The organism is Flavobacterium sp. N2038 (assembly GCF_025947185.1).
GTDB lineage: Bacteria > Bacteroidota > Bacteroidia > Flavobacteriales > Flavobacteriaceae > Flavobacterium.
Map to the genome: position 1 here is coordinate 1,730,142 of NZ_CP110001.1, position 115,343 is coordinate 1,845,484.

A 115,343-nucleotide genomic window follows, 5' to 3' on the forward strand; every position below is an offset into this window, starting at 1 on the left:
GTTCATCCAAACCATTAATAATGCTCATAATGGTTGTTTTACCAGAACCATTTTTAGCAATAAAAGCGATTTTTTGGTCTTTATTGATTCCAAAAGAAATGTTGTCAAAAAGGACTCTTTCGCCAAATGACTTCGATATATTTTCTACAGATAAGTAATTCATGTTCTAACAGTGCCTGTTATGCAGGCTTATTTTTGTGATAGTCCTCTAAATTTAAACAGAGGATCAAATTTTAATCCGGCAAAGATACCTTTTTGGAACAAACAAAAAAAGGATAGCTTATTAGTATATTTTATAAAATCAAATTCATTAGAATTGTAACAATTTAAGTCTTGTTTCGTCATACTAAAAACCAGTAAACCACTAAAGATGGATACAGAAAAGGTAAAACCGGCCAGTTTAGAAGATTTTAAAATAAATACCAAAATCAAACTTTCTGCATTATGGACCTCCGTAATGTTTTGCTACATATATGGAGATTATTTCTCTCTTTATGTTCCAAAGAAAGTTGAGGATTTTATAAGCGGAGATACATTGCTTGATTCTCCCGTAAAATTATTTCTTGCCACAATTTTAATGACAATTCCGGCATTAATGATTTTTGTATCGGTTGTTTTAAAACCAAAATTAAACCGCGTACTTAATCTTGTTTTCGGAATTATTTATACCGCCATAATGCTGTTAATTGCATTTACTACCATTGCGCCTTGGTGGAGTTTCTATGTTTTTCTGGCATTAATAGAAAGTGTACTTACAGCAATAATATTCTGGACCGCACTAAAATGGCCGAGACAATTTTAATTTTAAAAGAAAAAGTATGAATCAAGAATCAAAACTATCGTTTAGAAATACAGGAAGAATAGCAGGTTTGTTATATTTAGTAGTTGTGCTAACCGGAATTTTTAGTTTAGGATACGTTCCGTCAAAATTAATTATTTGGGATAATCCTTCAGCAACTTTCAATGCGATAAAAGAATCTGAGTTCCTTTTTAGATCTGGTATTGTGAGTGGATTGGTTTGTTATACTTTCTTTTTATTTCTTCCCTTAGTTTTATACAAATTATTGAAACCTGTTCATAAAACTTATGCAGGATATATGGTGGCTTTAGCAATTGTTAGTGTACCGATTTCTTTTGTTAATATGCTTAATAAATTTGCAGTGCTTTCAATAATTAACGAAAATTCCGGACAAACCGAAACAAAAGAAGCTGTTAAACAAGTACTATTTTATCTCAATCAATATGATTACGGAAATCTGATTGTGCAGGTTTTCTGGGGACTTTGGCTTTTTCCTTTTGGTTATTTGGTTTATAAATCCGGAATTATTCCTAAGTTTTTTGGGATATTACTTATGTTGGGCTGTATAAGTTATTTGATCAATTTCTTTGGTAATTCATTATATCCTAATTATTCTCAGTTGGGCATATCTTCCATAATAAGACTTCCTGCAACTCTTGGCGAAATAGGGTCGTGTTTGTGGCTCCTGATAATGGGAGCAAAAAAAATATACTAATTTTTAAGATCTTAATGCGAGCCTAAAATCGGACTCAAATCTAAATAGTGAATTTGCTGTGGAGTATTTAAAATAGGTTTTCGAACTAATGATTCATTGGTTATGAAATAATGAATCCCGTCTTTTGTCGTAATTCCTTCAATTTGATGAAATGGGAGTTTAAGATCAATTCTTCTCTTGTTTCCCGATAAAAAATTGTTGTTTTTAAAATTGTTTAGCAAATATAAAAAAGGCTTTCCAATTTTTGAATAGCCACAAAGTACAACAGTTTTTTTGTCTTCCAGATAAACTGAGCCCGTCACCAAGCCCTTGGTGTCGAATGTCTCCTTTAACTGTGCAATTTGATTTCCTGTTTGATTTGGCAGGGCATAAATTGCACTTTTAGACGATTTCCATTGTTTTGTAAATAGAAAAATACTGTCTTTAGAAACAACAAACGCTTCGCAGTCGAAGTTGGTATTGTTTGGTTTTTGTGCTGCAAAATCGGTTTGATCACTATAGCGAAAGGCAATCTTTTCGATAATTGGATTTTGGCCCAAAAATGATTTTTTATCAATTTTTAAAATGTGTAAATCAGTTCGGTTCCCACTGTAATTATTCCCAAAATCGCCAATATATAAATACAGGCTGTCTTGTGTTATTTCTTCCCAATCCTGATTTATAGCCTGAGTGAGGATGATTTTCTTTCTAATTTTTCCCAAAGAGTCTAATCCGTAGATTGTCTTGTCATGGTCATCGTTATGTGTCCACAATAGATCGTCAAAAGCAATTAATCCTGAAGTTTCTTTAATTGAATCGCTTAGTTTAATGGAATATTCAGGCTTTATTCTATTATTTTTCTTCTCTTTTTGAGCAATATTTTCAGCGTAAAAATCGGTGTTTTTCTTCTCCTGAGCATAAGAATAAGAAAATATTAATAAGAAAAAAATGATATTTTTCATTTTAGATATTCCATAGTTTTTAAATGTAAAAATACATAAAAAAACCTTTGTTTATAAGGGATGAGAATCGAATTTGTTAGCTGTTTGGCTCTGGAACAATACGGTTAATAACTGATAGTATAGGACAATTCTGTCTTTTGGGCTTTTTAGAAGTTATATGATGGGGTACTTTTGCAAAAAAAATGGAGAGTTAATCAATGTGTTTTTGGTTTAACTATTTGTTTTCTAGTGGTTTAAATGTTGTTTTCTGGCTACTGTGAGTTGGAGCAGCGAAGCTGTGTCATGGTTTTAAGACTTGATTTTTAGAACAAGATAATACGTTTTATAAATAACAACATAAGTCATTTCTTATTTTTTGGGTTTTTTTAAATATTCTGTTAGAATACTTTTGCACAAAAGTAAGAATCTGTAATCTTTTTCTTGAATTATTTGATATGTATTGATATTCAAATAATGTGAGTTGGAGTTGCGAAGCTGTATCTACAAATAACGAATTTACTTGTAAAGTGATATGAAAATAGGAATAACATTTAGCGCTTTTGATTTGCTTCATGCCGGACATATAAAAATGCTGGAAGAGGCAAAGGAGCAATGCGATTATTTAATTGTTGGATTGCAAATTGATCCGGCATTAGACAGACCTGAAAAAAATAGTCCGACGCAAACTGTTGTCGAAAGATACATTCAGCTTAAAGGCTGCAAGTTTGTTGATGAAATTATCCCTTATGCAACAGAAGTCGATCTTGAAGATATCTTAAAATCACACAAAATTGATGTGCGTATTCTTGGTGATGAATATCAGCATAAAAATTTTACCGGAAGATCGTATTGCGAAGAAAAGGGAATAAAGCTTTATTTTAATAAACGCGATCATCGTTTTTCCAGCAGTGGTTTGAGGAAAGAGGTAGCAGTTAGGGAATTAATCAAGGTACGCTAAAGTTTTCGAAATTATGAAGAAAGAAACAAAAATCTATATCGCTGGGCACAATGGGATGGTTGGAAGTGCAATTTGGAGAGCATTAACATCCAAAGGATATTGTAATTTAATAGGTCTTTCAAGTAAAGAATTAGATCTGAGAGATCAGCAAGCAGTTTACGATTTTATTAAGAATCAAAAACCAGAAGTTGTTATAGATGCTGCTGCCCGTGTTGGTGGAATTTTAGCGAATAATGATTATCCTTATCAATTTATAATGGAGAATATGCAGATTCAAAATAATTTGATAGATGCATCGCATCAATTTGGAGTAGAAAAATTTATTTTTTTAGGAAGTTCTTGTATCTATCCAAAGTTAGCTTCACAGCCTTTAAAAGAGAAATATTTACTTACTGACGAACTTGAACCAACAAACGAATGGTATGCTATAGCAAAAATTGCGGGAGTAAAATCTTGTCAAGCAATTAGAAAACAATTTGGGAAAGATTACGTAAGTCTTATGCCGACTAATTTGTATGGCAGTCACGATAATTTTGATTTAAGCTCATCTCATGTTTTGCCAGCAATGATTCGAAAATTTCACGATGCAAAACTAAAAAATAATGCTCCTGTTACCCTTTGGGGAAACGGAGAGCCTAAGCGCGAATTTTTGCATGTTGATGATATGGCTAATGCAACCATTTTTGCTATAGAGAATGTATTGCCAGATTATTTGTACAATGTGGGAACAGAAAAAGATTTAACTATAAAAGAATTATCAATACTTGTTCAAAACATAATAGGTCATAAAGGAGAAATAATATGGGACACAGATAAGCCTAATGGAACGCCAAGAAAATTACTAGATGTTTCAAAAATGCACAATCTGGGATGGAGACATACTATTGAGGTGGATAAAGGAATTGAACTAACATACAATTGGTTCTTGGAAAATACAGTGAATTTTAAAGAAGTGAAACTATAGTAAGCGGAGTTTGAAATTTGCAAATAATAATTTAATATGAAAATAGCATTTATTACAGGTATAACAGGACAAGACGGAGCTTATTTGAGCGAGTTTTTATTGAAAAAAGGCTATCAAGTACATGGTCTTAAAAGACGTTCATCATTACTTAATACCGATAGAATTGATCATTTGTATCAAGACCCACATATACATAACAGGAATTTTTTTCTGCACTATGGTGATATGACTGATAGTACCAATTTAATTAGGCTGATTAAAGAAATTCAACCTGATGAAATTTATAATTTGGCAGCAATGAGCCATGTCGCGGTATCTTTTGAAATGCCTGAATATACAGGAAATGCAGATGGTCTGGGGACACTTCGTATTCTTGATGCAGTACGCTTGTTAGGTTTAGAAAAAAAAGTTCGTATTTATCAGGCTTCTACTTCTGAATTATATGGAAAAGTGCAGGAAGTTCCACAATCTGAAACGACACCTTTTTATCCACGCTCTCCTTATGCTGTTGCGAAAATGTATGCATACTGGATAACGGTAAATTATAGAGAAGCATATGGAATGTTTGCTTGTAACGGAATATTGTTTAATCATGAATCTCCAATTCGTGGAGAAACTTTTGTAACTCGAAAAATTACCAGAGCGACGGCAAGAATAGGTTTGGGATTACAGGATAAATTGTATTTAGGGAATTTGGATGCCAGACGTGATTGGGGACATGCAAAAGATTATGTTCGAATGATGTGGATGATTTTACAGACAGAAAAACCTGAAGATTGGGTAATTGCTACAGGTAAAACTACAGCAGTCAGAGACTTTGTTCGAATGAGTTTTTCTGAAATAGGAGTTGAACTAGAATTCAGAGGAGAAGGCATTGATGAAAAAGGATATGTTAGATCTTGTAGTAATCCGGAGTTTCAAATAGAGATAGGTAAAGAAATATTAGCTGTTGATCCAAAGTATTTTAGGCCGACTGAAGTTGATCTACTAATTGGGGATCCAACAAGAGCAAAGACTAAATTGGGATGGGAATGTAAATATGATCTAAAAGATTTAGTGCAAGATATGATGAGAAATGATTTGGAATTGATGCAAAAAGATCAATACTTAAAAGAAGTTGGATATAAAACGTTGAACTATTTCGAATAGTATTGAAAGCACAGGTGAAAAGAAGTAAAAGTTAAGGCACTTAATATAATTTTAAGCTTCAGAGCGGACTAAAACGCTTTCCTGTTAAGTAAATTAATGTACCTAGTTTTTATACTGAAAATTAAAATCTTAAAATTTATTAATATCTAAGAAAAAACTAACAGTTCAGAACTAGTTTTATAGCTCGTTTTGCATAAAGTTGAAAATATTTAAATTGTAGTGATAAAGAAAATAAAACAAAAAATTTATTCTTTTTTTTCAAAGGGTCATAGTAGGACGGTTTTGGCAAAAAAGAATATCGCGATTTCTTTTTTTATTAAAGGAGGCAGTGTAATTATTGGATTATTATTGGTTCCCATGACTATAAATTACGTTAGTCCTATTCAATATGGCATTTGGTTAACAATTAGTTCTTTAATTGGTTGGATGAATTTTTTTGATATAGGAATGGGTAATGGTCTGCGAAATAAATTAACGGAGGCTTTAGCTTTAAATGAATATAGGCTTGCTAAAATATATATAAGCACAACCTATGCTTCTCTTCTAATAATTTCTTTTTGCTTATTTGTATTTTTTTGTTTTTTAAACCCTTATATTAATTGGCAAACTTTTCTAAATATACCTGAATCTGTAAAAGATGATATTTCATCAGTAGTTTTAATAATTTTTAGCTCTTTTTGCTTGCAATTTGTATTTCAATTGATCAACACAGTACTTACAGCAGTTCATAAACCTGCTATTGCTGGATTAATATTGTTGATTGGACAATTATGTGTTTTAATTACTATATATATAATGACAAAAACGATTCAAGGGAATCTTACGGTTTTAGTAATGGCCTTAACAATGAATCCTGTAATTGTACTATTATTGGCTAGTGTTTTTTTCTATAAAACTAAACTTAGAAATATTGCTCCGGCATTTTCCCATATTGATTTCAGCTATTCAAAAAAAATATTTAAAGTTGGAGGACATTTTTTTATTATTCAGATAGGGGCAATAGTATTACTCCAGACAGATAATATTATTTTATCAAAATTTGTGGGACCAGAATCTGTAACAAAATTTAATGTAGCCCTTAAATTGTTTTCGACCGTAATTATGCTTTTTTCAATTATCATGATTCCATATTGGAGTGCTTTTACCGACGCTAATGCAAAAAAAGATTACGAATGGATAAAAGCTAGTATGAGAAAAATAAGGCGAATATGGTTTTTGATTTCAATTGTTCTTATCCCTCTTATCTTGATGTCCTCAAATTTTATTTATAAGGTTTGGATAGGTAATTTAATCGAAATACCTTTTAGTTTGTCATTTTGGTTAGGATTGTATGTAATTGCATATATCTGTCTTAATCTAAATAGTTATTTTTTAAATGGTGTGGGAAAGATAAGATTACAATTATATCTCTACATAATTGTCTGCATCGTGAATATTCCTTTGTGTTGTTTCTTGGTAAAAAAAATAGGCGTGAATGGAATAGTAATTTCTAATTTATTAATGTTTATTGGAATGAATATAATTCTTTGGATTCAAACTAATAAAATTTTGGCGCATACAGATAAAAATGTATGGAGCAAATAAAAGAATATTGTGAAACTAATACATACAAAAGAAGGTTCTAGTTTAAAGCAGGAAAGGACCAAGCGATCAAATTTCCGTATCTTATTATTTGTTTATTTACAGCTTATAAACATTATTACTGGACCGGATGTTGTATTGAAGTTTTTAGGTTTTAAATATGACGATGTCAGTGAAATTGGGCTTGGGTGGTTTACAACTACAGTAAATTTTATGTTTGTTTTGCTATCGACATTAGTTCTTTTAAACAATAAAACTGCAAGCTATCAACTTATTTTGAAGGCAAAAAAAATCATTTTTATTTTGGTCTTAACTTTTGGTTCGAGTTTTTTAGTTCTAGACAATATGTTTAATCAATCTATTAATTTAATTTTTTTAACGATTGGTTATTTTATTAAAATCTGTAGTCTAATCATTTTGTTTGATAAATATGATATTGAATTTTCTATAATATTACTTAAAGTGCTTAAAGTGCTAATGGTGTTAATGTTATTATATTTAACGTTTTTTTTTACAAATGGATTCTCAACGACGTTAATAGGTCGATATCAAAGCATTTTTAACCAACCTAATACTTTAGGGCAATTCTCTTCTTTAACAATAGCGGTTTTATTTTCGAATAGATTGTACTTTTCTAAAAAAGATAAACATAGTAATGATAATTTCTCATTTTTCTTTTTTTTGTCAATTGGGATAGTATTTGTTTTCATTAGCCAAAGTTTTACAAACTTGTTATTGATTACATTAATCTTATTGATGTATTTTTTTTATTCTTTGAATAATAGAATAGTGCGTGTGTTATTGCTTGTTTCAATAGTTCTTTTTTCTTTTTTCTTTTTTCTTTTTTACAAATTCTAAAGATTTATCATTTTTATCATTTTCAAATTTAAATCTATCTTCTTCAAATTTTAATAGGGATTTAACCTTAACAGGAAGAACACAAATTTGGAGAGATGTTTTAGATAGGGTTCAATTTGAGGATAAAACAATATGGGGTTATGGTATTGGAGGTTTTTGGGGTAAAACTGGTGCGCCATCCTCTAAAATTGATAATACACTGTTTGCAGAAATAGGACAATCACATAATGGATTAGTAGATTTATATGTTCAATATGGATTAATAGGTGTTTCTTTCTTTGTGATTTTTTTGTTTAATATTTTGAACAAATTATCTAAAATGAAGTCTAATTTTTTACATATCATTTTTTTTAATTTCTTTTTTGTTTTGTTTCTTTTTAACAATTTAGTAGAGTCAAGCTACCTTCAGCCGAAAAATTTTTTAAATATCATTTTTGTTTTAATTAGTGTATCCATTCTTAATTCAGCATACTCACAAAGGTTGATGCAACGTGGATTAAAGAAGAATATTAATTTTTCTTAAAGATCAAATCTTATGATAAGTAAAAACATTACGATTGCTATATGCACTTATAATAGACCTTTATTATTAAAAAAATGTATTGAATCTGTTCTGATACAAAATACCGATTGTGAGTATGAAGTTATTGTTATTGATAATGATGCAAGAAAGACTGCTCAGGAAGTTGTCGAAAAATATAAACCAAAAGTGCAATATTATTTTCAACCGTTAAAAGGACTGTCTTATGCAAGAAATATGGCGGTATCAAATGCAAATGGTGAATTTCTTCTTTTTATCGATGATGATGAATATGCAGATCGGGATTGGTTAAACAATATGATCAATTGTCAGAAAAAATATTCAGCTGATGTTGTTTTAGGTAAAGTGATTTATGAAATTCCAGATCATTTTCCTTCATATATTAAAAACAGTTTGTTTTTTTTTAGAAAAAACAGAATTACTGGGGAAAATGCAGGTGTAAATGAAGGATATACGGGTAATACTTTAGTCCATAAAAAATTATTTAATTTAAGAACTCCAGCTTTTCTTGAGGAATTTAATAACACAGGAGGAGAAGATTCTGATTTTTTTAATTTTTTATTATCAAAGAAAGCAAAAATTATATTTTCAAGTGAAGCAGTTATTTACGAAACACAAGATGTTAAGAGATTAAAAATATCTTGGTTTTATAAAAGAGGCTATCGTTCAGGCTATAATTATTCAAGTCATCTTTTAAGAACTAATCATTTTTTTATTGGTTATATAAAACTGTTGTTTAGTGCTTTTGGAGGATTAGTTTTAAGCTTTCTGTTACTTTTTAGAACGGTTTTTAGTCCAGATAAATATTTTATTAAAATGTTGGCAAAATTAGGTAACCAATTAGGAAAAATTGGATACATGTGTCATTTTCAAATTAAAGACTATTAATAATTGTTTCGTATCCTGAATGTTAAAGCAGATTAGAAGACTTAATTTTTAAGAAGATATTTTGAATTTTTAACAATTAAAAATATTTTTTTATCTCTTTAGTAATATAAACTTTTTTAATAGTGGAATTTAAAATATCCTTCGTGAGAAAAGATAAATAATATTTGAATCAAACATTATCCTGATTCCTTATTATAAAGGTTGCATCCTTCCTAATTGACTAATATTTTAAAATTTTATAAGTGGCTTAATAGCGATTTATTTTTTAGAAAAAATTGAACAAAAAATAAACAACAAATGAATACTTTTTCACCAATAGTCCTTTTTACTTATAGACGTTTAGGGACTTTACAAAAAACAGTACAGTCTCTTCAAAAAAATTATCTGGCAGAGCAATCTGATCTTTACATTTTTTCGGATCAAGCTAAAACATATTCAGAAATTGAGGATGTAAATGCTGTTCGGAAATATGTACATTCTATAAATGGCTTTAAAACTGTTACAATATATGAAGCATCAATAAATAAAGGATTAGCAAATTCAATTATAGATGGTGTAAGTCAAATTTTAAAAAATCATGAGACAGTTATTGTATTGGAAGATGATCTCGTGAGTAGCCCAAATTTTTTGAATTTTATGAATGAAGCTCTTGATTTTTATAAGAAAGAACCCAAAGTATTTTCAATCGCAGGGTTTAGCATGCCAATTAAGGGTAAAACAGGATTTGATAATTATTTTACTCAAAGGTCAGGTTCAACAGGCTGGGCAACATGGCAAGATCGCTGGTCAAAAATAGATTGGGATGTTAGCGACTACAACGAATTTAAGAAAAATAGAAAATCAATACGTAATTTTAATAAGATGGGGTCAGACATGTCAAACATGCTGGATCGTCAGATGCAAGGAAAAATAAATTCATGGGCCATTCGTTGGTGTTATCATCAATTTAAATACGGATTGTTTTCTGTGTACTCATTTGTTTCAAAAATTGAGAATGTCGGTTTTACAAAAGATGCAAGCAATACAAAAGAAACATACAATAGATTTCAAACAATTCTAGATGATGGTAAAAAAACAAATTTCCTTTTTTCACCTGATATTCATTTAGATCCCAAAATAATAAAGCAATTCACTAAACCATTTTCTATTCTTTCAAGAATCAAGTATAAAGTAATTAATTTGTTTCAGTAAATTGAAAATTCTCATAATTCATACGCGCTACCAAATATTTGGAGGCGAAGATAGTGTTGTAGAACAAGAATTGAAACTATTAAAAAAACACCATAATGTTGAGGTTTTATATTTTCAAAATCATCAGGGATGGAGAGGAGCAGTACAATTTGTAGGTTCAATATGGAACATTTTTTCTGCTAAAATAGTTAGAGAAAAAATTATGAAATTTAAACCAGATTTAGTTCATATACATAATTGGCACTTTGCTTTAGGTCCGTTAGTGTTTAGAGAAATAAGCCATCTAAAAGTTCCAATTGTTCATACAATTCATAATTATCGTTTATTATGTCCTTCAGGCATTTTACTTAACAAAGGACAATTGTTTAATCATAGTTTAAATCAAAAATTTCCGTATACCGCAGTCTTTAAAAAGGTCTACCGTTCATCTTTTTTACAAACTTTTTGGCTTGCCTTTATTGTTTGGTTTCATAAAAAAATAGGTACGTGGTCAAAGACTGAAAAGTATTTGTGCCTGACTTCTTTTGCGGTTGAACTTTTTCAGAGATCTAAGTTTGACGTTACTATTGAAAAATTTATAGTTAAGCCAAATTTTGTAATAGCCGATCAAAACGTGTCGGAAGTTAAAAGAGGGCATCATTTTTTATTTGTTGGAAGATTGTCTGAGGAGAAAGGAGTAAAAATATTACTTGATGCTTTTAAAAATACATCTTTTGAATTGAAGATAGCAGGAGATGGTCCATTAAGACAGCTTGTATTAGATGCAGTTAAATATAATAATATTGAGTATTTAGGAAGTTTAGAAAATGAAGAAGTAAGAGTAGAACTAAAAAAAGCTCTCGCTCTTATTCTTCCATCAATATGTTATGAAGGAATGCCAATGACAATTATAGAGGCTTTTTCTTGTAATACACCTGTTATTACGTCAAATTTAGGAGCAATGAGTTCTATGGTTGATAATAATCTAAACGGTTTTCATTTTGAATATGGAAGGCCTGATAAATTAAGAGAAGCTATAGAAATATTTAAAAAATTACCATCGGAGGATAAAAAGAGAATGGAGAGTAATGCTTATCAAAATTATAAAGAGAAATATTCAGAAAACTCACAACTATCGTATTTCAACGATATCTATGTATCGATAATTAATAAAAAAAAGAAGAGAAAAGAAATGATTAATGAAATGTTAGTTGAGCCTTGTCTTGATTATATGATATTTAATGACGATTTGTCTAGTTGTTTTACAAATAAAAAAATATTAATAAGTACTATTAATCAATATTCCTATTGTATTGCAGAACTTGACTTAGCATTTAAAAAAGCGCTACAGGAATCTGATATTCTTTTACCAGATGGAGTTGGAATTGTAGCGGCGGTAAAATTATTGAACAACAAAAAGATTTCTAAAATTGCAGGAGCAGATCTTCATAAGTATCTATTGAATGACCTAAATAAGAAAAAAGGGAAATGCTTTTATTTGGGATCTTCTCAAGATACTCTTAATAGAATTACCAAGCAAGTATTTACCGAATTCCCTAGTATCAAAGTAGAGACTTTTTCGCCTCCGTTTAAAGATGAATTTTCAGACGATGATAATCAACAAATGATAAGTTTAATAAACAATTTTAAGCCTGATGTATTGTTTGTTGGGATGACAGCTCCAAAACAAGAAAAATGGGCTAATAGATTTAAGGAAACTGTAGATGCCAAAGTTATTTGTTCAATTGGAGCGGTATTCGATTTTTACGCAGGAACAGTTGCAAGACCCAATGAAATTTGGATAAATTTAGGATTAGAATGGTTTATTAGGTTAATTAAAGAACCAAAAAGGATGTGGAGAAGATATTTGTATTACGGACCACTATTTGTTTGGATGATTTTGATGAAAAAGATTAAAAGTGCTTTTAATTAGAAGTTTTTAAAGATTATGAAAATTTTACAAAAACTGTCGGATTATAGTTTTTCGCGATACTTCCAGATTTTATTTATTCTTCTGGATATGATTTTGTTAAATGCCGCAATTGTTATTTCGGTATTATTTAAGTTTGAAAGTTTTAATAGACTTTTTTTAAAGGAAACCCAAACAATATCTTTATTGGCTAATTTAATCTGGCTTGGGCTTCTATTGTATAAGGATTCTTACAGGATTATAAGAGTAGAAACTATCGAATCGATTCTAAAAAGAACGATGGAGAAGTTTGTTGTTCACGCAGCTATTGTAGCGCTTTTTGTTGTTTTTCTAAAGTATTCAGATATTTCCAGACTTCAGTTGCTTTATTTTTATGTGTTCTTCTTTTTATTGCTGATGATTTCACGTTCTTTTTCAATGATTGCTTTAAAATATATCAGAAGAAAGGGATACAATTTTAGAAACATTATTATTGTCGGAGCCAATGATAAAGGGAAAAGTATGCGCAAAACGCTTGCTAAAAACTTAACATACGGTTATCGTTTTTTAGGTTTCTTTGATGAAAAACAAAATGTTTCTGATTCTGTTTCCGGAAATATATTAGGAGGATTTGATGACATTCAAAGTTTTATTAGCAAACAACATGTAGATGAGATGTATGTTGCTCTGCATATCGATGATGTTGATATTATCAATAAGCTTATTCGTATATGCGAACATCATATGGTTCGAATCAAGTTTATTCCGGATTTTCAATTATACACGAAGTCCAGCAAGGTTGAAATCTCTTTTTATGACAATACACCTGTATTAATGTCCAGAAGAGAACCTCTGGAGAATACAGCAAATCGACTGTTGAAAAAGTTTTTTGATGTTTGTTTTTCAACAATGGTAATCTTTTTAGTATTTCCATGGCTATTTCCGATCATTATTGCAATTATAAAAATAGAATCGCGTGGGCCAGTATTTTTTAAACAAGAAAGATCCGGAAGAGATAACAAAGCATTTGCATGTTACAAGTTTAGAAGCATGTATGTAAATAATTCTTCAGATCGAATTCAGGCTCAAAAAGGAGATAGCCGTATTACCAGATTTGGAGCCTTTATGCGAAAAAACAGTATTGACGAATTGCCACAGTTTTTTAATGTGTTTCTGGGTAATATGTCAGTAGTAGGACCACGCCCGCATATGTTGTATCATACCAAAGAATATACAGAATTAATAAACAATTATTTAGTTCGTCACTATGCAAAACCTGGTATCACGGGTTGGGCTCAGGTTAATGGTTATCGCGGCGAAACCAAAAAACTTATGGATATGGAGAACAGGGTAGAGTTTGATATTTGGTATATAGAAAACTGGAGTTTACTATTAGATATCAAAATAATTCTTAAAACAGTCTTCAATATTTTTCAGGGAGAAAAAAATGCCTACTAGTTTTTCTCATTTCCTCATTTCCGAAATTAAAAACCTTTTAAAATGATTTAATAGTCTGTAAAACAATGTTTTGGTTTTACGGATACAATCCAGCTTTAAAATTTAAATCCAATGTACCACTTTATTTTTTTTATAAAAACATCATGTTTTTTAGCTTTCATGTTTTTGTTTTTTTCTTGTGCTTCAAAACAAAACGTAGTTTATTATCAGAATATTGATACTTTAAAAAATAGTCAAAATACAAATTCTTACGAAGTTAAAATTCAGCCTGATGATTTGTTAATGATCATTGTTTCTGCAGAAGATCAAGAAGCTGCATCTCCTTTTAATCTTAAGACTTATAGTCTCTCAAGCAATAATAGATTAGACATCGCTCGTGGTCAGGAAACAGTTCAGTCTTATCTTGTAGATCAAAATGGGGAAATCGATTTTCCTGTATTGGGAAAAATAAAAATTGGAGGATTAACCCGTACTAATGTCTTGCAATTATTGCAAACTAAAATTGGGGTCTATGTTAAAAATCCGATTATTAATCTTCGTATAACAAATTTTAAAATTTCATTACAAGGCGAGGTTAATTTACCTGGAACCTACCCGATTACATCAGAAAGAGTTACGTTGGTTGAGGCTTTAAGTATGGCAAAAGACTTAACGATTTATGGTAAACGAAATAATATTTTGATTATTAGAGAAGTCAATGGGGAGAAATCATTTAACAGGGTAGATATCACCAAATCAGATTTTATTAATTCACCATTTTATTATTTGGCTCAAAATGATGTGGTTTATGTTGAACCTAATAAAACAAGAGTAAATTCTTCGGCTGTAGGCCCAAATACTTCGGTAATTATATCGGCGGTTTCTATTTTAGTATCGCTTTCTGTTCTAATCTTTAAATAAAATGAAAATGAAAAAGCAAGATTTTTATAATGATGCTATTGATGATGAAATCGAAGAGATTAATATTAGAGAGCAATTAGATAAATATATAGTTCATTGGCGTTGGTTTTTGATAGCTATAATAATAGGCATAGGTTTAGCATTTTTGTATTTGCGTTATACCACACCTAGTTATGAAGCTTCAACATCTATTTTAGTTAAGGATGAGAAAAAAGGCGGGATGCTTTCTGAATTATCTGCTTTTGCTGATTTAGGTTTAGGAGGAGGAATGAAAAGCAATGTTGATAATGAAATTGAAATATTAAAATCCAGAACGTTAGCAGAAAGCACTATTAATAAACTAGATCTAAATATTTCTTTATTTGTTAAAGGAAATGTTATAGATCGGGATGTTTACGAAGTGAGTCCAATAAAAGTGATCTTTATAAACAAATCAGTTTTATTTAACGAATCTAAAATTACTTTAAATTGTAAACTTTTGACTCCACTTACATTTTCATTAGAGAGTGAAGAAGACGAGAAGGGAAAATTTGTTTTATCATCGCAGAAAGATTTTAAATACGGAGAGCGAATTAAAACAGAGATTGGAACCTTGGTTATTGAAAAAACAGCATTTTACGAAAAAAATCATACAGATCGATTTGAATCCATTCGTATTGTAATATCTCCATTAGATGATGTTACCGAAGCTTTTCGAAAAAAAATGAAAGTAGAACCTATAAATAAAACGAGTAGTGTTGTAAATATTTCTATATCTGATCCTGTTTCTAAAAAAGCAGAAGCTTTTTTGGACAATATGATTGAGATATACAATGAAAATGCTGCGGATGATAAAAATTCTATTTCTGAAACTACTTCAAAATTTATTGCAAATCGATTGTCATTAATTACTCAGGAACTTGATGGTGTGGAGCAAAATGTTGAAAGTTTTAAAAAAACAAATCAGCTAACAGATATTGATTCTGATGCTAAGCTTTTTACAGAGGGTTCAACAGAATATGACAAAAAAGGAGTAGAAACAGAAATTCAGTTGAATGTAGTCAATTCACTGTTGGATTTTATTAAAAAAAGCACTAATTCTGATTTATTGCCTACAAATATGATAGTAGATAAGGGAGATGCAAGTGGACTAATTTCTTCTTATAATCAATTGGTTTTGGATCGTAATAGAATTTTAAAATCAGCAACAGAAGAAAATCCGGCTGTTTTAAAATTAGATCAGCAGATAGGGGCATTAAAATCAAATGTTGCAGCTAGTTTGAGTCGTATGCAGGCAAATTTGCAGATTCAAAATCGGGATATTAAAAGTCAGGAACGTATTTTAAGCAACAAAATTGGAAAAATTCCTGTTCAGGAGCGCCAGTTTAGAGTAATTGCAAGACAGCAAAAGGTTAAAGAAGAATTGTATCTTTATTTATTGCAAAAAAGAGAAGAAACTGCTATTTCATTATCGGCAACAGAACCAAATGCCCGTGTTATTGATACTGCTAAAGCAGAAAAAAATCAGATTGCTCCAAAGGGAAAAATCATTTATTTGGCTGGAGTATTATTAGGTTTATTGGTTCCTTTTGGATTTATATATGTAGATGATTTATTCGATACAAAGATTAAGAGTAAATTAGATCTGGAAGGTAAAACGCAAATTCCTTTTATAGGAGATGTACCAACTTCTGATAATATTAAGGAATTAGTTAAGTCCGAAAGCCGAACCAGTTCTGCCGAAGCAATTCGTATTGTTAGAACCAATCTGGAGTTTATGCTAAACAAAGTTCCTGATGGTATTGCTAAAACCATTTTTGTAACCTCTACTTTTCCATCAGAAGGAAAGACTTTTGTATCAACAAATCTCGCAGCAACTTTCGCTTTGTCAGGAAAAAGAGTTTTGTTAATAGGAGCCGATATCAGAAACCCAAAGTTTGATGAGTATATCGATGTGCCTGGTTTAGGTTTAACTAATTATTTGTCATCGACAGATAAAAATATACAAGATTATATATTCAAGCATGAAGAGTACAAGAATTTTTATATTTTGCCATCAGGAGTAATTCCGCCAAATCCAGCAGAGTTATTGATGAGTAATAAAGTAGAAGAACTTTTTGCAGAACTTAAAAAAGAATATGATTATATTATAGTAGATACATCACCAATTAGTCTGGTTACAGATACTCTAATAATCGCTAAAAATGCAGACACCTTTGTATATGTAATGCGTGCGAATGTATTGGAAAAACGCATGTTATCTATAGCAAATAAGTATTATAAAGAAAAGAGACTGCCTAATATGTGTATCGTTCTCAATGACACTGATTGTACAAAAGGACATGGCTATGGCTATGGTGTGAAAGAGCCTGAGAAGTCTTGGTATAAAAAGATTATCTCAAAATAAAGAAAATCACTATAAATGAAAAAACGGTTCAATTTGAACCGTTTTTTTTATGCGTATTATTTATAATAAATTAAAATTTAAAGAATTGATTATTTGCTATAACTTCTTTTAAGATTGTAGTAGTTGGATTGTCTATTTTTACTTTTTGATGAAATGAATTAATATGGTTACTGTGGTGTACATCTGTTCCAACAAAATTATACATTCCATTTTTGAGAAGTTGTTCTGCAATTTTGGTTATTTCAGTGCCATAATAACCAACAATTGCAAGTAAGTTTAGTTGGAACAAACAGCCGGCTTTTTTTAATTTTTGATATTCACTAAAGTTTTTATGATAAAACAAATATCGTTCAGGATGTGCCAGAACCGGAATGTATCCTGCAACCTGCAACTCAAAAAGAATTTTATATAGTTGAACCGGAGCGTTCATATAAGACATTTCAACTAGTACATAATTATCTTTTAGAGTTAATAATTTTTCATCTTTAAAGTGATTTTCAAACCAGTCATCCATAAAATATTCAGCCGCCGCTCTAAAAGGAATTTTGTAATTATGGTCTTCTAACAAAAGTTTTGTTTCTGTTTGTTTTTCAATAATAATTCCAGGAGAATTATTCCAGATATAGTGGCTAATATGTGGGGTAGTAGTTATTTGTGAAACTCCAATTTCTTCTAAAGATTTTACAAGCTTCAAAGTGTCAGAAATTTTTCGCGCCCCATCATCTATTCCGGGAATGAGATGTGAATGAATATCGACATAATTTCCTCCCAGAAGATCTTTTAAGTATGGTTTTGATTTTAAAAATGATAACATGTTGCAAAAATAACGAATAGATAATAAAAGTTCTGTTTTCAAACGAGTCAATGTTAAATTTATTTTAGAAATAAAATTGGAGTTTCAACTATTATTTTATATTTGTTGGTGTCACTTATCCAATTATTTATGAAAATAAAAGAGAATTTATATAGTAAAAGAATTATTTCTATTGATGCTTTGCGCGGGATTACCATTTTTGTAATGATATTTGTAAATGAACTGGCGAGTGTTAAAAATGTCCCACAATGGATGAAACATATGCCAGCTGATGCCGATGCGATGACTTTTGTAGATTTAGTTTTTCCATCTTTTTTATTTATTGTCGGAATGTCTATCCCATTTGCTTTTAATGCTAGATTGTTAAAAGGAGATAGCCCAAAAACAATTTGGACACATACTTTAAAAAGAGCATTAGCTTTAGTTGTTATTGGAGTTTTTATGGTTAATGCAGAGTATGGATATGATGCTTCAAAAATGCTGATTGCACCAGCATTCTGGGGGCTTTTGGCCTATGCAATGCCAATTCCGATCTGGAATAAATATCCGAAAGATTTTCCCGTTTGGATAAAGTGGACACTGCAATACGGTGCTATTTTGGTTTTAATACTGCTTTATTTTGTGTACATTCAGGATACTGGCGAAAGAGGAATGACGCCAAAATGGTGGGGAATTCTGGGTTTAATTGGCTGGGCATATTTTTTTACAGTGGTTTACTATTGGTTAGTTTCAGGAAAATTATGGGCAATGATTGCTTTTCTGGTTTTCTGTGTAGTTATGAATTCTTTAAATCTTACTGAAAATTCATTTGTTCGAAATATTTCCTGGCTTAGTTTTATAGCGGGGCATCTTACACATGCTGCTTTAGCCTCCGCAGGAATAATAATTTCGTTATTATTTTTTGACCGAAAAATAGAAAGCAAAATCAATTGGCCAGTTATTGGTTTCATTATTTTGTTTTTTGCTGTTGGATTTTTTCTTCGACCATATTTCGGAATCTCAAAAATACACGGAACTCCATCCTGGACAATGTTGTCGGCAGGAATTTGCACAATTTTGTTTTACTTTTTGTATTGGTTAATGGAGATTAAAAAACAAACAAAATGGAGTGAGTTTTTCATGCCCGCCGCTGCAAACCCTTTATTGATTTATATTTTACCTGGTGTTATTTACTATTTCAATTTGGCTTTTAATATTCATATCATTCCCGATTATTTCCGCGAAGGAGTTCCGGGAATTATTTGGTCGCTGGTATTTTCAACCATTATGCTTTTGGTAATGAAAATTTGTAACAGATTTAAAATTCAGCTGCATTTATAGAAAAAAGTTTCAGGTTTCAGATTCATGCACTGCAAAGAATTTGAAACCTGAAACAAATATTTTACCGAACTCTTCTAAAGGATATGGGACCATTCCGATCCTTATTATCTTTAAAAGTTCCTTCAAGCGTGTTTCCATCTTCAGATAAAACTAAAGTATGCGTTCCGGCGGTTGCCCAGCCTTCAATTGGCAAAGTTACATTTACGGTATAAGTAAGCGTATTTCCGGTTCTTTTTCCCGTGCCGCTTTCTACAAATTTTTGGCCTTTCCATTCTAGATAATGAGAGAAAATTATTTTTCCGTTATGTTCTGAAATGATTGCAACAGCATTTTGAACGCCGGAATTAATGTCTTCCCAAACGCCATTAATATCAATTTTTTGAGGTGTTGATTTTTTTTGGCTATAACCAAAATTGAAAAATGATAGGGTAACAAAAAGTAAAAGAAAAAGTTTTGTTTTCATGTTGGTTAATTTTGAATTAGAACAGATTTTATTTCTAGTGACGATCCTGATACTGGTTTATAGTTTACAAAATTGAATTTGCAGAGATTATGTGTGTTTAAAAGTCTTCCGTTGGCTAATCCGTCTTGTCTAAATTTTTCCCATGGAATTTTTAAAGTAGTAAATCTGTTCGGAGATGCTGGCAGATCTGTCATAGGATGAGAGCCTCCATGTACGCAGCCGGTTCCATCTGCATTTCCTTCGCGTGCTTGTAATTTTATAAGCTGAGTAGATTTGTAAATAATTGTAACAGAACCAGAATTATCAGATAAGTTTTTCGGAATCCCTTCATTAGTTTCTGATGGAATAATAGTAACATTTAATTCAATTTCTCCAGTTGGAAAATCTTTGGAAGTGACGCGAACAATGCCTTCTTTTTGCCGTACAGTGTTTATCGTTTCCTGATTCTCTTTGGCTGGACCAGCAATAAACCAAGTGTTTGATTTTACAAGATCTATTGATTCTAAAGAAGAATTACTATTGTAGTTTGAAACAAAAAATATAATTGCAACAGATGAAAATAGCAGTCGAATCATAATTAATCATTAGGTGTGAAAAATCAATATTATTTCTCTCAAAGATACTTTTTCTCAGCATTAAATTTTCTTTCTGTAATTCTTTTTAAAAAGATGTTATTGTCTTAATAAAATTTTAAATTTGTGAGAATCCATTCTTAAAGTGTTTTTAATGAATAGTTTAAAAATAAAATTTATCTTGTTTTTACTTTTCGTTTCTCCATTTTGTTACGCGCAAAATGATAGTACTTCTGTGGAAAGCAAAGATATTTTAGATGTCATTCAAAAAATCTTTAAAAAAAACGATACAATTAATGAGCGTAAGGATAGAAAACTGGCTTTTTCTTTATTACCAGTTCCGATTGGTGCAAATAATTCAAATGGACTCGTTATTTCATTTTTAACTACTTTTTATCTGGGCGAAGATCACGAAACAACAAATATGTCGCAGGTTTCTTTTTCTCCCTATTTTAGTTTTAGTAATCAATACGTATTTCCGGTTCAGTCCTATATTTATACAAAGGACAATAAATGGAATTTTATTGGCGATTATCGCTATTTGATTTATCCGCAGCTTACTTATGGTTTGGGCGATCATAATTCTAAAGAAGAAATGTCAACTTTAGATTATAAACAATGGCGGTTTTATCAATTTATTACCCGAAAAGTAGTTGGTAATTACAGACTAGGAGTTGGATTTCTTTTTGATAATTACACAAATATTTCTGAGGAATCATATATTGATGAAGAAACGGACTATGTAAAATACATGAATGGAGATTTTTCAGATGAAACCTCGTTTGGATTTGCTTTTCAGGGTTTGTATGATTCCAGAAAGAATATCGTAAATCCGGAGCAAGGATTGTATGTCGAAACCGATTTAAGAATAAATACAAGCGGTGTAAATGGAGATAAATGGCAGTCTTTGTATTTTGATGCCCGAAAATATCATTCCTTTAATAAATACAAACACCGGGTTTGGGCATCAAGAGCTTTTTATTGGTCTACTTTTGGCGGTAAGCCACATTATCTTGATTTACCAAGTATTGGCTGGGATCGTGACGGAAAAACAGGAAGAGGTTTTACTAAAAACAGATATAGAAGTAATGCGTTGCTTTATTTTGAAACGGAATATCGAACAGATATCACGCGCAATGGCTTTTTTGGGGCCGTTTTTTTTGCCAATGTTTCATCGGTTTCAAAATTGGATACTTATAAATTTGATAAATGGCATCCTGCCGTTGGAACTGGAATCCGAATTAAATGGAACAAAAAAAACAACAGTAATTTAGCGTTGGATTATGGGATAAGTAAAAACGATTGGTCTTTACGATTAGGATTAACAGAAAATTTCTAACTTTCCCAAAAATCATCAGCCCAAAATTTTCATGCAATTATCGGTAATAATTCTTAATTATAATGTGAGATACTTTCTGGAACAGTGTGTTTTAAGTGTTCAGGAAGCAATTGCTGTACTTGATGCAGAAATTATTGTTGTTGATAATAACTCATCAGATGATTCCTGTTTGATGATGAAAGAGAAATTCCCTTTTATCAAACTCATTCAGAATAAAGAGAATTTTGGTTTTCCAAAAGGCAATAATATAGGAGTAACAGAAGCAAAAGGAGAATATATCTGTATTTTAAACCCTGACACAGTTGTAGCGGAAGATACTTTCTTGAAAATTGTAGCTTTCGCAGAAGAAAAAAAAGAATTAGGAATTATTGGTTGTAAATTAATGGATGGAAACGGAAGTTTTCTTCCTGAAAGTAAACGCGGAATTCCGACACCGTGGGTTGCCTTTACAAAAATTTTTGGGTTGTATAAAATATTTCCTAAATCAAAATTATTCAATCGTTATTATGCACAACATTTAAGCGAAAATCAAACAGGAAAAGTGGAGATTTTGGTTGGTGCATTTATGTTTATGAAAAAGAACCTGTATCTGGAGTTAAATGGTTTTGATGAAGATTGTTTTATGTATGCAGATGATATTGATTTATCGTATCGTGTGCTGCAATTAAAAAAAGATAATTATTACTTTCATGAAACTACAGTTTTACATTATAAAGGAGAAAGTACAATTAAAGACGAGTTGTATATGAAACGCTTTCAGGATGCTATGAATTTTTTCTATCAGAAGCATTTCAGGAAATCATTGTTTTTTAGTTTTTTTATCCAAACTGGAACGATAGTTTTTTCATTTATAAAAATGTTTCAGGGCAAATCGAAGCAAAAAACGCAACCAGAAAGTTATATTTTTTATTCGGAAAATAAGTTTTTGTCTGAAAAATTACCTGTAATTTTAAAAAATAAAGTAGTCTTTTTAAATTTCAAAAAAGAAAAAATGGTAAATTCGTGCCTGATTTTAAAGGGTAAAAAGACAGAGATTATTTTGGATAATCAGTATGTTTCGTTCAAAAAATGTATCAAAATCATAGAAACTCTTAAAGATAAGAACATTACTTTTAAGATTTTCCCCAAAAACACCAATTATATAATTGGGAGTAATTCACGAAATGACAGGGGGCAAATTATAAAAATCAAGTAAAAATTATATTAAGTGTAATTTATATTTAAATTTTTCAGTAATTTCGCAATATGAAAATCAAAATCACCTTTTAGATTAACAATATGGCAAGATTTGAATTAAAGCTTCCTAAAATGGGAGAAAGTGTCGCTGAAGCAACTATTACAAACTGGTTGAAAGAGGTTGGAGACAAAATTGAAGCTGATGAAGCTGTGCTTGAAATTGCAACTGATAAAGTTGATAGTGAAGTGCCAAGTGAAGTGTCAGGAGTTTTGGTTGAACAATTATTTGGCAAAGATGATTTAGTTCAGGTAGGGCAGACTATTGCAATTATTGAGACAGAAGGTGATGCTCCACAGGCAGTACCAGTGTCAGAGAATGTAGTTCCGGCTGAAGCTGTTGAAATTGAAAAAACAATTGAAACGGTAAAAGAGGTTGTAATTGCTCCACAAGATTTCTCAGGATCTGAAAAATTCTTTTCTCCGTTGGTTAAAAATATTGCGAAAGAAGAAGGTGTCTCTGTTGCGGAACTTGAAAATATTCAGGGTTCAGGAAAAGACGGACGTGTAACAAAAGAAGATATTTTAAAATATATAGAGGATCGTAAATCTGGAATAGTACAGACGCCTAAAGTGGTTGAAGAAACTCCAAAAGCTGTTGTACAGCCACAAAAAGTGGTAGAACCTGTTGTTCAAAAAAGTCAGCAAGCGGTTCCTGTTTCTGTAAATGGAGGTGATGAAATCATAGAAATGGACAGAATGCGTAAATTGATTTCTGGGTACATGGTGGCATCTGTTCAGACTTCAGCACACGTTCAGTCGTTTATTGAAGTTGATGTTACAAACATTGTAAAATGGAGAGATAAAGTTAAAACAGCTTTCGAAAAAAGAGAAGGTGAGAAATTGACTTTTACACCAATTATGATGGAAGCAGTTGCAAAAGCTTTGAAAGATTTCCCGGAATGAATATTTCTGTTGATGGTGATTATATTATTAAAAAGAAAAACATCAATTTAGGAATGGCAGCAGCTTTGCCAAATGGAAATTTAATTGTTCCTGTAATTAAAAATGCAGATCAGTTAAATCTTGTTGGAATGGCAAAAGCGGTTAACGATTTAGGGAATCGTGCAAAAGCGGGAAAATTAAAACCAGACGATACGCAAGGCGGAACTTATACAGTTACAAATGTGGGGACTTTTGGAAGTGTTTTTGGAACGCCAATTATTAATCAGCCTCAGGTTGGAATTTTAGCACTTGGTGCAATTCGTAAAGTTCCGGCAGTTATTGAAACACCCGAAGGAGATTTTATCGGAATTCGTCAAAAAATGTTCTTGTCACATTCTTACGATCACAGAGTTGTAGATGGGGCATTAGGAGGAAGTTTTGTAAAAAGAGTAGCGGAATATTTAGAAGCTTTTGACGTAGACAGAGATTTCTAGCTGAATCATAGAATAAATTAAAAAACCGGGAAACAATATAGTTTTCCGGTTTTTTTTATTTGTAAGAAAAGTTAAAAATGAGGTTTTAATAGTCTTGCTTAAAGGTTAAAAACTGAAATTTAGACTCATTTTGAACAAAAAAAGTAAAATTAGGGGTGGGAAATTCGGCTTTAAAATTTACATTTGTAATCTTATAAAAATTAAAAATGGAATTAAAACTGAACAAACCAATTTGCTTTTTTGATCTTGAAACTACCGGAATTGATATTGGTAAAGATCGAATTGTAGAAATTTCGATATTCAAAGTTTTTCCAAACGGAAATAAAGAAAGTAAAACCTGGCTGGTTAATCCCACGATTCCAATTCCTCCACAAACTACAGCTGTTCACGGAATCACTGACGAGAAAGTGGCTAATGAACCAACCTTTGCAGAACTTGCACCACAAGTGTATAATATGATTAAGGATAGTGATTTAGGAGGTTTTAATTCAGATCGTTTTGATATTCCGCTTTTGGCAGAGGAATTACTTCGTGCCGGAGTTGATTTTGATATGAAAAATAAGGTTTCTGTAGATGTGCAGACTATTTTTCATAAGATGGAAGAACGTACATTAAGTGCTGCTTTGAAATTTTATTGTGGAAAAAGTCTTGAGAATGCCCATTCGGCAGAAGCAGATACAATGGCGACTTACGAAATTCTAAAAGCACAGTTGGATCGTTATCCGGAATTGGAAAATGATATGAAATCATTATCAGAATTCACTACCAGAAAAAAATTGCTGATTTTGCCGGAATGATTGCATTTGATCAGGATAATGAAGAAATATTTACTTTTGGAAAACACAAAGGAGCAAAGGTCGATAAAGTTTTAGAGACAGAACCAGGATATTTCAGCTGGATTCAAAATGCTGATTTTCCATTGTACACGAAAAAAGTCCTTACAGCAATTAAATTAAGAAAATTAAATACTAAATAAGGTTCTAAGGTCCTAAGATCCTAAGGTTCTAAGTTTGTAAACTTGATTTCTTAGTAGCTTAGGATCTTAGGATCTCAGTACCTTTAAAAGAATGAAAATTATCTGTGTCGGCAGGAATTATGCCAATCATATAGAAGAGTTGAAAAACGAGCGCCCAAGTGAGCCTGTTGTTTTTATGAAGCCAGATTCGGCGGTTTTGTTAAAACAGCATCCGTTTGTAATTCCTGAGTTCTCTGAAGATGTTCATCACGAAATTGAAATAATCGTAAAGATTAATAAAGTAGGGAAATATATTGAGCCAAAATTCGCTCATAAGTATTATGATGAAATAAGCGTAGGAATTGATTTTACTGCGCGAGATCTTCAAAGCAAATTAAAAGAAAAAGGGCTTCCGTGGGAAAAAGCTAAAGCGTTTGACGGTTCGGCAGTTATTGGTGATTTTTTGCCTAAAACTGATTTTGTTTCTATGGAAAATCTTAATTTTGAATTAAAGAATAATTCAGAAACAGTTCAAAAAGGAAATTCAGGGATGATGCTTTGGAAAATTGATGAACTGATTTCTCATGTATCACAATATTTTACATTAAAAATAGGTGATATTATTTTTACAGGAACACCCGAAGGAGTTGCAGCTGTAAAACCAAATGACATTTTAGAAGGCTTTTTAGAAGATAAAAAATTATTCAGAATACAAGTAAAATAATGGCTTTAAAGTACAACCTTTCGAAAGTATATGCACTTTCAGATAATGATCCTGAATTTGTAAACGAAATTTTAAATTTATTCGTTACTGAGGTTCCTGAGGATTTGAAACAAATCAAAGAAGGAATAAAGAAAAAGGATCATAAATATGCCTATTCGTACGCACACAAAATAAAACCAACATTAGATTTAATGGGGTTGAATGTGGCTTTTGAAGAAATTCTGCAGGTTGAAGCATGGACAAAAGCAGAAGGCAAGAAAAAAGATATTATCGAAACTTTTAAAAGTATTAAGGTACAGGTAAAAGAGGCGATAAAAGAAATCAAAAAAGATTTTGATTTGTAAAAACTCAGAACCGGCTGAATTCTTGTTGTGTTTTGCAGAATATGAATTCAGTCCGTTTTTTTTAAATTTCAGTAAATCTGATCTTTGTTCCGAAAGATTGAAAAATAGAATAATTATTTACTGCAAAATTATTCAGCATCAGTATCTTGCTAAATCGGAAAAATAAATAATACTTTCGAATAATGACTTACGTTACTGTAAGTAAAAAAATACATTTGCATGAAAGCAACTATCATAACTATTGGTGATGAAATCTTAATTGGTCAGATTGTTGATACAAATTCTGGTTTTATTGCAAAATCATTAGATCGAATTGGAGTTGAGGTTACTGAAATGATCTCGATAAGTGATGATAAAAAACACATTTTAGATACATTTGCCCAATTGCAAAACAAAGTTGATGTTGTAATTGTAACGGGAGGTTTGGGGCCTACAAAAGACGATGTTACCAAAAAAACATTCTGTGAATATTTTGATGACGAATTGGTGGTTAACCCTGAAGTTTTGGCTCATGTTACGCAATTGATAGAGGGATTTTATAAAAGACCTATTTCGCAATTAAATAAAGATCAGGCTTTAGTGCCTTCTACATGTACGGTGTTGCATAATCAAATGGGGACTGCACCGGGAATGTGGATGAAAAAAGAAAATACCGTATTTGTTTCACTTCCGGGAGTTCCGTATGAAATGAAATATTTGGTCGAAGAAGAAATAATCCCCAAAATAGTTCGGGAATATAAACGTCCGTATATTATTCATAAAACCATACTTACGTATGGGCAGGGAGAGAGTTTAGTTGCAGAACGTATAGAAGATTGGGAGAATAATTTACCTGATTTTATAAAGTTGGCTTATTTGCCAAATCCGGGGCGGGTACGATTACGCTTAACAGCTCGTGGAACGAATAAAGAAGAGTTGGAAAAAGCTATAGAGGATAATGTTACGTCTTTAGATGCTATAATTCAAGATATAATAGTTGGTTACGACGAAAATGAAACGATTGAAACGGTAATAGGAAAATTACTTGCAAAGCAAAACAAAACGATTTCAACAGCCGAAAGTTGTACCGGAGGAAAAATCGCTTCATTGATATCTTCTGTAGAAGGCTCTTCAAAGTATTTTAACGGTAGTATTGTTTCTTACGCGACCGAAGCTAAAGTCAATGTTTTGGGTGTTTCGCAAGATTTAATCGATCAGTATTCGGTTGTGAGTGCGCAAGTTGCATCGGCGATGGCTTTGAGTGTCAAAAAGCTGCTTAAAACAGACTATGCAATTGCCACCACTGGTAACGCAGGTCCTTCAAAAGGAGATTCAGATGCTGAAATTGGAACAGTTTTTATAGCTTTGGCTACTCCGGACGATATAATTGTTGAAGAATTTAACTTTGGCCAACCACGTGAAAAAGTGATAGATAGAGCAACTATTAAGAGTTTAGAAATATTACAGAAAGAAATTTTAAAAATTGTGCGATAATTTTTTGCTACAATGGTTTATTTTTCTTTTCTTTGCACCCTGATTTTGAATAACGATAAAAGATAAGTATAATGTCAAGAGTTTGTGACCTTACAGGTAAAAGAGCGATGGTAGGAAATAACGTTTCTCACGCTATGAACAAAACTAAGAGAAAGTTTTCTGTAAACTTAGTTAAAAAGCGTTTTTATCTTCCAGAAGAAGATAGATGGATTACTCTTAGAGTAGCAGCATCTACGATAAAAACAATTAATAAAAATGGAATCACTGCTGTTTTGAAAAAAGCACAGTCAGAAGGATTTATCAAATAATCTTTTCCTAAATAAATATATAGCAAGATGGCAAAGAAAGGTAATAGAATCCAAGTAATTTTAGAATGTACTGAGCACAAGACTTCTGGTGTAGCAGGAACTTCTAGATATATTACAACAAAGAACAAAAAAAATACTCCGGATAGATTAGAGATTAAAAAATTTAATCCAATCTTGAAACGTGTAACTGTTCACAAAGAAATTAAGTAATAATTAGAGATTTTTGTAAATCTCAAATGGTTTTTCATTTGAAGATTTATTGAATTTCAATAACATTTGAATCATGGCAAAGAAAACCGTAGCATCGTTACAAACATCTTCTAAGAGATTATCAAAAGCCATCAAAATGGTAAAATCTCCTAAAACTGGTGCATATACATTCGTAGAATCTATTATGGCTCCTGAAGAAGTTGATGAATTCTTGAAAAAGAAATAATTACATTTACATTATATAGAAAAGCTACTTTCATTCGGAAGTAGCTTTTTTATTACCTATATTTGTCTAGAATTTTATAGAAGCATCACAATTGGCTCTTTTAATCAAGGATTTCCGCTTTTAGCTGCAATCTTTTATTTTTATCCCGAGGTTTCCGGGCAAAATAGAAAGATTCTTACTTCAATCGGGGGTCGGATTTAAAGCAATTGATCTTCTTTGAAGATTTGGGTTTCTGATGATTCAGAAGTCTGGCAATCAAATAATCTAAAAAAAATGAGTTTTTTTAAAAAATTATTCTCTACTGATAAAAAAGAGACTTTAGACAAAGGTCTTGAAAAATCAAAAACTACTTTTTTCTCAAAGTTAAGCAAAGCCGTTGCCGGAAAATCTAAAGTCGATGACGATGTTTTAGATAATCTGGAAGAAATTCTTGTAGCTTCTGATGTTGGAGTAAATACAACATTAAAAGTAATTTCAAGAATAGAAAAACGCGTTGCCGAAGATAAATATTTAGGAACTGAAGAATTGAACTTAATTCTTCGTGAAGAAATTGGAGCTTTATTATCTGAAACAAATACAGGCGAGGCTACCGAATTTGATATTCCGAAAGATAAAAAACCTTATGTTTTAATGGTCGTTGGAGTAAACGGAGTTGGGAAAACAACTACGATTGGAAAATTGGCTTATCAGTTTAAAAAAGCGGGTCATAAAGTTGTTCTTGGAGCTGCTGATACTTTTCGTGCTGCAGCGATTGATCAATTACAAGTTTGGGCTGATAGAGTAGATGTGCCTATTGTGAGACAAAACATGGGAAGTGATCCTGCTTCTGTAGCTTTTGATACTTTGCAATCTGCAGTAGCTCAAAATGCCGATGTCGTTATTATTGATACGGCCGGACGTTTGCATAATAAAATCAATTTAATGAACGAGCTTACTAAGGTGAAACGTGTAATGCAAAAAGTGGTTGCTGATGCTCCTCACGATGTACTTTTGGTTTTAGATGGTTCAACTGGTCAAAACGCTTTTGAGCAAGCAAAACAATTTACTGCAGCAACAGAGGTGACTTCACTTGCAGTAACTAAATTGGACGGAACAGCAAAAGGTGGAGTTGTTATTGGTATTTCAGATCAATTTCAGATTCCGGTAAAATATATCGGAGTTGGTGAAGGGATTGAGGATTTGCAAGTCTTTAATAAATATGAATTCGTTGATAGTTTCTTTAAATAATTTATAATGAGTTTTTCTTCTTTAAAAAATATTTCTCCATTAGCGTTTTATTTTGCAAGTGTTGTTTGTTTTGTTTTAGCCAATGTTTTGAGAGATAATAGTCTTTCTTTTTACTATGTTTTATTAGTGCTTGGAATTGGATTCTTTTTTATGGGAATTTTAAAAAGAATGAAAACGAAACGATAATTTATTACGGTATTTTGATTATGAAATACGGTTTGATTATTTTTCTTTTTCTCGCGTTTTCTTGTAAAAATGAGAAAAGCGAAAGTAGTAATAAAAGTCAGAAAGTAATTGTTATACAGCCTTTAGGTGATTTTAAAATAGAAAAAGCCAAAAAGGTATTTGCAGAAATTAAAACTATAAATCCAAATGTAGTTTTACGAACAAATATTCCATTTCCTGTAAAATCATTTTATAGTCCCAGAAATAGATATCGGGCTGATAGTATTATTAAAAGCCTTAAAAATAATATTGGCATAGATTCTGTAATTGTCGGACTTTCACATTTTGATATTAGTACAACTAAGAATGATGTAGAAGATTGGGGTGTTATGGGATTGGGTTACCGTCCCGGAAAAGCTTGCGTTGTTTCTGATTTTAGATTATCTCCCAAAAACAAAAATAAGCAGTTTTATAAACTCGTGCTACATGAATTAGGTCATACAGCAGGATTGTCTCATTGTGCTGTAAAGACCTGTTTAATGCGGGATGCCAAAGGTGGGAATCCACTGGATGAAGAAAAAGAGTTTTGTCGTACTTGTAAAAGTTATCTAATTAAAGAAGGTTGGCAATTGATTTAAAATGTTTTACTTCAGCGTTAAATTAAATTCTAAGTAATAAAATAAATGGTACTTTTACTTTATAAGTTTACCTTTGTAACTCGTTAAATTCCTTTTAAAAACGGAAGCTTTAACCCTGACTAGCAGCATGCTTTTATGATCGGTTTTATTATAAAGGATGCGGTGAACAACAGGAAATAGCTTCTTAATACTATTATGTTTATTATGAAAAATACTTTTTTGATTTTGGTTTTATCACTTCTGTTGGTAAGTTGTAAACAAGAAATAAAACCTGCAGATATTGCAAAACTAAATGGTTATTGGGAAATTGAAAAAGTAGTTTTTGATAAGGGTGAAGATAAGGCATATGGAATGAATGAAAACTTTGATTTTTTTAAAATGAAAGGGACTAAGGGAACCAGGACTAAAGTAATGGCACAGCTTGATGGAACCTTTTTGACGACAAATACTTTTGAGAATGTTTCGGTTCGATTTGTTGGAGAACAAGCTTTTCTGGATTATAAAACAGATTATGCGAAGTGGAGTGAGGAGTTGATTTCGATTTCGGATAAAGAGTTTGTAGTAAAAAATGATCAGAATAAAGAATATCATTATAAAAAAACAGGACCAATTAATATTTTAAACGATGGCAAAAAGACTAAATAACCAAAGTACAATTGGAGCTGTTTTGCAGCAAATTATTCAGGTGAATAAATTACAACCCGGAATGGATCAGATCGATGTAAAGGAAGCATGGGGGAACTTAATGGGGAATGGTGTTAAAACTTATACCAAAAATGTAGTTTTGAAAGGAAGTACTCTTTACGTAGAACTTGGCTCTGCAGTTCTTAGAGAAGAATTATCTCATGGAAGATCGAAAATCGTCATAATGATTAATGAAGAGTTAGGGCGAGAAGTTGTTAAAGATGTTGTATTGCGCTGATTTTAGATTTTTAGATATAAAAAAAAATCCATTTCAATTGAAATGGATTTTTTTATTTGTGATAGTAAGTTCAGCAATCTGAAATCTTAACTCTGCAATCTAAAATTATTAGAATTGCTCTCTTCCAGCAAAGTGGAATGCACCTTCGATTGCAGCGTTTTCGTCGCTGTCAGATCCGTGAACTGCATTTTCTCCGATAGAAGTTGCGTATGCTTTACGAATAGTTCCTTCAGCAGCTTCAGCTGGGTTTGTAGCTCCAATTAAAGTTCTGAAATCTTCTACTGCGTTGTCTTTTTCTAAAATTGCAGCAACAATTGGTCCGCGAGACATAAATTCAACCAATTCTCCGTAGAAAGGTCTTTCAGCGTGTACTGCGTAGAATGCCTGAGCATCAGCTACAGTTAGTTGAGTTAATTTTAATGAAACGATTTTGAAACCTCCATTAGTAATCATTGCTAGGATATTCCCGATGTGTCCGTTTGCTACAGCATCCGGTTTAATCATTGTAAAAGTTCTATTTGTTGCCATTTTATTGCTTATTTTTAATTTTGTGCAAAAGTATACTTTTTTTATGAATTGATTTTAATAAATTCATAATAAAAAGATTGTGAATTGATGTTTTAGCAATAATTATTTTTGGAGTAGCATATAAGTAATATAAGTTCATTTAAATTACTTTACGGAGAAAACAGTTTGGTAAATCATTCTATTTTCTAAAATGAACTTATATTACTTATATGGTGAAATTTTTATACTTTGAATATTAATTTGTTTCTATAGAATATCCATAGAATAAACGTCCATATACCAACATAAACTAATGCGCCAGCTAAGGAAGCTGTCATTGGGTTAGTAAAGGACGGTGCAATCCAAAAGCGATATAAGTAATCTAAAAGATTGGTCTGTTCTTCCGGATTTTGTGGGTTTTGAAATTGTATCATTACCAAAACCTGAGGAATAATTTGCGAACTAAAAAAAACAATCATTGGGTTAACTCCCCAGATTAAAAATGGTTTGAAACCTTTTTTGTAATCTGCAATATCTATTATGTAATACAATGTTGTTAGAAATACCGTTGCTAGTCCCGTTGTATACAATACATAGCTACTTGTCCAAAGTGATTTGTTAATAGGGAAAACAACATCCCATATTAAGCCAAAAAAGATAAGTGCAGTTCCTGCTATACCCATTTTTTGCGCTTTTTGAATTTTAGTTGTATTAAGTAGTAATAATTGTCCAATCAAAAGGCCAATAATACCATTTACAATTGATGGAATTGTACTTAAAAGACCTTCTGGATCCCATGTTAGAGTTTCGCGGTACATATGACCTTTAAGTAAAACGCTGTCGAGCCAGGAAGCTAAATTGGTTCCTTTATCCAGATTTGCATCTCCAAATCCCGGAACAGGAATTAAAGTCATGATTGCCCAATATCCTAGTAGCAAAAATACTCCTGTAAGAATTTGTGTTCTTTGGCTGGTTTTTAAATAAAGAAGAGAAACTACAAAATAAACCACTGCGATTCGTTGTAAAACGCCAGGTAAACGTACATCATGATAGGCTTCGATGCCACTATAAGCCAAAATGAGATAAATAAGTAAAATAGAGAAAGCCAAAATATTTTTAACTTTTGAACTGAAACTTCCCATTAAAGCATAACCAATCATTATAGTAATGGCTAATCGGCCAATTAAAAGCGGAATCCCTTCAAGTCCAAATAACTGAATTTTTCCAAAAAAGTTAAAGAAAATACCCAGACAAAGCATTCGTAGAGAACGCACCAGAATTTTGTTAAAAGTGGTGTCGTCATAAAATTTTTCCGGCATTGCCAGAGGCACTGCAACCCCCATAATAAAGATGAAAAACGGAAAAACTAAATCGGTTGGCGTACAGCCATGCCATTCAGAATGCAGTAATGGAGCGTAAACATGTCCCCAGTCTCCCGGGTTATTTACTATGGTCATTAATAAAATAGTTAGTCCACGAAAGACATCTAGCGAAATTAAGCGTTCTTTTACCATTGATTTTGGGTAAATTGGTTAGTTAATAATTTTAAAAATCGCTATTTGGTTTAATTTGTAATAATGGAGAGAAGAAGGTGGTTATTTGTTTCTCAGAATTGTTACGTTTTATTTTTTTTTTTTTTGCCACGAATTACGCAAATTTTATTTGAATAATTAGTGAGTTCATGGCTGGTTTTTTAATTTTTTAAATGGTTATAATATTAAAATTCATTTCTAAGGGTTTCAATTTTTGCAATAAAAGCGGAACCAGTTGTTCGCCTTTCTCCAGATAAAATTCAGAAAAATTACTTTGACGTTCTTGCAGACTATTGTTCGGAAACAATTCACATTGTAAATCTGTTACGCGTTGTAATTGATTACTAAGCTTTCTTTTTTGAGCTTTTAGTAGTCGTTTTTCAAGATTTTCTAAACCTTTTTTCTGTTTTACTTCCTGCGCTTTTACAGCTCCTGAAAATGATTTGTCAGTTTGATTTGCCAGTTCATAAAGATATTCAAATTGTTTTTCCAGAATCTCTTTTTGTGGAGTTAAATCAATTGGAAAAGGAGATAGTTTATGTGTTATCTTATTGACTAAATTTGCAGGTTTTGTAAATAAATCGTGCCAGCTTAATCCTAATTTGTCGGCTTTTTGAGCTTGTTTTTCCGTACTTAAGAGCACAGAATTACGGACTAAAAGTATAGGAAAAGTAATGTTTACAGCTTCAAAGAATGATTTCAATTCTAACCAGTATGCAATTTCTCCGCCTCCGCCGATATAACATAAATTAGGAAGTATAATTTCCTGATATAACGGACGCATAATTACATTTGGACTAAATTTTTCAGGATTATTTTCCAATAATTTTAAAATTTCTTCTTTAGAAAATGAAGTTTTAGTATTATTAATGATGTATTTATTATGCTCAAAAATGATTCTTTCACGAAGATTATCTTCAATATAAAATAAATTAATCTCACGAGGATTTACCTGAATGGTATAATCTTTTAGTTCTTCAATTGTTTTTTGAACTGTTTTATAAGAAGTCTGATTCTCTAATTCTTCTTTTATATACGGAATAAATGCACGTTTTAAATAAGCATCATCAGCATCTAAAATCACCAAACCGTAAGCAGAAAATAAGCTATTGGCTAAATAACGCGTTGCATCAGCCAGATTATCGTGTTTTAGATATGCCTCTTCAAAAAGATTTTTTAAAGTGTTTGCATTCGAACTTGAACCTAATTCTGAAGAATAAATTTCGAAAAATTCAGTCAAGCCTTCAGTCGAAAGCCGGCCCACAGGACCTGTACTTTCTTTGTTCCATCTAAACTTTTTTCCTTTAAAATTAAAATAATTAATTTCTTCAAAGTCATGATCTTCTGTTGCCATCCAGTAAATCGGAACAAAATTGTATGTTGGGTATTTCGATTTTAACTCTTTGGTTAAATTAATAGTCGAAATGATTTTATATAAGAAATAAAGCGGACCGCTAAATAAATTTAACTGATGCCCGGTTGTAATAGTGAATGTGTTTTCTAAAGCTAAAAGCTCAATATTTTGTTTCGTTAAATCTGAAATTTCAATATTTTGATATTGTTTTTTTAAAGTCTGAACCAATGGAATTCTGTTGGTGGCATCAAAATTTAATTGCTTTTCAGTGATTTGTTTTTCAAAATTTTCCAGAGTAGGAAAATGATTGTATAAGGGGCGTAAAGCAGTTTTTTGATCTAAATAATCTTGTATCAAGGTCGAGAAATATCCTGAAGTTTGATAGCTGATACAGTCGGTAGGCATAATTTTAGATTTATTTTTGATAGCTGTAAATTTAATGAAAATATGCAGTTAAAAATGCTTTTAACGATTGCTTATGATTTGATTTCTGTTTTTTCTTTTAATGATCATAAAATGAGGTTTTTATTTTTGGTTGTAGAGTAAGTGTGTTTAATATAAAATATATGAAATTTGTTAAAAAAGTAAAAGTGTTTTAAAACTAGTGGGTATAGATGTGAATTATTAACAATGAAACTCTATTTTTGTAACCGAAAAAAAAGTTATATCTGTTTTACATGAAAAATGACCCAAATAAGAAGAACTCTTTAAAACATGTTCTTTTTGGAAGCTTAATCGGCACCACCATCGAATTTTTTGATTTTTATATTTATGCCAATGCAGCAGTATTGGTTTTTCCTCAATTATTTTTTCCAAGCGCAGACTCAACGATGGCTACGTTAGAATCGTTAGCTACTTTCTCAATCGCTTTTTTATCACGTCCTTTAGGGTCTGCTTTTTTTGGGCATTACGGAGATAAAATTGGACGTAAATTTACTTTAGTTGCAGCTTTGTTAACTATGGGAATTTCTACAGTAGCAATTGGTTTTTTGCCAAGTTACGCCAGTATTGGTGTTGCAGCTCCTTTATTGTTGATGTTATGCAGATTTGGACAAGGTGTTGGTTTAGGAGGAGAGTGGGGAGGAGCTGTTTTATTGGCTATTGAAAATGCGCCGCCAAATAAACGTGCTTGGTATGGTATGTTTCCACAATTGGGTGCTCCGATTGGATTATTGCTTTCCGGAGGTACTTTTTTATTGTTAACTGATTCTATGAGTAATGAAGATTTTATGAATTATGGCTGGAGAATTCCTTTTATTGCAAGTTCACTTTTGGTTGTAGTTGGTTTTTATATCCGAACAAAAATTACAGAAACACCTTCGTTTGAAAATTCAAAAAAAGAACAGGAAGAAGTAAAAGTACCTTTCCTGGAGTTGGTTAAGTCGTATAAAAACCAATTGATTTTCGGAACACTTGCAGCAATAACAACTTTTTTGGTTTTTTATTTAATGACTGTTTTTACATTAAGTTGGGCAACTTCAGATTTAGGAATTGTTAAAAGAGACGGATTATTAATACAACTATTTTCGGTATTGTTTTTTGCTATTTTTATTCCTGTTTCTGCTGTAGTGGCAGATAAAATCGGACGTCGTAAAATGCTTATTATAGCTACTGCAGCTATTGCAGTTTTTGGATTCTTCTTTTCTTATTTTTTAAGTTCCGGAAACATTACTTTAGTTACCACTTTTGCCTGTATCGGAATGTCTTTAATGGGATTCACTTATGGGCCTTTAGGAACATTTTTATCAGAGTTGTTTCCAACAAATGTTCGATATTCCGGTGCATCTTTGACTTTTAATATGGCTGGAATTCTTGGAGCTGCTTTTGCACCTATGATAGCGATTTGGTTGGCCTCTACTTATAGTGTAAGCTATGTGGGGTTGTATTTAACAGTTGCAGCATTTATATCCTTAATTTCGTTTCTAGTTATAAGTAGAGAGGAACATAAATTTTAAGAGTTTTTCAAACTGCAAAACTGCAAAGTCCGCAATTCAAATAGCGATTTGAATTGCAGACTTTGCATTATAAAAATCTATCTTTTCAAACTAAAATGACCTCTGTATTCTTTTCCATTTAATCGGGTTACAATAAACCAATAATCAGATGCAGGCAGTTCCTGATCAAGATAAGTTCCATCCCAGGAAGTATTTTTGCTTAATTCTTTGATAAGCTTCCCATATCGGTCATAGATTTTAATTCCCGTATTAGGAGCTAAATAAGCAAAGTCTATTGTCCAGTAATCATTGAAAGTATCATTATTTGGAGTAAAGAATTTTGGATATGGAAGTTCCTCAACAAAATTGATACAATCTCCGGTTGTAGCTTCCAAAATACTTATTGTTACGGGAATCCTGTCACTTTCACAATTGTTAATGGTTTGAGAAGCATAATAAGTAATTCCGTTTTCCAGTAAAGTTGATTCAGACAGATTAATTGAGGAAGAACTGCTTTCATACCACTTTATAATTTGTCCGTTGATTTTGATATCACTGATTTTTGCGTTTTTCTGAATACAGAATTGTTGTGGAGAATCTGCAATTGGGTTTTGAGTATCTTGTACTTTTACTGTAATAGAAAATCGTTCACTTTCACAATTATTAAGTGTTTGTGTGGCATAATAAACACCGTTTTGTAATAAAGTAGTTTGTGGTAGAATATTTCCGTTTGTTGCAGTATCGTACCATTTGATATGGGTTCCATTTATAGTTAGATTTTCGATTGTTGCCATTTGATCAATACAAAATTGTTGATTATTTTTTCCAGAAGGTAATTCGGTATTGTAAACCCGAACCAAAACCGGAGTTCTGTCGCCTTCGCAACCAATAGTTTGCGATGCATAGTATGTTCTGTTATCTTCTAATAAAGTAGTATTAGGTAAAGTGGCTGCAGAAAAAACAGTATCATACCATTTTATATTTTGTCCTAACATTTGAAGGTTGCCTAAAGTTGCATTTTCTTTTTTGCAGAATGCCGGAGTCGTATCTATTCTTGGTGCATCTGGAATATTGGTAACTTTTACAGTAACAGCTAATCTTTCAGTTTCGCAACTATTTAATGTCTGAGAAGCATAATAGACTTTTCCATCTTGCAGAATTGTTGTGTTAGATAAGACATTTCCATTTATAGCATTATCATACCATTTTATACCGCTAAGATTAGGGACTAAATCGGCAATTGTTGCATTTTGGCTTGCACAAAAAAGCTGGTTTTCATCGCCATCGGGTTTTGATGAATCACATGGACTAAGTTTAACAATGAAACCGTCGGATGAAACTACAGCTCCTCCATGCAAAGTATTCAATTTTTGAGTGCCGTTTCCGGGATCAAAATCACATTCCCAGTTAAAGTCTCCTAAGAGGTACATACTTTTATTTCTAATCTTTAGATCTTTTACAAGTGAGCGATAGTTAGAAATTAAGGTATAGGCTTTATCGAAATTCCTACTTGAATCAAATTTTATCACATAACCAGATCCATATTGAATCGTTCCATAGGGATTCTCTAAGAAAAAAGTATTTGGAGAAGGATCTACATCAATTTTTCCTGCAAAATCACCAGCTAAATAAATATTGTTTTGAGCATCACTTTCTATTTTCCACATTCTAAAGTCTGCCGAAAACTGTGCAACAAAATATTCTTTTAAATCTAGAAAATTCCCATTGCGGTCAAGCCATAGCAAAAACTTCTGTGAAGCGGTATTTACTATGTTGGGCGAAGGATCAACATCAATAGAACCTTGATAAACTCCATTACTGCCTGCTATAATAATATTTCCATTACGATCCAGATGAAAAGTATTTATACTTTGCTGTGATAATTTTTTTTCCCAAATGATATTTGCATTGGTAGTATTAATGTTTAATACAGAACACGTTGGAGAGCTTTGATCAGAACTGTTTAAAGCAGCAATAATATTTCCATCAGGTTTTGTCTGAATTGTGACATTAGATAATTGAGGAGTATCAAATATTTTTTTCCAGATGAAATTCCCTGAATTATCTAGTTTAAAAATGTATGAAGCAATACTATTCTGTGATTCAAACTTTACATCAGTACCATTGAAGTTTAAAGTTTTTGAGTTTACAAACCAGCCGCTAACAAGAAGATTGTTTTGATTATCAATGTCAAAGCTATTGGTAAAAAAGGATCCCGGATTTTTTATTTTAATTTGTGATAGTTCATTTCCGTCTGGAGAAATTTTTACAATAGTAATATAAGAGTCAATTTGATTAGGAATATGATCTGCAGTTTGTGAAAAAAGATAAATATTGCCATCTGGGCCTAGCTTTACTTTGTAGGCATATTGTCCGGATTTTAAGTTGCCAAATGTTTTCCCCCAGGCAAAGTCACCGTTGCTTTTTAACTTAATTAAGTAAATATCTCTGTACGGAGAAAATGGAGTAGAACGATTATCAATAATCTGAGTCCCATTTGGAGTAGGATCAAGATCATAGGTATAAGATTGTGCGACACCAATAGAATAAGAATTACCATTATTATCCACTTCTATTGATTCTGCTTCATCTGTTTCTTTATCTCCTATTTGTCTTACCCATTGAAAATCTTGAGCTTTACTAGTATTACAGAAGAATAAAGAAAAAAACAAAAAAACTAAAAGTAATTTGCGTTTCATAGGTTTGTTTTGGATAGCAACAAATGTAATTAAATATCTACAAAGCAAAATCAAAAAATCAAAACGTGCAGTTATAAAATCTTTCCCATAAAAGTCTACAAATATCTCGTATTTTTGCAAAAAAAATAATTCCCTTTGAAAACGAAGCTTTTTGTAATTACGCCTCCATTTACACAACTGAATACTCCGTATCCGGCAACGGCGTATATAAAAGGTTTTTTGAATACAAAGAATATAGAATCTGTTCAGGCAGATTTGGGTATTGATGTGATTCTGGAATTGTTTTCTAAAAAAGGGCTTTTAGAGTTGTTTCAGGTTTCAAGTTTCAGGTTTGATGTTGTTGGAAATACGATTTCAGATAATTCAAAACGTATTTTTGCTCTTCAAGACGAATACACCAAAACGATTGATCCCGTAATTCAGTTTTTGCAAGGGAAAAATCCAACTTTGGCCTTGCAGATTTGTCAGGAGGATTTTCTGCCCGAAGCTTCCCGTTTTGCGCAGCTTGAAGAACTTGACTGGGCATTTGGTACAATGGGAACGCAGGACAAAGCAAAACATTTGGCTACTTTATATCTCGAAGATATTTCGGATTTTATTGTAGAATGCGTCGATGAAAATTTTGGTTTCAGCCGATATGCTGAACGTTTGGGACGAAGTGCCAATTCTTTTGATGAATTGTACGAAGCTTTACAACAAGAGCCAACTTACATTGATTCAATTTTAATTTCGCTTTTAAAGGCTAAAATAGAAGTTGTAAAGCCTACTTTGTTTTTGATTTCTGTCCCTTTTCCCGGGAATTTATATAGTGCCTTTCGATGTGCACAATGGGTAAAAGAAAATCATCCCGAAATTAAAATTTCAATGGGTGGTGGTTTCCCAAATACAGAATTGCGCTCACTTTCGGATAAACGTGTTTTTGAATTCTTCGATTTTATAACTTTAGATGATGGCGAAGTTCCAATTGAGGAATTAATTTTCAATTTAGAAAATCCAAGTTCTGATTCCTATAAAAGAACATTTTTATTAGAAAATGGAGAAGTTATTTACAAGAATAATTCCCTAAAGCACGATTACAAACAAGCTTATGTTGGAACACCGGATTATTCAGATTTGCCTTTGGATAAATATATTTCGGTTATCGAAATTGTAAATCCAATGCATAGAATGTGGAGTGACGGACGTTGGAATAAACTTACCATGGCACACGGTTGTTATTGGGGGAAATGTACTTTCTGTGATATTTCATTAGATTATATCAAAGTTTACGAACCCGTTGCAGCAAGTTTGCTTTGTGACCGAATCGAAGAATTAATAGAGAAGACAGGTCAAAACGGATTTCACTTTGTAGATGAAGCTGCGCCACCGGCTTTAATGCGTGCTTTGGCACTTGAAATTTTAAAGCGAAAACTGGCAGTAACCTGGTGGACTAACATTCGATTTGAAAAAAGCTTTTCTAAAGATTTATGTTTATTGCTAAAAGCTTCCGGCTGTATTGCAGTTTCCGGTGGTTTAGAGGTAGCTTCAGACCGATTATTGAAATTAATAGACAAAGGTGTTACAGTCGAACAAGTTGCAAAAGTGACCCGAAATTTTACCGAAGCAGGAGTGATGGTACATGCGTATTTAATGTACGGATATCCAACACAAACGATTCAGGAAACAATAGACAGTCTCGAAATGGTTCGTCAATTGTTTGAGGCCGGAGTTTTACAATCTGGTTTTTGGCATCAATTTGCGTTAACTGCTCATAGTCCGGTTGGACTGTATCCGGAACAATTTGGGGTAACAAAAAAAACAGAAGCTATTGGAACTTTTGCCAATAACGATATTGAATATACCGATTCAACAGGGATCAATCACGATAAATTCAGTTTTGGATTAAAAAAATCACTTTTCAATTTCATGCACGGCATCTGTTTTGATTACGAATTGCAAGATTGGTTTGATTTTAAAATTCCAAAAACAAAAATCCATCCTGATTTTATTTTTAATGCTTTAGAAGAGCAAAATGATTTCAACACAAAGCCAAATGCAAAAGTAGTCTGGCTTGGCGGAAAACCGTCAATAGATATTTTTACAAAATCCAAAAAAGGCAGAAGTTGGGAAATGATGTCGTTGACTTTTCATGATAAAAAAGAAAGTTTTACCATTCAAACCAGCAAGGACGAGGGGGAATGGCTACAATCTATTTTGACAAATATTTCGGTTTCGGGTGTGAAAAATTACACTTTTCAGGAAGTCAAAAATGATTTCGAAAGTCGGGCTTCACTGGAAGATTTTGAATTGTTTTGGTATTCAAAACCTGTAAATACGTTGCGCGAATTTGGACTATTGGTTTTGTAAACTAATATTCAACTGCAGATCCATCATTTGGAATAGCAGTTTTAGATAAAAGATCATTTTCTAAAAGAGCCTTTTTTAATTCTTCCCGAGTGGTCGGACAATGGTTTAAAGCTTCAAGATGATTGGCAAAAACCTTTCCCGGAGCAAGTGCAGTAAATTTCAAAATATCATTCATTCGCATTAACAAGGGTTGTCCAAAATCTAATCTTGCTGTGCCACAGGCAACGGTCGCAATATCTGGTTTGAGTTCAATTAATGCTTTTTGTACATCATCAGTAAATATAGTATCAGAACTTATGTAAATAGATTTTTCATTGGCAAGTTCAATATAAAACCCCATTACATTTCCCATAAGTTTAGCAATGAATCCATAACCATGAAGAGCAGGAATTCCAATAATTTTCCCGTCAAGAAAAGGCTGTGGCTCCCAATAATTAAGAGTCTGAACAATATTTAAACCTCTTTTCGAAAGTTCTTTTTCATCTTTTATACTGCAAATAACAGCGATGCTTTTTCGTCTTAAAAAAACTTCTCCCGCTTTATCAATATGATCCGGATGTAAATGTGTAATTAAGCAGTGCGTTACTTTACTCAAAATTTCTCTACTGTTTTTGGGTAAAGCTACAAGCGGATTTCTTTTAGGTTTGTAACGAAAGATTGTAAAAGGCGAAATTGTTTTTCTCTTTCCTAACATCGGATCAACTAAAATTACATGCTGATCTGTTTCAATTACTAAGGTAGCATTTCGCAAATGATGTATTTTCATATCTGACAAAATTAGAACTTAAAAATACAAAGATTTTCTAAAATGCATTTACACATTTTTCTTTATTTTTAACAGAATTGTTAATATTTAAGATTTCAGTTGCGTCAGAAAATATGGTGTTGTTATTCAATAGAAAATCGAAACCCAATCCCATGTAAGTTTTCAATAGAAATACCCTTTTCATGTGTTAGAATCTTGCGAAGACGCGAAATAAATACATCTAAACTCCTCCCCATAAAATAGTCATCAGTTCCCCAAAGTGCAGTTAAGATTTGTTCTCTTTTTAAAACTAAATTTTTATTGTCAAGGAAAAGTTTCAGTAATTCAGCTTCACGCTGGGTTAATCCAATTTTTTCGTCAGTATTAAAAAGAATAAAATTTTTAGTATCAAATTGATATTTGCCAATTTCATACACTGATTTTTCGACTTTATTATTTTTATGAGAACGTTTCAGGAAAACCTCAATCTTCAGCATCAACTCTTCAATGCTAAAAGGTTTCACCAAATAATCATCGGCACCTAAGCGTAAACCTTTAATACGGTCTTCTTTTAATGTCTTTGCCGAAAGGAAAATGATTGGAATGTCGGTATCAAGTTTTCTAATTTCTGAGGCCAATTCAAAACCGTCCATTTTTGGCATCATAATATCCAGGATGCAAATGTCAAAACTTTCTTTTTTAAAGACTTCTAAACCCAATTTTCCGTCACAACAATGTATTACCTCATAATTGTTTTGTTCCAGATTATCTTTAGTCAAAAAAGCTAAAGTTTCATCATCTTCGGTATAAAGTATTTTGAATTGTTTCATTTTTTGTAAGGAATTGACAATGTTACGGTAATGCCGCTTTCAGTATTGTTTTCAGCTTTTATTTTCCAGTTTTGAAGGGTGCAAATTTCTTTTACATAATACAAACCAAGTCCAAAACCATTTACTTCATTACTTTTCTCGTTCTGGGCTCTGTAAAACTTATCAAAGATAAACGAAATATTTTTAGAAGAAATTCCAATACCATTATCTTTAAAGGCCAGTTTTAAAACCTGATTTGTGGTTGTAATGTGAATAATGATTTCTGGCTTTTCTACACTATACTTTACAGCGTTATCGAGTAGATTATAAACTAGATTGGCAAAATGAAAAGAGTCGGTCTCAATTTGATATTGATCGGAATCGGTTTCAATATTTATAAAAGCATCCGGATATTTTAATTGAATGTTTTGAATCGTTTCTTCAATAATCGGAACAATTAAAACAGTTTCTTTTTTTAATTCCAAAGGAGCATAATCTGATTTGGCAATATTCAAAATCTTCTCAATATGATTATTCAGTTTATTGCTCTGATTGATTATAATATCAGTATAAGTATGCAGTTTTTTATCTTCCTTAATTGGATTTTGTTCTATTAAGTATTTTGATGCAATTAAAATTGAAGATAAAGGTGTTTTAAACTCATGCGTCATATTATTGATAAAATCCCGTTGCAATTCAGAGTATTTTTTTTGCTGTAAAAGTTTAAAAATCGAATACACATAAATTAATAAAATCAAAATTAAAGCAGTCGAAAGCACAAACCAAAAACGCATTGAACTGAATAAGTAAGTCGTTTCATTTGGAAAACGAACGGCAAAGTAGTAAACAAGATTTTTATGTTTAGGAAAAGTAACTGTCTTTTTTGCTTTTGCTTTTTGAGACAAAGAAATATAATTTCCATACACCATTTCATCGCTTTGGCAATTGTACATCGCATATTCAAAATCAGTTGTAATATTCATTTTTTTGAATTCTGATCTTAAATAAAATTCTAAAATATCGGGTTCAAACTCATTGTCGATGTTTACAATATAATAATCGTTAGAAACTTTTCGAACAGGATTTTGACACGATGGCTCGTGATCTTTTCCTTCATATAATTTTCTGGCAACTTCAAGCAGTGCGATGTGGGCTTTCTGGCTCAGTTTTTTTTGTTCTAATGTAAAAGCTTCTTTTGTCCAAAGCAATTGCGCTACCAAAATGCTTATAATGGCAATTAATCCGAGGAGGATGATACTGTTAAGTCTGTTAATTTTCAAGAAAAAGGCATTTTAAAAGTGTAATATTAATCATTTTTAAGGCTAAAATAAGCGATTAACAAGTCATTAACAAAGATTTGAAACTGGTTAACAGCGATTTGATTCTGTCTGAATTACTTTTGAAATATCAAATTGAACTATAAACCATTTTAAATATATCCATTATGAAAATGATCAAAATTTCGATGTTAGCTTTGGCTTTAGGCCTAATGTCTTTTTCTGCAATTGCTCCGGTTCAGTCTTTAGCTTCAGAAAATAAAACTGTAGAAACTACTGCTTCTGCAATTGTCTGGAAAGCAGAAACAATTGATGTAGGACAAATTCCTCAGGGAACTCCAAAAGCAATTGTTTATGAATTTAAAAACACAGGAAAAACAGCTGTGGTTATTACAAACGTTCAGGGGTCTTGTGGTTGTACAGCTACAGATTATACAAAAGAACCAATTTTACCAGGGAAATCAGCAAAAGTTACTGCAACTTATAATGCAGCAAACAAAGGTGCTTTTACAAAAACTGTAACTGTTACAACAAGTGCCGAAACTGCTCCAAAAGTACTTACTTTAAAAGGAACGGTTATCTAAAAGAATTTTAATAGGTTGGTTATATCGTGGAAGCTCCAAATAGGTAATATATTTGGAGCTTTTTTTTGCTCCGTTTTTTCAGCTTTTATTTTTAGAATTAATTTTTTTTAAGCAAAACTTTCCTATTTTTATTAAAAATATTATTATGAAAATCTGGTGTCCATTTGCTGCCATAATACTTCTTTTAGCAGTAGTTTCATGTAACTCTAAAACCGATAAAAAAGAAGAGAATAAGACTAAAGTAAAAGCCGAAATACCGGAACTTAAACTTACAATAGACAGCACGAAAATTACTGCATTTTATACGGCGTACCCAAAATTGGCAAAATTTCAGGATGAAGTTTTGGCATTATACAAAAAAAATAAATCGACTCAGTTATGGCAGGACAATAAAGGTGTGGATGAATTTGCACATACTTTGTTTAATAAATATAAAGGTTTGGATGAAGAAGGATTAAAAGCCAATTTCCCTTATAAAGAACTAAATATTGTATTTGAAAGTAATACAGATAATAAGTTATCAAAAGAAGATACAGACTTAATAATTTCTAATCTGTTTTTTTATTATGCAGATAAAGTTTATGCAGGTTTTGACGAGAAAACTACCAAATCTCTGGAGTGGCTTTTGCCTCGCAAAAAACTTAATTATCAGGTTCTGACCGATTCTATTTTTAAGAAATCGACAATAAGTGACGATCATAAAAGCAAAATGTTTAGTCAGTACTACAAACTGAGAGATGTTTTGAAAAAATACAGAGAAATTGAAAAAAGAGGAGGGTGGAAAACAATTGAAATTGGAGATACTTATAAAAGTTTAAAATTAGGTGATTCATCACAGGTTGTTGCTCAGATTAGAGAGAGACTTTTTATAACCGGAAATCTTAAAGAAGATAGCAAGAGTGCCATTTGCGATTCTGTTTTAATGAAATCGATGAAGAATTATGAGGTACGTCATGGATATACACCAAAAAACACTATTTTATTAGAACATATTGATGATTTGAATATTCCGGTTTCAGAGAGAATCAAAACCATTATCGTTAATATGGAACGTTGTAGATGGATTGATCCCGAACTTGAAAAAGGTCAAAAATATATTGAAGTTAATATTCCGGAATTTAAATTGTATTTAATCGAAGATGGAAAAATTGCTTTTACATCGGCTGTTGTGGTTGGAAAAGCAATGACCAAAACCGTTATTTTTAGTGGAATGATGAATAATATTGTTTTTAGCCCGTATTGGAATGTTCCCACAAGTATTATAAACAAAGAGATTAAGCCCGGAATGGCTAAGAATAAAAACTATTTAGCACAGAGGAATCTGGAATGGAATAATGGAGCTGTACGTCAGCTTCCGGGGAAAAATAATTCTTTGGGATTAGTTAAGTTTTTGTTTCCAAACTCAAGTAATATCTATTTGCATGATACGCCTTCAAAAAGTTTGTTCGAAAGAGAAAACAGAGCTTTTAGTCACGGCTGTGTGCGTGTAGCAAAACCACGTGAACTGGCAATCGAATTATTAAAACCAGATCCAAGCTGGACTCCTGCCAGAATTGATAAAGCAATGCACGCCGGAAAAGAAAGCTGGTATACTTTAAAGAAAAAAGTTCCCGTTTATATTGGTTATTTTACTGCCTGGGTTGACCGCGAAGGACAGTTAAATTTCTACAAAGATATCTATGGAAGAGATGAAAGTCTGATTAAACTCTTAACAGAAGAATGATTTAAGTTTGCCATAAATTACACTAATTTTTACTAATTTTTTATTTGAAATACTCATAAAATTTAATTCGTGGAAATTAGTGTAATTTGTGGCAAAAGAACTAATTTGACAAGACATCAATACACTTATAAAAACGTTTAGTATAATGTTCTGTATCAAGTGCTGTTATGGTTACTTGTTGAGCTTTTCCGGATGAAGCATGAATAAATTTAGACTGCATTCCGTTGGCTTCGCAGATAATGCCAACATGTCCTACAACGTTTCTGTTTTTATATCCATAGAAAACTAAAACATCTCCAATTTTAAACTCCTCTGGTTTTAAAGCTTTGCTTATATTTTTATAGCCACTTGAGCTTCTTGGTAATGTTAACCCGGAATTACTGAAAACATAACCCACAAAGCCTGAACAGTCAAAACCTTTTTTGGGGTTGCTGCTGCCATATAAGTAAGGTGTTCCCAAATATTTTTTAGCGTAATTAATAATCGAATCGCGGTTGATTTCTGTTTGTGTTTTTTGAGAGGAACAAATGATCGGTTTCTTTTCTGTTTTCAGATTAAAAGAAGAAAATAAAATAACAGACAGAAAAGCTATGGAAAAACTCGATTTCATTTTTTGCAGGTAAAAAAGATTGAATCGCTAAAGATAGGTCGTTGTTTTTGAATATCAAAAGAATGTCTTTCAAAGTAGGGTAAGAATAGATTTAGTTTAAGAAAAAGTTATAATGCTTGCAGTTCAGGATTTTCGTGAGCAATTGTTTTTGAAGATTGTCTGAACAAAATTAAAGCTGCTTTTGATGCTGATAATCGGTCGTCATAGATCATGAAGTTCTGGCAGATGAATATGAACCAATTTTAAAAAGGGTGTTAGATGAGAAATAATATTTTTAAGTTTGTTCTCTTTTTATTGATTTCTAATACCATGATGGCAAACGTTTCCCTTCCGAATATTTTTAGTGACAATATAGTTTTGCAACGCAATTCAGAAGTGAAAATCTGGGGTTGGGCAAATCCGGAAGAAGAAATTAAATTGGTCTCAGGCTGGAATAATCAGGAGTATATAACTGTTGCCAATAATCAGGCAAAGTGGGAAATTATAATAAAAACTCCGGAAGCGGGCGGACCTTTTACAATTTCTATAAAAGGGTATAACGAGGTGGTTTTAAAAAACATTTTGATTGGTGAAGTCTGGCTTTGTTCCGGACAATCCAATATGGAAATGTCTGCAAGTTGGGGAATTGACAATGGCGAGGAAGAAATGAAGAATGCGACAAACCCGAATATTCGTTTTTTTACCGTTCCAAAATTAACTGCAACAAGTCCGCAGAATAATGTACTTGGAAATTGGACAGAATCGACACCAGAGACCATGAAATACTTTAGTGCGATTGGTTATTTCTTTGCCAAACGCCTGCGCGAAGATTTAAAAAATGTTCCGATTGGATTGATTTCTTCGAATTGGGGCGGAACTCCTGCAGAAATCTGGATGCCGGAAGAAGTCGTAAACAATGATCCTCTTTTATTAGACAATGCTAAAAAACTAAATGAGCAAGAATATGACCCAAGACGGCCAGGACGGGCTTATAATGCTATGATTTATCCAATTGTTGGATATAAAATTGCCGGAACACTTTGGTATCAGGGTGAATCGAATGTAAGTTCTTTGGCTTATGATAAGACTTTTGGGGCATTAATAGCTTCCTGGAGAAAAGAATGGAAAGATAATTTTCCGTTTTATTATGTTCAGATTGCACCTTATAAAACAGGAAGTAATAATTTTTGGAATGTAATCATTCGAAATTCGCAACGAAAACTTTTAAATGAAATCTCAAAAATCGGAATGGTTTTGACTTCAGATATTTCAGATACTATTGATATTCATCCAAAAAATAAAAAATCGGTCGGAATTCGTTTGGCTAATCTGGCCTTAGCCGATACTTATAAAACTAATTCTAATCTGGTAAACGGACCACTTTACAAAGACTTTAAAACAGAAGAAAATAAAGTTGTTGTTTCATTTGATTATGCTGACGGATTGCATTTTGCAAATAAATCTTCAAATCAATTTGAATTGGCTGGAGCCGATGGAAATTTCTTTCCTGCCGAAGCTTCAATAAAAAATAATCAAGTCATTTTGATTTCTAAAAAAGTGGCAAATCCTGTAAAGGTGAGATTTGCTTGGGGAAATACAATACAGTCTGGTTTGTTTAATAAGGCGGGTTTGCCTGCTTCTTGTTTTATCACGGAGTAGATTTTGCTTGCAGATTTTGCTGATTTTTAGGATTAATACAGATTTTTGTTTGATTTTGTTTGACTGTTCGAAGTTGAAGCCTTGTGTCGTAAATGAATCCTGCAAAATCGCAAAGTCGCAAAGATGCAAAGGGACAAAGTTGCAAAGTTTTTTCGCCACGAATTCACGAATTAATTGTTTTAAAATTCGTGAATTCGTGGCGATTTGTATTTTACCTGTTTGAAAAAAAAACTTTGCTACTCCGCAACTTTGGGAGATTATAAAAACACAACTTTATAATTGATTAGTTTTTTCTACCTTTAAAATCTATTAAAACTCCAACTTTTAAATTAAAATAATGAAATACAACAGATGCGGAAAAAGCGGTTTATTGCTTCCGGAGATTTCCTTAGGATTGTGGCATAATTTCGGTTCAGTAGATAATTTTGAAAATGCCGAAAGTATTGCCATAGAAGCTTTTGATAAAGGAATCACACATTTTGATTTAGCTAATAATTATGGACCGGTTCCAGGTTCTGCCGAAGAGAATTTTGGTAAAATATTATGGCATAATTTTCAGGGAAATCTGCGTGATGAAATTGTAATTTCTACAAAAGCGGGTTATACCATGTGGAATGGGCCTTATGGTGATTGGGGTTCCAGAAAATATTTGCTTTCAAGTTTAGATCAAAGTCTGAAGCGAATGAGTGTTGATTATGTTGATATTTTTTATTCGCATCGTCCGGATCCTGAAACGCCGATCGAAGAAACCATGATGGCTTTAGACCACGCTGTTAGAAGCGGAAAAGCATTATATGTCGGAATCAGTAATTACTCGGCAGAGCAGACTCGAGTTGCGGTTGATGTTCTAAAACAATTAGGAACGCCTTGTTTGATTCATCAGGCAAAATATTCGATGTTGGAACGTTGGGTAGAAAACGGACTTTTGGATGTTTTAGAGGAAAAAGGAGTGGGTTGTATTGCATTTTCTCCTTTGGCACAAGGGCTTTTAACGGACAAATATTTAAACGGAATTCCGGAAAATTCCAGAGCGCATAATCCAAACGGGCATTTGAAAGAAGATGAGGTGACGCACGAGAGAATTCAAAAATTAATTCAATTAAATGAAATTGCTCAGAATAGAAATCAGTCTTTAGCACAAATGGCTTTGGCCTGGCTGCAAAAAGACAAACGAATTACATCGGTTTTAATTGGTGCAAGTTCTGTAAAACAATTATGTAATAATATTGATTGTCTGCAAAATACTGAATTTTCGCATGATGAATTGAATGCAATTGAAAAAATACTGTCGTAAAATGTAATTTTTGACATATGAAATGATAAAAAATGGAGAACAACTTGTTCTCCATTTTTTTATAATCATTGTTAATTCACCGCAACTAGCTAAACAGTATTTTAATTTTGTTACAGAATCAAGACCTGAATTCTTTTTTATAATCTACAAACACTTTATGAGTATTTATACCATCCGAAAAGATCTCGGCTTGGATTTTTTTACTTTTCTCCAGGAAAGAAAATGGAAGGATAATGATTGGAAAGAATCAGGAATTAAAGTCGGCGAGTTTTTAAGAAACGTTAATGTAAAAGAATCGTGAATAAATAGTTTTTTGCGATAAAGCCTGTTCAGAATATGTACAGGCTTTTTTTATGAATGATGCTAAAACTGAATGACTACAATTGAAATTTAAAAGTTATAGAGTGTTCGCTTATGATGGGTTTTTTTTGTAGGAATTTTTACAATTCTAAAATTGTTTTATATCTGCCTGTTTAGCAAATGTTGTTTTTTGGTTGTTTTTATTATTTTTAAACAAACCCCTAAATTTTTTAGGGGTATTATCATTATAAAGTTGTTTTTTGTGGCTTGATTATGTTTTTTTAAAGTGTGAAATTGTTTTTTAATGTGTTTTTTGGTTTTAAATGATTTTTTTATGTTGTTAAATTTTTAAAAATGATTCGCTATTAATGTCAAATAAGGATTATTGATGCTTTAATTTTTGTAATCCATAATTCTGCATTGAAAATGCCAAAAAAGTACTTTTCAATGATTCTACTCATACAAAAGTTAATAAATTCGCTAATGAAAATGAAGAGGTTTTAGGGAGAGATTACAGGTTTTAGAAGTAACATTTTGCTATTTATTGAAGATATATAAAGATTAACTAACCAAAATCAAATAATAACCAAAAACCAATTTTACACATGAAAAAAGTATTACACATTTTAGCCGTAATGTTAACGAGTTCTTTTGCTTTTGCCCAAGAAGATAGTGAAACGTCAACTTCTCCGGCAACAACCTGGGGCGGATCAGCAGATGCTTATTATAAATATGATTTTTCTAAACAAATGAATGGATTAACGAGCTTTACCAACTCTCAGGATTCATTTGAATTAGGAATGGCTTCTGTAGAGGCGGGGCATACTTTTGGAAAAGCTTCTGTTTTTGTAGATTTAGGATTCGGAAAGAGAGCAGGTGAGTTTTCATATAATGAAACAACAGATAAAGATATAGATGCTAAATTTTTAATTAAACAATTATTTTTTACGTATCAGATAACGGATAAATTCAAAGTAGTTGCCGGTAGTTTTGGAACACATATAGGATATGAAGTTTTAGATGCTGTAGATAATAAAAACTATAGTATGTCTTATGCTTTCTCTTACGGGCCATTTTTTAATACAGGAGTAAAAGCACAGTATACTTCGGGAAAATTTACAGCGATGTTTGGTATAACCAATCCAACAGACTTTAAATCAGCGATGGATGCCGGATCAAGCCAAAAAACATACATTGGGCAAGTCGGATATATTGGTGATACAGGAAGTGCTTATTTGAATTTTACATCAGGAAGTAGCAACCCGGCTTCAGATGAAAATAAAACACAGATAGATCTTGTGGCATCAAAAACGCTGAATGATTCATTTGCTTTAGGTTTTAATGCAACTTATGCAAAAACTAAGAATGATTTTGATAGCGCTTTAGATGGGGACTGGTTTTCATTGGTTGGATATGCAAACTATACATTTAATCCATCACTCTTACTGGCTTACAGAATGGAATATTTTGATGCCAAAGATGCTGCTCCGAGTTTAGGGACGTTAACAGGTTCTAATGTTTTTGCCAATACTGTTTCTTTAAATTATAAAGTTGGAAAATTGACTATAATACCAGAATTAAGATATGATGCGGCATCTGAAGATATCTTTTTAGACAAAGATGCATTGCCAACAGGAGGTTCGTTCTATGCCTTAATTGCTACAACATACTCTTTCTAGAGATAAAGATTGATATTTTTTTTTTTTTTGGAGCTGTCGAAACATACTTATGTTTTGGCAGCTTTTTTACTTTATGAAAGTTTTAAGTTATGAATTATGAATTTTGAGTTATGAGTTATGAGTTATGAGTGTATTTAGGGTACTGTACGTTTTTTACAGACGCAACACAGTGCGCCTTTTTGTTTATGTAAATGATAAACTGTCAGTTGTGTTTGATTATAATTTGAATAAAAAAACGCATTTCTAAATTTTAGAAATGCGTTGTGTATTTTAAAACGGATCTTTATTTATTGAACTTGTTTTTTATAAATGGAATAAATAGTATCTATTGTTTTTCTATCTAAAACTGAAGTTACGTCAGTTTGAATATAATGCAATTTGAAAGCTTGAATCGCTGCCGAAAGATTTTTGGTGTTATAACCAATAATTCTTAAAGCGGGCTCAATTTTAAAATCAAAGGGAGCTTCTTCTAAAACTTCATCCGGCCAGATTCCAAATCCTTTTTCAGCTAAAGTTTTCCATGGAAACAAAGCACTTGGATCTTGTTTTCTTCCGGGAGCAATATCAGAATGACCTAGTATATTTTGAGTTGGAATGTTGTAATCTTTTTTCAACTTTGTCAAAAGAGCAACTAAACTGCTTATTTGTGTCTCAGTAAAAGGTTTGAAACCGTTATTGTCAAGTTCAATACCTATTGAGCTGGAATTAATATCTGTATTTTTTCCCCAGGTAGATGCTCCCGCGTGCCAGGCTCTTAAATAATCGTTTAACATCTGAACCACTTTTCCGTTTTCAGAAATTATATAGTGTGCACTAACCTGTGTTTTGGTTTTTGTAAATGTATTTATAGTTTGCTTTAGAGAATCCTGGGCTGTATGATGAATAATAATAAAGCTGGGTTTTCTCAGGTTGAAATTAACAGTTCCAATCCATTCTGTATTTATACCATTAAGTAAAAGAGTTGAACCTGTTTTAGATAGTGTGTCTTTTACAATCCCAAGTTGTTGAGCATAAGTTGTATCAATAACTACGGGGCTAATAGCAGGAATAGGTTGCGGATCTTTGCTAGTAATTTGATTTTCTAATGTTTTAAGCTGTTGATCGTAAGCTTTTTCAGTGCTTTTGTATGGATTTGTTGAGCAAGAAGTTATAATAATTGCTAAAGTCAAATAACTAAAAAGTCTTTTTGCCATGATTTTTATATTTAAAGATGGAATTAAAAACAATTATTCTTTCGGTGCTGCAGTTTCTTGTTTTGTTTCTTCTTTATTTTCTTTAGAATCTTTTTTCTTTTTTGACTTAGGCTTTTTGATTTCTTTTAAATCAGCCATGAAATTCGTGTATTTTTCTACCTGATCAGGATTCAAAAAGGCAGTTATCTTTTTTGTAGTGCTTTCTCTTAGTGCTTTAATTTGCTCAATTTTCTGATCCTGACTACTACTTTCATTTTTCAATAGAATGCCTTGTTCTCTTAAACTGTCAGCTAAAACATTTGTAATTGCAATAGCCTGAAGTTCATCAAGATTTACAGCAGGTTTCATTTGTTCCACAATCATTCCGGCTGTTTCTTCAACAGGAGTTTCTTTAGGCTTGCTTTGAGATCCTTGAGGTTGTTGACCGGGAACCATACTTCTGTCCATACCGCCACCTCTTCCGTAGCCATTGCCATATCCGCCACCATAACCATTGTTATATCCGTTTCCGTATTGTGCCGAAACAGAATTGAAACAGAATATGGTAAAAACCAAAAGAAATAAAGATTGAGTAGGTTTCATAAAAGTATGATGTCTTAAGTTAACAATTGTTTAGGGTAAATTTAAGCAGGTTCTCCGTATAAATCAAATTCTGTAGCCTCAATTATCTTGATATTAACAAATTCGCCTGTTTTAACGTAATGTTTAGAAGCATCAATCAAAACTTCGTTATCAACATCAGGGCTGTCAAATTCTGTTCTGCCTACAAAATGAGCACCTTCTTTTCTGTCAATGATACATTTGTAAACATGTCCAATTTTTTCCTGATTTAAATCCCATGAAATTTGCGATTGCAGTTCCATGATTTCATTTGCTCTGGCTTGCTTAACATCATCCGGAACATTATCTTCTAATAAGTAAGCGTGAGTGTTTTCTTCATGAGAATACGCAAAACATCCCATTCTGTCAAATTTCATTTCCTGAACAAAATCTTTCAGTATTTCAAAATCTTCTTGTGTTTCCCCTGGATATCCAACAATTAATGTAGTTCGTATTGCCATTCCCGGAACAGCAGCGCGAAAATCTTTTAATAATTGTGTGGTCTTTGCCTGAGTTGTTCCTCTGCGCATTGATTTTAAGATAGAATCTGAAATATGTTGTAGTGGAATATCAATATAATTACAAATTTTAGGTTCGCGTTTCATCAATTCTAAAACGTCCATTGGAAAACCAGTTGGATAAGCATAATGCAAGCGAATCCATTCTATACCTTCAACTTTTGCCAATTCTTCTAAAAGTTCAGCAAGATTTCTCTTTTTGTAAATGTCAAGACCATAATAAGTTAAATCCTGAGCAATTAAGATTAATTCTTTTACGCCATTTTTAGCTAAGCCTTGTGCTTCTTTTACCAGTTTTTCAATTGGCTGAGAAACGTGAGAGCCTCTCATTAAAGGAATTGCACAAAAACTACAAGGTCGGTCACAACCTTCGGCAATTTTAAGATAAGCGTAGTTTTTTGGAGTTGTAGTTAAACGTTCTCCTAAAAGTTCGTGTTTATAATCTGCTCCTAATGCTTTTAATAGTTGAGGTAATTCTGTTGTCCCAAAATATTGATCTACATTCGGAATTTCTTTTTCTAAATCTGGTCTGTAACGCTCAGATAAACATCCTGTTACAAAAACTTTATCAACAAGACCTTTGTCTTTTTTATCAGCATATTCCAAAATCATGTTTACAGACTCCGCTTTTGCGTTGTCAATAAAGCCACAAGTGTTTATTACGATAATGTTTCCTTCTTTTTCTGCAGGCGCTTCATGTTCAACTTCTTTTCCATTAGCACGCAGCTGCCCCATAAGGACTTCACTGTCATATACATTTTTCGAACACCCAAGAGTGATGACGTTAATTTTGTTCTTTTTTAAAGACTTGGTTCTCATACTTTTATAAATTGGAGTGCAAAATTACACTTTTTTATTCAAACACCGCTTATTTAGGTTTCTTTTAGGTGTTTTTTGTATTGCTATTTCCTTTGTATGCTATGTTTTTTGTGATTTTTGAATTTAAAAAACATTTTTGCAATGATGTGGTTTTTGCTAAATAAAAAAATCCGTCAGTAAGGTCTGACGGAAATCTTGATGAATCTATTTTTATTTCTAATTACAATTCAAATAATAAAGTCATTGTTACATTGTTTAGTTTTGATTGGATGTTAGCACCATCAGTGAACCCTCTTTCAAAAAATCCCTGATTGGTTTTTCTTTCCAAATAAGAGTAAGCTAAATCTATTTTAGTTGCTCCAAAACTATATCCTAAACCTGCAGAATAACTATTTAGGTCGCCAATTGTGGTTTTGTTTTTATATGGGCTTCCTTCAAAACGGTATCCTCCTCGAAGGCTTAATCTGTCAATTTTGTATTCAGCACCAATTCTTAGTTCGCCATTTGTTGTCAATTGGTTGCTCATGTCGTTATTTAATCCTTTAAAGCCAGGATCGTTTGTTGGTTTGTATTTTGTGCTTCCGTAATCTTTGATTGCATAGTCAACACTAATAAGTCCTGATTTTCCAAATACATAAGCGCCACTAAAAGTAAATTTTCCCGGAGTTTGCAAGGTATAAGAGTCGTAAACATTTATAATGTTTGGATTTACAAATTCATTTTTTGATTGTCCTCCGTCTGCTTGTCTGGTTGTTGATAAGCTTTGTGCTACTTCGTCGTAAAGTTCATACCATGTATTAGATTCGTAAGTTACGCCAAGTCTCAAAGCTTCAGTTGCTTTTACGATTGCTCCTAATTGAAAAGAAAACCCATTTCCATAAGTATGTAGATCATTATTAAAACGAAGATTAGATATTGTTTCTCCAGGTTCTAAAGGATTGCTATTGTCTTCGTAGAAACTACTGGATCTTCTATAGTCTGTAATATGAGCATTTAGGTTTGCTCCTAAAAAAAGTCTGTCTTTAAATGAGGTAGAAATATTGAAACTCAATTTACTGTTATAGCCACTTGTGTAAACATCATTTTCCTGATAATAGTTACCGCCAGCAGGAACGGCCGAAGTGTATTGAGTGTTATTGCTGTCATTTGGGTTAACGGGATTAATTATATATCCTTTATATCCAAAATAGGCTTGTTGTTCGTCATAGAACATGTCTCTGTATGGAATACCTGTGATATCACCCAAAGGAATTCCATTAGCATATGCTAAAAAGTATTTGTCAACTGAATTTCGTGGATTAGTTCCGGCTGAAAAGATTTCATTATTGAAGTTGTTTGTGTTTTCATAAGTAGCTCCAATAGCAATTTTTTTCCAATTGTTATTAGGGTTATGGTCATGAAAAACAAAAACACCACCAGCTTGATTTAGTATAAAAGAATTTTCCTTATCAGAGGTGTTGGTTCCAAAATAATTGGAATTATTTTTTATGTTTTGATTGCTAAAAGTAATTCCGATCTGATTGTTAGAAAATACAGCAGATCCTGCAGGATTAACTGTTATAGCAGATAAATCACCTCCAAGTGCTCCGAATGCACCACTCATTGCTCTGAATCGGGCAGTTCCTGTTAGGTTATCTTGTGCATATCTCATGGCATCAGATACTTCCTGAGAATATGAGACGCTAACAGTTAGTCCTGTTATAAGTAGGAAGAATATTTTTTTCATTTTGGTTAATTTTTAATGATTATCGATTTGAGGGGGAAGAATTATCTTCTTCCGCCTCCACCTCCGCCTCCGTAAGATCTTCCGCCTCCGCCTCCGCCAGATGATCTCATGCTTGCTCCACTGCTATTCATTGAGCGTGATGGGCTAGGAGAGTAGCTTCTGGAAGAACTGCTGTTTGAGTTGTTGTAATAACTTCTATTGGTTGTTGTTGGGCTGCTGCTTGATCTTCTGTTTGAATAATCATAGCTATTGCTTTGACCTGAAGCACTGCTTCTTCTGTTGGTAAATGTAGGACTAGAGTAAGTTCTTCCGTTTACAGAAGAGCTTCTTCTATAATCTGAGTAATTAGCACTGCTTCTGTTGGTGTAGTTATTTCTATTGGTAGAATAGTCATTTCTTCCGGCATAACTTCTTCCGGCATAATTTCTTCCGGTGTAAGATGAACTTCTTGTTGAATATCCTCTGGAACCGTAGTATGCTGCAGATCCTCTTCTTCCGTAATTATAGGAGTAATTGCCGTAATAACCATATCCGTAACCTGGATATCCCCAACCTGGGTAACCCCAGCCAGGATATCCCCATCCCGGGTATCCCCATCCATAATAAGGATAACCCCATCCGTAACCATAGTAAGGATAGCCCCATCCGAATCCAATGCCAAATGACCACATTGGGTCTGAATAAACATTTACAGAAACTTCTGAGCTACTGCTTCCCCAGGCTGGATATGCTGTTGCGGCAGTTTGAGTGCTGTCATTTTGGGCATAATTACCATAACTGTCAACGTCGGTGAAAATTTCAGTTGGCTGGCCGTCATTCTGTAGCGATTTAAAATAATCTTTATATTGATTGTTTGTGCTTGTGGTATTTGTTTGAGCATACGTGTTTGAAGATCCGCCATAAACTCCATCATTGTCATGATAAGAAGAGTTTTGGTATGAACCACACGATACTAGTAGAAAACTCAGTAAACCAATTGCGTAAAAATGTCGTGAGTTTTGGCGGAGATAAGTAGAAGTTTTCATATCTGTAGTGTTTTTTATTGTTGCACATTACAAAAATAGTTAGTTTTGTCAAACTATTTAGTTAAAATTATTAAAACAAAATTTGTGCCAAACTATTCAATATGAGTAAGAACCTCACTACAAGATCAGAAGATTATTCAAAATGGTATAATGAACTGGTTGTAAAAGCAGATCTAGCTGAAAACTCGGGAGTTAGAGGATGTATGGTTATTAAACCTTACGGATATGCTATTTGGGAAAAAATGCAGGCGGAGTTAGATCGAATGTTTAAAGAAACAGGCCATCAAAATGCATACTTTCCTTTATTCGTGCCAAAAAGCATGTTTGAAGCGGAAGAAAAAAATGCAGAAGGATTTGCAAAAGAATGTGCTATTGTAACACATTATAGATTAAAAAACGATCCTGATAAACCAGGAAAGCTTATGGTTGATCCTAATGCGAAACTGGAGGAGGAGCTTATCGTTCGTCCGACCAGTGAGGCTATTATTTGGTCTACATATAAACGTTGGGTGCAGTCTTATAGAGATTTACCTTTGTTGATTAATCAATGGGCAAATGTAGTGCGTTGGGAAATGCGTACACGCTTGTTTTTAAGAACGGCGGAGTTTTTATGGCAAGAAGGACACACTGCGCATGCTACAAAAGAAGAGGCGGTAGAAGAAGCAGAAAAAATGATGAATATTTATGCTGATTTTGCGCAAAACTTTTTAGCGATTCCTGTTATTAAAGGGTTTAAAACTGAAACGGAACGTTTTGCTGGTGCAGATGAAACCTATTGTATAGAGGCTTTGATGCAGGATGGAAAAGCTTTGCAGGCAGGGACTTCTCACTTTTTGGGACAAAACTTTGCAAAAGCTTTTGATGTGAAATTTGCAAATGTTGATGGAAAGCAAGAGCATGTTTGGGGAACTTCTTGGGGGGTTACAACTCGTTTGATTGGAGCGCTGATCATGACGCACTCTGATGATCAGGGATTGGTATTGCCTCCAAATTTGGCACCAATACAAGTAGTGATTGTTCCGATTCATAAAACAGATGAGCAATTAGCTGAAATTACAGCTGCAGTAACTGAATTGATTGCTAAATTTAGAAAACTGAAGATTTCTGTTAAGTATGACGACAGAACTACTCAAAAGCCAGGGTTTAAATTTGCAGAATGGGAATTGAAAGGTGTTCCTGTTAGAATTGCAGTTGGGCCAAAAGATTTAGAAAATGGAACTTTTGAAGTAGCCAGACGCGATACTTTGACAAAAGAAGTGGTTTCTGCAGACGGAATTGTAAATTACATAAATGATCTTTTAGAGCAGATTCAGGAAGACTTATTTAAGAAGGCGTTGGACTATCGAAATACTCATATTACGGAAGTGAATAATTTTGAGGAGTTTAAGGAAATTTTAGATGGAAAAGGAGGGTTTGTATCGGCTCATTGGGATGGTACTGCAGCGACCGAAGAAAAGATAAAAGATTTGACAAAAGCGACAATTCGTTGTATTCCTCTGGATGCTGTTGAAGAGGCGGGAGTCTGTGTGTTTACTGGGAATCCTTCGTCTAAAAGAGTGCTTTTTGCTAAGGCATATTAAAAAAAATATATTTTTTTTGCCGTAACTATTGTGCAACTAAAAAATAGATGTATCTTTGCATCCGCATTAGAGAAGCACGGTCCGTTCGTCTATCGGTTAGGACGCCAGGTTTTCATCCTGGTAAGGGGGGTTCGATTCCCCCACGGACTACAAGTTATATTACATATTGTAAAGTTTCCAAACTAGGAGAATTAAGGTCCGTTCGTCTAGGGGTTAGGACGCCAGGTTTTCATCCTGGTAACAGGGGTTCGATTCCCCTACGGACTACAAATTAGTTGTAAATAAGTTTTGTAAAACAAAAATTGGTGTCTCGGTTCTTGTTTTATTAGTTAAAACCAAAGTGATTGTTTTGTAATTGTGGGAGGTTTTTCTTTATTTAACTAGTATTTATAATAATTATTACATCTAAAATTAAAACAAAATGGCAAATCATAAGTCAGCATTAAAAAGAATCAGAAGTAACGAAAAAAGAAGAGTTCTTAACAGATATCAACATAAGACTACTCGTAACGCTATCAAAGCATTAAGAATAGCTACTGATAAAGCTGATGCTGCTGCAAAATTATCAACTGTAATCTCTATGATTGATAAATTAGCTAAAAAGAACATCATTCACGATAATAAAGCTTCTAACTTGAAGTCTAAATTAACGAAACATGTTGCTAAATTGTAATTAATTACAATTTAATAGATATATAAAAAGTCCTCTTTTGAGGACTTTTTTTGTTTATCCCTAATTGAGAAATGCCAATATTTTAAATTTCAAACTTAAAATATTACAATGAAAAACTCTAAACTCAACTTTAAAACAAAAGCTTGGGATTTGGATTTTTAATATTGGAATTTAATTTAAATCTAAAGATTTATTTTCTTTTTAAGATATTCCAGCATTTGCTGTGTGATTGGTTTTGAGAGAAAATCAATTATTATGGGGTATTTTTTTGCTTTGGCTAAATCTTCAGGGTCAATTGTAGAAGATAATACAATAACATTTACGGAGTTAAATTCGGCGTAGTCAGTAGAAGTGAAATGGTCTAAAAATTCCCATCCTCCCATGACAGGCATGTTTAGGTCCAGAAAAATAAGCTGTGGTTTTTTATTTATTTTATTTTTATCGTTGGTGTATTTTAAAGTATTAAAATGATGGAGTGCTTCCTCTCCATTTTGAGCTGTGATAATTTCATTCGAAAATTCCGATTTTGAAATTACTTTTTTGCATAGCATTAACGTAATTGGATCGTCGTCGATGCACAAGATCTGCTCAAGCATAATTTGTTAGTTTTTAAATGTTATGGTAAAAGTAGTTCCTTTGTTGACTTCGCTTTCAATAGTGATTATTCCTCCCATGGTTTCAACTTGTGATTTTACAAGATATAATCCAAGTCCTTTACTGTCAGGGTAATTGTGGAATCTCTGGTATAATCCAAAAACTTTGTCGCGATTTCTTTCTAAGTCAATTCCTATTCCATTATCCTTAAAAGTTAATATTGATTTGTTGTCTATCTGTTCTGCGGTAATAGAAATTTTCAACTTCCTGTTTTCTGATTTGTATTTTATTGAGTTGGTTAGTAAATTAAGTAAAATACTTTCTATATATGCCTTGTTTGTGTTTAATAATGGAACTTTGTCAAATTTAAGTTTAATGATCGGTTTGTGTAGTTCAATTTGAAAAGATAGCTGACTAAAAACATTTTCGAAGACTTCTTTTAGTGAAACCTCTTCTTTTTGCATCGAAGGATTGTCTTTAATGATGATAACTTTTACCAGGTCATTAATGGTTTCGTTTAGCAAATGTGTCGATTTGGTAAAGCCGGTAAGTATTTCCTCAAGCTCCGGATTTTCGATTGGAATGTCTTCTATAAGGTTTAAAAGACCTATCAGATTAGATAAAGGAGCGCGTAAATTGTGAGATGTAATGTAGGAGAATTGCTTTAAGTCTTTGTTGTTTTGAGTTAGTTCTCGAATTAAATGTTCCTTTTCTGTTTCTAATTTCTTTTCTTCTGTAATATCTCTCTGTATGGAGATCCAATGCGAAATTTCTCCTTCATTGTTAAAAATTGGAATCATTGAAAAGCGAACCCAGAATTCTTCTTTTTTCTTGGTATAGCTAATGGTTTCAATTAAGCATTCTTCTTCGTTTTTGATAGCTCGTAATAATTTTTTTAACTCTTCTGAGTCTGATTTGGGGCCTTTGAAAATATTAGGAGATTTTCCTATTATTTCATGAGATAAATAACCTGACATATGCGAAAAAGCAGGATTTACGTAGACAATCTTCGGAATTTTTCTGTCAAGCGAATTAGCTTCGGTAATTAAAATAGAATCTTTTGATTGTGTGATTACAGTTTCTAAAAGTTTTAATCGCTGTTCTTCTTCTTTTTGTTTGGTAATATCCTGAATAGCTCCAATCATTCTGATGGCTCTGCCGTTTTCGTCTTTTAATAAAAAACCTCTGTCTAAAACATATTTGTAAGTTCCGTCAGCACATCTAAAACGGTATTGATCTTGCCATTTTTCGGTTTTTTGCTCAATAAAAGAATATAATTTGATTGACATTCTGATGCTGTCTTCAGGGTGAATTTTGTCAAACCACCATTTTGAGGTCTTTCCAACATCGGCAGGATTGTAGCCAAAAACACTTTCTATTCCTTTATTCCAGTTTATGTTGTCTTCCTGAATTTTCCAGTCCCAAATGGTATCACTTGTTGCTTTTGCTACAATATCATATTTTTCGTTTGATTCTTTGATTTCTTCGTTGGTTTCTTTCAGTTTTTCAAAAACGGTTTCGTTTTTTACTTCATTTTTTGAAACTATGTACTTGAAAAATACTGCTGTAGTTAAAATAAAAAAAATGTCTTTAATGAAGAAAACATAGAAATATTTTACGTCTGAAAAATAAGTGGTAAGTATTTTATGACAGACTATTGCCATAAATAACGATATGATAATATAGACCAGAGTAATTAAGAGAGTTTTACTTTTCATTACTCAAATATAGTTAAATTAACTATAAATTGTGCAATAGAAGAGGTTCAATTAACACTTAAGTTAATACTGTTTTAATGTACTAATTACTTGTCTCTTTGCAAACTATCATAGAAACGTTTTTTTTATCAAAATAAAGTGTACCTTTGCACCCATTAAAAATCACAGATGGAATCTATTAGAAACATTGCAATTATTGCCCACGTCGATCACGGTAAAACCACTTTGGTTGATAAAATTATGTATCACTGTCAATTATTTCGTGACAACGAAAACACAGGTGATTTAATTCTTGATAATAACGATTTAGAGCGAGAGAGAGGTATTACTATTACTTCTAAGAACGTATCAGTTCAATATAAAGGAACAAAAATCAATATTATTGACACTCCTGGCCACGCGGATTTTGGAGGTGAAGTTGAACGTGTACTAAACATGGCCGATGGTGTATGTTTGCTAGTGGATGCTTTTGAAGGTCCAATGCCACAAACGCGTTTCGTACTACAAAAAGCTATCGATCTAGGATTGAAACCTTGTGTAGTTATCAACAAAGTAGATAAAGAAAACTGTACTCCTGAAGAAGTTCACGAAAAAGTTTTCGACTTAATGTTTGAATTAGGTGCTACTGAGGAGCAATTAGATTTCCCAACGGTTTACGGTTCTGCTAAAAACAATTGGATGTCTGATGATTGGAAAAATCAAACAGAAAACATTGAGCCTTTATTAGACATGGTTATTGCTAATGTTCCTGCTCCTAAAGTATCAGAAGGTACTCCGCAAATGTTAATTACATCTCTTGATTTCTCTGCTTTTACTGGACGTATCGCTATTGGTCGTTTAGAAAGAGGTATTTTGAAAGAGGGTATGCCAATATCTTTAGTAAAAAGAGATGGTGCTGTAACGAAATCAAGAATCAAAGAATTACACACTTTTGAAGGTCTTGGACGTAAAAAAGTTACGGAAGTAATTGCTGGTGATATTTGTGCTGTAGTTGGTATTGAAGGTTTTGAAATTGGTGACACTATTGCTGATAACGAAAACCCAGAAGGTTTAGCTTCTATTGCTATTGATGAGCCTACAATGAGTATGTTGTTTACAATTAACGATTCACCTTTCTTTGGTAAAGAAGGTAAATTTGTAACTTCTCGTCACATTAGAGAAAGATTGACAAAAGAATTAGAGAAAAACTTAGCTATGAAGTTAGGTGAAACTGATTCTGCAGATAAATTCATGGTTTTTGGCCGTGGAGTACTTCACTTATCTGTTCTTATTGAAACAATGAGAAGAGAAGGTTATGAGTTGCAAATTGGTCAGCCACAAGTTATCATCAAAGAAATTGATGGTAAAAAATGTGAGCCAATTGAGGAATTAACAATCGATTTACCAGAAAATCTTTCAGGTAGAGCAGTTGAGTTCGTAACAGTTCGTAAAGGTGAAATGTTGAGTATGGAGACTAAAGGTGAGCGTATGATTATTAAATTTAATATTCCATCTCGTGGAATTATTGGTTTAAGAAATCAATTACTTACAGCTACTGCTGGTGAGGCTATTATGTCACACCGTTTCATTGGATATGAGCCTTACAAAGGAGAAATTTCAGGACGTAACAAAGGATCATTGATCTCTATGGAAAAAGGAAAAGCTATTCCTTATTCTATCGATAAATTACAAGATCGTGGTAAGTTTTTTGTTGAACCAAATGCTGAAATTTACGAAGGTCAGGTAATTGGAGAAAACTCTCGTGGTGATGATATGTGTGTAAACGTAACTAAAGAGAAAAAACAATCTAACGTTCGTTCATCTGGAAATGATGAAAAAGCAAGAATTATCCCTCCGATTATTTTCTCATTAGAGGAAGCTTTAGAGTATATTCAGAAAGATGAATATGTAGAGGTTACTCCAAAATCTATTCGTTTAAGAAAGATTTATTTAACTGAAACAGACAGAAAAAGATTTAAAATCTAATACATTTTAAATTTCAATATAAAAATCCCAAATTCCAATTAAGGAGTTTGGGATTTTTTTATTCTTTTGATGACGAATATTGGAATTTGGAATTTAATATTTGGAATTTCTTAGTTAAGTATTGGAATTTGGATTTTTTAAATTGGAATTTCTTTCCTTTTATCTTTTCAGGCTAAAATGTCCTTTTGCTTCTCGTCCATCTTCTAGCTTGATGGTAAACCAATAATCCGATGAAGGCATTGGTTCTTTAATATAAGTTCCGTCCCATCCCTGGTCAAAAGGAGATAATTGTTTTAGTAATTTTCCGTAACGGTCATAAATGTAAATAAGAGCATTTTTATAAATAGGATCGTTTATGCCGATGAAATTCCAATAATCGTTGTAGCCATCATTGTTTGGTGTGAAAAATTTTGGAGCATTTAGAACAGCAAAACTTTTTGTTATTCGACCACAACCATCAATACTTTCAACAATTAATTCGTGAAAACCTCCGGGAATATTTTCAAAGATTTCAGAATTTTGAAATTCGCTGTAAGTGCCATTTTGAAAATGAATCATATATTGATAGTCTTTCGGATTTTGTATGTTAATAATGATTTGATTTAAAGTATTAAAATCATTTATTTCTATGTCATTTACAATAGGAGCACGGGATAGTTTTACAGGATGATCTGAAGTTGAAGTACATCCGGATTTGTTTTCGATCGTGAGCGTGTAGTTTCCTTCTTTGTTAACTGTGATAGTTGGCGTTGTAGCATTATTTGACCATAAATAGGTATAATCATTAATTTGAGATAAAGGAATAGTGGATTCTAAAACTACAGTTGTATTTGGTCCGGATTCGCAAATTACTTTTTGTTCTGCGTTTATTAAAGCAGGAACTGGTTCAACGACAAGTTCAAATTTTCCGTTTCCGTAGCAGCCATTACTATTTTCAGCTCTTATGTATATCGTTTTAGAATTTGTAGTTATGGTATTTTTTATTTCGTTTAATGATAATGAAGCATCGCTTTCAGTATTGTAAAAGAATAATTTAACATCAGAAGGCAGATTTAATTGAGATTTGATATTTCGCTTTTTTTCTTCCAAATCAAATAGTGCTTTTCCTTCTCCCAGATCACATTTATGAAGATCTTCTGGCAAGATCGAAATACTAGGGTTCGCTTGCAGAATTACGGTTGCAATACTATAGCAGGATGAATTTTGCTGACTTACTTTTGCATAAAGCACTTCTTTTGGTACTGTGTTTTTATAAATAGGATTTAAAGAAGCAATATTATTGCTGTCTGTGTCGGCTTCATTTTTAGTGTGATAATAAAACACTTGGTAATCTTTATTTCCTAATGAGATTGCCTCATTAGCAGCAGAAAGATTAAAGGTTGCCAATCCGTCTAGTGAATTGTTATCTTGTGTGTCGCATTGGATTAGTTTGTATGGTGTTGTAATTACAGCTGGTTTGTCGAAAATAGTTATTGTTTTTTCTATTGGTTCTCTGTTTTCTCCACTTGCAGTTTTTATCAAAGTCACTTTGTAATCTCCGGCCTTTGCATAAGTATGATAAGCATCTTTACTGTTTGAAGTGCTTCCGTCACCAAAATCCCATAATACGCTATCAATTGTTTCTTTAGAATTAATGAAAAAATGGGTTGATTGTCCCAAACAGTTGAATTCGTAATCAAAAGTATATAAAAACAAAGAGGTTATAAAAGGCGGAAGCCCTAGTTTTGAAATCCCGGTTTTTAGGTCGATTTTATTTTGAATATAATTACAATTGATTCCATTAGCTTCGGGATTATTGATTACAGATATATTGTGAATGTTACTATCTGTAAGTGAATAACCTGATCTGTAAATTTTTTCATCAATGGCTAGTTGTAACGCTCCCGCAACATAATTTGAGGAGTTAATGATTTGTCTGGAGTTTATTATATCTTCTTTTTTTAGGTCAAATTGTATGAGGTTGCTGCCTTCAGAGAGTCCTATCGGATTATAAGTATTATATGTCATGTAAAATTTTTCTGATTTTGCAGAAAATTCTATCCCATAGGGATCAATATTATTGTAGAGAAGGGTTTCATTACTTAAGATACCAGTACCGGCATCAAAATTATAAAGATATACGTTTCCTGTAAAACGTTTTATCTGACCATTAGAATTCAAATCATTTGAAGTTTTTGTAGACATGTTGGCGATAGCAATCTTTTTTCCATTGGGAGATGCTTTTAAATATCCAATGGCATTACCATTGTAACCACCCAGTGGAATGTCTACTGATGTTGTCGTTTTAATGGGAGTTTGATCTATACCATTTGTACTTATTTTAAAACTATAAAAAGTATTCTTAAAATGCGTTACAACCCAGAACGAAAAGCCATCAGCATGTTGTACAGCGGTAATTTTTTCTGAGCATTTAAATTTTACATCTTCGGTATTATTTACGTCATAAGTAACAAGAGGAACATTCTTTTCAGAAGAGACGATATCTCCTGATCCATTGTTTAGTCTTAAATCGACTAAAGAATAATTTAATCCGCTATTTGGAGGGTCTTGATTATTTGTAGGGATATCGTCTACGTTTGCAGGATTAGGTTCGTCTACGGTAAAAATGTAATACAGATTTGGATCTTTTGGTTTAGGCACTATAATAGCAGATTGCGTACTGGAGCGATGCCCAAAAAGTCCAGTTCCGTTAGGCATTAACTGATGGTTTTTGTCATAAACAAGTGATCCATCGGTATAAAAAAGTAAATGTCCGTTTTTATCAGAAATGGTAGTGCAGCCTTCGTCTGTAAATAATTTTCCGTTGGTTAAGGTGATGGGACTTCCAGAATTGAAATCTAATCCTGCTCCATGACCAAAGTACCAAATTGCGGCTTCTTTTTGTGCAGAAACAGGTATTGCAAATAGCAACAAGGTTAGGAATATTAATAATTGGAGAGATCTCATATATTTCTCATTATGATCAAATATACAAAAACTTGCTGTATGCAAGACGAATACGTTTTTATCTTTTCATGCTTAAATGACTTTTGCTACTTTGGTCATCGACAGACAGAAAAGATTTAAAATCCAATTAGTTTTAAATTTCAATATAAAAATCCCAAATTCCAATTAGGAGTTTGGGATTTTTTTATATTTCAATTTGGAATTTGGAATTTGAGATTTAAGTATTGGAATTTTTAAACCCTATCTTTTCAAACTAAAATGGCCTTTTACAAGTTTGCCATTATCAAAAGTTAAAGTAAACCAATAATCATCCGAAGGTAATTGCTGACCATTAAATTGTCCATTCCAACCTGGACTATTCTGATTCATTTGCTTTAATAGTTTGCCATAACGATCAAAAATAAAAATCTTGTAGGCAGGCAACTGATCAGAATTTTCAATGATCCATTCATCATGATAACTATCGTTGTTTGGAGTAAAGAATTTTGGATAATCTAATACGTAAACCTGAAATGAGTTTGATGGTCCGCAGCCATTTTTATCCTGAGCAATAACATTGTATACTCCGGGGGCAACGCCGGTAAATAATGGCTCATCCTGATAGGTTTTTCCATCAAGCGAAAATTGATAATTTCCTGCACCTGTATATTTTATTAAAATTGAATTATCATTTCCTGAAAAATCATTTACTGTAACCTCTGTAATGGTCGCAGGTTCAGATAAAATCACTTTAAAATTTTTAGTTTTTTCACAACCATTAGTATCAGTTACTTTTACAGAATAGTCGCCGGCAGTATTTACAAGTAATTCATTAGTGGTTTCTCCGGTATTCCATAAATAGCTGCTAAATCCTGTTGCGACAGATAATGTTATAGTATCATTTGTGCATACATATGAAGATTCGTCTTCAAAATTAGGTGGATCAAAAGTATTTACAACAAGAGCAACTTTTACAACATCGTAACAATCCGGACCATTTACAACTCTGGCATAAATGGTTTGATTAAATGGAGTAGTGTTTTTGAAAATATTTGGTAACGGATTTATTTCTGCTAAAGCGTCATTTGCTGTTAAATAATAGACAGCTGTTAAGCTGCTTGGTAATCCTGCAATAACTTGCGGAGTGACTTCGGTATTGAGATCAAATTGATATAAACCATCTTGTGCGTTATCTGCGTCACAGGTTTTTATCGGACTTGGATCTGTAATCGATGTTGTTGCAATTTGCAATGTTACTTCGGCAATTTTATAACAATTATATACATTTTCTATTCGCGCGTAAACAATTTGATTAGCGGCTTTATTTATGTACATATCGGGTGTCGCAATTGGATTGGTTTTGTTTTGCGCATCAGTTAATTTTTCGTAATATCCTTTATTAGAAATACTAGCGACATTATTTTTTACGATATTGTCAACTTTGGTTAAATCAAAAATAGAAATTCCGTCGGAGTTGTCATCACATTGTAAAAGAGAAGTATTTGTAGAAAGAATTTCCGGTGCGTAATCAATATTGATTTCGCCAGATGAGACACATGTTCCGCCAATTATTGTAGCATCAACTTTATAGGTTCCGGCATCTGTAACTTCAAAAGTTGAATTATGACCAAGAACTGTTGCAGGATCAGCTTTTTTGTACCATTTAAAAGTATAATTAGCAGGGTCTAATTTACTGTCTAAAAGTATTTTTTCTCCAAAACAAGCTGGATTGTTGCCTGCAATAGTACGATCTTCGCCTAAGGTAATTGTCGAAGTAAAACTTCCGGCTTCAAGAAAAATTGCCGATTCCAGATTTCTGTTTCTATCGTCAGCAATGACCATTTTAACATGATAAGTTTTCCCCGGAGTAACATTAGTCTGAGCTGTCATTACCTTAGTTTGTCCGGCATAATTTACCGGACTGGTATTATTATTTAAACCATTAAAGTAATTTTCATTTGAGGCAGAACAACCGGTATAAGTTATACCACCCGGCCTTGTGCCCGGATCAATTTTTGGATGAATATTTACAGAAGAAACCGGTGTACTGGTTTTGGGCAAAACGGCTAAATTTTTATACGGATCTGTTGTTCCGACTTCTTTGATTAAAAAAGCAAAACCATCTGAATAGAGACACGGATAATCAAACTGATATTCGTTTGACGCAAAAATATAATTGAAGCTCAACGAAGTTGCACTAGCCACAAAATCAAATTCAAGAACTGTTGCGTTTGTAGAACGTATTCCTAAAGTCTGGTCCAGATCATTATCGCCTACCCAATTAACATTGTCACTGCTTACCAATTCACTTACAAATGGCCCAACCGCACTTGATGCTGTTGATGATGCTAAAACTATTCCTTCTGCAAAAGGGAAATTACTTCCATTAGCATTAAAGTATGCAAAACTCTTTTTTCCGGGTCTGAAAGTATCTCCTAATCCTGTTGAATTTGATGCAGAGGCGCAAGCACTATTTACCAAAACACCTTCAATAAGTTCTGTTGGTGTTTTTTGATCATTAATAGTGATGAATTGCGCATTCATCTTTACAGACAAACAGCACAAAAAAAATAGAATAAGAGAATTTCCTGTTCGATTCATAGTATAACAAATATACTATAAATCTCGACTTTTCAATAATTTGTAAGAAAAATAAACAAATATAAATGTCCAGATCGCAACAATTAAAACAGGAAGATAATGTACACTGTAGTCACTATCTGTTTGGATACCCATTTGGGTGCCAATGTTTTTTACAACAGATAATCTTGGTGCAGGATTAACGATCAAATTTGACATTGATTCTAATGGTAAAAATTGAGTTATCAATTCATCAGTATTACTGTCAGGGAAAATTTTGAAAGCCAAAACGCCTCTTATGATCCCTTCAAAAATATTCCAGACCAATAGAAAACCAAGAGCAAATGCAGATCGTTTTACCAGAATTCCTAAAAATAAACAGAAAGAAAAGAAACCGGTCAGTTTTACAAAAAAGGCTAATAAGTAATCTAAGTCAGAAAAAATAATTCCAAATTCTGTATAAGATGAAAAGCATAAGCCCAGAAGCAAACTCATTACAAAAACAAAAACAGTGGAGGCAAAAGCAAAAAGGGTAACGGTGAGGAATTTAGACAGTATAAACTCTTTTTTGCTTAAACCGTCAATTAAATTTTGTTTTAGCGTTCCATAGCTATATTCATTTGCCATCATAGAAACAATTACAATAGCCAGAAAAAACTTTAGCCACGCAGCAACATAGGTGTTAAAGTGCCAGATAAAAGGAAAATTAAAAATTCCCATTTCGGCGAGATGAAATTTAAATGGACCAATATCAAATTTTATTGATGCAATTAAAGCAATAAATGAAAGTAAGATGAAATAAGTTAAAGTCAGGATACGACTGGCTTTGTTTTTCCATATTTTTTGTAATTCTATAGAGATAAGTCTGTTCATGGTTTAGTTTTTTTGGATGGCGGCGTTTTTGGTTAGTTCTAAAAATTGTGCTTCGAGGCTATTTTTGCGTTTTACTAAATGATTTAAAACAATGTTTTTGGAGAATAAAAACTGATTTAAATCTGAGGCTGATAATTCTGATTTTAGATAAACTAAAACTTTTCCATCCTCTTCTTTAATTTGGCCAACAGCGGGATGATCGTTTAAAACTGTTTTTAAAGCAATATTGTCATTTGATGAGATTTCGAAGAAACCTTCATTTGCAGACATTGCATCAACCGAACCGGAATATAATATTTCGCCTTTTCTTAAAACCACAACATGTGAGCATACTTTTTCTACTTCATCTAATAGATGAGAAGCCAATAAAATCGTAGTTCCATGTGATGCAATTTCTTTGATAATATCACGAATTTGATGAATTCCCTGAGGATCTAAGCCATTGGTTGGCTCATCTAAAATCAAAATTTCCGGATCATTTAATAGTGCCGATGCTATTGCAAGACGCTGTTTCATTCCTAATGAAAATGTACTGAATTTGCTGTCTTTTCTTTCTGTTAAGCCAACAAGATTTAGTTTCTCATTTATCTTCGAGTAGTTTATATTTTTAATTTTGCAAACCAATTTAAGATTCTCCTCAGCTGTCATGTAAGGATAAAAATTAGGTCTTTCTATAATCGCGCCCACTTTTTTTAAGGCATCATGAGTTTGTACTTTTCCGTCAAACCATTTATAATCCCCGGATGTTTTATTAACAACATTTAAAACAATACCCAAAGTGGTTGATTTTCCACTTCCGTTTGGGCCTAAAATGCCATAAACATGCCCTTTTTGTATGCTGAAAGATACATTTTTCAAGGCCTGAATGCGACCGTATCTTTTGCTTAAATTCTCAATAGTAAGTATGGTTTCCAAATTTATTTCGGTTTTAGTTTTTAGTAAGACGATTCAACTTCTATATTGTTACGCTAAATTTAATTTTATCAGCATATTCATGTAAATTTGTAATAAAGTTATATAAAATGAGCGAACCTTTAATGGTTTTAAAAAAACCTTCATATCCTTTAATTCCATCACTTTTAAGTTATCTGGAGAGATTCGAACGTATTTCGAAAGTTTCTGTTTTTTATGATGATTTGTTGCGATTTTCGGGTTCGATCAATGTGTATGATAAAAACGAAACAGATACTTTATGGATTCGGGTTTATTACAGCGAATTTGAAAGAAATGAAATAGACTTAAATCTTAAAAAGATTTATTCGCTTTTACACTCTGATGGAAATAGTGAGATTATTCAGTTTCTAAATATTGACGCCATTGATTATTGTACTTTTGGAAATTCGAAACCTTTTAGAATAAAAGTTCGAAATATTCTCAATGACAACTACGTTCATTTCTACATAAAAAAAGCCGATGCATCCAGAATTTATGGTTTAGAGCTGGAAGATATTCTCTCGCCGGACAAAATCAATTTTCTGGTTTACAACGATACTTTGATTGAAGAACATATTATCGGAATTCCCGGTGATGTTTTTATGGATACTTTACTGGATAAATGTACCGAGACAGAGAAAGCTCAGATTGCAAAAGAGTTTGTCAAGTTTAATGAGCGCTGTATGATTCGTTTATTGGGAGATATGAGAGCATATAATTATGTAATTGTTCCAATTCATGATTTTGATCAGGTAGTTTATAAAATTCGTCCAATTGATTTTGATCAACAGTGTTACGAAGGAAATTTTAAGGTTTATCGTCCGCAGTTTTTTAAAGAAAACTACCCGATGATCAAATTAATTAAAGAGAAACTGGAAGAGCGCTCTATTATACAATATAAAGATGAGGAAAGAGCGATTCTGGCAAAACGTATACATTCTGCAGAAAGCAGAATCAATAAATTACTGAACATTATGTGTCACGATACAATTTCGACCAAAGAACATTTAGATCAGCTAAAAATGGAATTGTACCGTTATACTAATGATATGAAGTTTAAAAATGCCAGATCAATGGGGCACATTATGCATGCTGCATTCGAGTTTATTACACGTAATTTCAAAAACACAAACTTAGTTTAAAATTATTAGGTCACAGATTTCACAGATTAAAAATGATTTTTTGCAGTTCGTTAATCCTTTAAATCTGTGGTGAAACAAAAAACAATCTTATGAAAAAGTCTTTTTTAGTTGCCGTTTCTATTGTTTTATTAGCTTGTCAGCAACAATCAGGGAGTGATTTAAAAACGCTTTATGCGCTTCCTAAGAAATTAAAAGAAGTTTCAGGAATAACTTATTTCCCGGAAACTAATATGATTTATACTTTGGAGGACAGCGGTAATAAAAATGCCATTTATGCCATAGATTCTCAGGGGAAATTGTCCAAAACAATAACAATCTCAAACGCAACAAATGTCGATTGGGAGGATATTACAAAAGATAAAGCGGGAAATGTTTATATAGGCGATTTTGGAAACAACGATAATAAGCGCAGAGATTTATGCATTTACAAAGTTGCCAAAAATCAATTGAATAAAGATTTTGCTTCTGCCGAATATAAAGTTTCATTTTCGTATCCGGAACAAACTGAATTTCCGCCAAAGAAAAAAGAACTGTTTTATGATGTAGAAGGTTTTTTTGAGCATGGAGGATATTTTTATCTTTTTACTAAAAACCGCAGCAAAGGTTTTGACGGAACTGCTTTTGTATATAAAATCAAAAATGCATCCGGAACTCAGAAAGCGGTTAAAATTGGGGAGCTAAAAACCTGCAGCAATTACAATCATTGCGTTTTAACAAGTGCAACAATTAGCCCTGACGGGAAAAAAGTAGCGCTATTAAGTCACGACAAAATTGTTTTGTTTAAAGACTTTAAAGGTGATTTATTTCATAAAGGAAAACAAACCGAATTGAATCTGAATCACTTTTCACAAAAAGAAGCCGTTGTTTTTAAAGACAATAATACTTTACTTATCGCTGACGAAAAAGCAGATAAAATAGGAGGAAACGTCTACGAGTTTGCTTTAAGTCGCTAAGTTTCTATGGTACTAAGAAAAAATTAGCCACGAATTCACGAATTTTAATTAAATTATTCGTGAATTCGTGGCTAAAAAAAAACTTTGAACCTTAGGATCTCAGAAGCTTAGCTCCTTTTTTAAAAACTATATGCAGCTCCAAAAATAAGTCTTCCCACTTCATCAGGAGATTTAAAATAAGAGATTCTTGCTGTAATAACATTGATAGCATTTATCCAAAGACCTCCGCCATAATCCTGGTGCCATTTTCTGGAGTTTTCGCCATCAAGCCAGATTCTTCCATAATCAAAACCACCCAAAATTCCGTAAGTCATTGGGGCAACTGTGCGTTGGATTTTTCCAATGGTTAAACGCAAATCAGAACTTTGTGAGAAATAAGAATTTCCTAAGAAACGCTCGTTTCTATAACCACGTAAGTCAGTATCACCACCTAAAGTTGCTCCCTGATAAAACTCATAGTTATTATTTAAAATTGCTTTTCCTTTTACGTAAGTAGCTAAAATAAGTTTTCCTGTATGATCAATTTTATGTGTAAAGCCTAAATAACTCTCAAGTGTAGGGAAGTTTTGTTTTGTTTGATCCAGATTTGCTGTCCAGGTTCCGGCAATCATAAAAAACATTCCTAGGGTTGGTTTTGCAGCAAAATCTGAATTTTTAAAAGTATATTTTACTTTCAAACCTCCATAAGTCTGACTGTCAAAAACAGCCGGATTTACAATCCCTGGAATATCGATAAATCTGTTTGCGGTTTCATCGACAGTCATTCGTTGTAAGATAGGTTGTAAACTAAATTCGCTACCATAACGACCCACATGTCTAATTGCGCCTGCAACATTAAATTTTCTGATGCGAACACGGTTGTAATCCATTCCAAGTTCTTCATCATTATTTTGAGTTTCGTTTCCATACCCAAAATAGTTCATGGCAAAATTTGGAGTAGTTAATTGCGACTCTACATCAATCACCCATTTACCCAGTAATCCGGGAAAATGTGCCACATAATTAAATTCAAAACCGCCTGTTGCAAAATAATAGAAACCGTTTAAAATATGTTTTTGAGTATATGGATTTTGTTTGAAATTGTTCACCGTATAATTTAAATTGAAACCTAGTTTTACACCATCATCAGGATTATAGCCAATATTTGGAAGTCCCGAAATCACATTGTATTTTGGTTTTTCATAATTATAAAGGTTAACGTCGTAATCGTCTGTTAGTTGGGTTTGGGTTTTAGAATCGAGATTGTATGTATTTGTTTTTGATTTGAAATCGTAGACAATAACTCTTTTTCCATTTTCAATGTTGTAAGTATCATTGTTTTGACCACCAATTAAACGAATTTTAATTTTTGATTTCTCGTTTCCTTTTACTTCAAAAACGTCATTGTCATCTAAACCATAAATCCATAAATTTTTGGTTTTGGCGTCAGTTACATTTTTAGTATAAATTAATTCGTCGCCCTCTTTTTTCATTCTGAAAACCTGAATTTCGATGCCTTTTTTAATATTGTGATTTAAAACAAATTTGTCTTTTTTATCTGTTCCTGCAATCATCACAGTATGACTTAAAACATCAAAATATTCTGCAGCATATTTTTGAAGTTCTTTTTTTCTGCTTTTTAGTTTTTGTTTAATTTCTTCAATTGTTTCATCCTGAACTTCTTTGGGTAAATTCTTAAATGCATTATCAATATCAGAATCGGTTAAGTTTTCCTGAATAAATTTTGCTTGTTCGATCCAGTCTTTTTCTTCGGCTGTTTTTAAAAAAGCCAAATCCATTGGGTAAGGTTCTCTGTTAAGCCATTTTACATTGTCGATTTTATCTTTAAAACTTCGCATATGGCGTAACGCAGGAATGTTCATTAAAAGAGAAAGTAATGCACCATCATATTTTACAAAGGCCTGATCGCGGTCTCTCGGAATAGGCTTATAAATTACTTTATCTTCTTTTTTATATTCTCCCCAGCGCCACTGATCACTATGTCTGTCCCAGTCACCAAGAAGCATATCAAATAATCTGGCTTTTATATATTCTTTTTCGTCAACAGCATATTTTTCATCCTTATGAAGATTCTTTATCATATCATCAGTTCCTATGATATTGCTTGGATTTCCAAAGTTTTTTCCATCAAGATGATTGTCTGCGGGTCTTTCTTCGACCATATATAACTGATCGCCAAAACGGGAATTAAATTCACCTAAACCATTTTGTTTCGGAATATAATATAGAATTGGATTGGTGTGTGAAAGCCCAATAGGATCTGAAAGATTTGCTATAGCAAACGGAGTATATGGGTGAGAAGTGGTATAAAAATCCAGTAAGAAATTTTCTGTATAAGTATCTTCAAAATCATTTACAATATATTGATCTTTAAAAGCGACAGATTGCAGAAATGCAGTTGCACTTTTCTTCATGGCACGCATTACAAATTCGCGACCTTTTGGATCTGACATTCGCAAGGAAACAGATTGATGACCTCCGCCTTCGCGAATAGGTTTTAAACCGCCCATTAAAGTATCTACAGTTGCCGTTTTGGCTTCGATTGGCATGCTGTAATATTTTCTGTAATGCTGACCGAATAGAAATTTATGCAGAAAACTTTTATCGGTCATTTTTGTTGAATAAATCGAAGTGGTTAGTTTTGGAGGAAAGTTATTTGGAATATCGGCCGCCCAATTGATTTCTTTAGCTTTTATAATTTCACGCTCAAAAAGCAATTTCTCTTTGTTGTTTTCATTTCCAAAATAAGAAACTTTGGCATCTCCGCTTTTAAAAAGCGTTAAAGTTGCATAACCATTTCCTCCATAAGAAAAATCATTTGGCGCAATGGCTCGTGCAGCCTCAGATTTTGATCCGGCACCACTAATAATTTGCTGGATGTTTTCTTTGCTTATATACTGTAGATTATGATCATGCCCGGATACAACAATTACATTTTTCTGTTTCTGTAAAAGTGTTTTAATTCTTTTAGCATAAATGGTATATTGCTTGTTTTGAATGTCTTGTGGACTAACTCCTGATGTTTTTCTCAATAGGTTGATAAAAGACCCAATTATCGGAAGTGGAATTTTGTTCTCTAAAGGAAATAATTGTTTTTCCATTGAAAATTGGCCACCATGTGTTCCATTACTTAATAATGGGTGGTGAATAGCAAGAATAACCGTTTTTTCCTGATTTTTATTAAGAATGCTTTCCAGTTCATCAAAAAAATCTTCTCTGGTTTTAATGTCGCAATTGTCATTTATAGTAGGGTGGTTATTCCAGTCTTCAAGAAACCATTCGCTATCAATAGCAACTAACGTTGCAGTACTGTCAATTTTTACAGATTCGATAGGACATGTTTTTCGTGGTAAAAATGCTTTTTTATCATCCAGATATTTGGTAACAAATTCAGCCTGACGTTCCATACCTTTAATACCGCTATACCAGTCATGATTTCCCGGAATAAAAATAGTTTTCCCCTTAAATCCTTTCGTCAATTTTAGTTGATTAGTAAGTTTTGTTTCTGCTAAAGCTTTGTCTTCTGGATTTTTATCGCCAGGAAAACCTTTTGGATAAATATTATCTCCTAAAAATAGAAGTGTAGATTTTTTACCTGACTTTTTTAACTTTTGTTGTAAAAGTTCCAATGTTTGTTGTGCCTGCTCTTCATCTGCATTTCCGGCATCTCCAACTAAATAAAAAGTGTGTGCAATTTTTATTGTATCAGTTGCGTTTTCTGTTTCAATTGCACTAACATTTTTTCCATATTGAGGTTTATGGGTGGCACAGGAATAAATGAAAAATAGTGTCGTAATTGCTAATGAGTAGTTTTTAATCGTAGCAATAAAATGATTATCCAAAAACAATTTCATAATTTAGTGGTATAAAAATATTCTTTATGAATCTAGTAGAACAATCCGAAGATTTCGTCAGTAATTTACTCAAAGATAAACTTTCTAATTTATATTCTTACCATAATTTTAACCATACTTTAACGGTAGTTACTGCGGTAAAAGAGCTTTGCAAAAAGGAGGACGTAGAGGGTGATGATAAAGAAGCACTTTTGGTTGCGGCATGGTTTCATGATACCGGTTATATCAAAGGTTATGAAAATCACGAAAAAGAAAGTGCAAAAATTGCGGCAGATTTTTTAAGAGAAAAAGGAAAATCGGAGGAATTTATTTCTACAGTTTCGGGCCTTATTTTGGCTACGATCAAAGAATATAGTCCTAAAAATCATTTAGAAAAAATAATTAAAGATGCTGATTTCGCTCATATTATGGGCGCAGAATATGTTACTACCTGCGAGCTGCTTCGCATGGAATTGAAAAATACCGGAATTGTTTCGTTTTCTAATGAAGAATGGGCAAAAGAGAATCTAAATTTTTTAATGAATAAGCACCGCTTTTATACCGATTATGCGCTTAGAAAATGGCAGCCTTTAAAAGAGAAAAACCTTCTTCTTGTTCAAAAAAAAATTGAGAAGCAGGAAAAGAAAGCAGCTGAAGCTCTTGAAGATGAAATTAAAAAGAAAGAGAAACTCGAGAAAGTTGAAAAACCGGACCGGGGTATTGATACTTTGTTTCGTGTTACATTAGGTAATCATACGCGATTAAGCGGAATTGCGGATAGTAAAGCAAATATTTTATTATCAGTAAACGCCATTATTATTTCGATTGCACTTTCGTCTATTATACCAAAATTAGACAGTCCAAAAAATGCTCATTTGGTAATTCCGACTTTTATAATGTTGATTTCAAGTGTAATTACGATTATTTTTGCTATTCTTTCTACAAGGCCAAAAGTTACTTCAGGTTTTTTTACACGTGATGATGTAGAAGCTAAGAGAGTTAATTTGATGTTTTTTGGTAATTTTTACAAAATGCCATTGGAGGAATATGACTGGGCGATGAATGAAATGATGAAAGACCGCGATTATTTGTATTCTACAATGATCAAAGATTTGTATTATTTAGGTTTGGTTTTACAACGAAAATATAATTTACTGCGAATCGCTTACAATCTTTTTATGATTGGAATAATCATAACTGTAATTGCATTTGTGATTGCTTTTAAAGAAGTTAGTATATAAAGATAAAGCTCAACTAACTTAGTTGAGCTCATCTAATAAATCCTGATAAGTGATTTTTTTTGCTGTTGGATTAACAGAATTGTTAATCACTTTTACACGAATTGCTTTTAACCCTGAAACACCCTGAAGATCTTCAACTTCAAACTGCTCGATCGCCGGTTCCAGTATTTTTTTGTGCTGTAAGTATTTGATATATTTTAAATACTCCGTTTCTTCATTATTTTGAGAATAGACAATAGTAATTTTTTCTTTCTCGGTAATTCGTTCGTTTGTACCTTTAATATTCGCTTTATCAATACGTTTTTTAACCACTTCGTATCTTGCATTATAAGTTCCGTCAACATCAAAACGTTTTTCATCCATTCTAAATCGAATGGAAAGCGGAACACTAAAGACCAAAATTAAAGATGTTACATCCAGTTCATACGGAAGAGATTCTTTAAGCTGATGATGTTCTAGTTCCATTTCACATAGAGTCTGTAATTGCCATAATCTAAGATTGTGCAAATACATAATATCAAACGGTTTTGTTGGCGAAATAGAGGCTCCAATATATAAATTATGCTCTACACCGTCTGTTTTAAAACGCTCATAATAATGCGGATAAATCTGTTGGGCTTCAACTTGTTTTTTATCTAATACCGATGCAAGTTTTTTGTTGATAATAGACATTGCATTATCAAACTTTTTTCTTTCCTTATAAAACAAACCAGTTTTTTCGTCCAGACTTTCAAAATATTCACGCTCCAGTTTTTCGCTTTTTTCAGTTTCTTTCGTGTTTTTCAAAAGCGGATGAATTTCTTCTTCAATATAACGCTGAATTTGCTGTTCAGTATCTGCTTTTAGTGGAGAATCTAACTCCTCGCGAAACGATTCTAATTCAAACTTTCTTTGTTCCAATAAGACCAAATTAGTATTTGGATCTTGAGATTCAAAGATTTCTAAAATAGAAGTTAGTTGATTTTTAAGATCTCGTTTCACTGTTTCGTTTCGGTGTTCAGACGAACCTTTAATGTCAATTTGTCCATATAACGGATATACATTCTTAAAGGAAATTTCCTTAAAAATATAATCTTTTGTATGATTTGAGTTTTGAAAGTAATTTTGAGATTCTCGTCTGAATTTCCAGTAAACGCTTGGGTGAATCGTGGTGTATTCACGTTGTATGATAGCTTCAATCTGATGTTGCATATCAGTATTATAGCGATCAATTGTATCCGTTAAATACGGAAGAACCAATTCGAGTTTAGTTGCATTTACCGTATTTAAATCTCTGGCGTGCGGAGAAACTAATTCTACAACACCCAGTAAATGTCCGTCTTTTATAACAGGAGCAAAAACACAACTTTGAACACCTTGTTTTAATAAATGCTCACCAAGTTTCTTGTTTGGTCCCTCTTCAATGAATTTTTTTACATTAGAAATTACTAAAGGCTCCTTATTGTCTAACAATTTTTCGAATGTGCATCCAAAAAAAGCATTCTTGCAATCTATTTCCTGATCTTTAGAAAGTAGAAAACTTTGCAGTTGTGTATCAAATTTTATAGGTCTTATGAATTTTTCTTCCTCAGGATTGTAGACAATAAAACCAACTTTTAAATCTGGAATTTTAAAAATTGATTTAAAAATATTAGATACGATTTCATTAGTTGGACCAGCTTTAGAATCGGGTTTTAGTAAATTACTTTTTAAGTTCGAAATGGCACTTTCTGTAGTAGCATCAAACAAAGAAACAATTCCGAAGCCTTTGAGAGTCCAGCTTCCTTTAGGGAATTTAGATTTCCAAAGTTCAATATCACCGTAATTATCCATCAACAAATCAATGTCTTCCTGGGTTAATTCTACTGAGTTTTCTGTTGGAGTAATTTCCATAAAATCAGCATTGTACAAAATGCGATAATGTTTTTCGACACCGTTCTCATCCGGAATATCGTAAAAAAAAGGTTTATTAAAATCTATTTTCTGCTTGTAATATGCTCCTAAAATTAAGCAACAATTATTTATATAGAATTGATGATCGTCGAAATCACGAATTTCCATATCAAATTCAGATCCTGCATTGCTTAGAATTTTTTTGAATCGTTCCGTATAATTAAAAGATAAATTCTGAAAAGGAATCGTAATTGCTTTTATTTCATTATGCGTTAAAGCAGTAGGGAACAAATCGGCCAGTAGATTTTTGATCAGTACTTCATTATCTTTAATAGTAGCGTAATCCTTAATACCAGTTCTTAGTTCAGGAAAAGCTTCTATTTGTTTAAGTATTGCTTTGGCGTAGTTTGCTCGGTAATCAACATCTGATAAAGCAATTTCTTCAAAAGATTCAATTAATTTATGAAATGATATGATAGTTTTGAAAGGACTTTCGTTGTATAAATGAATATCCATCTGTGTATAGTTTAGAGATGCAAAATTAAGCAAATATTAAGAATGTTGGCCAATTTATTATTTGTTTCGCTTATAATAGTATAGATATAATCCCTTATAAATATGACGTTTTGATATCTGATTTTTATTTTAACAAAACATTAACGTTAGTAATAACGGAACGATTGTTCCGTTATTATATCTTTGTACCATAATAATTGAATAATCAATAACTTAAAATAAATAAAAATGAAAAATTTAGAAAATAAAGTAGCAATAGTTACCGGAGGAAACAGTGGAATTGGATACGCAGCAGCAGCTGATTTAGTATCAAAAGGTGCGAAAGTAATTGTAACCGGAAGAAATAAAGAAGCTTTAATAAAAGCAGAAACAGAATTGAATGTTACCGGAATCGTTGCAGATCAATCTGATTTAAAATCAATTGATAGTTTGGTAGAACAAGTAAAAGCAAAATTCGGGAAAATAGATATTTTATTTTTGAATGCAGGTATTGCTTCTTTCGCTCCTGTTGATTCTGCTTCAGAAGAACATTATGACAGCATTATGAATGTAAATGTAAAAGGGGTTTATTTTACTGTTCAGAAAGTATTACCAATCTTAAATGACGGAGGTTCTATAATTTTTAATACTTCGATAAATGCTCATGTCGGAATGCCTAATTCTAGTGTTTATGCAGCAAGTAAAGCAGCAGTGCTGTCATTAAATAAAGTATTTGCCACAGAATTAGCTCCAAGAAAAATCAGAGTAAATGCAGTTTCTCCTGGTCCTGTTGAAACACCGCTTTATGGTAAATTAGGTTTAGAGAAAAAAGAGGTAGATGGTTTTGGAGCTGTGCTAAGCGAAAAGATTTTGTTGAAACGATTTGGAAAGTCTTCTGAAATTGCAAAAACAGTTAGCTTCCTGGCTTCAGATGATGCATCATTCATTACCGGAACAGAGATTGTTATCGACGGAGGTCTTACTGTAAATTCAGTAGTTTAATTTTTTTGACTTATTCAGGAACGATTGTTCCGTATTTTTGTATCTTTGCTGAAAGCAATTTAATTTTGTAATCATGGCTAGAACGAAAGAATTTAATGAAGATCAGGCTTTAGACAAAGCAATTGAAATTTTTTGGCACAAAGGGTATAACGGAACTTCGGCGCAGGATTTGGTAACATATTTAGGTTTAAGTCGTTCCAGTTTATATGATACTTTTGGTGACAAACAAAAACTTTTTGTAAAAGCTCTAAAACGATATCAGGAACAAGGTCAGAATTATATCATTGAACTTTTAGAAAATTCTGAAAATGTAAAAGTTACTTTTACAGAAATTTTTAAACGAGCAGTAATTGAAAGTTTAGAAGACAGAATAACTAAAGGTTGTTTTATGGTAAACTCTGCCGTTGAGCTTGCTATGCATGATTCTGAAATTGCCAGAATAGTCCATGAGAATCAAAAGGTAATGGAAGAGGCTTTCTATAAAGCGTTAAAAAAAGGGCAGGAGTCTGGTCAGATTTCAACAAAACAAGATGCGAGATTGCTGGCACGATTTATCTTTAATAACTATTCCGGAATTAGAGTTTTGGCTCGTGGCGGTGAGAAAGATAAAAAAGTGTATGATGATATACTCAAAGCTATACTTTCCTTACTTTAAAGTATTAAGGGCAATAAAAAACGGCAACTACTTTTGTAGCTGCCGTTTTTTGTTTTAAGTAAGTAATAGAAAATGAAGACTTCCTAGCTTTTTTCTTCTTTGTTGAAGTAAACTAAGTAGTAATACATTTGTTTTTCTTCATCCCAGCCTTTTTCAACAAATTTTTCTGCACTTTCAGGATTAATAAAATCCATTTTGATCTGAATGTGTGTATCCAGATTAATTACATTTTTAATCGATTTTCTGGCGTCAGAAACTGCTGCGTTAGCAATAGGGAATGAGGTTACATCTTCGATGCTGTATTTTTCTCCTTTATCAACTTTATAGTTTTTGAATTCAGGAATTAAGTCCGGATTGTCTAATACTTCATTAAGGAAATTTTGTTCTTCAAACTGATCATTTTTGGCGAAATAATTCACTGATCGGTTCATAAACATTACTTCCTCTTTCTTGTCTTCTGCTGGTAAAACAACATCTTTTGCGAAGTTTTGACAGAATTTAAGGTATTTTTTGGTGATGAAGTTTTCATCTTCAAAAGCATCAACAGATAAAAAGTGCTCTAACCAGTAACGAGCGTCATAACGATTGCTGTCAACAGTTAAAATTTTGTACCCTTCTTCTTTTTTATAATTAAAGATCAAACATCCTTTATCTAATTTGCTCAGGTTAATTCCTTGTTGCAGAATCATTTCCAGATTACTGTCTTTTTCTTCAAATTGCAAAAAGTCGGCCTGCAGCTCACTTTTAAAAATTCCGATAGCATCAACAACATTATTGTCAATACTTAGATTAGTCAAATAGGTTACATAAACCTCTCCGTTTTTAATATGCGGATGATTTGACTGCTCGTATAAATGTTTTGTGATTTTTTTAGAAATCTCCTGTGCATTAGAAGGATTGTCAAATAACTCAGTTGTATATTTAAACATGTCATTATAGTCTAAATCTACTTCGTGCGCAAATTGATAATAGTTTTCTTCTTTCTCTCTAAAAGGTTTAAAGAAGTATTCTTTAATCAATGGAACAATTTCATCATTTAAATTAAATGGTTGTTCTGACAAAAAAATAGCTTCGTTACGGCTTTTGTTTCCTACGCGGTGTATCGAAAGGGTTTCGATGTGGGTATTGAATAAATTTATCATTTATTTTTAGGTTTAGAGGTACAGAGGTTCAAAGGATCAAAGGTTATTTTCGGTCTTTTATTCTTCGAATAAAAGAGCTTAACATTCGTTCTAATTCTCTGCTTTCTCCATTTATTTTACTGAATTGGTACTCGGTTATATATTTTAGATTGAATGAAATTTCAAGCTGAGTCTGCATTTCAAATAATGACGAAATTGAAATATTTAAAAACCTCAAATAGTCACTATTTCCATCTCTGCCATATCCCTCCGCAATGTTACTTGGTATTGATATTGAACATCTTCTAATTTGTGAAGATAGTCCATAAATTTCTTCTTTTGGGAATGAATTTGTTAATTGGTAAATTTCAGTTACCAGATTCATAGATTTTTGCCAGATTAAAAGGTCGCGAAAAGTTTTCATTTTATATTTTAAGAATTAAAATATAAAAATAAAGAAAAATATTACATTTAAAATCGTAAGATTTTAAGAAAAACTCTAAACCTTTGTACCTATGCCTCTTTGAGCCTCAAAAACTAATTCCAGTTTTCCTCAAAACCATAATCCTCAAAACTGTCGTCGCCTTCAAACATATCAAGATCATCTTCGTCTAAATCGTCTTCAAATTCTCCATAGATATCATCGTGCATATCTGCTTCAAAGCTTTTCTCAGTTGCTTCGTCAGGCATTTCTCCGTGCGAGAATAAAGTTTCAGGATAGATTGCTCCAGCAGATTCTTCATCGATAGCAGCCAATTCAACTAAGAAAGTCCACATGCTGATGAAATCATAAACGTAGATAATCTTTGTGTTTTCTTTATCTAAAATACTAGATAATGGATAATCGTTCATGGTTCTGATTTCGCCAGGAACATCGCCGGTATCAAAAAGTGGAATTTCATCTTCCTGATTCCAGGTTTCGTCGCAAGTGTAAAACGAAGCTACTTCTGATCCGTCAAAACCAAAAGCATTGAAGATCGCATTGTGTAAATCCTCAAGAGTATCTTCTTCAAGAATTGCAATGTCTCTGAAAATATCTTCTTCAGCGTCTAGAATAACTCTAAATTTATAAACCATAATCTTTGTTTTTATTGAGAGGTCAAAGGTAAAATATAAAAAACGAAATACGAATTAGGAATTACGATTTGTTGAAAAGATTTTTCTCTTATTAAGGAGGAAGTGAAAATCAATTGTCAGGCTGAGTGAAGTCGAAGCCCCGATTCCAGTAGGAAAGCCCTTCGACTTCGCTCAGGGTGACAAACGGGACTTAGAAAAAATCTTACTTCCCTGTCAATCTCTTTCTAATTTTATGATAATGTTTGTGATAAGTACTGTGACTCGGATAACTTCTGCTTGAAGTAATGTTGTTAAAAAATAAAGCGGTTATAAATAAAATTAAAACGCCAATTAGAACTGGTGAAATCACATACATATAACCTAAAGCTTTTATTTGTGCTGAACCTGTAACCGCAATTAATGCTGTTGCACCTCCTGGCGGATGCAATGTTTTGGTAATCTGCATGAAAATAATTGAAAGAGAAACAGCAAGAGGAGCCGAAATCCAGACAATATCTGGTACCAGTTTATTTACTGTAACACCTATAAATGCTGAAATAAGATGACCTCCAATTAAATTTCTGGGCTGTGAAAATGGACTTTGAATAATTCCATAAATCAAAACACTCGAAGCACCAAAAGAGCCAATTAAATAAACAACATCGCTCCCTGTAAATTGTGAAGATTCAAGATATGCCAGAATTCCAATTCCGACAAACGAACCTAAGAATGACCAAAAATGTTCTTTATAGTCTATTAAAGTTTCTTTGTAAAGAATATAACGTGTTTTACGATAACTTCTTTTTATTTTTTCTGTGGGCATAGTATTGTGGTATTATTTTACTCGATGTGTTTTTAAATATACTTTGCAGTATATTATTAGTCTTTATTGCTTTGTAAATCTGTAGCTTATTAGTTTGGGATTATTTAATTAAGCTTGGAGAATAACTGTATACGGTATATGGATAAATTGCTTTTGCAGTATATTTTGAAATCAAACAAACTACAAGAATTGGAAAAAATAAAGTATAATCGTTTGTTAATCCGCAGACTAAAAATATTGCTGTAAAAGGCGCGTGGATACTGGCGCTAAGAACAGCAGCCATTCCGATGATCATAAAGTTTACAGGAATTACATTTACATGAAAAAAACTGTTTAAAATAGAAGCTAATAATAATCCTAAAAAAGCCCCAATAAATAAACTAGGAGCAAAAACACCACCATCGCCTCCTGAAGCCAGCGTAATTGAAGTTACAATTGGTTTTAAAATTAATATTCCGATAAAAGTTAAGGCTAAAGTTATGGTTAATTGAACTTGATCCGCATTTCCGAAAATTCCTTTTATGGCATGATAACCTTCACCATACAATTGTGGGAAAATGAATAAAGATATACTAAGAACTGCTGAACCAATTAGAATTTTATAATAATGAGTGTCTATTTTACCAAATTGTGATTTAAAGAATAAAACGCAACGAGTTAAATAAACGGAATTAATACCGGCTAAAATTCCCAATAGAATAAAATATGGAATAGCTTTTAAATGCCATGTTACAATTGAAACGGCAAACAAAGGTTCTTCTTTTAAAATTGTCAATAAACCAAAAGCAATAGAAACTGCAATTACATTTGAAAGGATAAAAGCACGTGTTACTTTTCTTGAAATAACTTCAAGAGCAAACAAGATCCCCGCAATCGGACTACTGAAAAGTGCTGTAACTCCGGCAGCAACACCAGCACAGATTAATTCTGTTTTGTATTGGCGAAAGACATTTTCTTTTTCATGAGCAACAGAACCAATTGTTGCAGTTGCAACTACGGTAGAAACTTCGATTCCGGTTGATCCTCCAAAAATAACAGTTAATAAGCCGTTTATAAAGTGGGACGGAATTTTATAGGAAGGAAGATTTTTAGATTTAGAAGCTGTACTTTCAAAAACTTCTTTGATTCCTTTGTTTTCTTTTTTCTTAAAAAGGTATTGTCTCAGAAAATAAATTACTGACAATCCAAAAACAGGAAAAATGATGTAGAATATTGGATGAACTGATACTTGATGAAAGAAAATTTCTTCATAATATTCGGTTATTTTTTTTAGAGAAATTCCGAGAAAGGCTGAAAGAAAGCCAATTAAGATAGAAACAATAACTAATTTTCGAAATTTGATAAATTGATGATTTTTTTTGATTTGCGCCGTTTTGTTCATCAGAAGTAATTTGATTCGCATTTTTTATGCGGATTACAAAATTAAGAATCAAATTCGGTTTTTTATAGAAAATTATCAATATAATGTGTTAAAACTGATATAAACAGGAAAATTCATGCAGTGTGTTTTTCTTTGTATATCGCTTATTTAGGGGCAAAGGTACAAAGTGGCAAAGGTTCAAAGCTCCTTATTTCAAGCCGTTCTACAGAATAAAACAAAATGAGAAAAACCTTTGCAACTTTGAGCCTCTGTATCTTTGAAACTTAGTCTCTATCTTTCGTAAAACTCAATTGGCAACAAATCAGGATCTGCAATAAAAGTGAAACGTTTATCGGTAGTTTCGTCGATTCTGATAGGTTCCGATTCAATGTTTTTTGAATTTAAAAAAGCAATAGTTTCTTCCAGATTAATTACTTCAAAAGCCAAATGGCGTAAACCAACTGCTTCAGGCCTTGAAGGTCGTTGTGGCGGATTTGGGAATGAAAATAATTCGACAACATAGGAACCATTTAAAGCCAGATCTAACTTATAAGACTGACGCTCTTCACGATAAATTTCACGAATAATAGTTAGGCCTAAAACCTGGGTATAGAAATACTTTGATTTTTCGTAATCAGAGCATAATATGGCAATATGATGTATTTTGTTTAGAGTAAGCATTATTTTTTTGATTCAGGTTCCTGATTTAATTTACGGATTACTTTTGCCGGATTTCCAACGGCCAATGAATTGTCCGGAATATCTTTTGCAACAACAGATCCGGCACCAATAACACAGCCTTTTCCAATTGTAACTCCCGGACAAATAACAGAATTTCCGCCAATCCAGCAGTCGTCGCCAATTGAAATTGGTTCAGCGTTTTCTAAAGATTTTCTCAATTCAGCATTAAGAGGATGAGTCGCAGTGTAGATTTGAACATTTGGTGCAAAAAAAACATTTGATCCAATATTTACGGGGCAGCTATCAAGAATAACACAATTGACATTAAAATAAACATTGTCGCCACAAGTTATATTGTATCCATAATCACAGTGAAAGGGAGGTTCTATATAAAAATTGCTGCCAGAATTAGGAATCAATTCTTTTAAAATTTCTTTGGCTTTTTTGGTCAAGCGGTATTCTTTTACATTTAAGGTATGCAATAAAATTTTTGCTTTTCGGCGGTCTTTTACCAAAACGGGGTCTCCTGGCAAGTAATATTCTCCCGCAATCATTTTTTCTTTTTCTGTTTTCATATAAGTATTACATTTTCGTCTTGGCAATTTTGTCGTGTATTTTTACAGTTTCCTGCAAAGCTGCGGTACAATACCAGGGCGTTAATTCAGCTTCGAGTAAATTGGCTTTTATGGCAGGGTCAGTTGCAACAAGAGCTTTGGCTTCGTCTATCGTTTCTACATTAAAAATATAAATACCGCGATAGTTTCTGTCATTTTTCATAAAAGGTCCGGCTACAACCAGTTTTCCTTCTTTGGCTAATTTACCAATATTTGCCATGTGACCTTCAAATAATTTTTTGGTTTCTTCTTTAGAAGCTGTTGTATTGGTTCCGGATTTTAAAAGACAGAAGACATATTTCTTCATTCCGTATTCATCAGCATGAAGTGATTTTGCCAAAGCTTCATCATATTTAACTTCAGTTTCCTGCGAAAATCCGATTGCACTGAAAAGCAATATTGCGAGAATAAAAAGTGAGTTTTTCATTTGATTGCTTATGTTTTAAAGAAATGGTTTTTATGATTATGCAAAATATTCTTCGATCATTAGAGCAGTTTCTTCAAAATAACAATCTGCCCTAAATGATACACATCGTGCTGAATAATTCCGTGAAGATGCTCATAATAAGTATGGCCATTATTAACATATATTTTGGCTAAATGATCATCATTAAAATCCTCAAAAAATGCATTCCAGGATTCCTGTGATTTCGCCAATGTTTGAAGTGATTGTTCCCAGGCGGCTTCAGATGGATCTAAAACGGGAACAAAATAATTATGCCCGGGAGCTTGTACAACTTCTCCCTGCATGCGTTCTAAAATATTTCTTCTCCATTGTATAAGGTGATTTACAATTTCCCAAATCGTATTTAGATTTGGATTTATCTTTCTGTAAGCTTGTTCTGCGGTTACATTTTTTAGAGTATTTGCCAAGGTAACCTCCAGCCACGGATTTCCATCATAAATGGATTGATATAAATTTGAAATTCTCTTACTTTCTGACATAGTTCATAGTTTTTGCAATTCCTAGCTAAGATACAAATTAGTAATTTACAACTCATCCCCGAAATTCTACAATTGGGTTATTTAATATTTTTTAACAAGAATTGTTAAAATATATTTGTCTCATCAAAACCAAAGATGACATGAAAACCAAATTAATTTTTACAATAAGCTTTTTATTTTTTACCGCAGTAATTTTTGCTCAAAATACAATTTCGGGTAAAGTTACAGATCAAAAAGGAAAACCGGTTCCGGGAGCAAATATCTATTTGGATGGGACTTATGACGGAGCAACAAGTTCTGAAACCGGAGAATTTTCTTTTGAAACCACTACAACAGGAAATCAAACTATAATTGTTAGTTTTTTACTTTACGAAACTTTCAAAACAGAAATTGATGTTGCTAATTACAAAAATCAAACAATAAAACTAAGAGAGAATGTTAATACTCTTGATGCCGTTGTAATTACTGCCGGAACATTAGAATCCGGAGATAAAGCCAGAGTTTCAGTCTTAAAACCTCTTGATATTGTAACAACAGCAGGTTCGGCAGGAAATATCGTTGCAGCCTTGCAAACGCTACCAGGAACGCAAACTGTAGGTGAAGATGGGCGCTTGTTTGTACGTGGAGGAGAAGCGAGCGAAACGCAGACTTTTGTAGACGGGCTACGTGTGGCGCAACCGTATGGCGCAACTACCAATAATTTACCAACAAGAAGTAGATTTTCGCCTTTTTTGTTTAGCGGAATTGCATTTTCAACAGGAGGTTATTCTGCCGAATATGGAGAAGCTTTATCAAGTGTTTTACTTTTGAATACACAAGATGAACCGGACCAGAATAAAACAGATATTGCTTTAATGACTGTTGGTTTAGGAGTTGGGAATACTCAAAAATGGAAAAAAAGCTCTTTTAGTATCAATGCCAATTATATTAATCTGGCGCCATATCAGGCAGTAATTCCGCAAAATGTAGATTGGAATAATCCGTATCAATCTTTAGGAGGAGAAGCAGTTTACAGATATAATTTTGAACGGGGAATTTTTAAATTTTATGCCGCTTTCGATTCAGAGAAATTTGACTTAAATCAGAAAAATGTAAATTTTGCAGATCCAATCAGAACCGATTTAAACAATAATAATTTTTACCTGAATGCTTCTTACAAAGGAGATTTTGGAACAGGCTGGCAACTTACATCAGGAGTGAGCTACGGTTACAGTAAAAATAAAATCAAGTATGATATAAATGATGTTGATAGCGACGAAAATGCTATGCAATTGAAATTGAAATTGAGAAAAAATATTTCGAACTACTTTAAATTATCTTTTGGAGCAGATTATTTTATCACAAAATTCAATGAAAATTTCGATGATAATATTGCTGTCAAAGTTGCAAACGGTTACGATTCTAATATTGCCGCTTTTTATACAGAAGGAGATATTTTATTCTCTAAAAAATTAGCGATGAAAATAGGTTTGAGATATTCGAACAACAGTTTATTAAATGAAAATAATGTTGCTCCAAGAGCTTCTATTGCTTACAAAGTTTCAAAAACAAGCCAGTTTTCATTTGCTTATGGAGATTTTAGCCAGACTCCGGTTGTTGATTATATTAAATTCTCTAAATACCATCAGTTTGAAAGTGAGAAAGCACAACACTATATTTTAAACTATCAATTTACAAAACCGGGACAAACTTTTAGAGCAGAGGCTTATTATAAAGATTACAGCAATTTAGTTCAATATAATACAAAAGATATTCAATACAATTCGGTTTTCAATAATAACGGTTCAGGATATGCAAAAGGACTTGATGTATTTTGGAGAGACAGTAATTTGTACAAAAATTTAGAATATTGGATTTCGTATTCTTATATAGATTCAGAAAGATTGTATAAAAACTTTCCAACAATGGCAACACCAAATTTCATTGCTAATCACAGTTTGTCGGTAGTAACAAAGTACTTTATTGCAGACTGGAAATCACAAGTAGGTTTTACTAACAGTTTTAGTACCGGAAGACCTTATAATGATCCAAATCAAACTCAGTTTATGAACGGAAAAACTAAAACGTATAATAGTTTAAGTTTTAACTGGGCTTATTTGTTGACAACACAAAAAATCTTGTATTTCTCTGTTTCGAATGTATTAGGAACAAAAAATATTTACGGATATGACTATGCTAAATTACCGGATGCAAGTGGAGTTTATCAAAGACAAGCTGTAACACCAACTGCTGACAGATTCTTTTTTGTTGGTTTCTTCTGGACCATCAGTCAGAATAAAAATGAGAATCAATTGAAGAACTTATAAAGAAAAGGTTCAAAGTGGCAAAGGTTCAAAGGGACAAAGGTTTTTTTATTAGCATAATGTTTAAAAAAAATAATTGTTTAGTCCAATTTTAGGTTTGAAATATTTGAGATAAACCTTTGTCCCTTTGTTGCTCTGAGCCTTTGTAGCTGATAAGAAAACCTTTGAACCTCAGAAAAAAAAACAATTCAGTCATCAAATTCAACAACTCAGTATCATTTAATTTTAAAACAATAAAAAGCAACATACTTTTGAAGTATAAATAATGAGCTTCTAAGACACTAAGAAGAAAAACTTAGAACCTTAAAAGAAAAGAGTTTTAATCATCAATCAAAAACAAAACTTAGTCCCGATAGCTATCGGGATAGCAACTCAGAATCTTAGAACCTAAAAAAAAACAACAACCTTAAAAAAAGAAATCATGACCAAAATTATTACAATAATCACATTATTTATCTGCAGTTTGATGTCTGCTCAAAATGTAAAACTAACTGTTACCGTTTCAGGTTTAAAAAACGATACAGGAATTGTTAAAGTAGGTTTGTACAACTCAGACGATACATTTCTCAAAACGACCTATAAAAGTCTTAGTTCTGAAATTAAAAACAACGAAGTAGTTGTAACATTTGATAATCTTCCAGCAGGAGAATATGCGATTTCGACCTATCATGATGAAAACAATAACGGAAAACTGGATAGAAATGCGATGGGAGCACCTTCTGAAGCTTACGCTGCTTCAAACAATGCTAAAGGATTTATGGGGCCTCCTGCCTATAAAGATGCTAAATTTGTTGTTGATAAAGATTCAAAAATTGAAATAACATTATAAAGAGTAACTAACAAACCATTTAAACCATTTATAAAATGAAAAAAATTATCACTTTGATTGCATTATTTGTAGTAGTAATAAGCTCTGCACAAACACAATTTGAACAAGGAATGACTAAAGCTTTCGGACTTTGGAAAGAAGGAAAAAATGCAGATGCTTCTGCAATGTTTGAGAGAATAGCTTCGGCAGAGAAAACAAGTTATTTACCGAATTATTATGTTGCAATGGTAAACACTACGGCAGCGTTTTCAGAAAAAGATAAAACAAAAATTGATTTATTATTGACAAAGGCACAAGATGCTTTGGATGTTGAGTTCATTAAAGATCAGAATAATGCAGAGTTATATGCCATGCAAGCTTTGATTTATACTGCTTGGGTAGTTGCTGATCCAATGACCAACGGAATGAAATATTCGGCTAAAGTGATGGAAGCTTACGCAAAAGGAAAAGCGATAGACCCAAATAATCCAAGAATTGTTTTTGGAGAAGCGGATTATCAAATAGGAGGTGCAAAATGGACTGGTGTTGATACAAAACCTCTTTGTGCGCAAGTTGATAAAGCTATTCAACTTTTTGCTACTTTTAAACCAGAAACACCTTTTTCTCCAAAATGGGGATTAGAAAGAGCTTTGGAAACTCAAAAAAATTGTGGTAAATAATATTAAGTAGAAAGTAATTATAATGAAAGATCATAGAAATGCATTTTCGGATTTAAAAAGTGGAACAATTGTATGTTTTAAAATTTCTATGGTCTTTACGGTAATCTTCTCAGCTTTTTTGGGAGATAGTTTAAATTTTCAAAATGTATTACTAACTTTTTTATTAAGCTCTCTTTATTCTTTCGGGCTGGGATTTGGTAATGGTTTTTTAAGTGTGCTTTTGGATAAAAAGTGGGATTGGCTGGAACAGACAAATTTGAGAGTTTACTACGGTATTCTGGTTACAGTTTTATATACGGTTCCGGCTGTTTTAGCAATAAATTATATTGTTTTTATTGTAGCCCAAAAGCGACCGGTAGAAGACTTTTTTGGAGAGAGAATGATTTGGAACCATGTTTTTTATATCATTTTATCGCTTGGAGTTTCGACTTTTATGCAAGCCAGAAGTTTCATGGTAAAATGGAAACAAGCATCAAAGTTTGAAATAACACAACAAAAGATTATTGCAGGAACAGCAAATGCTAAATTCGAAAGTTTAAAAAATCAAATTGACCCGCATTTTCTTTTTAATAGTTTGAATGTTTTAAGTTCTTTAATCGAAGAAAATCCAGATAATGCACAACGATTTACCACTTCTTTATCTAAGATTTATCGCTACGTTTTAGAGCAAAAAGACAAAGAATTGGTTTCTGTTGAAGACGAACTGTCATTTGCAAAAACGTATATGAATTTGTTGAAAATGCGTTTTGAGAATAGTTTATTTTACGAATTACCAACGACAAATATAAATCCAGATGCAAAAGTAGTTCCTTTATCATTACAGCTTTTACTCGAAAATACGGTAAAGCATAATGTTGTAAGCGAGCAAAAACCATTACATATTCGAATTTTTATTGATGGAGATTATTTGGCAATTCAGAATGATTTTCAGAAAAAAGAAGTTCTTCAGGACAGACAGGGAGTTGGATTGCAAAATATTGTAAACCGATACGGAATTGTAACCAACAGAAAAGTTTTGATCGAACAAAATGAACAAACATTTACAGTTAAAATTCCAATTTTAACGAAACAAATTACGGTTATGGAAAATAATGCAGAATATACAGATGAAAATAAAGCTTATTTCAGAGCTAAAAAAAGAGTAGAAGAATTAAAAGGATTTTATGCCAATGTCATTTCATATTGTTGTGTGATTCCTTGTTTGATCTTCGTGAATTTGACCTTTTCGCCAGGATTTCAATGGTTTTGGTTTTCGGCTTTAGGTTGGGGATTTGGAGTTGTAATGCATGCTTTTAAAGTTTTTGGCTACAGCACAAATTGGGAAGAACGAAAAATTAGAGAAATTTTGGAAAGAGAAAATAACAAGCAAAGTTGGAAATAATCATGGAAAGAGATTTTGATAATGACCCGGAAAAAAATGAATTGCGGCAAATTGCCAGCAGGAAAGTAGTTAAACTTAAATCATTTTACATACATGCTTTTTTCTATAGTATTGGATTGATTTTGTTTACTTTAAAGAACTATTTTGGACTTCCTTTGAATGTGTTTCCAGTCCAGTATCTAAATAATTTAGTAATGATAGTTTGGAGTACTGCATTTTTGGTATCTGCAGTGGATATATTTGCTTCTTCTAAAATTTTTGGAGAAGAATGGGAGGAACGTAAGCTGAAAAGCATCTTAGAGAAAAAAGAGAAAAAACAAAAATGGGAGTAATCATGGACGTAAAATTTACTGAAGAGGATAAATATTATATAGCAAAAAAGAAAGTAGAGAACATTAAAGGTTTTTATGGAAATCTTACTTCTTACATCTTTGTGAATATTATATTGATAATCATAAATTTGTGGACATCACCAGAATATTTATGGTTTTTTTGGCCGCTATTATGGTGGGGAATTGGAGTTGTTTTTCATGGATTAAAAGTTTTTGACGTATTTCCGGTTTTAGGAAAAGACTGGGAAGAAAGAAAAATCAAAGAATTGATGGAAAAAGAAAAAGAGAACCAAAACAAATGGCAATAATTTTTTAAATCCAAATAAAATGGGACGATTTAGAAGACGCATGTATGAAGAATATGCACATGAATTTAGTACAGACGAAAGCTATAATATAGCCTATAGAAAGGTAAAAAGAATAAAAGGATTTTATTCGCATTTAAAGGTTTATCTGATAGTGAACGTTATTATCATTATTTCACATTTGAATAAAGGTTATATAGGAAATCATTTTGAAGTGAGAGGTTTCAGAGATTGGGAAATCTATTCAACCGCTTTTTTTTGGGGGATAGCTTTAGCCATTCATGCGTTTTCTGTTTTTGGTCGTGATTTTTTTTTTGGTGACGAATGGGAGCAAAAGAAAATTCAAAAAATTATGGAGAAAGAAGCTCAGAATAAAAATAAATGGGAGTAATTTTGTGTTAAATTTTCAATTTTTGCATTTTAGTAAATGACCACATTAATCATAGAAGACGAAAAACCAGCTGCAAGATTGTTGCAGAGAAAACTAGAAAAGTTAGATATTGCTGTAGAAACAATGTTGCATTCTGTAGAAGAATCGATTCATTGGTTTACAAATAATCAACATCCCGATTTAATTTTTCTTGATATTCAGTTATCAGATGGTTTATCGTTTGAGATTTTCGAAAAAATAAACATTCAAAGCGCTATTATTTTTACAACCGCTTATGATGAATATGCGCTAAAAGCTTTTAAGCTAAATAGCATTGATTATCTTTTAAAACCAATAGACGAAGATGATCTTGAAGTGGCAGTTACTAAATTTAAAGCAAGATTACCTAAAATAGAATCAGAAAACAGTAATTTGCAGCTTGACTTTGAGCAGATACGAAGAATGCTTTCAAATCCTTTTGAAAAGAATTACAAGAAAAGATTCACAGTTAAAATAGGACAACATTTAAAAGTGATTGCAACAGAAGAAATTGAATGTTTTTTTAGTGAAAATAAAGGAACATACATTCATACTTTCGACAATCGGAATTATCTAATCGATTCCACTTTAGAAATCCTCGAACAGGAATTAGATATGAAAGATTTCTTTCGTGTGAGCAGAAAATTCATAGTGCCGCTTCAGGCAATAAAAGAGATTCAGGTGTATACCAATTCTCGTTTAAAAGTGATTTTACCAACTTACAAAGAAGATGAGGTTATTGTAAGTCGTGAAAAAGTACAGGATTTTAAGGCTTGGCTGGGATAAGAGATTCCAGATTATAAAAATTAAAAGAAGTTTCGTTTTTCTATTTCCACCAATCTTTACGGAAATCAGTATTCCATCCGTTATTTTGATATTTGTTGTTTGGAATAAAATCTCCAACGGACTGAGATACATTTAGATCATTGCTCATCGGAACAAAATCTGATCCCCAATGAGATAATTTACTTTTTTTAGTTTTATAATCGGTCCAGCTGCCTACAAATCCATTGTTGCAATTAGAATCCGGCTCATCACCATCGTCCGGATATTCAAGAGAATTGTCATTGTTTATGCCATAATCAGTTCGTAAAACCCCCTTGAAATATCCCGAATTGTTTTGCAAAGAGTTCTCATAAAAAATACAATTAGCAACTATATATCCTTTGGTTTTATATCGTGGGATTAAGGGCTCTTTTTGAACATAATTTTGAATAATATCTATTTTTCCCTGAAACTCGCAGACATTGTTTTTTACGATCGATTTACCAAAAACCAAATAGACATTAGGATTTTCAGGATCTTTGATTATCGAGATATATTTTATCCCCAGTTTTTGATAATTTTCTCCAATAATACCCAAAACATTATAATTTGGATCTTGCCATATTTTCGAAAAATCAAGGTTTTTAAGAGTACTAATACCTTCAGATTTATATTCAGAATCATTTACATTAGACCATTCTTTGCTTTTTCCGACATCATATACTTGTGCAAAAGCAGTTTTAGCAAAAAGAAAGAAAAAAATAAGAATAGTAAAGATGTTTTTCATTTTAAAAAGATTTTACTTCAATTGTTTATAAACGCTTTCTTCTTCAAATCGTTTTCTATCTGTTATATAAGATTTACTAAAATTATCTTTAAAACTTGTTTTTAAAAAGTAAGAACCATAACCTTCCTGGTAACTTATTTTAATTCCCACGATTAAAGAATCGTATGCTACTTTTACATTATAGATGTTCTCTAATGAACCGTCATCATGAGCAAGAGTAGCAAATTTTTGACTTGGATAATATTCTTGAATTTCAGGATTTTTAATGGTAGAATATTTATTAGTATTTTGGTTTAAAACTACTAATAAACTATAATCATCACAATCTGTTAATCCATCCTCGTCAGATGCGCCCATTTCGAAATTGGCAACTGAAAATATAGAAAACTTTTCGTTGCTATTGTCTTTAAAATCGAATTGATCACTTTCATCTATTTTATAAACATCTCTTCCAAAAAGAATGTAATTTTTCTCTTTGTATTTAATTTTTACAAAGTTTGATTTCAAGCAATAATCACGGCTATGATCAATATTGTAAATAGAAGTAGTTTTTTCTAAAATTTCAATTTTCGAAATTTCATTAACTTCAAGCTTGTCTATTTTATTAAGCTTTTCATCAAATACTTGCAATTGCCCGTTTAATACAATTCCCTCTTTGGAGTATTTTTCGAATATAGGTTTAATTTCCTGACTTCTATCTGCTGAAGCTTTGATGTCAGTTTTAGTAGTTTCAGGAGTTTGTTTTTTTTCAGATTCTTTTTTGTTACCGCAACTTATTATAAAAAATAGTAAAAAAAGAATTGAAAATTGTTTCATGGTTTTGGTTAGCATTTAAGAAATAATTTGTTATTTACTCAATCTATGCAATGTATAGGTCATTGCACTCAAAAGGAAAAATGCCATAATTTGATGAATCAATCCTAAAGCCAATGGAACACTGTATAATAATGTAAAAACTCCAAGCAAAAACTGAATAAAAACAAAAATAACTAATGTTTTAATTCCGTTTGCCTGTGTATTAGTTAGCGTATATTTTTTACTTCTGTAGAAAAGGAAAAGAATAATTGCCACCACAACATAAGCAAAAGTTCTGTGTACAAACTGAACACCACTTTTTCCTTCAATTAAATTTTTGATTAAAGAAGATTGTTCTATAAAAACCGACTCGTGAATAAATTCTCCGTCGCTCATTAATGGCCAATGGTTGTGAATTAATCCGGCATTTAATCCGGCAACAAAACCACCGTAAATAATCTGAATTAGTAAAGCCACCAAAGCATATCTTGCGATTGTACGAAGCGGAATTATTTTGTTGATATTTCTTTCGGGATAAATCAAATCAAGTGCTACCCAAAGGGTATAAGCAAAAGTGATAAAAGCAAAAGTCAAGTGCAATGAAAGTCTAAAATGACTTACATCTGGATTATCTATTAATCCGCTGCGAACCATAAACCATCCAAGAAATCCCTGAAAAGCTCCCATTCCTAAAAGAACGATACATTTTTTGATGGTATCAGTATCTAATTTCTTTTTGATCAGAAAGTAAACGAACGGCACAAAGAAAACCAATCCGATAATACGGCCAATGAAACGGTGAAACCATTCCCAGAAATAGATGAATTTATAATCGGCTAATTGAAAATCGTTGTGAATATTGATTTTTTGATATTCCGGAAACTTCTTATATTGTTCAAAAGCTTCATTCCATTTTGCATCTGTTAAAGGTGGGAAAGTATCGGTTACCAAATGCCAGTCGGTCATGGATAAACCCGAATTGGTCAAACGTGTAATTCCGCCCACGACAACCATTAAAAACAATAAAACACAACCTGATAGTAACCAAATGATTACTGATTTATTCTCTTTTTTCATTTTATTAATAGTACTTATTTCTTATACTTTTTTTAAGCCCATTTTTTCAGCTCTTTTAATCACAAAATCATAAGCAGCCTGATATTCATTTGGAATATCCCCTTCTAAAATAGCTTCTTTTACTGCTTCTTTCAAAACTCCAATTTCACGAGAAGGTTTCAAATCGAATATTTCCATAATTTCTTCTCCGGAAATTGGAGGCTGAAAATTACGTACATGATCACGTTCTTCAACTTCAACAATTTTCTTGCGAACGAGTTCAAAGTTCTTATGATATTTTTTGAATTTTGATGGATTTTTGGTTGTGATATCAGCTTCGCATAAAGTCATTAAATTTTCTACATCTTCACCCGCATCAAAAACCAAACGACGAACAGCGCTATCGGTTACTATATCCTGCGCCAAAACAATCGGGCGTGAACTCATAATGACCATTTTCTGAACAAATTTCATTTTGTGGTTCAATGGCATATGCAAACGTTCGAAGATTTTTTTAGCCATTTTTCCACCCAAAAATTCATGACCATGAAAAGTCCAGCCTTGTTTTTTGGTAAAACGTTTTGTTGGTGCTTTTCCAATGTCGTGCAACAAAGCCGACCAGCGTAACCAAACATCATCTGTATTTGGGCAAATATTATCTACAACCTCAAGTGTGTGATAAAAGTTGTTTTTATGTGTATGGCCTTCAATTTCTTCCACCTGATTCAAGGCTGTTAATTCAGGTAAGATTAAATCTAAAAGTCCGGTTTTGTATAAAAGTAAAAATCCTGTAGAAGGTTTATCTGTAGATAGAATTTTATTCAATTCATCTACAATTCTTTCACCTGTAATGATTTTAATACGGTCAGCATTTTTTGTAATCGCATTTAGTGAATTTTCTTCAATTTCGAAATTTAATTGTGTAGCAAAACGAATGGCACGCAGCATACGCAAAGGATCATCAGAATAAGTTATATCCGGATCCAAAGGTGTTTTGATTGTTTTAGTTTCCAAATCGGCTAAACCATTAAATGGATCTAAAAGATCACCAAAGTTGTTTTCGTTTAAAGACAGAGCCAATGCATTAATAGTAAAATCACGGCGATTTTGATCATCTTGTAAAGTGCCGTTTTCAACAATTGGGTTTCGGCTGTCACGATTGTAGGATTCTTTTCGTGCACCAACAAATTCAATATCGGTATCCTCAAAACGGAGCATTGCTGTTCCGTAAGTTTTAAAAACCTGAACTTTTGGTTTGTTCGGAAGCAAATCAGAAACTTTAAGAGCTAATTCGATACCGCTTCCAACCGCTACAACGTCGATGTCTTTTTTAGAACCTCGATTTAAAAGCAAATCACGAACGAAACCTCCTATCACATAAGAGTCTACATTTAATTCCTGAGAAGCTTTCGAAATAATATCGAAGATTTTGTTTTGTAAAGCAGTTTTATAATTTGTTTGTATAGCCACGAATTCACTAATTTTTGAATAAAAGACGATTTCAATTTTCGAATAAATGAAATGCATGCAAATTTACAACATAGAAAATGCCTATTATAATCTATTGCTCACTTTTTTGAACAATTTCACATTTTGATAGGTTCATTTTTATGAATTGAGAAAGTGTTGCCACGAATTACACTAATTTTCACGAATTTATTTTTCTTTGCCACAGATTAAAGGATTAATAGGATTAAAAGAATCTGTGCAAATCTTTTTATCCCGATAGCTATCGGGAGTGGTAAAACAAAGCAATTTACGCAAAAGAATAATTCGAGGAAATTAGTGCAATTCGTGGCAAAAAAAAATCATTTATAACGTAATAAAACAAATCAATTAGGATAATCAATTTTTAAAAATTCAATTTGTATTTTTGAATCATACAAAAAAGCACAAATGAAAATTGTTATATCTCCAGCGAAATCTTTGAATTTCGAAAAAGAATTACCAACATCCCAATATACTGAACCTTCTTTCCTGAAAGAAGCCCGCATAGTTCATAAAGAAGTAAAGCAAAAAAAGCCAGCTGAATTATCAGAATTAATGTCTATCTCAGAAAAATTAGCCGATTTAAACTGGAAACGTAATCAGGAATGGAAAACGCCCTTTACACCAGAAAATGCACGCCTGGCTGTTTATACTTTTGATGGTGATGTTTACACTGGCTTGGATGCGTATACAATTCCGTTAGAAAAATTAGATGTTCTGCAAGATAAATTAAGAATCTTATCGGGACTTTATGGTCTATTAAAACCACTTGATTTAATGCAGGCATACCGTTTAGAAATGGGGACCAAGATGCCGGTTGGTGAATATAAAAACCTGCACGAATTCTGGAAACCTGTTGTAACTAAAGCTTTAAACAAAGAATTAAAAAAAGACGAATTATTTGTGAATTTGGCGAGCAACGAATATTTCTCGGCTGTTGATGTAAAAGCTTTAAAAGTTCCTGTCATTACCCCAGACTTTAAAGATTATAAAGACGGAAAATTAAAAATGATTAGTTTCTTTGCGAAAAAGGCGAGAGGTATGATGGTTCGTTATATTATTGATACCAATGCCGAAACGATTGACGATTTAAAAGGGTTTAATTATGATGGGTATCGTTTTGATGCAAATCTTTCTAAGGGAAATCACTTAGTTTTTACAAGATAGTTTTTTAAAAGATACTAAGATTCTGAGTTGCTAAGATTCTAAGCTTTTCTATTTGAGAGTCGGAGACTTGAAACATATTGTAGGCAGGAATTGTAATCCCTGCAGATTTAGCAGATGTAGGTAGTATAAAAAAAATAAACGCCGAATTCTAAATAACGAATTCGGCGTTTCTGCGTATTATAAAATTATTATTATTAATGCATTGCGTCGGCTGCACTAATTTTGTTCTTCCCTTTTTTAATAAAGAGAATAATCGGTATACAACATAAAAACATAATTCCTAAATACATGAAAATATCCATGTAAGCCATTACAGTACTTTGTTTCAATACTGAATATTCAATAGCCTGATAGGCCTTTTTTAATGCAACATCGGCACTATATCCTTTTGCCATAAAGGCGTGCTGCATTCCTGCAATACGTTGCTGAACATCAAATTTTGCAGGGTCTAAATTATTAATTAGATCTACTCTGTGCGACTGACTGAAACGTGTGATGAAAGTAGTAATGATAGCAATACCAAAAGATCCGCCTAACTGACGCATCATTCCTGTAAATGCTGCTCCTTCACCAATTTGTTTTCCTTTTAAAGTCGAAAGCGAAAGGGTCGTAATAGGTACAAATAGTAATCCTAAACCAATTCCTCTCAAGATCAAAGGCCAGTACATATGCTCTACACCTGTATCCGGAGTCATTCTTGTATACATCATAAAGGTGAAAAAGAAGAAGATTAAAAATCCAATTCCCACCATATATCCTTGCGGAACACCTTTCTGAATCATATTACCAACAAAAGGCATCATGATTGCTGTTGTAATCGATCCGGGGATCAATAATAATCCGGCATCAGTTGCTGTCCATCCTAAAATTGACTGCGTATAAATCGGAATAATTAAGGTTGATCCGTATAAACCAAAACCAAGAATAAAACACATTACGGTTCCGATTCTTAAATTTCCGTCTTTTAAAACGCTGAGGTTTACGATCGGATGTTTATAAGTAAGCTCTCTCCAGATAAATAATACTAAACCAAGAACGGTAACCACACTCAAGGTTACAATTAATGAATCATTAAACCAGTCGTCTTGCTGTCCGTGTTCCAATACAAATTGCAGAGACCCGATAAAGGCACTCAACAAAATAATTCCCCACCAGTCAACCTGATTCGCTTTTAGTTTCTCACCATATTTTGGACTTCTTACAAATGTTAATGCCAAAATAGTAGCAATAATTCCTAAAGGTATATTGATGTAAAAAATATAAGGCCAGGAATAATTGTCTACTAAATATCCTCCCAAAGGCGGACCTAAAGTTGGACCAACAATTACACCCATACCATAAATTGCCTGAGCCATACCACGTTTTGCAACCGGATAACTTTCGGTAATAATGGTTTGAGCGGTTACAAGTAACGCACCTCCACCCATTCCCTGAAAGAATCTAAAAGCTACGAGTTCCCATATATTACTGGCGTTACCACACAAAAAAGAACAGACCGTAAATATTATGATAGAAGCCACAAAATAATTACGTCTTCCAAATTGCTGCGATAGCCAGCTCGTCATTGGTATTACAATAACATTCGCAATTGCGTATGCTGTAATTACCCACGCCACATCAGTCAAGGTAGCTCCAAGGCTTCCTCGCATATCTGTTAGCGCTACGTTTACAATTGTGGTATCTACGATTTCCAGCAAAGCACAAAGTACTGCTGTAATCGTGATAATGACACGTCTGTAACCGTATTCTACTAAATCGTCGTCTCCTTGTACTGCTGTTGCCATTTATTTTATTTCAAATGTACGTCTACATCAACATTCATCCCCGGACGTAATAATTTAACTTTTTCTGGATCGTTTGATGGATCTAAACTAATTTTTACTGGTAATCTCTGAATTGTTTTTACGAAGTTACCTGTTGCATTATCAGGAGGTAATAAAGAAAAACGTGATCCTGTAGCTGGAGAAAAAGAAGTTACAATTCCTTTGAACTCATAGTTTGGATAGGCATCTACTTTTAAACTTACTTTTTGTCCCACAATCATTTTGTTTAATTGTGTCTCTTTAAAGTTTGCTACAACCCAAGCTTCGTTATTATTAATAATATAAAATAAAGATTGTCCTGGCTGAACCAATTGTCCCGGCTGAATATCTACTTTAGATACCTGACCATCAATAGCAGCAGTAACTACTGTATAGCTTAAATTTAAGTGAGCAACATCTAACATTGTTTTAGCTTTTTTGATGTTTGCTGCTGCAACTTCAGTTTGTTTGTCAGAAACTTTAGATTTTGACTGAATAACCGATTTTTGGTAAGAACTTGCTCTTTGTTGTTGTTCTAAAACACGTACTTGGTTTTCAGCTTCTTCTTTTGCCGTTAAAGCCTGCTCATATTGTTGTTTCGTAATAGTATGAGTTTTGTACAAATTATTGTAACGGTTATAATCGTTTGTAAGCTGTCTCAATCTAATTTTAGCGCTTTCAATAGAACCACCTGCAGATTTCATTTGAGCATCAGAAACATTGATACTTGCATATGCACTTCCGATATCTGCTTTTGCAGCTTCAAATTGACCTTCTGCACCTAATAAAGCAGCATTTGCTTCATCGATTTTTAGTTGATAATCTCTCTTATCGATTGTAAATAAAGTATCTCCTTTTTTTACAAAATCATTATCTTTCACATAAACTTTGCTGATATATCCTGATACTCTTGGAATAATCGGATTCATTTTTTTCTCAATTTGAGCATCATCCGTTTCTTCGTGTGCCTGAGAGTGTAAATATTTTGATATTCCGTAAGTTCCTCCCACTAAAACCAAAACGGTTAGTATGATGATGAATTTTTTATTTGTCTTTTTCTTTTCCATGAGAGCTATCGATTATATTTTAGAAAGATTGAATGATTGAGATAATTGTCCTGATACTGAAAGTAATTCGTAATATTTTTGAATAATAGTTGCCTTAGATAATGCAGTTTGTATTTTAGCATTTAAGTGTTCAACGTCAGCTTCTACCAAATCATTGGTGTCAGATAAACCATTGTCAAACTTATCTTTTACAAGTCTGTAATTTTCTGCTGCCTGCTCAAGCGCTTCTTGATAAACTACACTTTGATTAATTGCCAAATCATAATCCTCAATAGATTTCTGAACTTCAACTTTAATACGGTCAGTCATAATAGCTTCGGTATTTTTAACTTCCAAAGCTCTGCTTTCTGCTTCTTTTACGTGAACATTGTTTTTTAGAATTCCTGAGATATCATAAGATAGGCCAATTCCAAAATTCATTGCGTATTTTACAGTTATAATATCTTTAAGATCAAAGGCTGTGTAACCGCCAAGTAATGATACCGAAGGGTAATATCCTGCTTTTGCAATTTTAACATTAGCTTCAGAAGCTTTACTTTGAAGCCTGATAGCTTCTAAGTCTTTTCTGCTTTCAAGAGCTACAGCATCAGAAGTTGGTGCATTACTCGTTTTTAAATTAAAGAAATCCTCTTCATTTACCTGAAGTTTTACAGAAGGATCCAACTTTAATAAAGTAGTAAGATAAAAATTGATATTATTGATATTATTATTCGCTTCGTCAATAGATAATTGCGTTTTAGAAACTAATAATTGTGCCTTCAATAAATCATTTCTCGGAATAATTCCGTTTTTCTCTAACTCTGTAAAGTCAGTAACACGTTGTTTTGCACTTTTTTGATTTTCGTTTAAAACATCCAGAGTTTTTTGAGCTTTGTATAGCGCTGTGTAATATGTAACAACTTTTAGAGCTACATCTTCTTTAGTCTTTGCAGCATTAGCACTTTCAGCTTCGTATAAATTATCATACGCATCAATGCTATTTTGAATTTTAAATCCTGCAAAAATAGGTAAGCTTAAATTAGCCATTCCAAGCATTGCTCTGTCAGGAGAAGCCAATGATGCACTTTCTCCCTGATTTGGCATATCAATCGAAGCTTTTGTAAGACGTTGATATTGCCCCGAAACTTTGATGTCCGGATATTGATTGTTTTTTACGGTTTTTAATTCGTATTTTTTTGTGTTTACCTTAGAATTGGCAAGAGTAACCTCGTTGCTTTTTTCCCAGGCCATTTTAACGGCTTCGTCCAAGGTTAAACTTGTTTTTTCTTGTGCTTCTATTGAAGATATTCCGATAAAGAAAACTCCAAAGAGCATTAATTGACTAATTTTCATAAACAAGTAGCGCTTTTATAGTTTGTTGAATGTGCTTTGTAAGACTGGTTTTAATGTACTCGTTGTACATGGCTTCTGTTTTTAAATTTAATAATTCTTCATAAAAAGATTTATTCATATGAAAGTGAAAGAAAGTTCCAATAATTGTGGGAGTGATAAGCGGAATGATAATATCTTTCCTGAAAACACCTTTTTCCTGACCTTGTTTAATAATGCTTTCAACAGATTTGAGATTTCCTTTTTTTAGTTCTGTGAAAGCAATAAAACTTTTTTCTCTTTTTTTTGCGTTGATTTCAAAGTGCAAAACCCTGAAAATCCCTTTGTTACAACTGATTCTGTGAATGTAAATTTCGATTAATTTATTGACTTTTTCAATAGGTTCCAGATCTTCCTGTAACAAATTTTCAAGTCTTAACTTTAAATCAGAAGTTTTATAAAGGATTAAGGCCTCTAATAATCGCTCTTTTGAACCAAAATAATACGAAACCATGGCAATGTTAATTTTTGCCTCTTTTGAAATATCACGTATAGATGTCCCCTCAAATCCTTTCTCAGAAAATAGCTTTTCTGCAACCTCAAGAATCTGAATTTTTTTATCGTTTAATTCGATGTATGACATGGTATTGTTTCTAATCGGGTACAAAATTAAACAGTTGTTTAATTTAAACACTTGTTTAATTTTATTTTAACATAATATTAACATAAAACAACTGGGTTGATTTTGAAGCGATATTTGATCTTTACGAATAAAAAAAGCCTGAAAACATCTTGTTTTTCAGGCTTTTTTAAATTAATTTTTGGGTAATTTCACTTCTTTAAAAATTCCAGTATTAGAAAATAATCTAATATCGGTTTTATTCTTAGGAGTTAGTTCATATCGAATATTAGAGATAATCTCATTTTTTGGTGATAGTTTTAAATCTTCAATTGATATTATAGAAATTACATTTGGACTTGTCGTCCCGATAAAAATATTTGTTTTTTTTAATTTTAAAATATCTAAATGCTCAGGTTCTAAACTCTTAATATCATTCAAATTATAAAAGAAAATGCTATCACGAGATTCTTTAAATGTTTCAAATTGATATCTTTTATACCCCTGATTTCTACTTACAAAACCTTCGTTTTGAAAAATTTTAGTTTTGATTTTAATTCCCTGTTCTTTATTATACTTAATTTCTAAAGGCATAAAGATCTCGTTTGAAGCTTTTTTATCGTCAAGTTTTTCACAAATAACACCGGAAATATTTCGTTTTGTTGGAATGCTTTCAAAATATTGAAAAGGTAATGGTTTGACATTATCGATATCAAATACATCTGTTGAATCTAGAATAGCATATCCAAAAATATGAGAATCTCGACCTCCCCAAGCATCATATTTATAGATGACTTTTGAAGAATTTTCTATCTTTTGCATATATAACTCAGATAAATGCCAACTCCTGTCACAGCTTATGAAAATTAAGAGAATAAAAGAATATAATAAAGATTTAAAAACTTTCATCTTTTAATTATCGAATCTCTCCAACAAATTCGGCAATTTTCCCACTGCCACTGTCACTTAAATGCTTAATAAAAGCACTTCCAATAATAGCACCTTTGGCATATTTTGTTGCCTGACTGAAAGTTTCTTTGTTTGAAATTCCGAAACCTACGATTTGAGGGTTTTTTAAATTCATAGCTGCGATTCTTTCAAAATAGGTTTCCTGAGTATTTCCAAAACCGCTTTGAGATCCGGTAACACTTGCCGAACTTACCATATAGATAAATCCATTTGAAACGCTGTCTATAAAACGAATTCTTTCGTCAGAAGTTTGTGGTGTAATCAAAAACACGTTTATTAAACCATATTTTTCGAAAATAGCTTTGTATTCATCAGCGTAAACGTCAACCGGAAGATCAGGAATAATTAAACCATCGATTCCAATTTCAGCACATTTTTTGCAAAAAGCTTCAACTCCGTATTGTAACATCGGATTGAAATACCCCATAATAATCAACGGAATTTTTACGCTTTCGCGAATGTTTTTCAACTGATCAAAAAGAATTTGAGTCGTCATTCCGTTATGAAGTGCTTGTGTAGAACTTGCCTGAATTGTAGGTCCATCCGCCAAGGGATCACTAAAAGGTAAACCAATTTCGATTAAGTCAACACCATTTTTTTCTAAATCCTGAATGATTTGAACCGTATCGTTTAAATTAGGATATCCAGCTGAAAAATAAATAGAAAGTATCTTTTTATCTTCTTGTAATTTTTGAGTTATTCTGTTCATTTTTAATATCTTTTATTTCTCCCGCAAGCTTTTCAAAACCTTGTAGGTGTTTTATTTTAAGTAAATTATTTATACCTACAAGGTTTTGAAAACCTTGCAGGAATGTCTGCTAATCGATGATAATCTTACTTGTCCAATTATCATTTTGTTTTTCTACCAATAATAACCCAGAATCTGAATCATTCATCAGGCCAATTAATTCACCTTTATTATTCCAAAAAGCGCTTTGTCCTGCCGAAGGCGATCCCCAGGATTCTCCACTGAAATTTGACATGAGAACATTCATTTTATGTCTCTCGGCATAACTTTGTAAATCCCGATACGCATTGGGAATTCCGTTTGGTGAAAAGAAAATGCTGGCAATATAAATATTAGTATTTCTTTTACTTGCATTTTCCGGATGCAACGGATTGTCAATATCAGCACAAATCGCAAACGAAATATTTTGATTTTCAATATTAATCATCGGGTTGTAATCAAACGATGAGTGAAAATATTCGTCTTCACCTTCATGCAAAAACTGCTTTGTATAAATAGAAACCGAGCTATCTGGAGAAATAACAAATTCGCCAATAAACAATTCAGATTCTATTTGAATCGGTGCACCGGCAATAATCGCAATATTATTTTCTACAGCAAGTTTTTTCAAATGATCCAAACGAGAATCGTCTTCTTTGAAAGTTAATTTTTTTGCATTTTCTCTTTCATAACCTGTAATAGATAATTCAGGAAATGCAATTAATTGCGCTTTATTTTTTACAGCCAATTCGATAAGACGATAATGATCTATTAAATTAGCATCAATATTTCCTCGGATTGGTTTTGTTTGTGCTGCTGCTAAAATCATGTATTTTTATTTTTACTTTTTAGTCGTCAACGCTATTTTTATTCCTAATGCAATTAAAACTCCTCCGCAGGTTTTGTTGACATAATTCGAAAGTTTTTTATTGTGTTTTAGTTTTGAAAAAATTATCGAAGCAAAGTTTGCCAAAATTAAGCACCAGATTGTTCCGGTAATTGTGAATGTTACACCAAGTTTGATAAATGGTACGATCGTATTTGTTGCATGTTGATCAATAAATTGAGGAAGAAATGAAATGAAAAACAAAGCAACTTTTGGATTGAGAACATTTGTTATGACGCCATCTCGATATATTTTTTTTAAGTCGATCGAATCTTCTGAAATTAACTTATCTGTATCCAGTCGGGTTTTGTCTGTTAACATTTTGAAACCAATATACAGCAAGTAAGCTGCACCGGCATATTTTATGATATTGAAAACCAATATTGATTTGGCAATAATAATAGAAAGACCAAAAGCGGCAAGTGCAGTATGAATTAGCGAGCCTGTTGCAATACCTAATACAGACATAATTCCTGCTTTTTTTCCCTGAGCCATACTTCTGCTTAATATAAAAATGGTATCATTACCGGGAGTTATATTTAGTAAAAGACCCGTTAGGATAAAAGTTTCGTAATTGATTATTCCAGTCATTTTTTGTTTTTATCGTATCCGTTTTTCAAAATTTTTCAGCTATCAGGTTTTATAGCGCTATTAACTTTCCATATAAATCCAGGCTGTTTCTCCTGATTGTAATTTTACCTGAAGTCTTCTGTATGCATTAGATTCAAACAAATCTACCTTAGCCAAATCTGCATTGGAAACATTGAAAACTACACCATGAATAATATCTGAAGAATTTTCGCTAGGCACTACTACAACATAATCTGCCATTCCAAATTCTTCTTCTATCTTTAGACTTTTCAATTTATAACCCAAAAGCTGATCTGGAGTACCAGTTAAGACTTTTTTAAAAAGTCGCATTTGAACTTCTTTTGAGCGTAATGTTCCGTAAGAGAATAACTTTTCCATAAATTATTACAATTTAAAATATTCGATATAATTATCTAAATCTTTATCACCACGGCCTGAAAGACTGATCACTACAACATCTGTTGGTTTGAATTTTTTCTGATCCAGAACCGCAAAGGCGTGTGCACTTTCAATCGCCGGAATAATTCCTTCTAATTTTGTTAATTGTAAACCTGCATTCATAGCATCATCATCTGTAACAGAGAAAAATTCTCCTCGTCCGGTTTGTGCCAAATGAGCATGCAAAGGCCCAACTCCAGGATAATCAAGTCCCGCAGAAATTGAATAGGGTTCAGTAATTTGTCCGTCTGGAGTCTGCATTAAAAGAGTTTTACAACCGTGAATAACGCCCACTTTACCTAATTTACTGGTTGCAGCACTATGACCGCTGTCAACACCTTTTCCAGCCGCTTCAACAGCTATAATTCCAACTTCTGGTTCGTGCAGAAAATGATAATACGTTCCTGCAGCGTTACTTCCTCCGCCGATGCAAGCTACAACATAATCCGGATTTTCACGTCCTTCTTTTTCTTTTAACTGCCATTTAATTTCTTCTGAAATTATGCTTTGAAAACGCGTTACCATATCCGGATAAGGATGCGGTCCAATCGCAGATCCAATTATATAATGTGTGTCAACCGGATTGTTGATCCAATCACGAATGGCTTCGTTTGTTGCATCTTTTAATGTTCTTGATCCTGAAAGTGCCGGACGAACTTCTGCGCCTAACATTTTCATACGTGCTACATTAGGCGCCTGACGTGCAATGTCAATTTCTCCCATATAAACAATACAGTCAATTCCCATTAAAGCACAAACAGTTGCTGTTGCTACACCATGCTGTCCAGCTCCGGTTTCGGCAATAATTCTTTTTTTACCAAGGCGTTTCGCCAGTAAAATTTGTCCGATTGTGTTGTTTACTTTATGTGCTCCGGTATGATTTAAATCTTCTCTTTTTAGATATATTTTGGTATTGTATTTTTCAGATAAACGATTTGCAAAATATAGCGGACTTGGGCGTCCAACATAATCTTTTAGTAATTGATTGAATTCTGCTTTAAAATCCGGTTCATCCATAATACTTAAGTATTTCTGGCGTAATTCTTCTACATTTGGATATAACATTTCGGGAATATAAGCTCCTCCAAATTCTCCGTAATATCCTTTTTCGTTGACATTATAATTCATTGTGTAGTTGTTTAGGGTTTAAAGTTGCAGGTTTTAGATTTTTCTGAAACTTTCTTAATAAGCTTTTATTTTTTAATCCCGGTTCTGTTTCAAATTTACTGTTTACATCAATCGCGTAAATCGGAATTTTAAGGTTTTTTATTGCGGGTATTTCTTCAATTCCAATGCCACCACTTAAAAACAGTGGTTTCTCAGATTTGTAATTTTCCAGTATTTTCCAGTCAAAAGTGGTTCCGTTTCCACCAGGTAATTTCCCTTTTGTATCAAATAAGAAATAATCACATACGTTTTCAAAAGGTTTTAAAACTTCAAAATCAAAACTTTCATCGACAGAGAAGACTTTGATGATTTCGATTGTAGCACCAATTTTGGCGTCAATCTTAGATTTTAATTGCTGACAAAATTCAACAGATTCTTTTCCGTGTAACTGAACTGCCTGTAAATGATATTTTTCAGCTGTTGACATAATGTTATCAACAGTTTCATCTACAAAAACACCTGTTTTTTTAATGGTGTGAATCAGTTCCGGAATCGTTCCGTCAAAATAGCGAGCGGATTTTTCCCAGAAAATAAATCCCATATAATCGGGTAGGAGCGATCCTACATCGAGTATATTATCGAGATATTTCATGCCGCAGATTTTAAGTTTCATTTTTTTTAATGCTTTAAGCTTTAAGCAATAAGCTTTAGGCTTTTTTGCTTTGTGCTGATTTTTTTTATTTAACTTCTTGCTAAAGGCATATAGCCTATAGCTTACTGCCTACAGCTGACTAATAAAGTCAATAGCTGCTTGACCGGCGTTATCGGTTTTCATGAAGTTTTCTCCAATTAAAAAACCACTGTAACCATAAGGTCTTAGTTCTGAAATGGCTTCGATGGATGAGATTCCGCTTTCAGAAACTTTTACAAAATCATTTGGGATTTGAGAAGCTAATTGCTTGCTGAAATCCAGACTTACTTCAAAAGTTTTTAGGTTTCGATTATTTACACCAATCATGTCTAAACTGGGCATAATCGATTTTTCTAATTCTTCCTGATTGTGAACTTCCAATAGAACTTCTAAACCTAGTTTTTTTGCAAATTCTGATAATGATTTTATTTCTTCGCGGGTTAAAACGGCTGCGATCAACAGAATCAAATCGGCTCCAAAAGCTTTTGCTTCCAGAATTTGATATTCATCGACAATAAATTCTTTTCGCAATAGGGGAATATTTACACTCGCTCTTGCTAAAAGTAAATCGTCGAGAGAACCTCCAAAATATTTTCCATCTGTTAAAACTGAGATTCCGCAAGCGCCAGCATTTTCATAGCCTTTTACCACTTCTTCAACTGTAAAACTTTGATTAATTACTGATTTTGAAGGAGAACGACGTTTATGTTCTGCAATAATTCCAGTTGAACTTGTTTTTAGTTTTTGACTTAAAGAAATCGTTTCTCTTCCAAAAAATACTGAACTTTCCAATTGTGAAACCGGAATGATTGATTTTTTTAGAACGACTTCTCGTTTTTTATCAACTATTATTTTATCTAAGATATTCATGTTTTGTTTGTTTCAGGTTTCAGGTTTCAGGTTTCACGTTCCAACAACTTGAAACTTGAAACAAAATAAACCTGAAACTAAATTTTACTTACTTAATTCCTGTAATGTTTGTAGTGCTTTTAATCCTTTTCCAGAAAACAAACTTTCTTTCGCTTGTTTAAAGCCTTCTTGTGGAGAGCATTTTGTTACTGTTGCAATCGCCATTGCTGCATTTGCACAAACAACATTATTTTGTGCCTCACTTCCTTTTCCGGAAATGATATTGACAAACATATCTGCCGATTCTTCGATTGTTCTTCCTCCTTCAATTTCTCTTTGCGCTAAAAGGCGAACACCAAAATCTTGCGGATTCAACATACCTTCCATATCGCTTGTAATGATTTTTGTTGGACCAGTTAAAGAAATTTCATCATAACCGTCAAGTGAATGCAGGATTGTGAAATTTACCTCGGTATTTTGATATAGATAGGCGTACATTCTTGCCAATTCTAAATTGAAAACACCAACCAATTGATTTTGCGGAAAAGACGGATTAACCATAGGACCTAACATATTGAAGAACGTTTTTACGGCCAGTTCTTTTCTTATTGGCCCAACATGTTTCATCGCTGGGTGAAATAATGGAGCGTGCAAAACACAAATCCCGGCTTTATCAATACATTTTTCTAAGAAAGAAGCTTCATTACTGAATTTAATTCCCATTTTTTCCATTACGTTGCTCGATCCTGAAATTGAGGAAACTCCATAATTTCCATGTTTGGCTACTTTTATTCCAGCTCCGGCTGCGATGAAAGAAGCCAAAGTCGAAATATTGAACGTATCTTTTCCGTCACCGCCTGTTCCGCACAAATCGATAGTATTATAAGCAGATAGATCAACACGGATGCATAGTTCTAATAAGGCCTCGCGAAAACCCGAAAGTTCATCAATCGTAATACTTCGCATCATAAATACAGTCAAAAATGCCGAAATCTGGCTCGGATTATATTGACCACTTGAGATATTAATCAATACGTTTTTGGCTTCTTCTTTAGAAAGCACTTCGTGGTTGATTAATTTATTTAATATTGTTTTCATTCTTTTAAGTCTTAAAGTCGAAAGTCAAAAGTCTTAAAGTCTTTTGTTTCTATTACTTATTTTAGTGTTGTGTTATTTATATTTTTTTAGTTCGTATTTGACTTTATGACTTTCGACATTAGACTTTACGACTACATTTTCAATGTTCATTTCCTTGATAAATCCACATAGGTTCTGTTTTTCCTGCTCTTTCAAAGCCGTTCTTTTTATAAAAATCGACTGATTTTCCGTCTGCGGTTAACATTTGCATGTGAAAGTGTTTGTATTTCTCCTGCATTTTATTCAAAATCAATTTTCCAATTCCTTTTCCTTGATATTCAGGAAGTACCAATAAATGTGGATAATAAACAGTCAGAAATCCATCAGAAATAGCATTACCAAGTCCGATAAGCTTTTTGCCTTCCCAAGCCGTTATTAAAGTTTCCGAATTTAAAAGACCATTATATAGTTCGTTAGGTTTGCTTGCCGAACTCCATTCATTTGCTTTATATAGAACTAAAATGTCTTCAATATTGATTTCTCTGGTTTCTGAAAGTTTTATTTCCATTGATTTTGTTTTTTTGTTTCAGGTTTCAAGTTTCACGTTCCAACAACTTGAAACCTGAAACTTGAACCAAAAATTTAACTAGCTTTTAATCCAATTCTCTAAAATCCTTTTCCCGTTTGGAGTCAGAACACTTTCCGGATGAAACTGCACGCCTCTTACATCAAATGTTTTATGTCGTAAAGACATAATTTGACCGTTTTCGTCTACAGAAGTTGCTTCTAATACTTCCGGTAAATTGGCATCTACAACCCAAGAATGATATCTTCCTACTTCAAATTCGTTTCCTAAGCCTTCAAAAAGAATTTCATCTGAAA

The 115,343-nt window shown here is 32.5% G+C and carries 105 protein-coding genes, 2 tRNA genes and 3 pseudogenes (2 of these 110 cut by a window edge); 56 read left to right on the plus strand and 54 right to left on the minus strand.

What is annotated here, in order from left to right:
* Positions 1-163, minus strand: the beginning of a protein-coding gene (locus OLM51_RS07940) for an ABC-F family ATP-binding cassette domain-containing protein (protein WP_264553786.1). It extends 1,700 nt beyond the left edge of the window; only the first 163 of its 1,863 coding nucleotides appear in the window; the start codon lies at positions 161-163; its stop codon lies off the left edge, out of view.
* A gap of 207 nt (positions 164-370) precedes the next feature.
* Between OLM51_RS07940 and OLM51_RS07945 the strand changes: the two genes are divergently transcribed.
* Both OLM51_RS07945 and OLM51_RS07950 read left to right on the plus strand, forming a co-directional pair.
* Positions 371-802 carry a DUF6326 family protein gene (locus tag OLM51_RS07945; protein ID WP_264553787.1) on the plus strand — a complete coding sequence of 144 codons (432 nt, stop codon included), beginning with the start codon at positions 371-373 and terminating at the stop codon, positions 800-802.
* 16 nt (positions 803-818) lie between these two features.
* Entirely contained in the window at positions 819-1,514 is a 696-nt protein-coding gene (locus OLM51_RS07950; protein ID WP_264553788.1) for a DUF4386 domain-containing protein, read from the plus strand.
* Positions 1,515-1,525: 11 nt separating this feature from the next.
* Here OLM51_RS07950 and OLM51_RS07955 read toward each other — a convergent pair whose 3' ends face one another.
* Positions 1,526-2,455: a T9SS C-terminal target domain-containing protein gene (locus OLM51_RS07955; RefSeq protein ID WP_264553789.1), complete on the minus strand. Its 930-nt coding sequence runs from the start codon at positions 2,453-2,455 to the stop codon at positions 1,526-1,528.
* Between the two features lie 511 nt (positions 2,456-2,966).
* Here OLM51_RS07955 and OLM51_RS07960 point away from each other — a divergent pair.
* From OLM51_RS07960 to OLM51_RS08010, 12 genes and pseudogenes are all read left to right on the plus strand, one after another.
* Positions 2,967-3,392: an adenylyltransferase/cytidyltransferase family protein gene (locus OLM51_RS07960; protein WP_264553790.1), complete on the plus strand. Its 426-nt coding sequence runs from the start codon at positions 2,967-2,969 to the stop codon at positions 3,390-3,392.
* A 13-nt stretch (positions 3,393-3,405) separates the two neighbouring features.
* The gene (locus OLM51_RS07965; protein WP_264553791.1) at positions 3,406-4,356 is read left to right on the plus strand and encodes a GDP-L-fucose synthase family protein; all 951 of its coding nucleotides are present in this window, start codon (positions 3,406-3,408) and stop codon (positions 4,354-4,356) included.
* A gap of 36 nt (positions 4,357-4,392) precedes the next feature.
* On the plus strand, positions 4,393-5,505 hold the full coding sequence (gmd, locus tag OLM51_RS07970) for a GDP-mannose 4,6-dehydratase (protein WP_264553792.1): 1,113 nt from the start codon (positions 4,393-4,395) through the stop codon (positions 5,503-5,505).
* A 219-nt stretch (positions 5,506-5,724) separates the two neighbouring features.
* Positions 5,725-7,089, plus strand: coding sequence for a lipopolysaccharide biosynthesis protein (locus tag OLM51_RS07975; protein WP_264553793.1), 1,365 nt, complete (start codon positions 5,725-5,727; stop codon positions 7,087-7,089).
* 9 nt (positions 7,090-7,098) lie between these two features.
* Positions 7,099-7,944 (plus strand): hypothetical protein, encoded by an 846-nt coding sequence (locus OLM51_RS07980; RefSeq protein ID WP_264553794.1) that lies wholly within the window; start codon positions 7,099-7,101, stop codon positions 7,942-7,944.
* Positions 7,945-8,002: 58 nt separating this feature from the next.
* Positions 8,003-8,467, plus strand: a pseudogene (locus tag OLM51_RS20455) (O-antigen ligase family protein); the annotation flags it as partial.
* 12 nt (positions 8,468-8,479) lie between these two features.
* A complete protein-coding gene (locus OLM51_RS07985) occupies positions 8,480-9,373 on the plus strand; it encodes a glycosyltransferase family 2 protein (RefSeq protein ID WP_264553795.1) in 894 nt (297 codons plus the stop codon).
* 297 nt (positions 9,374-9,670) lie between these two features.
* Complete coding sequence (locus OLM51_RS07990) at positions 9,671-10,564, plus strand: glycosyltransferase (RefSeq protein ID WP_264553796.1); 894 nt, start codon at positions 9,671-9,673, stop codon at positions 10,562-10,564.
* Position 10,565: 1 nt separating this feature from the next.
* Complete coding sequence (locus OLM51_RS07995) at positions 10,566-12,476, plus strand: WecB/TagA/CpsF family glycosyltransferase (protein WP_264553797.1); 1,911 nt, start codon at positions 10,566-10,568, stop codon at positions 12,474-12,476.
* Positions 12,477-12,491: 15 nt separating this feature from the next.
* Entirely contained in the window at positions 12,492-13,910 is a 1,419-nt protein-coding gene (locus OLM51_RS08000; RefSeq protein ID WP_264553798.1) for an undecaprenyl-phosphate glucose phosphotransferase, read from the plus strand.
* 111 nt (positions 13,911-14,021) lie between these two features.
* Positions 14,022-14,810 carry a polysaccharide biosynthesis/export family protein gene (locus OLM51_RS08005; protein WP_264553799.1) on the plus strand — a complete coding sequence of 263 codons (789 nt, stop codon included), beginning with the start codon at positions 14,022-14,024 and terminating at the stop codon, positions 14,808-14,810.
* 7 nt (positions 14,811-14,817) lie between these two features.
* Positions 14,818-17,196, plus strand: coding sequence for a GumC family protein (locus OLM51_RS08010; protein ID WP_264553800.1), 2,379 nt, complete (start codon positions 14,818-14,820; stop codon positions 17,194-17,196).
* Positions 17,197-17,266: 70 nt separating this feature from the next.
* Here OLM51_RS08010 and OLM51_RS08015 read toward each other — a convergent pair whose 3' ends face one another.
* Entirely contained in the window at positions 17,267-18,010 is a 744-nt protein-coding gene (locus OLM51_RS08015; protein WP_264554280.1) for a tyrosine-protein phosphatase, read from the minus strand.
* A gap of 129 nt (positions 18,011-18,139) precedes the next feature.
* Between OLM51_RS08015 and OLM51_RS08020 the strand changes: the two genes are divergently transcribed.
* Positions 18,140-19,330, plus strand: a complete 1,191-nt coding sequence (locus OLM51_RS08020; RefSeq protein WP_264553801.1) for a DUF5009 domain-containing protein — start codon at positions 18,140-18,142, stop codon at positions 19,328-19,330.
* A 61-nt stretch (positions 19,331-19,391) separates the two neighbouring features.
* Here the strand turns inward: OLM51_RS08020 and OLM51_RS08025 are convergent, their stop codons facing one another.
* Positions 19,392-19,793, minus strand: a complete 402-nt coding sequence (locus tag OLM51_RS08025; RefSeq protein WP_264553802.1) for a hypothetical protein — start codon at positions 19,791-19,793, stop codon at positions 19,392-19,394.
* A 5-nt stretch (positions 19,794-19,798) separates the two neighbouring features.
* Entirely contained in the window at positions 19,799-20,368 is a 570-nt protein-coding gene (locus tag OLM51_RS08030) for a hypothetical protein (RefSeq protein WP_264553803.1), read from the minus strand.
* A gap of 151 nt (positions 20,369-20,519) precedes the next feature.
* On the opposite strand from OLM51_RS08030, the gene OLM51_RS08035 reads away from it, so the two are divergent.
* The 15 genes and pseudogenes from OLM51_RS08035 to OLM51_RS08105 all read left to right on the plus strand — a co-directional run bounded on the left by OLM51_RS08035 (position 20,520) and on the right by OLM51_RS08105 (position 31,508).
* On the plus strand, positions 20,520-21,704 hold the full coding sequence (locus tag OLM51_RS08035; protein ID WP_264553804.1) for a hypothetical protein: 1,185 nt from the start codon (positions 20,520-20,522) through the stop codon (positions 21,702-21,704).
* Positions 21,705-21,735: 31 nt separating this feature from the next.
* Complete coding sequence (locus tag OLM51_RS08040; protein WP_264553805.1) at positions 21,736-22,899, plus strand: glycosyltransferase family 2 protein; 1,164 nt, start codon at positions 21,736-21,738, stop codon at positions 22,897-22,899.
* 83 nt (positions 22,900-22,982) lie between these two features.
* Positions 22,983-24,316 (plus strand): annotated as a pseudogene (locus OLM51_RS08045) (dihydrolipoamide acetyltransferase family protein).
* 206 nt (positions 24,317-24,522) lie between these two features.
* A pseudogene (locus OLM51_RS08050) lies at positions 24,523-25,292 on the plus strand (exonuclease domain-containing protein).
* 91 nt (positions 25,293-25,383) lie between these two features.
* Entirely contained in the window at positions 25,384-25,995 is a 612-nt protein-coding gene (locus OLM51_RS08055; RefSeq protein ID WP_264553806.1) for a fumarylacetoacetate hydrolase family protein, read from the plus strand.
* A complete protein-coding gene (locus tag OLM51_RS08060; protein ID WP_264553807.1) occupies positions 25,995-26,339 on the plus strand; it encodes an Hpt domain-containing protein in 345 nt (114 codons plus the stop codon). Before OLM51_RS08055 ends, OLM51_RS08060 begins: the two co-directional genes overlap by 1 nt.
* A gap of 219 nt (positions 26,340-26,558) precedes the next feature.
* Entirely contained in the window at positions 26,559-27,812 is a 1,254-nt protein-coding gene (locus OLM51_RS08065; RefSeq protein WP_264553808.1) for a competence/damage-inducible protein A, read from the plus strand.
* Between the two features lie 71 nt (positions 27,813-27,883).
* The gene (gene rpmB, locus OLM51_RS08070) at positions 27,884-28,120 is read left to right on the plus strand and encodes a 50S ribosomal protein L28 (protein WP_008468080.1); all 237 of its coding nucleotides are present in this window, start codon (positions 27,884-27,886) and stop codon (positions 28,118-28,120) included.
* A 27-nt stretch (positions 28,121-28,147) separates the two neighbouring features.
* On the plus strand, positions 28,148-28,330 hold the full coding sequence (rpmG, locus tag OLM51_RS08075; RefSeq protein WP_017495179.1) for a 50S ribosomal protein L33: 183 nt from the start codon (positions 28,148-28,150) through the stop codon (positions 28,328-28,330).
* Between the two features lie 73 nt (positions 28,331-28,403).
* A complete protein-coding gene (locus OLM51_RS08080; RefSeq protein WP_008468081.1) occupies positions 28,404-28,556 on the plus strand; it encodes a DUF4295 domain-containing protein in 153 nt (50 codons plus the stop codon).
* Between the two features lie 273 nt (positions 28,557-28,829).
* A complete protein-coding gene (ftsY, locus tag OLM51_RS08085) occupies positions 28,830-29,783 on the plus strand; it encodes a signal recognition particle-docking protein FtsY (RefSeq protein ID WP_264553809.1) in 954 nt (317 codons plus the stop codon).
* Between the two features lie 6 nt (positions 29,784-29,789).
* Positions 29,790-29,969 carry a hypothetical protein gene (locus tag OLM51_RS08090; RefSeq protein ID WP_264553810.1) on the plus strand — a complete coding sequence of 60 codons (180 nt, stop codon included), beginning with the start codon at positions 29,790-29,792 and terminating at the stop codon, positions 29,967-29,969.
* A gap of 20 nt (positions 29,970-29,989) precedes the next feature.
* Positions 29,990-30,586: a Zn-dependent protease gene (locus OLM51_RS08095; RefSeq protein WP_264553811.1), complete on the plus strand. Its 597-nt coding sequence runs from the start codon at positions 29,990-29,992 to the stop codon at positions 30,584-30,586.
* 204 nt (positions 30,587-30,790) lie between these two features.
* Positions 30,791-31,231 carry a hypothetical protein gene (locus tag OLM51_RS08100; protein ID WP_264553812.1) on the plus strand — a complete coding sequence of 147 codons (441 nt, stop codon included), beginning with the start codon at positions 30,791-30,793 and terminating at the stop codon, positions 31,229-31,231.
* On the plus strand, positions 31,212-31,508 hold the full coding sequence (locus OLM51_RS08105) for a DUF721 domain-containing protein (protein ID WP_264553813.1): 297 nt from the start codon (positions 31,212-31,214) through the stop codon (positions 31,506-31,508). Before OLM51_RS08100 ends, OLM51_RS08105 begins: the two co-directional genes overlap by 20 nt.
* A 108-nt stretch (positions 31,509-31,616) precedes the next feature.
* Here the strand turns inward: OLM51_RS08105 and OLM51_RS08110 are convergent, their stop codons facing one another.
* The 3 genes from OLM51_RS08110 to bshC all read right to left on the minus strand — a co-directional run bounded on the left by OLM51_RS08110 (position 31,617) and on the right by bshC (position 35,306).
* Entirely contained in the window at positions 31,617-32,036 is a 420-nt protein-coding gene (locus tag OLM51_RS08110; RefSeq protein ID WP_129052660.1) for a nucleoside-diphosphate kinase, read from the minus strand.
* 221 nt (positions 32,037-32,257) lie between these two features.
* Positions 32,258-33,529, minus strand: coding sequence for an acyltransferase family protein (locus OLM51_RS08115; protein ID WP_264553814.1), 1,272 nt, complete (start codon positions 33,527-33,529; stop codon positions 32,258-32,260).
* A gap of 187 nt (positions 33,530-33,716) precedes the next feature.
* Positions 33,717-35,306, minus strand: coding sequence for a bacillithiol biosynthesis cysteine-adding enzyme BshC (gene bshC / locus OLM51_RS08120; protein ID WP_264553815.1), 1,590 nt, complete (start codon positions 35,304-35,306; stop codon positions 33,717-33,719).
* A 272-nt stretch (positions 35,307-35,578) separates the two neighbouring features.
* Here bshC and OLM51_RS08125 point away from each other — a divergent pair, with 272 nt between their 5' ends.
* Positions 35,579-36,856 carry an MFS transporter gene (locus OLM51_RS08125; protein WP_264553816.1) on the plus strand — a complete coding sequence of 426 codons (1,278 nt, stop codon included), beginning with the start codon at positions 35,579-35,581 and terminating at the stop codon, positions 36,854-36,856.
* A gap of 77 nt (positions 36,857-36,933) precedes the next feature.
* Here OLM51_RS08125 and OLM51_RS08130 read toward each other — a convergent pair whose 3' ends face one another.
* Entirely contained in the window at positions 36,934-39,534 is a 2,601-nt protein-coding gene (locus tag OLM51_RS08130) for a T9SS type B sorting domain-containing protein (protein ID WP_264553817.1), read from the minus strand.
* Between the two features lie 135 nt (positions 39,535-39,669).
* Between OLM51_RS08130 and OLM51_RS08135 the strand changes: the two genes are divergently transcribed.
* Positions 39,670-41,880, plus strand: a complete 2,211-nt coding sequence (locus OLM51_RS08135; RefSeq protein ID WP_264553818.1) for a B12-binding domain-containing radical SAM protein — start codon at positions 39,670-39,672, stop codon at positions 41,878-41,880.
* 1 nt (position 41,881) lies between these two features.
* Here OLM51_RS08135 and OLM51_RS08140 read toward each other — a convergent pair whose 3' ends face one another.
* The 3 genes from OLM51_RS08140 to OLM51_RS08150 form a co-directional block, all read right to left on the minus strand.
* Positions 41,882-42,646, minus strand: coding sequence for an MBL fold metallo-hydrolase (locus OLM51_RS08140; RefSeq protein WP_264553819.1), 765 nt, complete (start codon positions 42,644-42,646; stop codon positions 41,882-41,884).
* A 122-nt stretch (positions 42,647-42,768) separates the two neighbouring features.
* Positions 42,769-43,455: a response regulator transcription factor gene (locus OLM51_RS08145; RefSeq protein ID WP_264553820.1), complete on the minus strand. Its 687-nt coding sequence runs from the start codon at positions 43,453-43,455 to the stop codon at positions 42,769-42,771.
* On the minus strand, positions 43,452-44,714 hold the full coding sequence (locus tag OLM51_RS08150; protein WP_264553821.1) for a sensor histidine kinase: 1,263 nt from the start codon (positions 44,712-44,714) through the stop codon (positions 43,452-43,454). Before OLM51_RS08150 ends, OLM51_RS08145 begins: the two co-directional genes overlap by 4 nt.
* Positions 44,715-44,878: 164 nt before the next feature.
* Here OLM51_RS08150 and OLM51_RS08155 point away from each other — a divergent pair, with 164 nt between their 5' ends.
* Both OLM51_RS08155 and OLM51_RS08160 read left to right on the plus strand, forming a co-directional pair.
* Entirely contained in the window at positions 44,879-45,295 is a 417-nt protein-coding gene (locus OLM51_RS08155; protein WP_264553822.1) for a DUF1573 domain-containing protein, read from the plus strand.
* A gap of 145 nt (positions 45,296-45,440) precedes the next feature.
* Positions 45,441-47,018: a L,D-transpeptidase family protein gene (locus OLM51_RS08160; RefSeq protein ID WP_264553823.1), complete on the plus strand. Its 1,578-nt coding sequence runs from the start codon at positions 45,441-45,443 to the stop codon at positions 47,016-47,018.
* A gap of 100 nt (positions 47,019-47,118) precedes the next feature.
* Here the strand turns inward: OLM51_RS08160 and OLM51_RS08165 are convergent, their stop codons facing one another.
* The gene (locus tag OLM51_RS08165) at positions 47,119-47,628 is read right to left on the minus strand and encodes a C40 family peptidase (protein WP_264553824.1); all 510 of its coding nucleotides are present in this window, start codon (positions 47,626-47,628) and stop codon (positions 47,119-47,121) included.
* 258 nt (positions 47,629-47,886) lie between these two features.
* Here OLM51_RS08165 and OLM51_RS08170 point away from each other — a divergent pair, with 258 nt between their 5' ends.
* From OLM51_RS08170 to OLM51_RS08180, 3 genes are all read left to right on the plus strand, one after another.
* Positions 47,887-49,266 (plus strand): sialate O-acetylesterase, encoded by a 1,380-nt coding sequence (locus OLM51_RS08170; protein ID WP_264553825.1) that lies wholly within the window; start codon positions 47,887-47,889, stop codon positions 49,264-49,266.
* Positions 49,267-49,603: 337 nt separating this feature from the next.
* Positions 49,604-50,560, plus strand: a complete 957-nt coding sequence (mgrA, locus tag OLM51_RS08175; protein ID WP_264553826.1) for an L-glyceraldehyde 3-phosphate reductase — start codon at positions 49,604-49,606, stop codon at positions 50,558-50,560.
* Positions 50,561-51,465: 905 nt separating this feature from the next.
* Entirely contained in the window at positions 51,466-52,539 is a 1,074-nt protein-coding gene (locus OLM51_RS08180; protein ID WP_264553827.1) for a porin, read from the plus strand.
* A 287-nt stretch (positions 52,540-52,826) separates the two neighbouring features.
* Here OLM51_RS08180 and OLM51_RS08185 read toward each other — a convergent pair whose 3' ends face one another.
* The 5 genes from OLM51_RS08185 to OLM51_RS08205 all read right to left on the minus strand — a co-directional run bounded on the left by OLM51_RS08185 (position 52,827) and on the right by OLM51_RS08205 (position 58,420).
* Positions 52,827-53,732, minus strand: coding sequence for an N-acetylmuramoyl-L-alanine amidase (locus tag OLM51_RS08185; protein WP_264553828.1), 906 nt, complete (start codon positions 53,730-53,732; stop codon positions 52,827-52,829).
* A 33-nt stretch (positions 53,733-53,765) separates the two neighbouring features.
* On the minus strand, positions 53,766-54,314 hold the full coding sequence (locus OLM51_RS08190; RefSeq protein WP_264553829.1) for a hypothetical protein: 549 nt from the start codon (positions 54,312-54,314) through the stop codon (positions 53,766-53,768).
* Positions 54,315-54,355: 41 nt separating this feature from the next.
* A complete protein-coding gene (gene rimO, locus OLM51_RS08195; protein WP_264553830.1) occupies positions 54,356-55,669 on the minus strand; it encodes a 30S ribosomal protein S12 methylthiotransferase RimO in 1,314 nt (437 codons plus the stop codon).
* Between the two features lie 220 nt (positions 55,670-55,889).
* Positions 55,890-57,395: an OmpP1/FadL family transporter gene (locus tag OLM51_RS08200; RefSeq protein WP_264553831.1), complete on the minus strand. Its 1,506-nt coding sequence runs from the start codon at positions 57,393-57,395 to the stop codon at positions 55,890-55,892.
* Positions 57,396-57,436: 41 nt separating this feature from the next.
* Positions 57,437-58,420: a hypothetical protein gene (locus OLM51_RS08205; RefSeq protein WP_264553832.1), complete on the minus strand. Its 984-nt coding sequence runs from the start codon at positions 58,418-58,420 to the stop codon at positions 57,437-57,439.
* A 101-nt stretch (positions 58,421-58,521) separates the two neighbouring features.
* On the opposite strand from OLM51_RS08205, the gene proS reads away from it, so the two are divergent.
* The 4 genes from proS to rpsT all read left to right on the plus strand — a co-directional run bounded on the left by proS (position 58,522) and on the right by rpsT (position 60,673).
* Positions 58,522-60,000: a proline--tRNA ligase gene (gene proS, locus OLM51_RS08210; RefSeq protein WP_264553833.1), complete on the plus strand. Its 1,479-nt coding sequence runs from the start codon at positions 58,522-58,524 to the stop codon at positions 59,998-60,000.
* Between the two features lie 78 nt (positions 60,001-60,078).
* Positions 60,079-60,150, plus strand: a tRNA-Glu gene (locus tag OLM51_RS08215).
* Between the two features lie 45 nt (positions 60,151-60,195).
* A tRNA-Glu gene (locus OLM51_RS08220) sits at positions 60,196-60,267 on the plus strand.
* A 154-nt stretch (positions 60,268-60,421) separates the two neighbouring features.
* Positions 60,422-60,673 (plus strand): 30S ribosomal protein S20, encoded by a 252-nt coding sequence (gene rpsT / locus OLM51_RS08225; RefSeq protein ID WP_053473851.1) that lies wholly within the window; start codon positions 60,422-60,424, stop codon positions 60,671-60,673.
* Positions 60,674-60,855: 182 nt separating this feature from the next.
* On the opposite strand, the gene OLM51_RS08230 is transcribed toward rpsT, so the two are convergent.
* Together OLM51_RS08230 and OLM51_RS08235 are read right to left on the minus strand one after the other, a co-directional pair.
* Positions 60,856-61,269, minus strand: a complete 414-nt coding sequence (locus tag OLM51_RS08230; protein ID WP_264553834.1) for a response regulator — start codon at positions 61,267-61,269, stop codon at positions 60,856-60,858.
* 6 nt (positions 61,270-61,275) lie between these two features.
* Positions 61,276-62,985, minus strand: a complete 1,710-nt coding sequence (locus OLM51_RS08235; protein WP_264553835.1) for a PAS domain-containing protein — start codon at positions 62,983-62,985, stop codon at positions 61,276-61,278.
* 168 nt (positions 62,986-63,153) lie between these two features.
* Between OLM51_RS08235 and typA the strand changes: the two genes are divergently transcribed.
* The gene (gene typA, locus OLM51_RS08240) at positions 63,154-64,950 is read left to right on the plus strand and encodes a translational GTPase TypA (protein ID WP_264553836.1); all 1,797 of its coding nucleotides are present in this window, start codon (positions 63,154-63,156) and stop codon (positions 64,948-64,950) included.
* Positions 64,951-65,109: 159 nt separating this feature from the next.
* Here the strand turns inward: typA and OLM51_RS08245 are convergent, their stop codons facing one another.
* The 4 genes from OLM51_RS08245 to OLM51_RS08260 form a co-directional block, all read right to left on the minus strand.
* Positions 65,110-67,863: a T9SS type B sorting domain-containing protein gene (locus OLM51_RS08245; protein ID WP_264553837.1), complete on the minus strand. Its 2,754-nt coding sequence runs from the start codon at positions 67,861-67,863 to the stop codon at positions 65,110-65,112.
* A 273-nt stretch (positions 67,864-68,136) separates the two neighbouring features.
* Positions 68,137-70,419 carry a choice-of-anchor L domain-containing protein gene (locus tag OLM51_RS08250; RefSeq protein WP_264553838.1) on the minus strand — a complete coding sequence of 761 codons (2,283 nt, stop codon included), beginning with the start codon at positions 70,417-70,419 and terminating at the stop codon, positions 68,137-68,139.
* Between the two features lie 72 nt (positions 70,420-70,491).
* Positions 70,492-71,328 carry an ABC transporter permease gene (locus OLM51_RS08255; protein ID WP_264553839.1) on the minus strand — a complete coding sequence of 279 codons (837 nt, stop codon included), beginning with the start codon at positions 71,326-71,328 and terminating at the stop codon, positions 70,492-70,494.
* A gap of 3 nt (positions 71,329-71,331) precedes the next feature.
* Positions 71,332-72,243 (minus strand): ABC transporter ATP-binding protein, encoded by a 912-nt coding sequence (locus tag OLM51_RS08260; protein WP_264553840.1) that lies wholly within the window; start codon positions 72,241-72,243, stop codon positions 71,332-71,334.
* Between the two features lie 107 nt (positions 72,244-72,350).
* Between OLM51_RS08260 and OLM51_RS08265 the strand changes: the two genes are divergently transcribed.
* Entirely contained in the window at positions 72,351-73,403 is a 1,053-nt protein-coding gene (locus OLM51_RS08265) for a hypothetical protein (protein WP_264553841.1), read from the plus strand.
* 89 nt (positions 73,404-73,492) lie between these two features.
* Positions 73,493-74,356 (plus strand): hypothetical protein, encoded by an 864-nt coding sequence (locus OLM51_RS08270; protein WP_264553842.1) that lies wholly within the window; start codon positions 73,493-73,495, stop codon positions 74,354-74,356.
* 119 nt (positions 74,357-74,475) lie between these two features.
* On the opposite strand, the gene OLM51_RS08275 is transcribed toward OLM51_RS08270, so the two are convergent.
* Positions 74,476-78,210, minus strand: a complete 3,735-nt coding sequence (locus OLM51_RS08275; RefSeq protein WP_264553843.1) for a metallophosphoesterase — start codon at positions 78,208-78,210, stop codon at positions 74,476-74,478.
* 26 nt (positions 78,211-78,236) lie between these two features.
* Between OLM51_RS08275 and OLM51_RS08280 the strand changes: the two genes are divergently transcribed.
* Complete coding sequence (locus OLM51_RS08280; RefSeq protein WP_264553844.1) at positions 78,237-79,430, plus strand: Pycsar system effector family protein; 1,194 nt, start codon at positions 78,237-78,239, stop codon at positions 79,428-79,430.
* A gap of 18 nt (positions 79,431-79,448) precedes the next feature.
* On the opposite strand, the gene OLM51_RS08285 is transcribed toward OLM51_RS08280, so the two are convergent.
* The gene (locus OLM51_RS08285) at positions 79,449-81,818 is read right to left on the minus strand and encodes a GAF domain-containing protein (RefSeq protein WP_264553845.1); all 2,370 of its coding nucleotides are present in this window, start codon (positions 81,816-81,818) and stop codon (positions 79,449-79,451) included.
* Positions 81,819-82,046: 228 nt separating this feature from the next.
* On the opposite strand from OLM51_RS08285, the gene OLM51_RS08290 reads away from it, so the two are divergent.
* Positions 82,047-82,799 (plus strand): glucose 1-dehydrogenase, encoded by a 753-nt coding sequence (locus OLM51_RS08290; RefSeq protein ID WP_264553846.1) that lies wholly within the window; start codon positions 82,047-82,049, stop codon positions 82,797-82,799.
* Between the two features lie 73 nt (positions 82,800-82,872).
* Positions 82,873-83,454, plus strand: a complete 582-nt coding sequence (locus OLM51_RS08295; RefSeq protein WP_264553847.1) for a TetR/AcrR family transcriptional regulator — start codon at positions 82,873-82,875, stop codon at positions 83,452-83,454.
* Between the two features lie 83 nt (positions 83,455-83,537).
* On the opposite strand, the gene OLM51_RS08300 is transcribed toward OLM51_RS08295, so the two are convergent.
* From OLM51_RS08300 to OLM51_RS08340, 9 genes are all read right to left on the minus strand, one after another.
* A complete protein-coding gene (locus OLM51_RS08300) occupies positions 83,538-84,596 on the minus strand; it encodes a nucleoid-associated protein (RefSeq protein ID WP_264553848.1) in 1,059 nt (352 codons plus the stop codon).
* Between the two features lie 43 nt (positions 84,597-84,639).
* Positions 84,640-84,999, minus strand: a complete 360-nt coding sequence (locus OLM51_RS08305; protein WP_111426596.1) for a four helix bundle protein — start codon at positions 84,997-84,999, stop codon at positions 84,640-84,642.
* A 113-nt stretch (positions 85,000-85,112) separates the two neighbouring features.
* The gene (locus OLM51_RS08310) at positions 85,113-85,652 is read right to left on the minus strand and encodes a plasmid pRiA4b ORF-3 family protein (RefSeq protein ID WP_264553849.1); all 540 of its coding nucleotides are present in this window, start codon (positions 85,650-85,652) and stop codon (positions 85,113-85,115) included.
* Positions 85,653-85,854: 202 nt separating this feature from the next.
* Positions 85,855-86,454 (minus strand): HPP family protein, encoded by a 600-nt coding sequence (locus OLM51_RS08315; protein ID WP_264553850.1) that lies wholly within the window; start codon positions 86,452-86,454, stop codon positions 85,855-85,857.
* A 100-nt stretch (positions 86,455-86,554) separates the two neighbouring features.
* Positions 86,555-87,856: a chloride channel protein gene (locus OLM51_RS08320; protein WP_264553851.1), complete on the minus strand. Its 1,302-nt coding sequence runs from the start codon at positions 87,854-87,856 to the stop codon at positions 86,555-86,557.
* A gap of 249 nt (positions 87,857-88,105) precedes the next feature.
* The gene (locus tag OLM51_RS08325; RefSeq protein ID WP_264553852.1) at positions 88,106-88,495 is read right to left on the minus strand and encodes a VOC family protein; all 390 of its coding nucleotides are present in this window, start codon (positions 88,493-88,495) and stop codon (positions 88,106-88,108) included.
* On the minus strand, positions 88,495-89,070 hold the full coding sequence (locus tag OLM51_RS08330) for a sugar O-acetyltransferase (RefSeq protein ID WP_264553853.1): 576 nt from the start codon (positions 89,068-89,070) through the stop codon (positions 88,495-88,497). The genes OLM51_RS08325 and OLM51_RS08330 overlap by 1 nt, the downstream gene beginning before the upstream one ends.
* Before the next feature lie 7 nt (positions 89,071-89,077).
* Complete coding sequence (locus OLM51_RS08335) at positions 89,078-89,536, minus strand: YciI family protein (protein ID WP_264553854.1); 459 nt, start codon at positions 89,534-89,536, stop codon at positions 89,078-89,080.
* 59 nt (positions 89,537-89,595) lie between these two features.
* Positions 89,596-90,054: a DinB family protein gene (locus OLM51_RS08340; RefSeq protein ID WP_264553855.1), complete on the minus strand. Its 459-nt coding sequence runs from the start codon at positions 90,052-90,054 to the stop codon at positions 89,596-89,598.
* Between the two features lie 140 nt (positions 90,055-90,194).
* On the opposite strand from OLM51_RS08340, the gene OLM51_RS08345 reads away from it, so the two are divergent.
* From OLM51_RS08345 to OLM51_RS08380, 8 genes are all read left to right on the plus strand, one after another.
* Positions 90,195-92,360 carry a TonB-dependent receptor gene (locus OLM51_RS08345; protein WP_264553856.1) on the plus strand — a complete coding sequence of 722 codons (2,166 nt, stop codon included), beginning with the start codon at positions 90,195-90,197 and terminating at the stop codon, positions 92,358-92,360.
* Between the two features lie 418 nt (positions 92,361-92,778).
* The gene (locus tag OLM51_RS08350; RefSeq protein ID WP_264553857.1) at positions 92,779-93,186 is read left to right on the plus strand and encodes a DUF2141 domain-containing protein; all 408 of its coding nucleotides are present in this window, start codon (positions 92,779-92,781) and stop codon (positions 93,184-93,186) included.
* 35 nt (positions 93,187-93,221) lie between these two features.
* Positions 93,222-93,845 carry a hypothetical protein gene (locus OLM51_RS08355; protein WP_264553858.1) on the plus strand — a complete coding sequence of 208 codons (624 nt, stop codon included), beginning with the start codon at positions 93,222-93,224 and terminating at the stop codon, positions 93,843-93,845.
* A gap of 22 nt (positions 93,846-93,867) precedes the next feature.
* Positions 93,868-95,226: a histidine kinase gene (locus OLM51_RS08360; RefSeq protein WP_264553859.1), complete on the plus strand. Its 1,359-nt coding sequence runs from the start codon at positions 93,868-93,870 to the stop codon at positions 95,224-95,226.
* A 2-nt stretch (positions 95,227-95,228) separates the two neighbouring features.
* Complete coding sequence (locus OLM51_RS08365) at positions 95,229-95,558, plus strand: 2TM domain-containing protein (RefSeq protein WP_264553860.1); 330 nt, start codon at positions 95,229-95,231, stop codon at positions 95,556-95,558.
* A 2-nt stretch (positions 95,559-95,560) separates the two neighbouring features.
* Positions 95,561-95,866, plus strand: a complete 306-nt coding sequence (locus OLM51_RS08370; RefSeq protein ID WP_264553861.1) for a 2TM domain-containing protein — start codon at positions 95,561-95,563, stop codon at positions 95,864-95,866.
* A gap of 19 nt (positions 95,867-95,885) precedes the next feature.
* Positions 95,886-96,254, plus strand: a complete 369-nt coding sequence (locus OLM51_RS08375) for a 2TM domain-containing protein (protein WP_264553862.1) — start codon at positions 95,886-95,888, stop codon at positions 96,252-96,254.
* A gap of 36 nt (positions 96,255-96,290) precedes the next feature.
* Positions 96,291-97,058: a LytR/AlgR family response regulator transcription factor gene (locus OLM51_RS08380; protein ID WP_264553863.1), complete on the plus strand. Its 768-nt coding sequence runs from the start codon at positions 96,291-96,293 to the stop codon at positions 97,056-97,058.
* Positions 97,059-97,098: 40 nt separating this feature from the next.
* Here OLM51_RS08380 and OLM51_RS08385 read toward each other — a convergent pair whose 3' ends face one another.
* The 4 genes from OLM51_RS08385 to OLM51_RS08400 are packed head-to-tail and all read right to left on the minus strand — an operon-like array spanning position 97,099 to position 101,145.
* Positions 97,099-97,824 (minus strand): hypothetical protein, encoded by a 726-nt coding sequence (locus OLM51_RS08385; protein WP_264553864.1) that lies wholly within the window; start codon positions 97,822-97,824, stop codon positions 97,099-97,101.
* Between the two features lie 12 nt (positions 97,825-97,836).
* The gene (locus OLM51_RS08390) at positions 97,837-98,640 is read right to left on the minus strand and encodes a hypothetical protein (RefSeq protein WP_264553865.1); all 804 of its coding nucleotides are present in this window, start codon (positions 98,638-98,640) and stop codon (positions 97,837-97,839) included.
* 30 nt (positions 98,641-98,670) lie between these two features.
* Positions 98,671-99,696 (minus strand): COX15/CtaA family protein, encoded by a 1,026-nt coding sequence (locus tag OLM51_RS08395; protein ID WP_264553866.1) that lies wholly within the window; start codon positions 99,694-99,696, stop codon positions 98,671-98,673.
* A gap of 21 nt (positions 99,697-99,717) precedes the next feature.
* The gene (locus tag OLM51_RS08400) at positions 99,718-101,145 is read right to left on the minus strand and encodes a CCA tRNA nucleotidyltransferase (protein ID WP_413614534.1); all 1,428 of its coding nucleotides are present in this window, start codon (positions 101,143-101,145) and stop codon (positions 99,718-99,720) included.
* 426 nt (positions 101,146-101,571) lie between these two features.
* Here OLM51_RS08400 and yaaA point away from each other — a divergent pair, with 426 nt between their 5' ends.
* Positions 101,572-102,330, plus strand: a complete 759-nt coding sequence (gene yaaA / locus OLM51_RS08405; protein WP_264553868.1) for a peroxide stress protein YaaA — start codon at positions 101,572-101,574, stop codon at positions 102,328-102,330.
* Between the two features lie 194 nt (positions 102,331-102,524).
* On the opposite strand, the gene OLM51_RS08410 is transcribed toward yaaA, so the two are convergent.
* The 15 genes from OLM51_RS08410 to OLM51_RS08480 form a co-directional block, all read right to left on the minus strand.
* Positions 102,525-104,114, minus strand: a complete 1,590-nt coding sequence (locus tag OLM51_RS08410; protein WP_264553869.1) for an MDR family MFS transporter — start codon at positions 104,112-104,114, stop codon at positions 102,525-102,527.
* Positions 104,115-104,119: 5 nt separating this feature from the next.
* The gene (locus tag OLM51_RS08415; protein WP_264553870.1) at positions 104,120-105,199 is read right to left on the minus strand and encodes an HlyD family secretion protein; all 1,080 of its coding nucleotides are present in this window, start codon (positions 105,197-105,199) and stop codon (positions 104,120-104,122) included.
* A 12-nt stretch (positions 105,200-105,211) separates the two neighbouring features.
* Positions 105,212-106,531 (minus strand): TolC family protein, encoded by a 1,320-nt coding sequence (locus tag OLM51_RS08420; protein WP_264553871.1) that lies wholly within the window; start codon positions 106,529-106,531, stop codon positions 105,212-105,214.
* Positions 106,521-107,150: a TetR/AcrR family transcriptional regulator gene (locus tag OLM51_RS08425; protein WP_264553872.1), complete on the minus strand. Its 630-nt coding sequence runs from the start codon at positions 107,148-107,150 to the stop codon at positions 106,521-106,523. Before OLM51_RS08425 ends, OLM51_RS08420 begins: the two co-directional genes overlap by 11 nt.
* A gap of 171 nt (positions 107,151-107,321) precedes the next feature.
* Positions 107,322-108,035: a hypothetical protein gene (locus tag OLM51_RS08430; RefSeq protein ID WP_264553873.1), complete on the minus strand. Its 714-nt coding sequence runs from the start codon at positions 108,033-108,035 to the stop codon at positions 107,322-107,324.
* Positions 108,036-108,042: 7 nt separating this feature from the next.
* Entirely contained in the window at positions 108,043-108,804 is a 762-nt protein-coding gene (gene trpA / locus OLM51_RS08435; protein ID WP_264553874.1) for a tryptophan synthase subunit alpha, read from the minus strand.
* Positions 108,805-108,913: 109 nt separating this feature from the next.
* The gene (locus OLM51_RS08440; protein ID WP_264553875.1) at positions 108,914-109,651 is read right to left on the minus strand and encodes a carbon-nitrogen hydrolase family protein; all 738 of its coding nucleotides are present in this window, start codon (positions 109,649-109,651) and stop codon (positions 108,914-108,916) included.
* A 12-nt stretch (positions 109,652-109,663) separates the two neighbouring features.
* Positions 109,664-110,299 carry a LysE family translocator gene (locus OLM51_RS08445; RefSeq protein ID WP_264553876.1) on the minus strand — a complete coding sequence of 212 codons (636 nt, stop codon included), beginning with the start codon at positions 110,297-110,299 and terminating at the stop codon, positions 109,664-109,666.
* A gap of 60 nt (positions 110,300-110,359) precedes the next feature.
* Complete coding sequence (locus OLM51_RS08450) at positions 110,360-110,677, minus strand: gamma-glutamylcyclotransferase family protein (protein ID WP_264553877.1); 318 nt, start codon at positions 110,675-110,677, stop codon at positions 110,360-110,362.
* A 6-nt stretch (positions 110,678-110,683) separates the two neighbouring features.
* On the minus strand, positions 110,684-111,865 hold the full coding sequence (gene trpB, locus OLM51_RS08455; RefSeq protein WP_264553878.1) for a tryptophan synthase subunit beta: 1,182 nt from the start codon (positions 111,863-111,865) through the stop codon (positions 110,684-110,686).
* A complete protein-coding gene (locus OLM51_RS08460) occupies positions 111,855-112,517 on the minus strand; it encodes a phosphoribosylanthranilate isomerase (RefSeq protein WP_264553879.1) in 663 nt (220 codons plus the stop codon). The genes trpB and OLM51_RS08460 overlap by 11 nt, the downstream gene beginning before the upstream one ends.
* Positions 112,518-112,625: 108 nt before the next feature.
* Positions 112,626-113,405: an indole-3-glycerol phosphate synthase TrpC gene (trpC, locus tag OLM51_RS08465; RefSeq protein WP_264553880.1), complete on the minus strand. Its 780-nt coding sequence runs from the start codon at positions 113,403-113,405 to the stop codon at positions 112,626-112,628.
* Positions 113,406-113,489: 84 nt separating this feature from the next.
* The gene (gene trpD, locus OLM51_RS08470; protein ID WP_264553881.1) at positions 113,490-114,482 is read right to left on the minus strand and encodes an anthranilate phosphoribosyltransferase; all 993 of its coding nucleotides are present in this window, start codon (positions 114,480-114,482) and stop codon (positions 113,490-113,492) included.
* A gap of 139 nt (positions 114,483-114,621) precedes the next feature.
* Positions 114,622-115,029, minus strand: coding sequence for a GNAT family N-acetyltransferase (locus OLM51_RS08475; protein ID WP_264553882.1), 408 nt, complete (start codon positions 115,027-115,029; stop codon positions 114,622-114,624).
* A gap of 78 nt (positions 115,030-115,107) precedes the next feature.
* On the minus strand, positions 115,108-115,343 hold the final stretch of the coding sequence (locus OLM51_RS08480; protein WP_264553883.1) for an anthranilate synthase component II. Its footprint extends 331 nt past the window's final position; the window shows 236 of its 567 coding nt (coding positions 332-567); the start codon falls outside the window, past its right edge; its stop codon occupies positions 115,108-115,110.

What these genes read in the sequence shown, in the direction of transcription:
- OLM51_RS07945 (WP_264553787.1), top strand. Translation starts at nt 371, where the DNA reads ATGGATACAGAAAAGGTAAAACCGGCCAGTTTAGAAGATTTTAAAATA.
- OLM51_RS07950 (WP_264553788.1), top strand. Translation starts at nt 819, where the DNA reads ATGAATCAAGAATCAAAACTATCGTTTAGAAATACAGGAAGAATAGCA.
- OLM51_RS07955 (WP_264553789.1), bottom strand. Translation starts at nt 2,455, where the DNA reads ATGAAAAATATCATTTTTTTCTTATTAATATTTTCTTATTCTTATGCT.
- OLM51_RS07960 (WP_264553790.1), top strand. Translation starts at nt 2,967, where the DNA reads ATGAAAATAGGAATAACATTTAGCGCTTTTGATTTGCTTCATGCCGGA.
- OLM51_RS07965 (WP_264553791.1), top strand. Translation starts at nt 3,406, where the DNA reads ATGAAGAAAGAAACAAAAATCTATATCGCTGGGCACAATGGGATGGTT.
- gmd (WP_264553792.1), top strand. Translation starts at nt 4,393, where the DNA reads ATGAAAATAGCATTTATTACAGGTATAACAGGACAAGACGGAGCTTAT.
- OLM51_RS07985 (WP_264553795.1), top strand. Translation starts at nt 8,480, where the DNA reads ATGATAAGTAAAAACATTACGATTGCTATATGCACTTATAATAGACCT.
- OLM51_RS07990 (WP_264553796.1), top strand. Translation starts at nt 9,671, where the DNA reads ATGAATACTTTTTCACCAATAGTCCTTTTTACTTATAGACGTTTAGGG.
- OLM51_RS08000 (WP_264553798.1), top strand. Translation starts at nt 12,492, where the DNA reads ATGAAAATTTTACAAAAACTGTCGGATTATAGTTTTTCGCGATACTTC.
- OLM51_RS08005 (WP_264553799.1), top strand. Translation starts at nt 14,022, where the DNA reads ATGTACCACTTTATTTTTTTTATAAAAACATCATGTTTTTTAGCTTTC.
- OLM51_RS08010 (WP_264553800.1), top strand. Translation starts at nt 14,818, where the DNA reads ATGAAAAAGCAAGATTTTTATAATGATGCTATTGATGATGAAATCGAA.
- OLM51_RS08015 (WP_264554280.1), bottom strand. Translation starts at nt 18,010, where the DNA reads ATGTTATCATTTTTAAAATCAAAACCATACTTAAAAGATCTTCTGGGA.
- OLM51_RS08020 (WP_264553801.1), top strand. Translation starts at nt 18,140, where the DNA reads ATGAAAATAAAAGAGAATTTATATAGTAAAAGAATTATTTCTATTGAT.
- OLM51_RS08025 (WP_264553802.1), bottom strand. Translation starts at nt 19,793, where the DNA reads ATGAAAACAAAACTTTTTCTTTTACTTTTTGTTACCCTATCATTTTTC.
- OLM51_RS08030 (WP_264553803.1), bottom strand. Translation starts at nt 20,368, where the DNA reads ATGATTCGACTGCTATTTTCATCTGTTGCAATTATATTTTTTGTTTCA.
- OLM51_RS08035 (WP_264553804.1), top strand. Translation starts at nt 20,520, where the DNA reads ATGAATAGTTTAAAAATAAAATTTATCTTGTTTTTACTTTTCGTTTCT.
- OLM51_RS08040 (WP_264553805.1), top strand. Translation starts at nt 21,736, where the DNA reads ATGCAATTATCGGTAATAATTCTTAATTATAATGTGAGATACTTTCTG.
- OLM51_RS08055 (WP_264553806.1), top strand. Translation starts at nt 25,384, where the DNA reads ATGAAAATTATCTGTGTCGGCAGGAATTATGCCAATCATATAGAAGAG.
- OLM51_RS08060 (WP_264553807.1), top strand. Translation starts at nt 25,995, where the DNA reads ATGGCTTTAAAGTACAACCTTTCGAAAGTATATGCACTTTCAGATAAT.
- OLM51_RS08065 (WP_264553808.1), top strand. Translation starts at nt 26,559, where the DNA reads ATGAAAGCAACTATCATAACTATTGGTGATGAAATCTTAATTGGTCAG.
- rpmB (WP_008468080.1), top strand. Translation starts at nt 27,884, where the DNA reads ATGTCAAGAGTTTGTGACCTTACAGGTAAAAGAGCGATGGTAGGAAAT.
- rpmG (WP_017495179.1), top strand. Translation starts at nt 28,148, where the DNA reads ATGGCAAAGAAAGGTAATAGAATCCAAGTAATTTTAGAATGTACTGAG.
- OLM51_RS08080 (WP_008468081.1), top strand. Translation starts at nt 28,404, where the DNA reads ATGGCAAAGAAAACCGTAGCATCGTTACAAACATCTTCTAAGAGATTA.
- ftsY (WP_264553809.1), top strand. Translation starts at nt 28,830, where the DNA reads ATGAGTTTTTTTAAAAAATTATTCTCTACTGATAAAAAAGAGACTTTA.
- OLM51_RS08090 (WP_264553810.1), top strand. Translation starts at nt 29,790, where the DNA reads ATGAGTTTTTCTTCTTTAAAAAATATTTCTCCATTAGCGTTTTATTTT.
- OLM51_RS08095 (WP_264553811.1), top strand. Translation starts at nt 29,990, where the DNA reads ATGAAATACGGTTTGATTATTTTTCTTTTTCTCGCGTTTTCTTGTAAA.
- OLM51_RS08100 (WP_264553812.1), top strand. Translation starts at nt 30,791, where the DNA reads ATGAAAAATACTTTTTTGATTTTGGTTTTATCACTTCTGTTGGTAAGT.
- OLM51_RS08105 (WP_264553813.1), top strand. Translation starts at nt 31,212, where the DNA reads ATGGCAAAAAGACTAAATAACCAAAGTACAATTGGAGCTGTTTTGCAG.
- OLM51_RS08110 (WP_129052660.1), bottom strand. Translation starts at nt 32,036, where the DNA reads ATGGCAACAAATAGAACTTTTACAATGATTAAACCGGATGCTGTAGCA.
- OLM51_RS08115 (WP_264553814.1), bottom strand. Translation starts at nt 33,529, where the DNA reads ATGGTAAAAGAACGCTTAATTTCGCTAGATGTCTTTCGTGGACTAACT.
- bshC (WP_264553815.1), bottom strand. Translation starts at nt 35,306, where the DNA reads ATGCCTACCGACTGTATCAGCTATCAAACTTCAGGATATTTCTCGACC.
- OLM51_RS08125 (WP_264553816.1), top strand. Translation starts at nt 35,579, where the DNA reads ATGAAAAATGACCCAAATAAGAAGAACTCTTTAAAACATGTTCTTTTT.
- OLM51_RS08130 (WP_264553817.1), bottom strand. Translation starts at nt 39,534, where the DNA reads ATGAAACGCAAATTACTTTTAGTTTTTTTGTTTTTTTCTTTATTCTTC.
- OLM51_RS08140 (WP_264553819.1), bottom strand. Translation starts at nt 42,646, where the DNA reads ATGAAAATACATCATTTGCGAAATGCTACCTTAGTAATTGAAACAGAT.
- OLM51_RS08145 (WP_264553820.1), bottom strand. Translation starts at nt 43,455, where the DNA reads ATGAAACAATTCAAAATACTTTATACCGAAGATGATGAAACTTTAGCT.
- OLM51_RS08155 (WP_264553822.1), top strand. Translation starts at nt 44,879, where the DNA reads ATGAAAATGATCAAAATTTCGATGTTAGCTTTGGCTTTAGGCCTAATG.
- OLM51_RS08160 (WP_264553823.1), top strand. Translation starts at nt 45,441, where the DNA reads ATGAAAATCTGGTGTCCATTTGCTGCCATAATACTTCTTTTAGCAGTA.
- OLM51_RS08165 (WP_264553824.1), bottom strand. Translation starts at nt 47,628, where the DNA reads ATGAAATCGAGTTTTTCCATAGCTTTTCTGTCTGTTATTTTATTTTCT.
- OLM51_RS08170 (WP_264553825.1), top strand. Translation starts at nt 47,887, where the DNA reads ATGAGAAATAATATTTTTAAGTTTGTTCTCTTTTTATTGATTTCTAAT.
- mgrA (WP_264553826.1), top strand. Translation starts at nt 49,604, where the DNA reads ATGAAATACAACAGATGCGGAAAAAGCGGTTTATTGCTTCCGGAGATT.
- OLM51_RS08180 (WP_264553827.1), top strand. Translation starts at nt 51,466, where the DNA reads ATGAAAAAAGTATTACACATTTTAGCCGTAATGTTAACGAGTTCTTTT.
- OLM51_RS08185 (WP_264553828.1), bottom strand. Translation starts at nt 53,732, where the DNA reads ATGGCAAAAAGACTTTTTAGTTATTTGACTTTAGCAATTATTATAACT.
- OLM51_RS08190 (WP_264553829.1), bottom strand. Translation starts at nt 54,314, where the DNA reads ATGAAACCTACTCAATCTTTATTTCTTTTGGTTTTTACCATATTCTGT.
- rimO (WP_264553830.1), bottom strand. Translation starts at nt 55,669, where the DNA reads ATGAGAACCAAGTCTTTAAAAAAGAACAAAATTAACGTCATCACTCTT.
- OLM51_RS08200 (WP_264553831.1), bottom strand. Translation starts at nt 57,395, where the DNA reads ATGAAAAAAATATTCTTCCTACTTATAACAGGACTAACTGTTAGCGTC.
- OLM51_RS08205 (WP_264553832.1), bottom strand. Translation starts at nt 58,420, where the DNA reads ATGAAAACTTCTACTTATCTCCGCCAAAACTCACGACATTTTTACGCA.
- proS (WP_264553833.1), top strand. Translation starts at nt 58,522, where the DNA reads ATGAGTAAGAACCTCACTACAAGATCAGAAGATTATTCAAAATGGTAT.
- rpsT (WP_053473851.1), top strand. Translation starts at nt 60,422, where the DNA reads ATGGCAAATCATAAGTCAGCATTAAAAAGAATCAGAAGTAACGAAAAA.
- OLM51_RS08230 (WP_264553834.1), bottom strand. Translation starts at nt 61,269, where the DNA reads ATGCTTGAGCAGATCTTGTGCATCGACGACGATCCAATTACGTTAATG.
- OLM51_RS08235 (WP_264553835.1), bottom strand. Translation starts at nt 62,985, where the DNA reads ATGAAAAGTAAAACTCTCTTAATTACTCTGGTCTATATTATCATATCG.
- typA (WP_264553836.1), top strand. Translation starts at nt 63,154, where the DNA reads ATGGAATCTATTAGAAACATTGCAATTATTGCCCACGTCGATCACGGT.
- OLM51_RS08250 (WP_264553838.1), bottom strand. Translation starts at nt 70,419, where the DNA reads ATGAATGCGCAATTCATCACTATTAATGATCAAAAAACACCAACAGAA.
- OLM51_RS08255 (WP_264553839.1), bottom strand. Translation starts at nt 71,328, where the DNA reads ATGAACAGACTTATCTCTATAGAATTACAAAAAATATGGAAAAACAAA.
- OLM51_RS08265 (WP_264553841.1), top strand. Translation starts at nt 72,351, where the DNA reads ATGAGCGAACCTTTAATGGTTTTAAAAAAACCTTCATATCCTTTAATT.
- OLM51_RS08270 (WP_264553842.1), top strand. Translation starts at nt 73,493, where the DNA reads ATGAAAAAGTCTTTTTTAGTTGCCGTTTCTATTGTTTTATTAGCTTGT.
- OLM51_RS08275 (WP_264553843.1), bottom strand. Translation starts at nt 78,210, where the DNA reads ATGAAATTGTTTTTGGATAATCATTTTATTGCTACGATTAAAAACTAC.
- OLM51_RS08280 (WP_264553844.1), top strand. Translation starts at nt 78,237, where the DNA reads ATGAATCTAGTAGAACAATCCGAAGATTTCGTCAGTAATTTACTCAAA.
- OLM51_RS08285 (WP_264553845.1), bottom strand. Translation starts at nt 81,818, where the DNA reads ATGGATATTCATTTATACAACGAAAGTCCTTTCAAAACTATCATATCA.
- OLM51_RS08290 (WP_264553846.1), top strand. Translation starts at nt 82,047, where the DNA reads ATGAAAAATTTAGAAAATAAAGTAGCAATAGTTACCGGAGGAAACAGT.
- OLM51_RS08295 (WP_264553847.1), top strand. Translation starts at nt 82,873, where the DNA reads ATGGCTAGAACGAAAGAATTTAATGAAGATCAGGCTTTAGACAAAGCA.
- OLM51_RS08300 (WP_264553848.1), bottom strand. Translation starts at nt 84,596, where the DNA reads ATGATAAATTTATTCAATACCCACATCGAAACCCTTTCGATACACCGC.
- OLM51_RS08305 (WP_111426596.1), bottom strand. Translation starts at nt 84,999, where the DNA reads ATGAAAACTTTTCGCGACCTTTTAATCTGGCAAAAATCTATGAATCTG.
- OLM51_RS08310 (WP_264553849.1), bottom strand. Translation starts at nt 85,652, where the DNA reads ATGGTTTATAAATTTAGAGTTATTCTAGACGCTGAAGAAGATATTTTC.
- OLM51_RS08315 (WP_264553850.1), bottom strand. Translation starts at nt 86,454, where the DNA reads ATGCCCACAGAAAAAATAAAAAGAAGTTATCGTAAAACACGTTATATT.
- OLM51_RS08320 (WP_264553851.1), bottom strand. Translation starts at nt 87,856, where the DNA reads ATGCGAATCAAATTACTTCTGATGAACAAAACGGCGCAAATCAAAAAA.
- OLM51_RS08325 (WP_264553852.1), bottom strand. Translation starts at nt 88,495, where the DNA reads ATGCTTACTCTAAACAAAATACATCATATTGCCATATTATGCTCTGAT.
- OLM51_RS08330 (WP_264553853.1), bottom strand. Translation starts at nt 89,070, where the DNA reads ATGAAAACAGAAAAAGAAAAAATGATTGCGGGAGAATATTACTTGCCA.
- OLM51_RS08335 (WP_264553854.1), bottom strand. Translation starts at nt 89,536, where the DNA reads ATGAAAAACTCACTTTTTATTCTCGCAATATTGCTTTTCAGTGCAATC.
- OLM51_RS08340 (WP_264553855.1), bottom strand. Translation starts at nt 90,054, where the DNA reads ATGTCAGAAAGTAAGAGAATTTCAAATTTATATCAATCCATTTATGAT.
- OLM51_RS08345 (WP_264553856.1), top strand. Translation starts at nt 90,195, where the DNA reads ATGAAAACCAAATTAATTTTTACAATAAGCTTTTTATTTTTTACCGCA.
- OLM51_RS08350 (WP_264553857.1), top strand. Translation starts at nt 92,779, where the DNA reads ATGACCAAAATTATTACAATAATCACATTATTTATCTGCAGTTTGATG.
- OLM51_RS08355 (WP_264553858.1), top strand. Translation starts at nt 93,222, where the DNA reads ATGAAAAAAATTATCACTTTGATTGCATTATTTGTAGTAGTAATAAGC.
- OLM51_RS08360 (WP_264553859.1), top strand. Translation starts at nt 93,868, where the DNA reads ATGAAAGATCATAGAAATGCATTTTCGGATTTAAAAAGTGGAACAATT.
- OLM51_RS08365 (WP_264553860.1), top strand. Translation starts at nt 95,229, where the DNA reads ATGGAAAGAGATTTTGATAATGACCCGGAAAAAAATGAATTGCGGCAA.
- OLM51_RS08370 (WP_264553861.1), top strand. Translation starts at nt 95,561, where the DNA reads ATGGACGTAAAATTTACTGAAGAGGATAAATATTATATAGCAAAAAAG.
- OLM51_RS08375 (WP_264553862.1), top strand. Translation starts at nt 95,886, where the DNA reads ATGGGACGATTTAGAAGACGCATGTATGAAGAATATGCACATGAATTT.
- OLM51_RS08380 (WP_264553863.1), top strand. Translation starts at nt 96,291, where the DNA reads ATGACCACATTAATCATAGAAGACGAAAAACCAGCTGCAAGATTGTTG.
- OLM51_RS08385 (WP_264553864.1), bottom strand. Translation starts at nt 97,824, where the DNA reads ATGAAAAACATCTTTACTATTCTTATTTTTTTCTTTCTTTTTGCTAAA.
- OLM51_RS08390 (WP_264553865.1), bottom strand. Translation starts at nt 98,640, where the DNA reads ATGAAACAATTTTCAATTCTTTTTTTACTATTTTTTATAATAAGTTGC.
- OLM51_RS08395 (WP_264553866.1), bottom strand. Translation starts at nt 99,696, where the DNA reads ATGAAAAAAGAGAATAAATCAGTAATCATTTGGTTACTATCAGGTTGT.
- yaaA (WP_264553868.1), top strand. Translation starts at nt 101,572, where the DNA reads ATGAAAATTGTTATATCTCCAGCGAAATCTTTGAATTTCGAAAAAGAA.
- OLM51_RS08410 (WP_264553869.1), bottom strand. Translation starts at nt 104,114, where the DNA reads ATGGCAACAGCAGTACAAGGAGACGACGATTTAGTAGAATACGGTTAC.
- OLM51_RS08415 (WP_264553870.1), bottom strand. Translation starts at nt 105,199, where the DNA reads ATGGAAAAGAAAAAGACAAATAAAAAATTCATCATCATACTAACCGTT.
- OLM51_RS08420 (WP_264553871.1), bottom strand. Translation starts at nt 106,531, where the DNA reads ATGAAAATTAGTCAATTAATGCTCTTTGGAGTTTTCTTTATCGGAATA.
- OLM51_RS08425 (WP_264553872.1), bottom strand. Translation starts at nt 107,150, where the DNA reads ATGTCATACATCGAATTAAACGATAAAAAAATTCAGATTCTTGAGGTT.
- OLM51_RS08430 (WP_264553873.1), bottom strand. Translation starts at nt 108,035, where the DNA reads ATGAAAGTTTTTAAATCTTTATTATATTCTTTTATTCTCTTAATTTTC.
- trpA (WP_264553874.1), bottom strand. Translation starts at nt 108,804, where the DNA reads ATGAACAGAATAACTCAAAAATTACAAGAAGATAAAAAGATACTTTCT.
- OLM51_RS08440 (WP_264553875.1), bottom strand. Translation starts at nt 109,651, where the DNA reads ATGATTTTAGCAGCAGCACAAACAAAACCAATCCGAGGAAATATTGAT.
- OLM51_RS08445 (WP_264553876.1), bottom strand. Translation starts at nt 110,299, where the DNA reads ATGACTGGAATAATCAATTACGAAACTTTTATCCTAACGGGTCTTTTA.
- OLM51_RS08450 (WP_264553877.1), bottom strand. Translation starts at nt 110,677, where the DNA reads ATGGAAAAGTTATTCTCTTACGGAACATTACGCTCAAAAGAAGTTCAA.
- trpB (WP_264553878.1), bottom strand. Translation starts at nt 111,865, where the DNA reads ATGAATTATAATGTCAACGAAAAAGGATATTACGGAGAATTTGGAGGA.
- OLM51_RS08460 (WP_264553879.1), bottom strand. Translation starts at nt 112,517, where the DNA reads ATGAAACTTAAAATCTGCGGCATGAAATATCTCGATAATATACTCGAT.
- trpC (WP_264553880.1), bottom strand. Translation starts at nt 113,405, where the DNA reads ATGAATATCTTAGATAAAATAATAGTTGATAAAAAACGAGAAGTCGTT.
- trpD (WP_264553881.1), bottom strand. Translation starts at nt 114,482, where the DNA reads ATGAAAACAATATTAAATAAATTAATCAACCACGAAGTGCTTTCTAAA.
- OLM51_RS08475 (WP_264553882.1), bottom strand. Translation starts at nt 115,029, where the DNA reads ATGGAAATAAAACTTTCAGAAACCAGAGAAATCAATATTGAAGACATT.